Below are 109718 nucleotides of genomic sequence, written 5' to 3'. Positions count from 1 at the left end.
CGTCTCACCGACGAAGAGCGGCATGTCTGCACCGACGAGCTGGCCGAGCAGTTCGCGATCGGCCGGCTCGACGAGGACGAGCTGCATCGGCGGGTGGACCTGCTGAACGACGCGGTGACGCACGGCGATCTGATCCCGATCTTCGCGGGCCTGCCGACGCCATCGCTCTACAAACCCGCGGCACGCAAGCCCGGCAAGTGGCGGTGGGCCGCGTTCATCGGTGCGGTGTGGATGGCGTTGCCGTTCGCGCTGGCCGGACTGCTGTTCATGGTCTTCGGTCGGGAGGTCGCCGCCGCGATCTTCGGGCTGCCCGCCCTCGCCTGGGTGTTCTTCGCGTACCGCTGGGCCTCGCGCCCGCAGCGCGAGGAACGCCGGAAGTCAGGCGCCTAGCGTCGACTCGCGGGTGATCAGCTGGGCGGGGAGTTCGAGTACGCCGTGATGTGGCTTGCCGGCGATCGCCTTCAGTAGCAGCGTCGCGGCGCGGCGGCCGAGGTCCTCGAGCCGCGGGTCGACCGTGGTGAGCGGCGGCCGGCTGGCGAGCGCCATCACAGGCCAGTTGTCGTAGCCGGTGACGGCGATCTCGTCAGGCACGCTGCGGCCCAGCTCGCGGAGGCGGTCGCAGACGCCGCGGGCGATCTGGTCGCTGCCGCAGCTGATCGCGTCCGGCTGCTGACGCAGCACGATGTCGGTCGCCTGACGGCCCCACTGTTCGCTCCACTCGCCGTACAGCGGCTCGCCGCAGAGGGCATCGCCGGCGGTAGCGGCGACGGACTGGGCGCGTTCGACGGCGGAGCGGTGGTTGGCCGGGCCGGTGATGTGTGCGATCCGGGAGCGGCCGATGGCGAGCAGGTGCGTGATCGCGGCAGCCGATCCGCCGGCGTCGTCGACGATCACCGAGGCGTCGTGCGGGTTGCTGGAGGCCGCCATCGCGTAGACGACCGGCAGCGGTACGTCGATCGGCGGGCGTGGCTCGGTCCGGCGGCCGGTGACGACGATTCCGTCGACGCCGCGGGCAACCATCGAGCGCAAGTACGTCAGCTCGCGGAGCGGGTCGTCGCGGGTGTCGCAGAGTACGGTCGCCAGTTCGCCGGCACTCAGCACGTCCTCGACACCGCGCATGATCGGGATGCTGAACCGGCCGGTGCTGTCGGTGGTCAGCAGCGCGACCGTGTACGTACGGCCGGAGGAGAGCGCGCGGCCGCGGGAATCGGGCGTGAACCCGAGTTTCGCGGCGGCCCGCAGGACCCGGTCGCGGGTTTCCTGGCGGAGCTGGCCGGTGTTGTTCAGCGCCTTGGACGCGGTGCCGGCGGAGACGCCCGCGAGCGCGGCGACGTCCACCATCCGCACTGCCGGTGGCCGCATCTGATGTCCTCTCGGTCTTGCCGGGAAGCTTAACCGAGTCCTACGTTGTCAATTGCGGAAAACGTGTGCCGTTTTTCCGTGTCGCCGACACCGAAGGAGTGCCCGCACCGTGACTTCCCTGCCGCCGGCCGACCGTGGCGGGCACTACGTCCCGCAACGCGCACCGCTGCGTCCCGTCCCGTTCCAGAAGCTTCCGCCGGGTGCGATCGAGCCTCGCGGGTGGCTGGCCCAGCAGCTCGCTCTGCAGGTCAACGGCCTCTGCGGCCGGTACGACGAGATCTCGGACTTCCTGGTGTACGAGACGAACGGCTGGGTCGACCCGGCGCAGGGGGCCTGGGAGGAGTTGCCGTACTGGCTTCGCGGCTTCGGCGACCTCGGGTACGTCACGGGTGACACCGGCGTACTGACCAGGACACAGCGGTGGATCGAGGGCATCCTCGCGACGCAGGCGGCCGACGGGTGGTTCGGTCCGGAGCGGTTGCGGACCTCGCTCGAGGGTGGTCCGGACTTCTGGCCGGGCATGCCGTTGCTGGCGGCGTTCCGGTCCTGGTACGAGTACTCCGGCGACGAGCGGGTCGTTCCGTTCATGACGAAGTACCTGCGGTTCCAGAACACGCAGCCGCCGGAGGTGTTCAACCGGTCGTGGGGTGCGTTCCGCTGGGGTGACAACATCGACAGCGCGTACTGGCTCTACAACCGCACCGGTGATGCGTGGCTGCTCGACCTGGTGACCAAGATGCACAGTGGGTCGGCGGACTACGTCGACGGCATTCCCACCTGGCACAACGTCAACCTGGCGCAGGGGTTCCGGGAGCCGTTGCAGTACTGGCTGTTGTCCGGAGATTCCAAGCACCACGATGCGACGTACCGGAACTACGCGACCGTGATGGGGCTGTACGGGCAGTTCCCGGGTGGCGGGTTCGCCGGCGACGAGAACTCGCGGCCTGGGTACGGCGACCCGCGGCAGGGGTTCGAGACGTGCGGCATCGTCGAGTTGATGCACAGCTGCGAGCTGCTCATCCGGTTCACCGGTGACATCGCTTGGACGGACAGGTGCGAGGAGCTTGCCTTCAACTCGTTGCCTGCTTCTTATGACCCGAAGCAGCAGGTGATGCACTACGTCACCTGTGCGAACAGCGTGCAGCTGGACGATCGGCCGAAGCACGGTCAGTTCCAGAACGCGTTCCCAATGGGTTCTTACCTGTACGGCGTACACCAGTACCGCTGCTGTCCGCACAACTACGGCATGGGCTGGCCGTACTACGTGCAGGAGCTGTGGCTGGCCACTACGGACAATGGCCTGGCTGCGTCGATGTACGCGGCCGGCAAAGTCACAGCGACTGTGGGGTCTGGCGAGACGATTACTGTCGTGCAAGACACCGACTACCCGTTCTCGGATCGCCTTGAGTTCACGGTGCAGACTGCGCGACCAGTCCGGTTTCCCTTGTATTTAAGGCGTCCTGGCTGGGCGCAGGATGCTTCGGTGAAGGTCAACAGGGAGCAGGTGCAGGTAGCGGGCGACTGGATGAAGGTGGAGCGCACGTGGCGGCATGGTGACCGTGTAGAGCTGACCCTGCCGATGCGTACCACCACACGTGTCTGGAGTGACAACCACAACTCGGTATCCGTCGACCGAGGTCCGCTGACGTACTCGCTGCGGATCGACGAGCGTTACGAGCGCATCGGCGGTACGGAAGAGTGGCCTGAGCTGTCGGTGTACCCGAACTCGCCTTGGAACTACGGGCTCGTCGCAGGTGCTTCTTTTGACCTCGTAGAACGGGAGGCCGCCGAGAACCCGTTCACGACGGACGGTGTGCCGTTAGCACTCACCACACAGGCTCAGCGGATCCCGCAGTGGGAGACAGACGTCGAGGACGTCGTCGGACTGCTGCAGCAGAGCCCAGCGAAGTCAGTGGAACCGGTGGAGACCGTGACGCTCATCCCGATGGGAGCGGCCCGGCTACGCGTCACGTCGTTCCCGCAGGTCTCCTCTTCAGGCCGGGAGTGGGCTTACCGCACCAGGATCACCGCGTCACACGTGAACTACGGCGACTCGCTCGAAGCACCCGACTCCGGCCGTACGCCGGAATCCTCTGCGGACATGTCGATTCCGCGCTTCACGTGGTGGGACCGGCGGGGGACGACGGAATGGATCGAGTACGACCTGCGCTCGGTGCGTGAGCTCTCGCGGGTCTCGGCGTACTGGTACGACGACACCGGCTCCGGTCAGTGCCGTGTGCCATTGTCGTGGCGAGTGCTGTGGCTCGACGGGTACACGTGGCGGCCGGTGGACGACACCTCGTCGTACGACGTCGCCGTGGACAAGCTCAACACGACCACGTTCACGCCCGTGCGGGCACAGCATGTCCGCGTGGAGGCCGTACTGCGCCCGACGTACTCAGGAGGGTTGCTGCTTTTGACATTCGGCTGACCGCCTGTGCCTGCGACAATTGCTCAGGGATAGGCCGAGGGGGGAACCTGTGGCGATAGACGCGATGCTGGAGCACGTGCTCTTGGTGCAGTTGCAGCACGCTCCGCTGACGCGGGCAGATCGCCCGCGGGAGAAGCCCAGCCCGCCGACCGAGTTCCGGCGGCCTCCGGCGCGGCCGTGGTTCTGGGCCTCGAGAGGCCACAAGGCCCGGTGACACCTCGCGCGTTGGAGCACGCAGTCCTGCAGCAGCTGAGCTACGGACGGAGGAGCCGAGCCGAGCTGGTGCAACGGACCGGCGCGCGGGACCTCGAGGTCCAGACCATCCTGGACGAGCTGCTGCGTACGTCCCGCATCGTCCGTCGTCCCCAGGACATCGGCCCCGCCGACTACGAGCTGATCCAGGCCTTGGCGGAGGAGCCGGTACCACGGACGCCGGCACCGGTGCACCCGAGAAAACGCCGCCCACCACTACGAAGCCGGCGGAGCCCCGCGCTGACCGAGGAGGACCGGGAGCAGTGTTCCCTCGCCCTGACGCAGCTGTACGGCGTGAAGCGCATCGACAGGATTGAGTTCTCGCGTCGCATGACCCTGCTCGCGAGAGCGGAGCACAGGAGCCACTTGAAAGCAGTCTTCGAAGGCCTACCGATGCCCGTCTTCGCCAAGCCCGTCCGCCCCAAGCCTGCCGCCGCGGCAAAGCCCGTCGTGACGCCGCCGAAGCGCAAGGTGTCGTTGGTCGCCCAGCCGCCCGCGGCGGAGCGGGAGCTGGTGGTCAAGCTCCTGAAGGAACTTGGCGTCGGGGTCGTGTTCGCGGTCCTGCTGATCGTGGCGCGGGCTCCGCTGATGATGGCGGGAATCCTCGTGCTCCTGACGGGTTGGCGGATGTTCTTGACGTACCGCAGGTGGGCCAAGAGCCACCGATAGGCTGTGGGTGTGGACGCTGTGTTGCGGTTGGCTGTGGTGGGGGACGGGCCTGCGGTGGCTGAGTTGGCTCGGGCTGCTGTGGAGGCGCAGTTCCCGGCGTACTACGACGCCGTACAGACGGCCAGTGCGGCGGAGCACATCACCACGCTGGACACCGCCCTGATCGACGACGGCACCTACTACGTGCTGGAGGCAGCTGGGGAGGTCGTCGCCTGCGGTGGGTGGAGCCGGCGGAACAAGCTGTTCAACGCGAGTACTGCGGGCGCTGACACCCGGCTGCTCGACCCGGCCACCGAGCCGGCCCGTATCCGGGCCATGTTCGTCCGGGCGGACTGGACGCGGCGTGGACTCGGCAGGGCGATCCTGACCGCCTGTACGGAGGCTGCGCGCGCGGAAGGGTTCACCCGGCTCGCACTGATGGCGACGCTGCCCGGCGTACCGCTGTACAAGGCTTTCGGCTTCACCGAGGTGGAGGCCGCACAGCTACCGATGCCGGACGGGACCCTGCTCCCGGGCGTCGCGATGGAACGACCGATCGAGGAGAACGCATGACTGCAGGTACCACTGTCACCGCGCCAGACGGCACCGAGGTCGTCCTGGGAGAGATCGGGACCCGCGTGCTGCTCAAGAACAGGCGGGTCCGCGTCTGGGAGGTGGAGCTGCAGCCCGGTACGGCGCAGGCCTGGCACCTGCACCACAACCCGTACGTGGTCCTGTGCCTGTCGACGTCTCCCTGCCACATGGACTGGCTGGACGGCAGCCCCGCCCGCCACCTGAGCGAGACCGTCGGCGGTTCGGTGTACCGCCCAGTGTCCCCGGTTCACATGCTCACCAACGACGGCGACGCCCTGTACCTCAACCGCCTCATCGAGGTCCTCGACCTGGGCGAGGAGGCCTCAGGGGATCCGTACTTCGCAGTCTCCGGCATACCCGCCGAAGCAGGCTTCGAACAGGCCGGGGAGATCCCGGCGAAGGTCGTGGTCGACGAGGACGACGTACGCGTCCAGCACGTGACCCCCGAAGCAGGCGAGTCCTACACCTGGCACACCGGCGCCTACCCCGCTCTGGTAGTCGACCTGGACCTGGAACACCCGGACGTCACCTACCTCGAGCCTGGCGAGTCCTACACGCTTCCGGCCAAGCCAGAGCGTACGTCCGGCTTCAACCTCGTGGAGCTGCGTTACTACAGCAGGCCGCGCACCTGAGCCGCGTCGCGAGCAGCCAGCACTGCGGCAGTGTCGATCTGGCTCAGGTCGGCTCGTCGTAGCTGGGCCTTCACCAGCGGAACCTGTGGTCCTACAGCGCTCAGCTCGCGCACACCGAGAGCTGCCAGCAGTACAGCGGCCTGTGGATCGCTGGCTAGGTCACCGCAGACGGCCACTCGTACGCCGGCGTTGCGGACGACGTGGTTGATGAGTTGGAGTACAGCGGGATCGAGTCCGTCGGCCAGTGGAGCGACGGCGGCGTTGGTGCGGTCTGCGGCGGTGGTGTACTGCGTGAGGTCGTTCGTGCCGATGCTGACGAAGTCGAGGTCCTCGGCGAGCGTGGCGACCCGGAGGGCGGCGGCCGGGACTTCGACCATGATGCCGACCTCGAGGTTGTCGCGGGGGCCGAGTTCTTCCAGGGCCCAGGCGACCTCGTCGGCGGTCGTCACCATCGGGAACATCACGTGCACGGGGGTTTCGGCCGCCGTACGACGGATCGCCTCGAGCTGATCGCGGAACAACTCCGGGCGGCGGCGGAAGACCCGGATGCCGCGTTCGCCGAGGAACGGGTTCGGCTCCTTGTCCTGCGGGAGGAACGGGAGCGGCTTGTCACCGCCGACGTCCCAGGTCCGGATCGTGATCGGCTTGTTCCCGAGCGCCCGCGCGACGGCCCGGAACGTGTTCACCTGGTCGTCGACGGTCGGGGCCGTACGCCACTCCCCGAACAACACCTCGGTCCGCACCAGCCCCGACCCGTCGGCCCCACGCGCCTCCACGGCGTCCTGTACGACGCCCACGTTCACCAGTACGTCGAGGTGCGTGCCGTCCCGGGTGATCGCAGGCTCCGAGGCTTCCGCGACCGCCCGCTCGCGTTCCCCCGACCGCTCCACAATCGTGGCTCGCACTGCTGCCTCATCCGGGTCGATGTCAAACACCCCGGTCCGGGCGTCGAACGCCACCACCGCCCCGGCCGGCACCACAACGTCCCCGATCCCAGCAATCAAAGGAATCCCCCGAGACCGAGCCACGATCACCCCATGCCCGGTCGTCCCCGCAGCCCGAACAGCAATCCCGGCAACGGCGGTCGCATCAAGCGTCGCAGCAGTAGCCGCGTCCAGCTCAGGTACGACAAGGATGCCGTTGGCGGGTACCTCTTCCGTGGCGCCGACCAGCAACCGCAGCACGCGGTCCCGCACCGCGCGAACGTCTTGAGCGCGTTCTTGCTGATACGGGTCGTCCAACTGTTCGAAGGTCGTGGCCAGGGCGTCGTACGTCTGCTCCCAGGCGACGAGGGCCGACGTGCCTCCGGCGAGTGCTGCGTGGACGTCGTCCAACAGCTTGCGGTCGGTCAGCAACGCCAGGTGGGCCTCGAAGATGGCGCCGTGTTCGTCGGTCCCGTCACGCAGCACGCGGAGGTCTGCGGCTGCGTGATCGAGCGCCTCCTCCAGGCGAGCCAGTTCGTTGTCTCCAGCAACATAACCGCTGAGGTCGACCTCAGTGCCGACCAGTACGGCCGGGCCGATCGCCACGTCCAGCCCCGACCCGCCGGCCAGTGCCGTAGTGGGCTGCTCCGCAACAGCATCGCCGAAGTTGTCGGCTGCCAGCGACTCGACGGCCGCGAGCACCCCATCCGCCTGCGGACCGCTCGCACCGACCCGCAACCGATGACCCTGTTGGGCATTCAGTGTCGCGACCATACTCAGACTGCCCGCATCCACAGGGCCTTTGCCGGTGTCCAGATCGGTCAGCGTCACCACCGCATCGAAACCGTTGACCAGACCAACCAACCGCGCCGCCGGCCGAGCATGCAGCCCGTGCTCGTTCCCGACCACCACCTCGACAGTACGATCACCCGCAACCACTGGGCCTGCAGCAACGCCCTCGGCGTCCCCAAGGTGGTCCTGCTTACCAACCAGCCCCCGCGCCGCCTCGGCGGCAACCGCATCCAACGACGCACCGGTAGCGGCGGTGACAACAGCCGCGACCAGTCCCTCAACCAGCGGCGCGCTGGTCAACCGCACCCGCGAAGCAACCTCGGGATCCACGAACTCCAGCGCCATCTCAGCGCTCAGCACCGCCGACCCGAGGTCGAGCAGCACCAGCACCCCGTCCGGACTGTCCGCGACACCGAGCGCCTCGGAGACCGCCATCGCATCGGTCCCGAACGTCGTTGCGTCCAGCCCGGCGGCGACGGCGATCACCGGTCGCTTGTCCTCGGCAACCATCTCCGCGGCCAGCCCGACCGCCGCATCAGCCAGCGCGCGGCTGTGCGACACCACCACGATCCCGATCATGTCAGCGTTCGCGCCGCGGACTCCAAGAGCAGCGTCGTACTGGTCGCGCCGGGATCCTGGTGACCGGCGCTCCGCTCACCCAGGTAGCTCGCCCGTCCCTTCCGGGCGACCAGCGGGATGGTCGCGTCCCGTCCCTTCGCGGCCGCCTCCGCCGCGGCGGTCAGCGCCGTACCGAGATCCGCTCCGCCCGCGACCGCATCGTCGTACGCCGTGAGCGCCGGCGCCCAGGCGTCGTACATCGTCTTGTCCCCGAGCTCGGCCTTGCCGCGGGCCAGTACGCCCTCGACCCCGGCGTGCAGCGCCTTGCCGATCGTCTCGGGCATCGGATCGACCCCGGCCAGCGCGGATCCGAACCGGAGGAAGAACGTCCCGTACAGCGGCCCGCTCGCCCCACCGACCTTGCTGACCAGCGTCATCCCGGCCTTCTTCAACAGCTCGTCGGCCGAGGCGAACGACGTCCCGTCCAGCTGCTCCACGATCGCGCGGAATCCACGGTCCATGTTCGCGCCGTGATCGGCATCCCCGATCGCCGAGTCCAGCTCGGTGAGGTACGCCGCGTTCTCGTGCAGGCTCTGAGCGGCGTCACGCAGCCAGTTGACGAAGGAATCGACTCCCATGCTCAAGCGCCCCAGCGTAGGCCGGGGGTGTTTACCGGGGCGTCCCAGAGACGTACCAGTTCGTCGTCCACCTTCAGCAGGGTGACCGAGCAGCCGGCCATCTCCAGCGAGGTGATGTAGTTGCCGACCAGCGAGCGGGCGACGGTGATGCCGGCGCGGTCGAGGAGCTGGGCGACCTCGTTGTACATCAGGTACAGCTCGATCAGCGGCGTACCGCCCATGCCGTTCACGAACGCGATCACCGAATCGCCTTGCTGATAAGGAAGATCGGACACCACCGGATCGACCAGCAGCTCGGCGATCTCGCGCGCCGGGGCCAGCGGCAGCCGTTGCCGGCCGGGCTCGCCGTGGATGCCGATACCGACTTCCATCTCGTTCTCGGCGAGGTCGAACGTCGGCTTGCCCGCGGCCGGGACCGTGCACGACGTGAGCGCCATCCCCATGCTCCGGCCGTTGTCGTTCACGCGCTTGGCGAGGTCGGCGACCGCCTGCAGCGAGCGTCCTTCCTCGGCGGCGGCGCCGACGATCTTCTCCAGCAGTACGGTCACACCGACGCCGCGGCGGCCGGCCGTGTACAGGCTGTCCTGGACGGCGACGTCGTCGTTCGTCACCACCGACAGGACCTCGGTCCCGGCGTCGGCCGCGGCCAGTTCGGCGGCCATCTCGAAGTTCATCACGTCGCCGGTGTAGTTCTTCACGATGTGCAGTACGCCGGCACCCGCGTCGACGGCCTTGGTCGCGGCCATCATCTGGTCCGGCACCGGGGAGGTGAACACCTCGCCGGCGCAGGCTGCGTCCAGCATCCCGGCCCCGACGAACCCGCCGTGCATCGGCTCGTGCCCGGAGCCACCGCCGGAGATCAATCCGACCTTCCCCGAGCGAGGGGCGTCCTTGCGGTAGACGATCCGGTTCTCCAGGTCTACCCGGAGCCGGTCCGGGTGCGCCGCCGCCATCCCGCGCAGCGCTTCACTCACAACATCGGCAGGGTCGTTGATGAGCTTCTTCATGCCCACCATCTGAGCACACGACCGCCCGGAACGGGAGACCATCTTCCAGGCTGCTCCGGGCATAACCCGGAGAGTATGCCTGGACCAGTGTGGATCTCAGCTCTGGAGGCGGTTCAGTCCTTCGGGCGGAGCAGGGGCCGGACGACCTCGCGGGCGTCGTGGATCCGGGACTTGACGGTGCCGAGCGGGGCGCCGACCTCGGCGGCGATCTCCTCGTACGACAGGCCGTAGACGTCCCGCAGTACCAGCGGGGTGACCATCTGCGGGCGGTCCCGCTCGAGGGTCTCGAGGGCTTCCAGGAGGTCCAGGCGGGTGCCGGCGATCACGCTCGTGGTGCGTGGGTCCGGCTTCTCCATCTGCTCCGGGTTATGGGCGGCCTGCGCGGAGCGCTTCAGCTTGCGGTACGTCGAGCGGGCGGAGTTGGCCGCGACGGAGTGCACCCAGGTGGAGAAGCTGCTGCGACCGGAGTACGTGTTGATCTTGGTCGCGATGTTCAGCAGGGCCTCCTGCGCCGCGTCCTCCGCGTCGGCGGAGTACGGCAGGACGCTCCGGCAGATCCGCAGGACGCGCGGATGCACCTGCCGGAGCAGGTCGTCCATCGCGTTCTTGTCGCCCGCCTGCGCCGCCTCCGCCAGGGCGGCGAGGTCGTCGGTCGGGCTGGTGCTCTCGCTCATCTGCGCCTTTGCTCTCCATGGGCCCCGGTAAGGGACACTCCAATACTCCATAATGCCTTGTATGGGGGTCCCAACCAGACTCGGTCGGTACGTCGTGCGCCGGCGCCTGGGTTCAGGCGGTTTCGCGACGGTGTGGCTGGCTCATGACGAGCAGCTCGACGCCGAGGTCGCGATCAAGGTGCTGGCCGACAACTGGGCCCACGACGACTCGGTCCGGAAACGGTTCCTCGAGGAGGGCCGGTTCCTGCGCCGGGTCGAGTCCGAGCACGTCGTCCAGGTCCACGACGTCGGCGAACTCGAGGACGGCCGGCCGTTCCTCGTACTCACGTACGCCGACCGCGGCACGCTGGCCGACCGCCTGAAGCAGAAGCCGCTGGAGCTGCCCGAGGCCGTCGACGTGGTCGTCCAGGTCGGCCGCGGCCTGCAGGCGCTGCACCGCCGCGGGCTGCTGCACCGCGACGTGAAACCGGCCAACGTGCTGTTCCGCAGTACGGACGACGGCGAGCGGGCCGTGCTGTCCGACCTCGGCCTGGGTAAGTCGCTCGACGAGGTGTCGCGGATCACCATGCCAGGCGGCACCCCGTCGTACGTCGCTCCCGAGCAGGCGCTGGGCGAACGGCTCGACCAGCGCGCCGACCAGTACTCGCTGGGCGCCGTTGCGTACGCCGCGATCACCGGGCGGTCGCCGCACCAGGTCGACGGACTCGGCGCGGCCGGCCGGGTCCAGGTGGCGCCGCCGCCGAGCTCGCTCGGGTTCGAGCTGCCCGAACAGGTGGACGCGGCGATCGTCCGCGCGCTCGACCCGGACCGGGACAAGCGCTGGCCGGACGTTCAGTCGTTCACCAGGCAACTCGTCGGCGCACTGGACGAGAACACCCGCGACTTCCCGGCCCGTGAAACGATCCACGTCGGTTCCGGCGAGACGGACGGCTCGGACGGCTCGGACGGCTCGGACGATTCGGACGACGAGAAGACCGCGCTGAGTGACGAGAACCAGCCGACGATCGTGAAGTCCTCCGACCAGGCGTCGGGGTCGGCGGAAACGGTCGAGGCCGGCCCCGCCAAGGCGCCCGCCGCCGAGCCGGAGCCGGTCGCGGCGCAGCCCGCCCCCGCTCCCGCGGTACCTGTGAAGAAGAAGCGCCGTACCGGCCGCTGGGTGGTCGCTGCCTTGCTGGCGCTGGTTGTCGGCGGTGGAATCGGGTACGGCGGCCACTGGTACCTGGCCGGCCACAAACTGGTCCCGGTCGGCCAGGGCGGCTTCCGGGTCGAGCTGCCCGAGGCGTGGGCGCAGTCCCGGGTCGCGTCGAACTGGACCGTCCCGGGGACCAACGCGACTGCTCCCGCGTACCGGGTCAGCGAGGACGGGGACTGGTCGGGCAAGACGCCAGGTGTGTTCATCGGCGTCGCCAGCACCAAGCTGGCGCTGCCGGACAGCAAGCAGTGCGCCAACCCCGGCGGACCACTTCCGCATGCGATCGGTGAACAGACAGTCACCGACCGGGTTTCCAGTGGCTGCTTCGGTGCGGATATCGTGCTGCTCCAACGAGTCGTCGATCACGGGGACGGCGGCTCGCTTCTGGTCCAGGTGGTCGTACCGGGTTCCGACTCGGTTCGTGCCACCGAGATCGCTGACACGGTGCAATACACCCCCTAGGAAGTCCCCCATGCGTCTCCCGACCGAACGGCTCCGGCCGTCGCCGGCGCTGATCCAGTCTGTCCGCCGGACGTTCTACCGGCTCCGCTCCACCATCTTCCGTACCATCTGGCCGGCCGACTGACGTCCCTGCACGGTCAGCCAGGTCATGCCCAGGGCAACGGTCCACAGACCGCCTCCCAGCCAGGCGAGGACGTGAAGCCCGCTGACGAAGCTGTGCGAGTGGCCGAGCACAGCGCCGTACACACCGATGCCTAGCGCACCCACAGCCTGGCGACTGGTGTTGTTGACGCCACTGGCGAAGCCCGCGCGTTCGGTTGGGAGTGAAGCGATGGCCGCGTGCACTACAGCAGCTGTGAGGAAGCCCATGCCGATACCGAGGCCCAGTTGGACTGGTACGACGGCTGTGTAGCCGCTGTGGTCGTTGACTTGTAGTAGAAACAGCGAGCCGACAACACCGAGGGTCAGTCCGATCGACATCGGGAGGCGCGGACCGTAGCGGGCGGTGATGCGGCCGGAGACGGGTCCGAGTACGGCTAGTGGGAGGAACAGCGGGATGAGTTCCAGGCCGGCCCGGAACGCCTTCTGGGACAGGTGTTCCTGCAAGTAGAGCGTCAGTACGAGCACCGTGCCGAGGCCGACGAAGTTCATCAGGCCTGCGACCACGTTGGCGCTGACGAAGTCCTTGCCGATTCGCAGTCTGGTTTTGGGACGTTCTTGATGGGCCTGGCGTCGCGGGACGAGTCGCCACGCGAGGGGGAGTGCTACGGCGATGATCGGCAGGTTGATCAGGAACACGGCCCGCCAGCCGAGGCCTGCCACGAGCGCACCGCCTAGCAGCGGACCGGACGGCAACGCGAGCGCGCCGGCACCTGACCAGATACCCACAGCGCGTGCTCTTGCGGCGCTGTCGACGTACAGGTCGGTTATGACCGCCAGCGTGCCTGGCAGGAGCAGTGCGGCGCCGATGCCTTGCACTGCTCTCGGAGCGGCCAGTAGGTCGATCGTGGGCGCCGAACCGCAGGCGAGAGAAGCACCGCCGAAGACAGCAAGTCCTGTGAGCAGTACGCGTCTGTGACCGATGCGGTCTCCCAGCGCTCCGGACGGGAGTAGCAGAACGGCAAGAGCGATCATGTACGCCGCCACGACCCACTGTTGTCCTGCAAGGCTGGTCGTCAGGTCGATCCGGATCGTCGGCAGAGCGACGGTGACGACGGTCACATCCAGTTGGATCAGGAAGATGCCGACACACAGCAGTGCAAGGAGCATGTCCTCCAAGCTCCCATCGGAACACTTCGGCGCTCATGGAAGTGTGCCGGTGCAAGCATGGAGGTATGGACGGAGACGCGGACGTAGCACGCGTAGCAGCACTCATGGCCGAGCCTGCCCGCGCGAAGGTCCTGATGGCGCTGGCCGACGGCCGATCCCTACCTGCTTCACTACTGGCCTCAGAAGCGGGCGTGTCTCCGCAGACCGTCAGCGCGCACCTCCACAAGCTCCTGGACGGCGGACTGGTGACCGTCGAACGCTCCGGACGCCACAGGTACTACGGTCTCGCCGGACCGGAGGTAGCTGCCGCCGTGGAAGCCCTGGCCCGCCTGGCGAAACCGCAGCCCATCACGTCCCTCCGCCAGAGCACCCGAGCCGCGGCCCTCCGCGAAGCGCGCACCTGCTACGACCACCTGGCCGGACGCCTAGGCGTAGCGCTACTCGAAGGCCTGGTACGCCGCGGAGCCCTGATCCGAACAGACGGCCTCACGGGCACCGAGCGCCGCCCCGAAGACCCCCTGGCCCAACAACTCCCAGACGGTCCCTACGAACTAGGCCCCAACGCCACAACGGTTTTCGCCGCCCTGGGTGTAGACCTGGCGGCCCAACCGACCCGCCGCCCGCTCCTGAGGTTCTGCGTCGACTGGAGCGAACAACGCCACCACCTGGCCGGCCAACTCGGCGCAGCAACCACCACGGCCCTCCTCAACCGCCAGTGGCTCCGCCGCCGCCCCCACCAACGAGCTGTGTACCTCTCGGACGAGGGCCGAAAGCAACTGGACTACGAGTTCAACGGGCTGTCCCGCCGCTGAACGCTCTTGGTGGCGTGCTCCAACACATCCATCAACGCATCCTGATCCTGCGGAAGCCCGGTAGAACTCATCTCCACCGCACAATTCCCAGTCTCATTGGCAACCCACCGCACGATGACGTACCGCAGGACGCCGTCCGGTGACTGCTCCACCGGCGGCACGTAGGTGTAGGTGATCGTGGCGTAGTCCTTGTCCACCTGCGTCGAGAGCAGGTGGAACATCTGGTCGGCCGACAGGCGACTCAGTTGGGTGAGCCTGGCCTGCATCGAAACGACCGGTGCGCGCTTGATCGTGAAGCCGCCTTCGATCCGGACCCACCGCTTGCCGGTGGGATCCGTGAACCGTCCGGTCGTCGGCGGATCCTGCTGCGTGAAACCCCAGTCGTCCGGGACACGTACCGTGATCCTCGACTTCAGCACGGCCTTCACGTCGAAGGTCTGGGTCCGGTAGCTCAGGTCAGCTGCCTTCAGCGCCGGCGAATTGTCGTACGTCACCTTGCGCGGGGCCGGTGTCGGACTCGGCGACGGCGACGTACTGGTCGACCCCATCGGCAGTGGGGACGCCGTACCGGCCAGGCTGGGCTCGGCGGTCAGGAACAGGCCGGCGCCGTACCCACCTGCGCCGCCCACGCCGGCAAGCGTCAGCAACCCGGCGCCGAGAATCGCACGCCTGGTGACACTCCTCGCCATGCCCCACCTCCCCAGGTCTCCCTAACAAAAGACACCTCAGCCGCCGCTCAGGTTGCACCGGCGAGGTAACAATTCCGTGAAAGCGGGTCAGCCGGTTTCCCTCACCGAGGCCGACGTCCTCTGGAGGATCTCGTCGAGGGCGGGAACATCGGCGGGGATGCCGGAGATGCTCATCGAGATGTTGGCCAGTTGGCCGTTGATCGCGATCCAGCGGACGATCACGTAGCGGAGGGTGGTGCCGGGAATGTAGGTGTAGACCAGCGTTGCGACCGTACGGGTTTCGCCGTCGTCGCCGGTGATGACGTCGGTGGTGTGTGACTGGACCTGTACGTCGTTCTCCGGGGCCTGGCTCTTCTTCAGGTCGATGATCAGCTGGGCCATCGCCGCTGCCGGGGTGAGCTGCTCGGCCTGGGGGACGGACTGCACGCGGACCGCACGTTGCCTGAGGTCGTCGAGGAACTTGACCTCGTCGGGGCGCCTCGGGTCCCGGCTGATGTTCCAGCCCTGGGGGATCTGGATCGAGAGCTGCACCGGCTGGTCGGGCTCGGGGTGGACGGTGAAGGTGCGGTTCGTGTAGTCCAAACCGGGCTGGAGCGGGTCCAGGTTGCTCGGGACCGGGGTCTTCACCGGGAGTGGGGGTTCGGTCGGGGTCTGGGACGGCGTGGGGGAGGGGGAGACCTCGCCCAACGGGTCCGCGGAGCCGGCTGTGGCCGGTTCGGGGTTGCCCAGGTAGTCGCCGGCGTAGTAGCCGCCGCCGACGCCGAGAGCCAAGGCCAGCAAGAGCAGGCCGACCAGGAGAACTCGTCTCACGCCCGCACCGCTCCACACGTCGAGATGCAGGGCCGCGCGCCTGCCTGCCGCCGCGTGCTCGGGTGCTGCCGCGTGGCCGGGTGTTGCCGCGAGCCTGCGTGCTGTCGTGTGGCCAGGTGCCGTGGCGTGGCAGAGCAGCCGGGCGCGACGGAGGTCGTACCGGCCGGATGCGGGGAGGCGGTCACGGGCACGTGGCCCATCTTCTCAGGCGATCGAGGCACTCACCCAAACCGCTGCGCCCCCCGCCGCAGTCGTTTTCACACCGGTATCGACTGAATCCTTTCAACGAGGTCTTGACACCCTCCCGGCCCGACCGTAGCGTCCCGCGTGACAAAAGTAACACGATCTAGCGATTACTTCACACGCTTCGCCGGTATCTCAGGAGGAACCATGGCACTCGATCGGTCTCTAAGCCGAAGGCGGCTCCTGCAGTTGGCCGGCGGTGCGACCCTCAGCGCCGCCGCGGCCGGCACCCTCGCGGCCTGCGGTGGTAGCAGCGGCAGTGGCTCCTCGTCCGGCGGCACGTTGAAGGTGATCGGCGTCGGCGACCAGGAGGCCGGCCTGCGCAAGGTGCTGGACTCGTACAAGAGTTCGCACTCCGGCTTCGACTTCAACCTGTCGTTCGCGCCGGCGGACCAGGTGCAGACCGCACTCCGTACGCAGCTCGGCGGCGGCAACGCTCCCGACGTACACGTCGTCTACCCCGGCAACGGCAGCGCGATGTCGATGGCTCAGCTCAGTAAGGCTGGGCTGCTCACCGACCTGAGCAGCCAGTCGTGGACGCAGAAGGTCCCGGCCGGATTCAAGGGCGCGTTCCAGAACGACGGCAAGACGTACATCTTCTCGCCCGGCTCCAGCATGCTCGGCGCGATCTACAACAAGAAGGCGTTCGCGACCGCGGGCGTGCAGCCGCCGACCACGTGGTCGGAGTTGCTCGAGGTCTGCGACAAGCTGAAGAAGAAGGGCATCACGCCGATCGCCCTCGGCGCGCAGACGCCGTGGATCACCCAGCTGATCCCGTACGCGCTGGTCCCGGGCACGGTCTACTCCAAGACGCCGGACTTCGACGACAAGATGGCCGCGGGCCAGGCGTCGTTCGCGGACTCCGGCTGGGTCGACGCGATGAACAAGTACCTCGAGTTGCAGAAGAAGGGTTTCTTCAACGACAACCCGAACGGTACGACGTACGAGCAGGCGACCTCGATGGTGGCGACCGGCAAGGCCGGCATGGCCGTCCAGGTCTCGGCCGTACTCTCCGCGTTCCGTGCCGCGGCGACGACGCCGGACGACCTGTCGATGTTCCCGTTCCCGGCCACGGACGTTGCCGCCGACAACTGGATCCCGGCCGGTGTCGTCGTCGGTATCGCGGTCAGCGCGAAATCCAAGAAATCCGACCACGCGAAATCCTTCCTCGACTACTGCGGCCAGCAGGAAAACCTGAACACCTGGGCCGAAGCCGTCTCCTGCGTCCCCCTGTACGGCGACGCAAAGGTCGACGCCGCCCTCACCTCGTTCCTCCCGCTCCTGAAGGCGAACAAGGCCGTCCCCTTCATGGACCAACGCTGGCCCAACGCCGAAGTACAACCCACTCATTTCGCCGTCGTACAACAACTCCTCGGCGGCAAAACCACAGTCCAGGACGCCCTCAAAAAGATGGACGACGCCTATAAGAAGGGCGCATGACGGCTTCAGTGGTTGAGGTACAGGTAGCGGCCAAGCGGACCCGGCGGCGCGGGGGGATTGTGCCGCCGTGGTGGTTTGCGGTGCCGGCGGTTGTGGTTTATGCGGTGGTGGTTCTGTATCCGAGCATTGCGGGCGCGGGGTCGGCGTTCACCGACTGGTCGGGGGTGGGGAATGCCAAGTCGTTTGTTGGTGTGGCCAACTTCAAGGCGTTGTTCCAGGACGACCAGGCGCTGGGGGCGTTGCGGAACACGTTGTTGCTGACGGTCGCGATCGTGGTGGTTCAGAACGGGATCGGGCTGTTGCTGGCGCTCGGTGTGCATACGCGGATCAAGAGCCGGCTGGTGTTGCGGTTGGTGTTCTTCGCGCCCGTTGTGGTCAGTCCGGTGATGGTCGCGTTCCTCTGGAAGTTCGTGTACAACCCGGCGCCGGATGCGGGGCTGAACGCCGCGCTCGGCGCGTTGGGTCTCGGATCGTTGCGGCAGGACTGGTTGGGGAACCCATCGATCGCGTTGTGGTCCGTCGCGTTCACGGTGATCTGGCAGTGCGCCGGGTACTCGATGGTGATCTTCCTGGCCGGGCTCGAAGGCGTACCGGCCGAGTTGCACGAGTCCGCGATGGTGGACGGCGCGGGTACGGTCGCGCGGTTCCGGCACATCACCTGGCCGTTGCTCGCGCCGGCCGTGACGATCAACGTGATGCTGTCGACGGTGGGTGGGCTGACGCTGTTCACGCAGATCATCGCGATGACGAACGGCGGCCCCGGATATGCCACCGACACGTTGTCGACCGTGCTGTACAAGCAGGCCTTCGTGTACGGGAAGTTCGGCTACAGCACGGCGGTCGCGCTGGTCCTGGCGATCTTCGTCGCGGCGGTGTCGTTCATCCAGATCGGGTACCTGAGGTCGAGGGAGACGACGGCGTGAAGTACCGTCCGCGGACGTTCCTGCTCGAGGTCGTGATGATCGTGGTCGCGATCGCCTTTCTCTTCCCGGTGTACGTACTGGTGACGCTGGCGTTCAAGGATCCGCAGCAGATCGCGAACCGGCCGTTGTCGTTGCCGTCGCCGCCGAGCGTCGGCAGTTTCGGCGAGGCGTGGCGTGAGGCCGGGCTAGGTTCGGCCTTGCTGAACAGTACGCTGATCACCGTCGTGAGCGTGTTGCTCCTGATCGCGCTCGGCTCGCTGGCGGCGTACTTCCTGGCCCGTACGGCGACCCGCCTGAGCTACAGCCTCTACATCCTGTTCCTGGTCGGCATCATCCTGCCGTTCCAGCTCGGGATGATCCCGCTGTACCAGCTCGTCGACCACCTCGGCCTGCTCGGGACGTACCAGGGCATGATCATCTTCTACACCGGGATCCAGCTGCCGTTCACCGTCTTCCTCTACACCGGCTTCATCCGCTCGCTCCCGGCCGACTACACGAACGCGGCCCTGATCGACGGGGCGTCGCACCTGCAGGCGTTCGCGCACGTGATCTTCCCGCTGCTCCGTCCGATCACCGGTACGGTACTGATCCTCAACGCCGTACAGATCTGGAACGACTTCTTCACCCCGCTCCTCTACCTCGGCGGCTCCGGCCACGAGACGGTCCCCGTCCGGGTGTTTGCCTTCGTCAACCAATACACGTCGAACTACGGCCTGGTCGCCGCTGGCCTGATCCTCGCCGCGCTCCCGATCCTGCTGCTCTTCCTCGTCCTGCAGCGCTACGTGATCCGCGGCTTCGCCTCCGGATTGAAGGGATGACCTCCCCGTCCAGGACACTGAGCACTCAATCGAACCAAGGGGGGCATTGATGGTACGTCGACTGTTGGCCGGGGTCCTGGCCGTCGGGACGCTACTGGGCGGGGCGGTACTGGCCGGAAGCGCACCGGCCGAGGCGAAAACGGTGGCAGTGCCGGACACCCTGCTACCGGGTCAGAAGTTGATGGCGCTGCAGTCGATCAAGTCGGCGAGCGGCGTCTTCACGCTGACCATGCAGCGCAGCGGGAACGTGACGCTGCTCCAGCGTGGCGTGACGCAACCGCTGTGGGAATCCGGCACGTACCGGCCGGGGTCCGTGCTGGTGATGGCGGCAGACGGCACGATGCGGATCATCTGGGGCCGTACGCAGATCTGGTCGATGGGCGCGGCCAGCCCGAACGCGAAGCTGGTACTGCCGAACACCGGGCTGCTGGCGATCTACAACACCCGCGGCAAGGCAGTCTGGAACCGGCACATGGTGATCGGCACGCTGATGGTGGGCGCCATCCTGCGCGCGCCGGACGCGCTCGGCCGCGACGTTACGTTGTACTCGCTGGACCAGGTCTACTCGCTGCGGGTGCTGACCAGCGGCGACATGGTGTTCCGGAAGAACGGCACGACCGTCCTGTGGAGAACCGGCAAGAACGCGGGACCGGAGGCGTACGCGAACATCGATCCGAACGGCTCCTTCTGCACCTTCAACAAGGCCAACGACTGCGTCTGGGAATTCGCAACCTACAGACGAGGCACCGTCGTACAGATCCGCAACGACGGCCACTTCCTGCTGATCAACGGCCGCACGATCGTCAAGACATTCGTTTGATGTAACGCGGGGGCGTCTGGCTCGATACATCAGCGGGTGCGCATCGGTTCGCCCATTCTGACTCTGGGGGTTCCTTTGCGTAGCGTTCTTCTGCGTTCGGCCGCGCCGGTGGCGCTGTCGGCGCTGATTCTGACCGTGGCGGCGCCGGCCATGGCATCGGGTGAGCAGGCTGCGGCCGTGCCCTCGGTGCCGTCCGGTGTGCGGGTGAAGGGCACGTTCACCGGTATCGACCTGGCCTGGGGTCTCCCGGCCGACGAAGGTACCGGCCTCACCGGCTTCGTCGTCCACCGCATCGTGAACGGGACCGAGTCCACGTACCCGGTGCCGCCGACCAAGCTGAACTGGCAGGACACCGAGCGGATCCCGGGTGCGACGTACTCGGTGGCCGCGGTGGACGCCGACGGCGAGGGACCGGCCAGCACTCCCGGCCCGGCCGACACGGTGCCGGGTGCACCAGTCGCCGCGCCGACCGATGCCGTCACCGTCGCGCACACCGTGACGACCGACGGCGTCACCCGTACGTTCCTCGGCCAGATCGCCGTCCAGGGGGCGACCCAGGTGATTCCGCTCGCCACCTCCGGTCCGACGCAGGAGGTCGACAAGGCCATCGCGGCGTCGGCCGACGGACGGCAGGTCGTCTTCTCGCAGGGGCAGGCGAGCCTGTGGACGGTCTCGGCGGTCGTCCCGCATGCGCAGCCGGTGAAGATCCTCGACGGCTCGAGCGGGATCACGGTCAAGTCCTGGTCACCGGACGGCACGAGGATCGCCTTCGAACGCGAGCAGAGCGGAACCTCCTGTGTCGAGATCATCGGCGCGACCGGCGGCACGCCGATCCAGATCGGCTGCAACCTGGCCGCGCCGTCATGGCTGCCCGACAACCAGACCCTGATCGTCAAGGACCAGGCGACGGGAAAGCTGCAACGTGTCCGGGCAACGGTGGGCGGTACGGTCCTCACCACGTACACCGGCACCGAGTTGGCCCAGCACCCGGTCGCGTCACCGGACGGTCTGTGGATCGCTTACTTCAAGAACACCTCGGTGAACGTGATTCCGGTGGCCGGCGGAACTGCCGTACCGGCGTCCCCTTACGGCACGAGCGGCGACTCGATCAGCTGGGCGAGGTCCAACCTCCTGCTCGTCGCCCGCCGAACCGACACCGGGAGCAGCACCCTCCAACAGGTGCCGGTCAACGACGGACGGCCGTACGTGAACGGGGAGCTGTTCGTGCCGCCGGCAGGCGAGACGGTCGAGTCGGCCGTCTGGCAGGGTCCGCGGCTCACGATCAAGCCGACCGCGGCTGTGGTGGGGCCGAACCTGTCGCTGCCCTTCGACACGACCGGACTGGTCAATCCCTACGTGAGCTGCGAGTTCGACGGCGTGAAGACCGCGCCGTGCCCGGCATCGCCTTTCCAGCGGACCGGTGTGGCCGCCGGCCTGCACGTACTGCGCATCTGGGGTGTCGAGGACGGAGGACGCGGCACCGAGGCCGTTCGCTGGCTGACGGTCGACACCACCACGCCGACCGTCAAGGTGACCGGGCCGACGTTCGACGTCACCAAGGCCGCGACGGCGAATGTGACCTATGCAGGCACGGATGACAACGGCGTCGCGTCGTACGACGTCAGGTGGCGGATCGCGCCGACAGCGGGGAACTTCGGCGCCTATGCCGCGGTCAAGGCCGGTACGACGGCCACGTCGGTGGCGATCGGTCTTGCGGCGGGCTACGAGTACTGCGTCTCTGTCCGGGCACGCGACGTTGCCGGCAACCTCTCGGGCTGGACCGCCGACAAGTGCTTCTCCCGGCCCTCGGACGACCGCCTGATGGGCGCGGCGAAGGGCTGGGTCCGCGCCTCGAACCGCGCGTACTACCTGGGCACCGCGACTGCGACCACCGCGAAGGGCATCTCCGTCTCGCGCAGCGTCCAGGCCAAGCGACTGTTCCTGATCGCGACGAAGTGCGTCACCTGCGGCGGACTGAACGTGTACTACAACGGCAAGTACGTCGGCGCGGTGAACCTGTACAAGGCCACCACCGAGTACCAGGCGATCATCCCGCTGCCGGTGCCGACGACCTTCCTGACCGGGTCCGTCCTGCTGACCACGCGGACGTCCGGCCAGATCTACCAGGTCGACGGGCTTTCGGTACGCCGTACCTGATCGTCTAGTAGACCTCGACGCGGTCCAGGCTGATGACTGCGCTGGTCGATGACGGGTTCTTGTTGCCGGTCACGCGCACCCGGACGGTGTGCGGGCCGGGCGGCAGGGTCGGGCTGATGTACATGAGTTGTTCGCCGACGCGGATCGAGCTGTAGTAGTCGACGGTCTGCTCGGGTCCGCCGTCGACGGAGATGGCGGCGATGCCGTTGCCGGTGTCGGCGACGCTGAGGAGGGCTACCTGGGTGCCGGTGAAGCTGATGGTGGCGGTCGCGTTCGGATCCCAGCTCCAGTGGTCGTTGCCCCAGAAGCACTGGTTGCCGCAGCCGGATCCTGAGCTCCACGCACCGGTGTACGCGACGGCGGCGTCGGTGTCGTTGATCCAGTAGTTCGACGAACCGGGGTCGCCGGACGGCAGGTTCTGGGTCGCGCCGGCGGCGAGCGGGCGGCCGAGGTTCGGTGTACCGTCCGCGTTCCAGGTGATCTTCTGGACCCGGGTGGTGCGGAACGAATACGTGTACACGCTGGTGTTCTTCCCGTGGTACGCGATCCAGTCCTCGGTGCCGTCGGGCGACTTGAAGAACGAGTGGTGCCCGGGACCCCACACGCCGGTGTCGTCGTTGCGGGAGAAGATCGGCCCGGCGTGCTGCACCCAGTTCGACGCGACCATCGGGTCGGCGCCGTTCGCGATGCTCTTCATCCACAGCTGGTAGTCGGGCTTCCCGGTGTCGCACGTCGAGTACGTCAGGTACGTACGCGTCGCGCCGTACAACGGAGTCGGCCCTTCACGTACCTCGCTGCACCCGCCGTCGGCCGGGATCGCGACGCGGCCGCCGACCGACGTCCACGGGTTGCTCATCCGGATGATGTACAGCTGCGCCGGTCCGCCCTGACCACGGCCCGGGCCGGTCCAGACGAAGTACTGCTGGCCGTTGATCGTGAACGGCTCGCCGTCGATCGCGTACTCGCCGAAGTCGGCGATCTTCGCCTTGAAGCTGTACGGCCCGAGCGGATCGTCACCGGCCGACTCGAGGACGTACATCCGGTGGTTGGCGTCCACACCGTCCGAGGCCGTGTAGTAGACGTACCAACGGCCACCGACGTGGCGGAACGCCGGTGCCCACATCTGGGTGTTGCGACTCGGGTCCGTGTCCCGCCACACCACCTGCTCGGGTTGCACAAGCAGGGTCGCGAGGCTGGTGGACGACCAGATCCCGATCCGGTCGCCGCGGGTGGTCGCGACGTAGTACTTCCCGTTGTAGAACATCATCGACGGATCAGCCGACGGGTTCACCGGGTTCCGGAACGTCTGCGACGTCACAGCTTTCTCCCGGAATTCGGCGGCTGATGCGGCCGGCGTCAGCACACCGAGCAGCAGAAGGACGGATACGGCGGCACGAAAGAATCGCATGACACACCTCGGGAAACCTGGGGGCGGACCAGTCTCACTTCGGTTGTACCGTCGCTTTACCATCGTTGTAAACCATTGCGACGAGAACCGAACGGTCCGCCACTCGGCGAACCCAGGTCTACCGCCCGCGGTTCTTCTTCGCGGCCTTCTCCTGCGCCTTCTGGACGGCCTTGCCCACCGCTGCCTCGGCCCGCTTGACGTTCTTCGCAGCGGACTTGTTGGCCTGGTTCTCGGAACGAACTGCCTGGTGGGCCTGCGCGGTTCCGCGCAGAAAGCGCCGCATCTCCGCGCCGTTGGCTGCCGTGTCGTCCTGCCGCTCGTAAGCCTGGCCGAGCGCTTCCCGAGCCCTACGTACCGCCCGCGGTTCCTTCGGTTCCCTGGCCATGAGAATCTCCTTCGTCGCTTGGTCGAACCTGATGCCGGGTACGACGAGACGCTAAAACGCGGGGTTCCGGGTGTGGAGCTATTCGACCTGGGTCGAAACCCAGGAACCTGCGAACGAGAACCGGCGTCTTACCCGGCATGAAGCTCAAGGTGCGGGTCGTGCATTACCGGCACGACTGCTGGTACGCCGACATCGACGACGCCGAGGACCGGCAGCCGGACGACCCGTTCTGGTACGCCGACTGCGCGACGCAGGCCGAGGCCATCGCCCTCGCCTGCACCCAGCTCGCCGCCCTTGAGTCCCCCGGCGCAAAACCCTGCCGCCTCAGCGAGACCCGCGCGCAGGTCGCCTAGCCCGCACGCCCGGGGCGCTTCGATCACCACCGAGTACATGCGCGATCGAACGCTCTGTAACACAGAGCCACGGTGACTGGATGTAACCCCCGAGGGGGGAACTCACCATGGCAACTTTCAACTCGCCACCGGGCTGGCCGGCACCGCCGGCCCCGGGATGGCAACCACCACCCGGCTGGAAGCCGGACCCGTCGTGGCCGGCGGCGCCGGCTGGATGGGCGTTCTGGCTGGACGCCCGGGGCAGGCGGACGCGCGGGCCGAGTGGGCGGTACGGCGCTGAGTCGCCGACCAAACTGATCGCCGCGTGGGCGGTGGGCGCGGGCGCGTTCGTCGTGATTCTGGCTGCGATCGCTGGTGGCAACACTCCGGCAGCATCTGCGCCAGGGGCGACGGTCACCGTTCCCGGACCGACTACCACGGTGACGGTCGCCGGGCCAGCCATCACCGTGCAGCAGACCGTGCCTGGGCCGACAACGACCGTGACGCAGGCGCCGCTTCCGGCGCGGACTGTCACGGTTCCCGCTCCGCGGACGACTACCAAGACGACCGAGCCGGTGCCGTTGGTGCAGAGGACGCAGAGTACGGCGCCGAAGACGAGCGAGCCGTCGGACAGCACCTACTACGCGAACTGTGCGGCCGTCCGCGCCGCTGGAAAGGCGCCGCTGTACCGAGGGCAGCCTGGTTATGCCTCGCATCTGGATCGTGACGGGGACGGTGTTGCCTGCGAGTAGCTGTGGGCAACAATGCGACCACACTCGGCTCACCTGTGGACGAAAGCTGTGGATATCCAGGTGATTGCTGTGGACAACCTGTGGATGGGGCAACAGGTTCAAGTGCCGATGCACGTGCAGTCCGGGGAGTGAGAGAGCGCTTGCCGGTGGGGTGTTTCGGTGCTGGGATGTGGGCTTAGCGCGGATGAAACTTTACGAAGATTTGTCCGTGACGTTCGGCGCGGCGGATCGTTGATTCGTCAGGTAGGCAGCGGATCGCGTGAAATTCGGAGGGAGCTGCTCGTGCACAAGTTCAACACCCCGCCTGACTGGCCCGAACCGCCCAGCGACACCTGGCGCCCGCCGGTCGGCTGGCAGCCGGATCCCGCCTGGCCCGCGGCGCCGAAAGGCTGGCGGTTCTGGCTGAACCGCAACGGCCGCCACACCAGCGGCCCAATCGGCGCCTACGGCGCAGTAGACGCCGGCCGCCTAGAACTGGCAACAGTCGACCCCGGCCTCCTCCTAATGCACTCCTGACCAACCCGTACTTCGGCGCGCGCTCCCGCACTCCAGCGCCGCGTGCTCCAGCGCTCCACCGGCGCGTGCTCGCGCACTCCCGTGCTCCTGGTTCGCGGCTCCCGCGCCGCGCATTCCCGCACTCCAGCGCCCCGCGCTCCAGCGCCGCGTGTGCTTCGGTGTTCCGGGGGCGGGTTGTGGCCGTCTTCGGTCAGAGGTGTGGTGGGGAGTTATCGCGTTCTGGTGTTATGTTATCAGCGTAGATAACAGCTACCTGGGAGGCGATACGTGGGCTGGATCGGGCTCGATCTCGGCACGCAGAGTGTGCGGGCTGTGCTGGCCGATGCCAACGGCTCGGTGCTGGCCCGGGCCGCTCGCCCGCTGGCGAGCTGGCGCGACGGCGTCCGGCACGAGCAGGATCCGCGGGAGTGGCTGACCGCAGTCGACGCAGTCCTCGCCGAGGTCGGCGTTAGCGGCGTGGACGGCATCGGCCGCGAGGTCGGCACCAGTGGCGCGGACGGCATCAGCCGTGGGGTCGGCATCAGCCGCAGGGTCGGCACCAGCGTGGACGGCATTGCGATCTGCTCCACCTCCGGCACCTTTCTCCTCACCGACCGCGACGGCCGCCCGGTCACCCCGGCTCTGATGTACGACGACGCCCGCGCGGCCGCCCGTCGCGACCAGATCGTGGACGCCGACCCGGACCGCTGGGCGACGAGCATGCAGCCCACCTGGGCGCTGCCGAAGATCCTCGACCTGGACCTGACCGACCGCCGGATCGTCCACAGTGCCGACTTCGTCGCCGCGCACCTCGTCGGCCACCCGGTCGCGACCGACACCAGCCACGCCCTCAAGACTGGGTACGACCTGATCGCCGAGGCCTGGCCCGCGGCCGCGTTCGACAAGCTCGGCCTGCCGCTCGACGCCTTCCCCGAGGTCGTCCGCCCCGGCACCGAACTCGGTCGCACGCCGTACGGCGTCCCCGTCTACGCAGGCATGACCGACGGCTGCGCCGCGCAGATCGCCGCCGGCGCGCTCGCCCCCGGCGCATGGAACTCGGTCCTCGGTACGACGCTCGTCCTCAAGGGCGTCAGCGCCGACCTCATCACCGACCCCACCGGCGCTGTCTACAGCCACCGCCACCCCGACGGCGGCTGGCTCCCCGGCGGCGCGTCCAGTACGGGCGCCGGCGTACTCACCGAACTCCTGCCCGGCGCCGACCTCGACGCCCTGGATCACGCTGCGCACCCGGTCAACGCGGTCGTCTACCCGCTCACCAAGACCGGCGAGCGGTTCCCGTTCGTCGCACCGCAGGCCGAGCGCTTCACCCTCGGCAGCACCCCGGACGACCTGCACATGTATGCGGCCGTGCTCCAAGGCGTCGCGTTCATCGAGCGGCTCGCGTTCGAACACCTGGAGAAGCTCGGCGCCGACCCGGTCCGCTCGGTCTCGCTCACCGGCGGCGCGACCCGCAGCGGTTACTGGAATCAGTTGCGCGCCGACGTTCTCGGCGTACCGGTAGACCTCCCGGCCGTGCCGGATCCGGCGTACGGCATGGCTGTGCTCGCCGCGTCCGGTGGGCACGACCTCACTGGTACGGCCCGACGCATGGTGCGGGTAGGCCGCGTACTGGAGCCACGCGGCGAACGACTCGACGACCTGTACGGCGACTTCGTCGCGGAGCTCGACCGCCGGGGGTACCGGTCATGAGGACGACGATCGTGCTGGCCCGCCACGGCCGGACCGAATGGCATCACGGCAACCGATACACCGGTTCCACGGATCTGCCGATCGACGAGGTCGGCGTACAGCAGGCCCAACAGTTGAAGGAGTGGGCCCTCGACTATGCACCGGACGCGCTCTGGTGTTCGCCGATGCTCCGGGCCCGCCAGACCATCGCGCCGATCGCGGAAGCCCTGAAAACCGAGCCGACCGTCGACGCGCGGCTGCGGGAGGTCGACTTCGGGTCCGCCGAGGGAAAGATGCTGAGCGAACTGCCGCCCGCGGTCGCCAAGGCGTTCGAGCTGGACCCGGTGCGGGACCACTTCCCGGGCGGCGAGGATCCGGCCGATGCGGCCGATCGGGTGCACGAGGTTTTCGACGAGATCGGCCGGCAGCACCAGGGGCAGAAGGTGTTCGCGGTCGCCCACAACACGCTGATCCGGTTGCTCGTGTGCAGGGTGCTGGGACTGCGGCTGAACGACTACCGCAGACTGCTACCTGCACTCGGTCCCGCGGCGCTGGTGCGCTTCCGGTGGCAGGACGGCACAGTGGGTCTCGAGGCGTACAACATTCCTGCTCTGCGTTTGGAGACCCTGGCATGACATCGGATCTCGACGGCGATACGACCGAGCTGAGCCGTCCCGCGCGCCGGCAGGCCGAGATCGCGGCGTACGTCGTGAAGAACGGCTCGGTCTCGGCGAACGACCTGGTCGAGGCGTTCGGCGTGAGCGTGATGACCGTGCACCGCGACCTGGACGAGCTCGAACGGCAGGGCGTGGTCCGCAAGTACCGCGGCGGCGTCAGCGCGCAGCCGACCAGCGTGTTCGAGAGCAACGTCGCGTACCGGCTGAACACCGCGCACGCCGAGAAGCTCGCGATCGCCCGGCATGCCCGGACGATGATCGAGCCCGGGATGTCGGTGATGCTCGACGACTCGACCAGTGCGCTGGCGCTGGTCGACCTGTTCGAGGACATCACACCGTTAACCGTGGCAACGAACTTCCTGCCCGCGATCACCAAGCTCGCGCAGCTCCGCGACATCACGCTGCTGGCACTCGGCGGGATCTACTCCGCGACCCATGACTCGTTCGGCGGGATGCCGTGCGCGGAGGCGGTCGAGGCGTTGCACACCGACCTGCTGTTCTGCTCGGTGTCCGCGGTGTCGCCGACGCACGCGTTCCACCAGGAGGAGGAGATCGTCCTGGTGAAGCGCGCGATGCTGCGGTCCGCCAAGACCAAGGTGCTGTTGGTCGACCACGGCAAGTTGCAGCGGACGGCCCTGCACCGGCTCGCACCGCTGACCGACTTCGACATCGTCGTGGTCGACGAGAAGACCCCGAAGGACCTGATCGAACCGCTGCGCGACCACGGCGCGACCGTGGAGGTCGCCGAACTCTAGGAGGGGGCTTATGGACGTTGGGGTAGACGTCGGCACCACCGTGACCAAGGCGGTCGCCTTCGACGCCGACGGCCGCCCACTGGCCGAGGCCTCCCGGCCGACGCGCCTGGTTCATCGCAGTACCGGGCGATTCGAGCACGAGACCGAAGAGATAGTTGCCTCGGTCAACGAGGTCGTCCAGGAGCTGGCCGGCGCGGTCGGGAACCGGCCCGGCGTGCTGGCGATCACCGCGCAAGGTGACGGCCTCTGGCTGGTCGACGACGAGGGTACGCCGGTCCGCCCGGCGATCTCGTGGCTGGACGCGCGGTCGAGCCCGATCCTCGAGCGCTGGACGTCGGACGGTGTCGCCGAGCGCGTGTTCCGGCGATCGGGCAACCGGATGTTTCCTGGTGCGTCGGGACCGCTGCTGGCCGCAGTACGGGCGGAAGAGCCTGAGGTGATCGATCGGGCCGGTACGGCGGCGTACTGCAAGGACGTGGTGATGCAGGCGTTGACCGGAGTACGCGCGACGGATGTCTCGGACGCATCGGCGCCGTTTCTTGATCCCAGGACCGGGGACTACGACGCGGAGGCGCTGGCGGCGACGGGGCTGTCCGAGGTGCGTCACCTGTTGGCGCCGGTTGCGGGGGGTGGGCCGGTTGGCGAGTTGCGTGACGACTCGACCGGCTTGGCCCCCGGGACCAGGGTGTCTGCCGGACCGTACGACCTGCCCGCCGCTGCGGCCGGCGCGGGAGTGACCGATCCGGGAGACGCGCTTCTTACTGTCGGTACGACGTTGGCGTGCCAAGTCGTCACCCGTGAACTGCCTGTCGACGGTGAGCCTGCGGGGTTGTTCCTCGGGACTTGGACGCCCGGCGTCTGGTTGCGCGCGATGCCGGCCATGGTCGGTACGGCGGCGCTCGATCGCGTACTCGCTCTCGTTGGTGTGACCACCGATCAGCTCCCGGCGCTCCTCCAGGACAGCCAGCCCGGCGCGGCCGGCGTGACCGTACTGCCCTACCTGTCGGAGGCGGGCGAGCGCGCGCCATTCGTCGACACGAGAGCGCGCGGCACCATCGACGGACTTTCGCTCTCGACGACGACCGCGGACTTGGTTCGCGCGACCTGTGAAGGCATCGCGTACGCGGCCCGCCACTGTCTCGAAGCGGCCGGCTGGACCGGGCGCGTGACGGTGTGCGGCGGTGGGGCCCGAAGCAGCGAGTGGACGCAGATCCTCGCCGACGTACTGAATGCGCCGCTGCACACCGCCGAGGCCGAACAGGTCGCCGCTCGCGGCGCCGTGATCTGCGCCCGGCGCGCGGTCGACCGGGACAGCGCCGGCCCGGAATGGATCGCCGAGACCCGCCAGGTCGACCCGGATCCGGCGCGCGCCGCGTTCTACGCCGACGGATACGCCCACTACCTGTGCCGGATCGAGGCGGCCCGCCCGCGCTGGTCCGACCCGGCACCTACCTTCTCTGGAGATCGATGAGAACCGTCAGGACCCTGCTCGCCGGCGACCACTTCGTCCGGAACGAACAGCTGGCCGCCGCGCTGGGCGGGATCCCGGACGTCGCGTTCGAGTTCCGCGAGGTCACGTTGCCGTGGCCGCTGACGCCGTACGGGCGGGTGGCCGAGGTGGACGAGGCGAGCGACGCGGAGGAGCAGCTGATCGAGGCGCTGGCCGGTGTGGAGCTCGCGGTCACCCAGATGGGGCCGTTCACCGAACGCGTCCTGGCCGCCGCGCCCGACCTGCGGTACCTGGTCGTCTGCCGCGGCGGACCGGTGAACGTCAACGTGGCCGCTGCCGCCCGGCGCGGGATCGCCGTCGCGTCGACGCCCGGGCGTAACGCGGTCGCCGCCGCCGAGCACGCGGTCGCGTTGATGATGGGTGCCCTGCGCAACCTTCCGCGGCTGCAACGAACGCTCGAGCAGGGCGAGTGGCGCTCCGACCTCTACGCGTACGACGAATGCGGCGGCGAGCTCGATGGGTCGACCGTCGGCCTGGTCGGGTACGGCGCGATCGGTCAACGGGTCGCCCGGGTGATGCTCGCGTTCGGCGCTCACGTCCTCGTGTCGGACCCGTACGTCGAACAGGCGCCGGACGGCATCGAGCTCGTCGAGCTACACGAGTTGCTGCGGCGCTCGGACGTGGTCAGCCTGCATGCGCGCCTGACCGATCAGACGCGCGGCATGATCGGCGCCGAGGAGATCGCCTCGATGCCACGGGGCGCCGTACTCGTGAACACCGCCCGTGGCGGTCTGCTCGACTACGACGCGACCGTGGACGCGCTGGAATCGGGGCACCTCGGCGCCGCGGCGTTCGACGTCTTCCCGTCCGAGCCGCTGCCCGAAGGCTCGCGGCTGCTGACCGCACCGAACATCGTGATGACCCCGCACCTGGCCGGAGCGACCCGGCAGACCGCGCACCGCGCCGGATCGATCGCGGCCGAGGCCGTCGCGGCGTTCCTGGCCGGAAAGGACCCGGTCGGACTGGTCCGCGCGTAAGCGCTCGCGGTCGTGTTGGCGGTGGTGTCGGCGGAGTCACATGTTCCAACGTCTGAATATGTTCTTCCGTGGAACATAAATGTGTGATTGCCTGGTCCGCATGGGAATCAGCATCGGTGTGGTCGGAGCGGGCCAGTTCGCCCCCTCGTTCCTGCGGTTGTGGTCGGCGCACCCGGACGTGTCCGAGGTGCGGCTGACCGACGTCATCCCGGAGCGGGCAGCGGAGATGGCGGCCAAGCAGGGCATCAAGGTGACGCACGCGTCGTTCGAGGAGATGCTCGAGTCGGACCTGGACGCGGTCGCGATCTTCACGCAGCGCTGGCTGCACGGGGAGATGGCGATCAAGGCGCTCGAGGCCGGGAAGCACGTGTACTCGACGGTCCCGATGGCGATCGAGGCCGACCAGATCGCCCGCATCATCGAGCTGGTCAAGGAGACCGGGCTCACGTACATGATGGGTGAGACCAGCTTCTACTACCCGTCCTCGGTGTACTGCCGGCAGAAGCTCGCCGAGGGCGCGTTCGGCCGGCTGTTCTACTCCGAGGGCGACTACGTCCACGACATGGACCTCGGGTTCTACGCCGCGTACCAGTACTCGGGCGGCGACGACTGGAAGAAGACCGCGTCGTTCCCGCCGCTGCTCTACCCGACGCATGCCGTCGGCAACGTTCTCTCGGTGACCGGTCAGCACGCCACGCACGTGTCGGCGATCGGCGTCAAGGACGACCGCGGCGACGGCGTCTTCGACAAGGACGTCAGCCAGTTCGACAACGACTTCTCGAACGCGACCGCGCTGTTCAAGCTCGCCGACGGCGGCATCATGCGTACGAACGAGATGCGCCGCGTCGGGTACCCGTCGCACATCCGTGAGTCGCGGCTGCGCGTGTTCGGTACCGAGGGCAGCTTCGAGCAGCTCGCCACCACGACGCTCTGGCAGAACAAGCAAGGCGTCGAGGACGTCAGCCACCTGATGGAGACGAAGCCGACCGGCGATGACGCCGACCTGGCGAACGTCGACCCGGCGCTGCGCGACGCGTTCCGCTCCGGTCTCTCCCCGGTCCACGACCGCTCCCGCCTGCCGAAGGAGTTCGATGGCCTGCACAACGGTCACGAAGGCTCCCACCACTTCCTCGCCGACGACTTCGTCCGCGCCGTCGCCGACAAGACCCTCCCGCCCATCAACGCCTGGGTCTCCGCCCGCTACACCCTCCCGGGCATCTACGCGCACCAGTCCGCGCTCCAGGGCGGCGTACAGCTAGAAATCCCCGACCACGGCGACGCCCCGGCCTGACCTAAGAGGTAGTCCGTTCAACGCCGATCCGCGAGGCGCGCACGCCGCGTGAACCCGGCCTTCGCGCGGGAAATGCGGAGGTGGGGAGGATTTTGTCCCGGATCGGGAAGAAGATCCTCCCCAAGGCCCCGACAGGCACGTGGGTGGTCGCGCGGTGGCCGGGAATTTGCCGGGGAGTCGGCCGGCGGGCGGACGCTCGCGGGTGGGTTCTGCGAGGTTGGGTCAGCCGGGTACGGCGATCTTGTCCAAGGCGGTCCACGGGAGGATGCGGACGGCGACTGCTGGCTGGTGTTCTAGTTCGGCGCGGAGGAGGCGGTGGATGCCGTCGAGGATGGTGATGCGGTTGTCGGGGCGGTGTACTGCGTCCAGTGGGTGGCGGAGATCGGCGGACCGGGTGCGGGCGTACTGCTCGTGATAGGCGACGGGATCTGCCGCGACCTGGCGAGGGGTGACCTGGAACGGGCGACCGTCGTACGTCCAGAACGGCAGGTCGAGGTGGTGGGCGAGGTCCGCGACGGCCAGGTGCGTGATGGGCAGATCCAGAGCGTGCAGGCGGTTGAGGTCCCAGTGGAAGTCGAGGATGTACGCCGTCAGCTCGGGCGGGATCGACAGTGGGAAGAAGCGCCGGGTCATTCGTAGATGCGGCGGAGGCGGAGGGTCATGGAGTTTTCGATGTGTTGGGTCATTGCGGCTTCGGCTGCTGTTGGGTTGCCGGAGCTGATGGCTTCGACGAGTGTGCGGTGTTCGGTGAGGACCTCGGGGCCGATGTCGCGGTCGTAGTGGAGGCGGAAGATGTGCAGGTGGCAGTGGGTACGTTCGAACGCCAGCCGGACCTGGTCGCTCCCGGACAAAGACGCGATCAGCGAGTGGAACCGGTTGTCGTGGACGGTCAGCGACTTGTAGCCGGCGTAGTCGCTCGATGTCGGCTCGACGGCCGTCGCCAGCTCGGCCTTCAACCGCGCGACACCCTCGGGAGAGATCAGTTCGGCGGCGCGGCGGGCCGCCCACGGCTCCAGCAGCAGCCGGAACCGGTACAGGTCGTCGAACTCCTCGAGCGACAGCAGCGGCGTCGCGCGATAGCCCTTCAGCGGCTCCTTCACCGCGAGCCCCTCCGACTCCAGCCGCGCCAGCGCCTCGCGGACCGGCGTCGACGACACCTGGAACTCGCGGGCCAGCCCGTCGATCGAGATCCGCGCGCCGGGCCGGATGACGTGGTCCATCAGCATCGTCTTGATCGCCTCGTACACGTCGTCGGCGAGCATCTGCCGCCGGAGCAGCCGCCGGTCCACCGGCGCCACTGACTCGCTCATCTGATCTCCGGGATCTGGTCGCGGTCTTGACCCCACCGGTCGGGTTCGGCAGGGTAACACTGGTAATCATGCATCATGCACGATTTCGGCCGGAGCTAGCTATGGGGAGTCGCGAACGATGGTGAGGTTCGAACAGGTCGGCGTGCTGCCCGAGCCCGGTGACAACGTCGCGATCGCCTCGCAGCGGCTGGCGGCCGGGACCGAGGTCGAGCTCGACGGTACGACGGTCACGCTGCCGCACACCGTTCTCGAAGGGCACCGCTTCGTGGTCGCTCCGGTCGCGACCGGCGGAGCGCTGACGTCCTGGAACACCGCCTTCGCCCGCGCGTCCCGCGACCTCGTCCCCGGCGACTACGTCTGTACGCCGACCAGCCTCGCGGCAGTCGCCGCGCGCGGTGTGGAAGGACTTCCGACGGAGCCGTCCGCGACCAACGAGCCGCTCGACCCGTACGAGCTCGACGAGTCCGCGCTGAACTTCGGCGCCCAGGTGACGAGCGTCGAGCAGCCCGGTACGTTCCTCGGCTACCCGCGCGCACAAGGCCCGGCCGGTACCCGGAACCACGTCGTACTGCTGGCGACGAGTTCGCGCAGCAGCGGATTCGTCACCGAGCTCGCGCGCCGGTTCTCCCACGCGGCCGCGGGCGACGGTGTCGTACCGGTCGCACACACCGAGGGCGGCGAGGACGACGTACCGAACAACCTGCACTTCCTGCTCGCCACGCTCGGCGGCTTCACGCTGAACCCGAACGTCGGCGCCGTACTGATCGTCGACACCGAGGGCGACGTCGTGTCCGGCGCGGCGATCAAGAACTTCCTTGCCGAGCACAACTACCCGTCGATCGAGGTGCCGCACGCGTACTTCACCCGGAGCGCGGGCTTCGAGCACGACCTGACCGCAGCGGGCGCGCTGATCGAGCCGTGGCTCCCGATCGTGGACGCCCAGCCGCGCGTCGAGGTCCCGCTGGCCGACCTCAAGATCGCCCTCCAGTGCGGTGGAAGTGATGCGTTTTCCGGAATTTCCGCGAACCCGCTGGCCGGTCAGGTCAGCGCGGAAATCATCCGGCACGGCGGTACGGCGGTCCTCGCGGAGACCGACGAGCTGATCGGCGCCGAGCCGTACGTGCTGAACAACGTCCGCGATCTCGCCACCGCGAAACGTTTTCTGGCCACCATCAGGTCGTTCAAGGAACGGGTCGGCTGGCACGGGCACACCGCCGAGGGCAACCCGTCCGGCGGAAACGTGTACCGCGGCCTGTACAACATCGTGCTGAAGTCGATAGGGGCGGCGCGGAAACTGCCGCGCGAGGTCCGGCTGGACCACGTGATCGACTACGGCGAACCGCTGCCCGGCGACGGGTACATCTTCATGGACAGTCCCGGCAACGACCTCGAGTCGGTGGCCGGCCAGATCGGCAGCGGCTGCAACCTGATCTTCTTCACCACCGGCAACGGCTCGATCACCAACTTCCCGTTCGTCCCGACGCTCAAGTTCGTCACGACCAGCGCGCGGTACGAACGGTTGCACGCCGAGATGGACGTCGACGCCGGCCGGTACCTGACCGGTACGTCGATGGCGGACCTGACCGCGGAGACGTTCGACCTCGTCGTCAGGGTCGCGTCCGGCGAGCAGACCGCGGGCGAACGCGCCGGGCACAGCCAGGTGTCGATCTGGCGGAACTGGAAGCAGACCGGTCCGCGTGACGGGATCTCGATCACCACCGACGGCCGGATGGCCCGCAAGCTCACCGACCTTCCGGCCGAGGACCGCGACGCTCCGCTCGACGGCCAGCCACATCCCGGCCTGACGTCGGACGGCCGCACCTTCGCCAATCTCCTGAAGGTCGACGACGGATTGGTCCCGGAGGCGGTCGGCCTGATCCTGCCGACCAGCCTGTGCTCCGGCCAGATCGCGCTGCGCCTCGCGGCCCAGGCGGAGCTGGAGAAATGGGCCGCCAACGCGGTCACCCGGATGGTCGCGCTCCCGCACACCGAGGGCTGCGGCAGCAGTGGTGGTGCGTCGGAGGAGACGTTCGCGCGGATCATGCTCGGCTACCTCCTGCACCCGAACACCCGGATGGCGCTGCTCCTCGAGCACGGTTGCGAGAAGACGCACAACGACTACTTCCGCTCGCGGCTCGTCGAGGCGGGCGCGGACCCGTCCCGGTTCGGCTGGGCGAGCATCCAGGCCGACGGCGGTCTCGACGCGGTCGGCAGCAAGGTCAAGGACTGGTTCACCGGCTTCGACCTCCCGGCCCCGGTCGAGCAGACGGGCGATCTCGGCGCGCTGACGATCGGCCTGGAGGCGCGCGGCCCGTTCTCGGACCGGACCGCCGAGGCGTTGGCGCTGATCGGCCGGGAGATCGTCGGCTCCGGCGGTTCGGTCGTACTGTCGTCGCGTGGTGCTCTGCTCGCGCATGAAGGCTTTCGTACGGCGGCGTTCGGATCGGCGGCGGAGGTCGGGCCGACCGTCGCGCACGGGCAACGGCTCGCGGCTCCGGGGTGGCACATCATGCGGATGCCGGGGACGGACTGGATGGAGACGGCCACCGGGTTCGGGGCGACCGGTGTCCAGCAGATCCTGGCGCATGTTGCCGGTGGCACCTTGTCGGCGCAGCGCTTCGTACCAGTCGTCGAGTTCAGCAACGATCCGGAGACGGTCGCGACGTACGGCGACGACCTCGACGCGGTGGCCACCGGTGACGCGGCCGAGCGGGCGCGGATCGGACTCGACACGATCGCCGCGGTCGCGAGCCGGCGGCTCGTCCCGAAGGCGGTTGCCTCCGGCAACATAGGTTTCCAGATCACCCGCGGTTTGCTCGGTACGTCGATGTGAAAGGCCTGTCAATGCACCTGGTCCGATATCTCTCCCCGATCGACGGTCGGCCCGTCCCTGGTGTGCGCACCGGTGACTCGGTCGCTCCGCTGGAGGGCGTCAACAGCGTCGCCGAACTGCTACGGCTGCGGCTCGACGAGCTCCAGGCCGCGGTCGGCAAGGTCGGCGCGGAGCTTCCGGCCGAGGGGCTGAAGTTCCTGCCGCCGCTCGACGGTCGCGGTGAGGTGTGGTGCGCCGGCGTGACGTACGAGCGGTCTCGCGGCGCGCGGATGGAGGAGAGCAGCGAGCAGTCGGTGTACGACAAGGTGTACACCGCCGACCGCCCCGAGTTGTTCCAGAAGGCGCCGGCCTGGCGGGTCGTCGTCGACGGCGAGCCGGTCGGGATCCGCACCGACTCAGGTCACGACGTACCCGAGCCGGAGCTCGCGGTCGTTGCCAACAGCCACGGTGAGATCGTTGGCTTCACCATCTGCAACGACATGAGCTCGCGCTCGATCGAGGGCGTGAACCCGCTGTACGTCCCACAGGCGAAGCTGTTCGCCGGTGGCTGCGCGCTCGCGTCCGGGATCCGCCCGGTCTGGGAGGTCGCCGACCCGAAGGCGCTCGGCATCAACCTGTCGATCCGGCGAGGTGACGACGAGGTGTTCAGCGGTACGACGTCCACCGACAAGCTCGTCCGCGACCTGCAGGACCTGATCGACGTACTGTTCTTGCCGAACGACTTCCCCGACGGCGTGATCCTTGCCACCGGCACCGGAATCGTCCCGGAACTCGACTTCGCGCTGGCCGAGGGCGACGTCATCACGATCACCATCGACGAACTCGGCACCCTCACCAACCCGGTGGCCACCGGTCGCGAACCGTTCGCATTCCTGGCAACAGACAACCTGGAAGGACTCCGATGACGCAGGACACCACCCCCGCCGAGCTCGAGCAGGTGCTGGCCGCGGCCGCGGCTGCCGCACCCGCCTTCGGCTCCTCGGAGCCTGCCGTGCGGGCCGGCTGGATCCGCGCGGTGGCCGACGCGCTCGACGCCGCCTCCGGGGAGCTGGTGCCGATCGCCATCCGGGAGAGCTCGCTCCCCGAGGCACGGCTGACCGGCGAGGTGGCTCGGAGTACCGGGCAGCTGCGGATGTTCGCGGACGCGCTCGAAGAAGGCTCGCTGCTCGAAGTCACCATCGACACGAAGGACCCGCAGGCCAAGCCTGTTCCGCGGCCCGACCTGCGCCGCGTACTGGTACCGCTCGGGCCTGTACTGGTGTTTGCTGCCAGCAACTTCCCGTTCGCGTTCAGCGTCTGCGGCGGCGACACTGCGTCCGCACTCGCGGCGGGCTGTCCGGTGATCGTCAAGGCGCACCCCGGTCACCCGGAGCTTTCCGCGCGAACCGCCGCGGTGATGATCGAAGCCCTCGAGAAGGCCGGTGCGCCGGACGGTACGTTCGGACTGATCGCCGGCTTCGACGTCGGTGTCACCGCGCTCAAGGACCCGCGGATCACCGCGGCCGGCTTCACCGGGTCCGTACCGGCCGGCAAGGCGCTGCACGAGATCGCGGTCACCCGCCCGGAGCCGATCCCGTTCTACGGCGAGCTCGGCAGCCTCAACCCGGTGTTCGTCACCCAGGCCGCGGTCGATGCCCGCGGCAAGGACATCGCGACCGGGTACGTCGGCTCGTTCACGCTCGGCGTCGGCCAGTTCTGCACCAAGCCCGGCCTGCTCTTCCTCCCGGCCGGCCACGGTCTGCAGGACGAACTGACCACCGCGGTCGGCGCCGTCGCCGGGGCGAAGATGCTGAACGAGCGGATCGAGCAGGGCTTCACGTCAGGCCTGGACCGGCTGCAGAAGGTGGACGGTCTGCGCGTCTGGTCGGCGGGCGGTGATGCCGCGACTGGCGCCGCCGCGCCCACCCTGCTGCAGACCACCGTGCCCGAGCTGCTCGCCCGCCGCGACGAGATCCTCGAAGAGTGCTTCGGCCCGCTCTCGATCGTTGTCGAATACAACGGTCACGACGAGCTGGTCAAGGCAGTCGATGCGTTCGAAGGCAACCTGACCGCAACCCTCCACGCCGAGGAATCGGATGCCGAACTGGCCCGTGAACTCCTGCCGAAGCTGACGGCACGGGCGGGCCGTGTGCTGTGGAACGGCTGGCCCACCGGCGTAGCCGTGTCCTGGGCCCAGCACCACGGCGGCCCGTTCCCGGCCACGGTCGGGTCGATCCACACCAGCGTCGGCGTCACCGCGGCCCGCCGGTTCCAGCGCCCGGTCACGTACCAGGACGCGCCCGACGCGGTGCTCCCCGACGTACTCAAGGACTCCAACCCGGCCGGGATCACCCGCCGGGTGAACGGAACCGTGACCACAGGTGAGGTGTCGCGATGACTGATGTGCCTCCGACCAACGACCCGGCCGAGGGCGAGGTCCTGGCCGGTGAATCCGCGCCGTCGACGAGCGGGCGGCGGAGTTTCGACCACTGGTTCGGCGAACACGGCCGGAACGGGTTCATCCACCGGTCCTGGATGAAGGCGCAAGGCTTCACCGAGGAGGTGTTCGACGGTCGCCCGGTGATCGGGATCTGCAACACCTGGTCCGAGCTGACGCCGTGCAACGCGCACCTGCGCCGGCTGGCCGAGTCGGTCAAGCGCGGCGTCTGGCAGGCCGGCGGGTTTCCGCTGGAGTTCCCGGTGATGTCGCTCGGCGAGACGCTGCTGCGGCCGACCGCGATGCTGTTCCGGAACCTGCTCAGCATGGACGTCGAGGAGTCGCTGCGCGGCAACCCGCTCGACGGCGTCGTCCTGCTGACCGGCTGCGACAAGACCACGCCAGGCTCGATCATGGGCGCGGCGAGCGTCGACCTGCCGACGGTGGTCGTCACCGGCGGCCCCATGTTGAACGGCAAGTTCCGCGGCTGCGACATCGGTTCCGGTACGGCGGTCTGGCGGTTCACGCAGGACCTGAACGCCGGGCGGATGTCGGCCGAGGACTTCGCCGCGGCCGAGGCCGGGCAGTCCCGCAGCAATGGCCATTGCATGACGATGGGCACGGCGTCCACGATGGCCTGCATGGCCGAGTCGCTCGGCCTCCAGCTGACCGGCGGCGCCGCGATTCCCGCGGTCGACTCGCGCCGGTACGTGATCGCGCAGAAGTCGGGGCAGCGGATCGTCGAGATGGTGCGCGACGACTTGAAGATCAGCGACATCCTGACCCGGGACGCGTTCGCGAACGCGGTCCGCGCGAACGCCGCGATCGGTGGTTCGACCAACTTCGTCATCCACCTGCTGGCGATCGCGGGCCGGGTCGGCGTCGACGTGACGCTCGACGACATCGACGAGTGGGCGCGCGGCGTCCCGTGGCTGGTCGACCTGCAGCCCTCCGGGAAGTACCTGATGGAGGACTTCTACTACGCCGGCGGCCTGCCCGCGGTGATGAAGGAGATCCAGCCGCTGCTGAAGACCGACGCGATCACGGTCACCGGCAGGACGATCGGCGAGAACATCGCGAACGCGGAGCGGATCGAGGCGACGTACCCGGGCGCCGCCCACGACGGCGAGACGTACGCCGTGATCCGTCCGGTCGGCGATCCGCTGGGCAGTGGCGCGGGAACCGCCGTACTGAAGGGAAATCTCGCGCCGGACGGTGCCGTCATCAAGCAGTCGGCCGCGTCCGAGCGGCTGTCGCGGCACCGCGGGAAGGCGCTGGTGTTCAGCAGCATCGAGGAGTACGACCAGGCGGTCGAGGATCCTGACCTCGACGTCGACGAGGACACCGTGCTGGTCCTGCAGAACGCCGGGCCGCGCGGGTACCCGGGGATGCCGGAGGTCGGCAATATGACGATCCCGCGGAAGCTCGCGGAGATCGGCGTGGACGACATGGTACGGATCTCGGACGCCCGGATGAGTGGTACGGCGTACGGCACCGTCGTGCTGCACATCACGCCGGAAGCGGCCGTCGGCGGCCCGCTCGCCCTGGTCCGTACCGGCGACTGGATCGAACTCGACGTACCGGCCCGGCGCCTGCACCTGGACGTCTCCGACGAAGAACTCGAGAAGCGCCGAGCCGACTGGCAGCCACCCACACCACCCACCGACCGAGGCTGGGCCCGCCTCTACGTAGACCACGTAACCCAGGCGAACCAGGGCTGCGACCTCGACTTCCTAGTAGGCCGCACCGGCTCAGCCGTAGCCCGCCAGAGCCACTGATGGACTGGGGCCCGTTCGAAGCGATCCGTGGGCTACGGCCCACCGGATCGCTTCCGCAGGTGACACCGATCCGGCGGATCCTCACCGAGCTGCCGGTTTCGGCCGACCCGTACGCCGACGCACAGGCGGCGCTTGCTCCGCTTCGGGAACGGATCCGTCCTGGTGCACGGATCGCCGTGACCGCGGGCAGCCGGGGGATCCGGGACCTGGTGCCAGTGGTGAAGGCAGCAGTGGACTGGTTGCGACAGGCAGGCGCCGAGCCGTTCGTGACCCCCGCCATGGGATCGCACGGCGGTGCGACAACCGACGGACAACGGGAGATGCTCGCAGGGCTCGGCATCACCCCGGAAACCGTTGGCTGTCCCATCGAAGCAACGATGGAAACCATTGTCGTCGGCACCCTCGCCGACGGCACCGAGGTCCACCACGACGCGATCGCCGCGAAAGCCGACGGAGTACTCCTGGTCAACCGGGTCAAACCGCACACCGACTTCCGCGGCCCGATCGAGAGTGGGATCGCGAAGATCCTCGCGATCGGCCTGGGCAACCACCGTGGCGCAGCCTCCCTGCACGCCGGTGGCATCCCGTCGCTCGGCGGCAACATCGAGGCAGCCGCCCGGATGATTGTTGCGCAGGGCAAGATCCTCGGTGGCCTCGCGATTCTGGAGAACGCGGACGACCGGACCGCCTCGGTCGAGCTACTCGAAGCAACCGGCATCGCGGAAGCGCCGGAAATCGCTTTACTGCAACGGGCTTCCAGCCTGCTCGGACGTCTCCCGTTCGACCAGCTGGACGTCCTGGTCATCGACGAACTGGGCAAGGACAAGTCCGGCGCCGGTATGGACACGAACGTGATCGGCCGCTGCTGGGTGCACGGCATCCCGGAGTTCGAGTCACCGGACATCGCCGCGATCAGCGTGCACTCGCTGTCGCCGGCCTCGCACGGCAACGCGTCCGGCCTCGGTCTCGCCGACGTCATCCCCGCGCGTCTACTCGAGCAGATCGACCTCAACGCGACCTATGTGAACGCGCTGACCTCCGGCGCGGGCGGCGCCCGACGGTCGCGGCTGCCGATGGTGATGGAGGACGACGAGGCCGCCGTACTCGCTGCCGTGACGATGTGCGGACGGCGGCACTGGTCCGAGCTCCGGCTGGCCCGGATCAAGGACACCTTATCGCCGAACGAGTTGATGGTGACACCGGCCCTGGTCACCGAGGCGGCCGAGCGATTCGACCTGGAGATCACCGGTACGGCGCGCGACCTGGCGCCGGCCGGACGACTCGGACCTTGGAGCGACAGATGAACCTCCGCGAAGCCCGTGCGCTGCTCGCCGACCGCGGTTTCCGGCCCGGCGAGACGTCGGCGAAGACGTTCTCCGACGGCTCGCCGTACAAGGTCGAGATCCCGTCCTGCGAAGGCCCGCGGGTGATGACGGCGGTCCTGGAGGAGGCCAAGGAGCGCGGCGTCACGATCGACCGGGTGTCGCAGGGCAGCGGCGTGATGATGCTGACCGACGGCGAGATCGAGGAGATGCTGTCGCTGGGTGCATCCGCAGGCGTCGAGGTCTGCCTGTTCCTCGGGCCGCGCGGTGCCTGGGACATCGGTGGCCAGGCCAAGGTCTCGGCCGCGGTCGGCGGTGTTGCCCGCGGCAACGACCAGGTGGCGGCGTCGTTGTGTGACGCGTTCCGCGCGGTCGAGCTCGGTGTACGGAGCCTGCTGGTCGGGGATATCGGCGTACTGGAAATCCTGGGTCAGTTGAAGATCGAGGGTGAGTTGCCCGCGGATCTGGTACTGAAGACCTCGGTGCTGATGCCGTTGCCCAACGCACCGACCGCGCGGCTGTACGAACGGCTCGGCGCGACCAGCCTGAACGTGTCGACCGACCTCCCGGTGCCGGTACTGGCGGAGATCCGTTCGGTGACGACGGTACCGATCGACATGTACATCGAGGTCCCCGACGACCAGGGCGGCCACGTGCGCTTCTACGACGTACCGGAGATCGTCCGGGTCGCGGCGCCGGTGTACCTGAAGATGGGTCTGCGGAACGCCCCGAACATCTACCCGGTCGGCGCACATCTTTCCGGTACGGCAGAGGCGCTCGGGCGGGAGCGGGTCCGCCGCGCGGAGCTGATCCTGCGGCTGCTTGCGGAGCAAGATGAGGGCTGAGTTCGGCGACCGGCTGCGATCGGTCCTCGGTGAGGTCGTCGACGATCCGGACATCCTGGACAGTCATCGCAACGACCACGCGACGTTCTGTACGGCGGGTGTGCCGCGGGCGTTGGTACGGCCAACGAGTACGGCCGAAGTGCAGGAGGTCATGCGGCTCGCGTCGGAGTTCCGCGTACCGGTGGTCACGCAAGGCGCCCGGACCGGGCTGTCCGGCGCGGCGAACGCGGTCGATGGCTGTCTCCTGTTGTCGACAGCCCGGCTGAACCGGATCCTGGAGGTCTCGGTCGAGGACCAGGTCGCCGTCGTACAACCCGGTGTGGTGAACGCTTCGTTGTCGCGGGCCGTCCTGGAGCAGGGGCTGTTCTATCCGCCGGATCCGTCGTCGTGGGAGATGTCAACGATCGGCGGGAACATCGCGACGAACGCGGGCGGGCTGTGTTGCGTGAAGTACGGGGTGACGTCGGACTTCGTCCGCGGCCTGGAGGTCGTCCTCGCTTCCGGTGAGGTGGTACGCACCGGCCGGCGACCCGCGAAGGGTGTCGCCGGCTACGACCTGACCCGCCTGATCGTCGGCTCCGAAGGCACCCTGGGGATCGTCACCGAGGCCACACTGGCGCTCCGGCCGGCCCCCGAGGCTGCCCTCACCGCCGCCGCGACCTTCCGCACCATCGAGGACGGCATCGCGGCCGCCGCCGCCGTGATGGCGTCGGGTCTCCGTCCGTCCCTGTTGGAGTTCCTCGATCAACCCACGCTGCGAGCGATCCAGGACTATCGCGACATGGGACTTCCGAGCGATGTCGGCTCGATGTTGCTGGCCCAGTCCGACCGGGGAGCGCGGGCGGCTCAGGATGTCGCGCAGATCGCCGCAATCTGTTCTTCCCATGGCGCTGTGGAGGTAGCGGAGGCCTCGGACGCCGAGGAATCGGCCATGCTGCTGGAGGCGCGGCGGCTGGTCAACCCGGCCCTGGAACGGCTCGGGATCACGCTCATCGACGATGTGTCGGTACCGCGTTCGAAGCTGGTCACGTTGCTGCGCGGTATCGCCGACATCGGCACGCGGTACGACGTACTGATCTTCTGCCCTGGGCATGTAGGCGACGGGAACATGCATCCGACCGTGGTGTTCGACCGGAACGACGCGGCGGCCGAAGCACGGGCGCTGGAGGCGTTCGGGGCGGTGATGGAGTTGGGGCTGCGGCTCGGTGGGACGATCACCGGCGAACACGGAATCGGCACGTTGAAGGCGCAGTGGCTGGAGACCGAACTCGGGCCGGTCGGGCTGGAGCTGCACCGCCGGATCAAGGCCGCGTTCGATCCGTTGAACCTCTTGAACCCCGGGAAGGTGCTGTTGTGATGGATGCTTCGGCCGTACGTCCGTCGGCGCGGCAGCTCGCCTGGCAGCGGCAGGAGCTCACGGCATTCGTGCACTTCGGGCCGAATACGTTCTCCGATCTGGAGTGGGGGACCGGGCTGGACGATCCGGCGCTCTTCGATCCCTCCGAGTTGGACTGCTCGCAGTGGACGCGGACGTTGGCCGGCGCAGGGTTCAAGAGCGTGATCCTGACGGCCAAGCATCACGACGGGTTCTGTCTGTGGCCGAGCAAGTTCCTCGCGCATACCGTTGCTGCGTCTCCCTATCGCGGGGACGTCGTGGGGGAGTTGGCGTCAGCCTGTGCCGCTTCGGGTCTTGGGTTCGGCGTGTATCTGTCGCCGGCTGACCTCTACCAGGAGAAGGCACCCGGTGGGTACTACGGGAACGGCAGCCCGGCGGTCCCGTCGCGGATCGGTGAGTTCGAGTACGTCGTCGACGACTACAACCGCTTCTACCTCAACCAGCTACACGAGTTGCTGACGTCGTACGGGCCGATCTCCGAGGTGTGGCTGGACGGGGCGAATCCGACGCACAGCGCGCAGACCTATGCGTTCGACGCTTGGTTCGACCTGATCCGGCGGCTGGCGCCGGACGCGACGATCGCCGTCGGCGGGCCGGATGTGCGGTGGGTCGGCAACGAGGACGGGTTCGCGCGGGAGACCGAATGGAGCGTCGTACCGTTCGCTGACGGCGCCATGGTTGCGGAGCAGACAGCTCGCGACGTGGCCGGTCCGGAGCTGATCGCTCGCGCCGACGAACTGCGGTGGTACCCGGCGGAGGTCGACGTGTCGATCCGGCCCGGCTGGTTCTACCACGCGAGCGAGGACCCGGCGGTGAAGCCGGTCCCCGAACTCCTGGACATCTATCGCAAGTCGGTCGGGCGGAACGCCGTACTCCTCCTCAACATCCCACCCGACCGCCGCGGCCTCTTCGCAGACCCGGACGTCGAGGCGCTGACCGGCTTCGGTGCCGCGGTCCGCGAGTACTACGACACCCCGGTCACGCTTCCCGGGCGCCTGAACGTCCTCGACCTCCGGGAGAACATCGAGCACGGGCAACAGGTCGAGTCGTTCGCGGTAGACGCATTCGTGGACGGCTCGTGGCAGGAGATCGCAGTCGGTACCACCATCGGCCACCGCCGGCTCCTGCCGCTCGACGAGCCGGTGTCCGCGGCCGACGTACGCCTCCGCATCCTCGCCACCCGAGCCGAAACCGAAGTACACCTCACCGCCCACTACGACCCGACGATCGCGTAGTCCCCCTGCCCGGAGTCGAACCAGGAACCGAGCCTTCGGAGGGCCCGGCGAGATTCCGTCACCAGGGGGTACCGAAGAACAGGTAGTGCATCGGTGAGACGCCGTACGCGCTCAGCGCTTCACGCTCAGACGCCCAGGTTGCCGCCGGACACTACCTGTTCTTGTGTTCGCTACTCCTGCACCGAGACCACGCGGATCCAGTCGGAGCATTCGGCCTCGCACCACACGTGATCCCCACGGTGCGCGATCCGGTCGCGCTGTGTGTGCCCGCACGCGAGCAGCACACGCCGCATCGAGTGCCCTTGCTGGACCGGAGCACCGGTCCTGCCACCTGGCACCCGCTTCCTGTTCCTGAGGTCGGCCACGGCCGGTCCTCCTCTCTTGTCCTATCGGTTGCTGCGTGCAGAAGGCAGGATTCGAACCTGCTGAGCCCGAAAGCAACGGGTTTACAGCCCGCCCCGCCTCTCCCACGGCGGCGCTCCTGCATGTTGACGCGTACCCCGTACCGGATTCGAACCGGTGATCTCCTGGATGAGAACCAGGCGTCCTGACCACTAGACCAACGGGGCCTGGCAGGGTGGCTGGTCCTCCCCAGCCACCCAGCGGTGAGAGCGAGATTCGAACTCGCGAGCCGGCACGACAACCGACCAACGGTTTAGCAAACCGCTGCCCCTCCCAACAGGCGGACCTCACCAATTGCCGCCCGCCGTCTCCCCTGACGACGGCGGGCGGCTGTGGATAACTTGCGCGCCGACTCCCCTCGCGCTTGTACGCTTAGTGCAAAGGAAGAGGGCGCGCGGCGGGCGGGCGCACCCAGCCGCGCTCAGCCCTTTACGCAGATGACCTGCTTGAGGTGGGCTACTACCTCGACCAGGTCGGACTGGGCGGCGATGACCGAGTCGATGTCCTTGTAGGCGGCGGGGATCTCGTCGATCACCCCGGCGTCCTTGCGGGATTCGACACCTTCGGTCTGCGACACCAGATCGGCGACGGTGAAGCGGCGCTTGGCCTCGTTGCGGCTCATCCGCCGGCCCGCGCCGTGCGAGGCCGAGTAGAAGGAGCGCTCCGACCCGAGACCGCGGATGACGCACGAATCCGTGCCCATCGACCCCGGAATCAGCCGAGGTCTCCGTGCTCCGCCCGGGCGGCGTACCTCTACCGGAGTGGTTGACTACTCTCGTGTTCGATGATCTGGAGCGCCCGGATGTCGCCTATACGATTGGGCTGCTCCAAACGGACGGCACGCACTCGGGAAGCCTCGATGGCAAGGGGCGCGTTTCGCTCGAACTTGCCCTTCGGGATGAGGACATCCTCGCGCGGATTTCGTCGCTCTTGCCGTGCTACTCGTCCATCGGCTACCGCACGCGAACGACGAACTTTGCGGACAAGTACGAGACGGCAGTACTGCGCTTTTACGACCAAGCGACTCGTCGGTCTGCGGCTGCCGTCGGTATTCCGATCGGTAGGAAGGCTGAACTCATTGCTCCCCCAGTTGGCCCGCTCGCGGCTCCTGACTACCTGCGAGGATTGCTGGACGGAGACGGCTCAGTCGGATTCACCCGGAAGGGGGAGCCGTTCGTCAGCATGGTGACCGCAAGCCCAGCCATTGCCGGCTTCTTCTGCGACATCGTTCGTGATGTGTGTGGGGTAGTCCGAACCGCGCGTCCCAACAGGCGTGATGGCGTCTACAACATCCTTGTGCTGAACCTCGCAGCGGCGTGCCTGGCCGGCTGGGCTTGGTATTCGGCTGACGTACTTGGTCTCGAGCGGAAGAAGGAAGCTGCCAGAAGGGTGGCCTTGTGGCAGCCCTCAGCAGAGAAGGTTGGTCGATACCAAGTCGTCCGCAAGCCATGGACGGTGGCTGACGATTTGATTGTCTTGGCGCACGGTCAGTCCGAGGCTGCGCGGTTGCTTGGCCGAAGCATCTCCAGTGTGTCAGCCCGCAAGTGGCGTCTTCGGGCAGCAGAGCAGGTTGATGAACCCTGACGCGTCCTTGAGGCACAAACCGTTTTCGGACGTTGCCGGTAGGCAGAAACCCGGCCTGTTCGGCCAGGCCGTCACCGCGACGGCGTACAGCTGCCAGGGCAGGGCTCGAACCTGCGGGACCTCGGGTCAGAACCGAGGGTGGGTCACCGTCGCCCACCTGGCATCGCGCTCCGCCGCGACGCCTGGTGGGCCGGGGTCAGAGCGCTAACTCGGCACGGGAAGGGATCCACGGCTGCCACAACAGCGGCATGCCAGCCTCTTCCGGGGTGCGCGAGCCCTTCTTCTCGTTACACGTCGCGTGCGCGGCGACGGCGTTCAGCCACTCACCGCGGCCACCTCTTGACCGTGGAACCACGTGGTCCATGGTGGTGGCGCCGAGCTTGCCGCAGTACGCACAGGTGTACTTGTCACGCTTGAGTACGCCGGCCCGCGTGTACTGCAGCCGGCCACCGGCGTACCGCCACTTCATCACGACGTACCGGACGAGCCGGAGCACGCGGGGGAGGGGGAACGGGCCGATGCTGGCGCCGTCGTGTGCTTCCTCGACGACGGCGACCTCCCGGACGAGCATCCGGATGGCGTGCGGGATCGACACGACATGCAGCTCTTCGTACGAGGCGTTCAGGACGATCACACCGCTCATGGTTCCTCCTCCCCTCCAGTGTGCCCGACCGGCGGTCAGCAGGTCGGCGATCTCGGTGTCGGTACGTCTTCGTGCGGCCCCAGGGATTCGAACCCTGAACCTCCTGGTCCTAAGCCAGGCGCCTCTCCCAGTTGGGCCAGAGCCGCGGGCGTACGGCGTACGCTGCGTGAGCACGCCGTACTGCAGGGTGTCCGGCGGGGCTCGAACCCGCTTCCTCCGGGGTCACGTCCCGGCGCATCGCCCACTTCCGCTTCGGACACAGCACGCCCGGCAGGATTCGAACCTGCACCCTCCTGCTTCGTAGGCAGGCACTCTCTCCGGTTGAGCCACGGGCGTTCACGCCCCGCGCCGGATGTCGTGCGGATTTCCGGCGCGAGGCAGCTTGTGGCGCCCGCTCGGCCGGTAGCTGAGCATCCTGCGGGCGCCTGGTCCAGCTGGGAGGACTCGAACCTCCGTTCTCCTCAACCCAAATGAGGCGGCCTGGCCACTGGCCTACAGCTGGTAATTGCGACAAATGTCCAGTTATCAATTGTTCAAGCCGGTATCCGTGAATACCGGAAAGCACCGATGGAGGGAATCGAACCCTCATGACGCGGGTTTGGAATCCGGTCCGCAACCATTGCACACCGGCGATGGCCCGTACTGCGGGCAAAAGAAAAGAGCCGCCTGCTGCCGGTACCCGGCTCAGACGGCTCCTGGAGGTCTCCCCAGTCAGGGATCATCCAGACGAACCGCCCACGCTCAGGCTCAGCTGGTGGGTGCCATTGGCCTCGTCGCCCACGGGTCGCAGGCACGCCGACAAAGCCATGCGGCCACGCCGCCAGGCTTCGTTCAGAATGTCCGATCCGTACACGATCTCTCCTCAGGTTTCTCAGGCTTGCGGGAAATAGTCTCACCCAGCACCCACACCCGAGTCAACGCATTTCCCGAACCAATTGTTCCCGCTCACATTTCCGTGCCGCTACGACGCGCATATCCACACCTTGGTTCCACCGCCCGCACCTGCTGCAACTCGACAGGACGTACACATCTACTGGCCGGTGCCTCAGCCCCCGTCCCCGCCCGCCGACGGATGCGGTAGGCGTATACGTCCTGTCGAGCCGCAACTGTCCTCCGACATGGGAGGGTGATCCCGAGCACACCCGCCCGCCCCGCCGTACGCCCCACGAGGAACCGATTCGGAATCCTCCCCCTCCTCCCGCTACACTCTTGCCGCAGCACCCGCCGCCTTAGCTCAGTCGGCAGAGCGTCTCACTCGTAATGAGAAGGTCGTCGGTTCGATTCCGACAGGCGGCTCCACTCCGGAAGACAGAGAAACCCCAGGTCACGGCGTACATGACCTGGGGTTCTGTGTGTCCCGGCCGCCTCGTGGTGCGGCTCATGGTGCGAGTTTGCTAACGCCCTTGCTAACTGGGCACCAGCGCGGACGCCTCTGGCCCCTCGTCCTCGTCAGTCTCGTCGTCCTCGTCCTGCTCGGCGTTAGCAGACTCCGACTTGGCAGCCGCAGCGGCGAAGATGCCGGCGACCCCGGCCGCGTGGGTCCGGATCACGTGGGCATAGATCCGGAGCGTGATCGCCGGGTCGGCGTGGCCCAGCCGCTCAGCTACCACGTGCACCGGCACGCCAGCGATGAGGAGCAACGTTGCATGCACATGCCGCAGATCGTGGAGTCGCGCGTGGGGAGTGGTTTGGCCGGAGCCTTCTCCGAGTCAGGTGTGTTGTACGCCCGGATGACCTTGCCCATGAGCTGAGTGACTGTGTCGGGGTAGATCGGGTCTCCGAGGCCCGTCGTGAACACATACCCGGAGTCAGGCCACGCCTCTCCGACCTTGGCTGGTCCGCCATCTGCCGTCGTCGGTGCGCCTTGAGTTCCCTGACAGTGTCAGGATCGATGCTCACGGTCCGCTCTCTGCCGCCCTTCGTGGTGCCCTCAACTCGCTCGCCCTCCACGATGCCAACCCAACCGCGGATCTTGATCGCCGGCGCTTTCCAGTCGATGTCGGCCCAGCGGAGATTCAGCAGCTCCCCACGCCGCGCGCCTGTGTATGCCGCCAGCCGATAGAACGCCCGGAGACGATGGTTCGCCATCAGGCCGAGGAACAGACGAAGCTCATCGGCTGTCCAGACCTCGACGGACGGTCGAGCGGTACGACGGGGACGCTTGGCACGATCCGCCGGGTTGGTCGACAGCACGCCCTCGAACTTCACCGCGTCGTTGAATGCCTTCCGTAGCACGGCGTGCACCTTGTCGACGGTCGCTCTCGACAGTGGCCTGCCGTCGACCCGACCACCTTTCAGGAGATCCCGATAGAGCTTCGTCAACGTGGTGGGGCGGATCGCCTGGAGCCGCTGCTTCCCGATCCGGGGCTCTACGTACTGCCGCATCAGCCAGCGATAGCCGGCCAACGTCCGCGGCTTGGTCTCCAGGGCGTGAGCGTCGAGCCAGTCACCCAGGTACTCCTTCACCGTGATTGCCGAACGGTCGACGTACTCACCGCGCCGCGCTGCACGTCTAGCCTCGTCGCGGGCTTCCTTGGCCTCGTCCTCGGTTGCGAAGCCTCCGACCCACTTGGGATTGCTGATGCCTGTATCGGGATCGATGACCCGGATGACGTACGACCAGGTGTTGCCCCGCTTCATGACGCCGTCCTTGAGCTTGCTCATCAGGCGGCCCGGTCCAGGTCGGCGACGAACTCCACGAGATCGGCGGAGCGGATCAGACGGGAGCTGTCGATCTTGACCGACCGCAGCGCGCCGGACTGAATGAGCTGGTAGACCTTGGCCCTGCTGACGCCGAGCGCCTCGGCCACTTCAGGAACGCGGTACAGAAGCTTGATGTCTGGCATGGTGATCCCTCGTGATCAGGCCGCAGATGCGGCGGTGTCAGTTGCCGAATTGGTGTTGCTAGGCGGTGCACCGGGTGGTCTGGCGCGTTGCTTGGCTTGCTCGTACTGCGTGCGCCATCGGATGCGAGTGGCGATCGCATCGGCGAGTACTTCTTTGTGCGTTGGGATGCGGCGCGGACCTTCTTCGCCGGGCCGGATCGGCTTCCAGATGAATCGAGGTGCTTCGGTGTCGTCTTCGGTGTGGGTGGTTAGTGCGTTCTGGTCGTCCATCTCGACGCCGGCGGCCGCGAGGGTCTGACGGATGACCTCGGATCGTTCGGCGCGGTGTTCGGTGAGGGTCTTGCCGGTCCACTGGCGGGAGACGAGGACGCGTCGACCACCAAGGCCGAGGTGCGCGCGGTCGTGTGCCTTCGAGTCGCACTCGCCCGGAATCGTGTCGCCGCCCGCGTTCTTCGGGGTCACGCCGTACCGGAGCCAGTTGGCGCACTCCGGTGAGCACGGCAGGACGCGGACGTGTGCGTGAAGGCGGTTGATGTGCGCGCGCTGGGCCGGGTGGAGTTCGTCCAGGTCGTCGCCGTAGGTTTCGCCGATCGCCTTGCCGAGGTACTTGGTCAGGTAGCCGATGGCCTTGCCGACCTTGGCTCTCCACTCCGCGCCCTTGCCCTGGCCTCGTCCTCACACCTCTGGGCAAGGGCGCGGTCATGTCCAGACCCCAACGATTGGACACGCGATGCCAAAACCCAACCAGCCATCGCGACAGCCGTGCCCGGCATGCAACGGCAAGCGATGGATCGTCATACAGAAAACCCGCATCAAGAACGGCAAGGTAGTCACCGAGCCCGAACACGAACCTTGCCCGAGATGCGCCGGAACCGGGTGGGTTAACCAGTGATCGGCGTTCTAGAGGTCTGCGATGGCCGCTCACAGCTACGCTTCGAATATGCAGGGTCCCGATACGGCACACCCGACTGACGGTGAAGAAGACCTGTTCGCCTTGGAGGACCATCCGAACGCCACGAAGGACGAGGTGAGGAAGACCTTCCGCCCTCTCCGCCCCGCCACACAAGCAGAAACAGACCAGAGCGTGGCAGCTGAACAGCTGTTGCGCAGGATGACGGTTCAAAGTGGATATGCAGATCTGACGCAGGCCTCAGAGATCCTGTCTGAGGAGATCCGGCGCGTTGAATCTGAACAACGAGACGCGTCGCACCGCCAGCGTCAAGCGGCCCGCTTGCAGCGTGAGTTCAAGGCTTGGCTCTCGGCATTTCGTGCCTTCGACGACCGGACCTCCAGTTGGCTGTCGGAGCAGTTCGGCAAGACCAGTGCTGTATACGAAGCGTTCAAGGCCCTCCTGAGCCACGAGTTCGACAACAACTTTGGCTACAGGCTCTGCTGTGCGCTCCGAAACGTAAGCGAGCATCAGGCCGACGTCATCAACGAGCTACGGTTCCATGCCGGCGTCAGTCCGGACTCCGGCCAGCCTGAGGCATCCGTAAGCCTCCGATTCGACGGTCCGCGGCTAGCAAACGACTTCCCGAAGATCAGAGCCGCCACGCGAAACGAGCTGCAGCAATGCGGCCGTCCCTTGGAGTTGGTTTTGGTTGTTAAGGCGGCCATGCTCTCGTGTGAGCAGGTTCATGCCGGACTGTTCCTTGCGCTCTGGCCGGAGATCGAGGCGGCGGTGACGACCGTTGAAGACGCTCACCGCGATGCGGTGGAAGCCGGCGGTGACTGCGCTGTCTTCATCAATCGCAGCGTGTATGTGGGTCTAGGACAAGGGCCGAGTCGTATGTCGATGCGTCCCAACGCGTACGATCTGGCGCTCATGGCGAGACAAAACCATGGTCAGACCACCGCAATTCGGCAGGTTCCCCTCGGGACTCTCGGGCCGACTGATTTCATGGCGTGAGACCACCGCATCGGCCGGCGGGATATAAGGCCCATCCGGTCGATCCGGCCCTCGTGGGCCGTGGCGACGTGGACGCTGGTCTAGTGGATGGTTCGCCACCTCGACGACGAAGACGGCGGCCAAGGCGCGATGAGTTGGTGGCTTTCAGGTCAGCAGGTCGCACTGGTCGCCGACATGGGTGCCGTGGTCGAAGCGAGCGAATTCGGAGGTAACTTCACCGCCCACCCACCTGGTTGGGAACGCACGGACATGTCCGCAGTCCGCACAGTTACCTAAGTCCCAGGCTCGACAACCTCTGTCTCGTCGACCCAGCGCGCCACAACCGAGAGGACTGCCAGGTACTCAAGCGCCTCTTGTTGCGACCAGCCGGCCGCCACCGAGTGCGCAACGACGTTGCGTATGCCTGCAAAGGCTCCCATCGCGAGTAGATGCAATCCGTCTTGACGTGATCGCCATGTGTCGACGTCGCGGCGGCCGGGTAGCCATAAGCGCGCATTCTTGGTGCTGGGTTTCGCGGAGAAGACCTCGCTCGCAAGTTCTCTGTCAGCGGTGCTCATGCCCGACTTCTTTTGGATATGCGCGTTCAACGACTTCGCGCCGTATTCGACGGCGGCCTCATATTGGCCCGCGTCCCAGAACTGAGCTGCTGCTCCCCAGATCCACTCATGCAGGCTACTTGCGACGAGCGCAGGCCCGTCCGGGGTGAGGCGTACCCTCCACTCGTCTCGATCCTTGAGGACGGCCAGGGCTTTGCGGGTCGCGGTCTCGGTCGAGCTCAGGCCTCCGTAGAGCTCGGATGTTCCGAAGTCGTCGAACAGGAGCGATGGGTCTAGGGCCTCAAGGATGCGTCGGATTGTGGGTACCTGCTGCTCCACTGTGTTCGTTATCGGCCGCATGAGGTTCTCGTCCCAGTGTCGGCCCGGCGGGATCCGGCTCTCCAGTCGGCGATACTCCTCGCAGGTCGCTAGGAACTCCTCTAGCTTGGCCCGCACCCAGTCGTTGTCCATGTATCCGACGCTATTCGATTGGCCGGCCCACCTCGACACGTCCGCTCACTGGCCGCGATCCGTGCTTTCGGCCGTCGCAGATCAACTGGCGGACGGGTGTCGCACATCAGCCGACGGAGGACAGACCGCCGATCGCTCCTGCTGCCGGATTGACCTCTTAAGAATCAAGGCGCGCCGCAAGCGGCGCGCAGCGCGGCCCGGGCTTACGACCTCCGACCGACGCCCTCCACCGCGCGCACCATCTGCGTACGGCCGATCCCGAGCTGCTCACTCCACAGATAGGCCGCGGATAGCCGTGTCGGCAATGGCGGCGGTTGGCCCCGTCCCCCTGGCCGCTCGATCGTACGGCCAGCACGGCACGCATCAAGAGCGCTACGCGTCCCTACGGGATCGGCAAGCCGACTCTTGACCCGCGCCGCGCAGACCTGGGTTGGCAGCTATCAGGAGGACGGGGCAGGTATGGCGTTATCGGTAGTCTTTGCGATCTCTCGACTGCACGAAGTCGTTGGCATTGAGCACCGTGTGCCAGGTCGGCCGGCCAGGGATCCGAAGCTGCTTGCAGTTCACCCATCCGGCCGTTTCGATGAAGACCTTGCCCTCTTGAACTACCTCTGAGTCGAGTGCGTACTCGATTGTGGGCTCCTGGTCGGTATCATGTGCAGCCAGGACAACCACCTCGTAGTCGCCCGACTCGACGGCACGCACCACCTCCAACGACACCCGCACGTCGACGCCCTTCTCTTGGGCTGTCCAGTTCCCGTACGGATCTGTTCGGTACTTGAGCGGACGGTACTCCACTATGACCCGAGGGTCCTTGGTCCACTCTGATCGCTGGGCCAGGTTGCGACGATAGAAATCAGGCTGCTGCTTGTTGCCAGGGAGACCCCTGAAGACAGCGACGCGTGCCAGCTCGACCTTGGCGCTACTCTCGTCATCCACGCCCGCGAGTCGGCGTGTCAGCGCACGGCGCTGGATCACGTGATTAGCGAAGTGGAGCGGGTGCACCAGAGACTCGTGCTTGGCCAGGCCGGGTGGACAGAACTCGCCGTGGGCTGTCAGATGGATGTTCTGGTAGTCGATGATCACGGCGGCACGCAGCACAGCCGACACCCCCCCAGGTGTTAAAAAACCCCGCCAGTCCCGGAGGACGGCGGGGAGCAATGAGTAAAGAATAGACATAGGAAATCTATCGACACAAGGCGACAGGCCCGGATCGTGACTCAACTCTCCAGACGCGGGAGGTGGCGTCGAGAGTTACACCTATGAAACTTGCAAGCCCACTCTACTCCTGGCTCTCGACAAGTCCCAACGCGATCGATGAGGCCGGGGCAGGTCCGGCGAGTCGCGGACGCCGCAAGCACTCAGCTACTCGGCCAGTTCGCACGATGCCAGCCAGCGCTCACAAGTGGGGGACAGCCTTCCAGGCTCGGGCGATTCTGCTAACGGTCCTGCTAACAACACGCTGGACAGGCACGGACAGCGACGCAACGGCTGGGTTCCTTTGACGCTCCGCGGCTGATCGCCCGGACAGCGGTAGACAGTCGTCGCGGCACTCGTAATGAGAAGGTCGTCGGTTCGATTCCGACAGGCGGCTCCACTCCGGTAGACGGAGCAACCCCCAGGTCAGAGCATTGATGACCTGGGGCTCTGCATGTCTCGGGGTGTAGCTCATGGTGCGAGTTTGCTAACGCCCGTGCCAACCGGGCACCAGTGCGGACGCCTCCGGACCTTCGTCCTCCTCTGTCTCGTCCTCGCTCGCGTTACCGCTCTGACTCGGCGGTGGCAGCGGCGAAGACGCCAGCGACGCCCGCCGCGTGCGTCCGGATCACATGTGCATAGATCCGAAGCCTGATCGCCAGGTCAGTGTTCCCCAGTCGCTCAGCTACGACCTGCACCGGCACACTGCGATGAGCAGCAACGTCGCGGGCACATGGCGCAGGTCGTGCAGGTGAGCATGGGGAAGCGGCTTGGCCGGCGCCTTCGCGGAATCTGCCGGAGTTGTATGCCCGGACGACCTTGCCCGTGAGTTGCGTGACTGTGTCTGGGTAGATCGGCTCGCCGAGCCCGGTCGTGAACACGTGACCGGTGTCAGGCCACGCATCCCGCTCTTAGCTTGATCTGCCGACTGGCGCCGCCGGTGGGCCTTCGGTTCCCGGACGGTGGCGGGATCGATGCTGGCGGTCCGTTCTCTTCCGCCCTTCGTCGTGCCCTCCACTCCCTCACCGTCCCCGACGCCGACCGTACGACGGATCCTGACCAACTCGGCGCCTGTGAGCCGCCAACGGATCCGCGGGATATTTGCGCAAAATGATGGGCGACCTGTGACTGGGCGACACAGACGAGCATGCAGGACTGATGGCTGCGTATCAGGCGGGCGTTGGGCCGCTCCGAATAGGTAACTGAACTGCACGCGGTTGACGCCGAAGCTGGCGACTGACACGGCACAACTGCCGGATCAAGGGATTGATTCAGGCGCACGTGATTGCAATGCGCACAGTGGGAGATAGCGCCGCTGTCGTTACCGCCCAATGCGCCGTCGAGTTTGTCGCACTGGTTTGTCCGTTGCAGCGCAGTTGCCCCGGCGGGACAGTGGCACAAGGGGGAGAGGCAGGATGGCGACAAGAGGCATCGATCAGGTTCCTGCACGGCCAAGGGAAAGCACGCGCTCTGTGTCACCGATGGTGCGGCGGGTCTACATGTGCATGGGTTTCCGCATGGCAGCCGTGATCTCGATCCTGTGCGCTTCACTGATCACGGCCTGCTCATCCGGCGCGGACAACAACTCCGCCGTCTCGCCGCACACGGAACTACCCTCCTCGGGAGGTCCGACTGAACCAGGTTCTCCGATGACAAGAGGTTCAACGGGGACCGGGTCGACGGCTTCTTCATCGGCGACGCCCACAAGGGGAACCGGGTCGACGACTCCTTCATCGCGGCCTCGTTCAAGCGAAACCGGGTCGACGGCTCCTTCATCGCGGACGCCCTCAACGCTTCCGACGTACAAGCCAGGTACTGTCTCGCCGACCACCAAACCTACGCGACCCCGGACTGGGGTTATCTCGCTCGGAAACATCGGCGGTCCCACTGTCGACAGTACGCACCCGAATCAGTCGGCCGGGCATGTGATCCCCAGCGGCAGCCCACACTGCCTCCTGATCAGCAACTTTAGGAGCCCGCTCAAGGAGATCACCATCGTGAGCGTCAGTTTTCATGTCGACCTGGCCGGGTCCGGCACTGCAGGCCCGTTGCAGTTCGCCGATCACAACACCGACCAGAACTGTGGCTGGCTCGACGCCTATAAGGCACCTTTGAGTGCCCGGTCCCCCACATGCGGGCGAGTGACCTTGCCGACCTTGCAGCCAATGACCAAGAGCCAATTCGCGAGTCCAGGATGCGTGCTTCGACTGGATGTTCCGGACCCAACAAGTACCGTCGACAGGACCGGCTACTTCACCTTCGTCCTCCAGACGCAGTGTGTCGACCGCGTCGTCGCCCCGTGCAACCGCCTGACTGAGCAGCCGACGGCGGAACATCCCGTGACCGTCAGGTGGAGGCCCAGCCGCTTCTACGTCGCGGCCTGTGGCCGTGACGCCCCCCGGGAGACCGAGGCCGACGCGGCACAAGGGATATGCGTCAACGAGCCTCCCTCGGCTACACCGTCGTCGTGAGCCGATCGACCGGCCGGCATCCGCCCCGGGCGCCTCGGACTGGCCACTCCGCAGAACAACCAGTGCCCGCCGCCACGACGGCTGCCGATGGCCAGCCTGCTGCGACAGCAGGTGCAGGTCCGGGCAGTGGCAACCCGGCTGACCCGGCTGCCGCAGGGTTGAGTCGGTTGCGGCTCGCGGTCACGGTCTTGGGCCCGCTCACCATCGTGACAGCGCTTCTGTACTACTACGGCTACGTCACCACGTATGCGGAGTATGCCTACTTCGGCGTGAATATCGAGCTCCTCAGCTACTCAAGCGCTGACTACGTTCTGCGGAGCCCCGCGTCCTTGTTCGCACCACTGCTAGTGCTCTTGGTCCTCGTCGGGTTGGGCTACTGGGCGCATGTGAGCCTCGCTGGTTGGGATGTGCAGACCACGCATCCACGTCGAGCCAGGGTCGTCTTTTGGGTGGCCATCGTCGGAGCCGCCGCTCTCTTGTTCCGGGCGGTCCGTGGCATCGTTGATGGGACCATCTCCGCCCACGAGCTGATCGGAACGACCCCCACAGCACTCGGACTGGGTACCCTCCTCGCGCTGTACAGCTTCCGGTTCCGACCGGCGAGACAATCCACTGCAGGAGCGGGACAGACGTCGATTGCGATCTCGACGGTCGCCTGGGTCATCGGCTGGTGCGTCGTGATCGCCAGCTTGTTCTGGCTGGTCAACAGTTTCGCGAGCGCCTACGGACGCGGGATTGGCCAGGACACTCAAAAGTCTCTGATGGACCAGCCTGAGGTCATCCTGCACACCCACAGTCAACTGGTCGTGGAGGCGCAGGGACTAAAACCTCCGGGCGTTCTTTGCGAAAGCAAGATCGACTCCAAGGAGTACCCCTATCGATACGTCAACTTACGTCTCCTCGCTACATCCGGAGACTCCTACTTTCTCGTTCCGGTGACCTGGACCAAGGAGCGGGGGATCGTGATCATGGTGAAGAAGAGCGATGCTTCGTTGCAGCTCATGGATTGGCCAGGCGTGCAGTCGTGTGACACATAGAACTCGCTGCCTCTGCACGTGCTTGATGGTGTTCTGGATCCTGCAGTCCGTCACGTGCCGGCTGATGCGTGCTGTACCCTCGGCAGCCTGCTCTGCTGTAGTGATCGGGCATCGCGTCCACAGATCCCTTGGCGGACGATTCCTGTACAGCCCTGAGTTAGTCGCGGTGGCCTTTGCGGCGGCGGTTTAGGGCTCGTTCGGCTTCGCGGGTTGCTTCTCGTTCGGCGAGGGTGTGGCGTTTGTCCCAGGTTTTCTTGCCGCGGGCGAGGGCGATCTCGACTTTTGCGCGGCCTTCCTTGAAGTAGAGGGTGATCGGGACGATCGTGAGGCCACTCTCGTTCACCTTGCGTTCGATCTTGTCGATCTGGGCGCGGTGCAGCAGCAGTTTCCGCTTGCGGCGGGAACCCCCTTCGAACCAGCGGGACTGGGAGTACTGCGGGATGTGTACGCCGTGCAGCCAGATCTCCCGGTTCTCGACCATCGCGAAGCCGCCGATCAGCGACGCCCGGCCGGCCCGGAGCGCCTTCACCTCCGGGCCTTGCAGCACGATCCCCGCCTCCCAGGACTCGCCGAGTTGGTAGTCGTGGGCGGCCTTGCGGTTACGGGCCACCACAGGGTCGGTCTGCGGCTTCTTCACACGGTGATTCTCCCAGGTCAGGACGCCTGCGACCTGGGGTTTTTCCTCCGGAAGGCATGCCATTTCGTCTCGGCCAGCTCCGGCGCGTCGGGCAGCAGCCGCCGTACGACGGTCGCGTCCGGAGCCCAAGCGGCGTCGGGCAGTTCGCCCATCACGTCGGCGTACACCGACCGGATGACCTCGGCCTGCGCGGCCCAGGAGAACCGATGCAGCAGCTCCGGGTCGCTCGCGATTCGCCGGGCGATCCGGTCGCGATCGGCGAGCACCGTCCGTACCGCAAGGATGAATCCGTCCACGTCGCCGGCCGGATAGACGGCGCCGAGGTCGAGCTCCTTCACCAGGTCGGCCTGCGCCGGGGTGTCGCTGGTGATGATCGGCAGGCCCGCGGCGATGTACTCACAGAACTTGTTCGTCACCGCGATGTCGTGATTAGGGGCATGCAGCAACGGGCTGAGTCCGATGCTGGCGGAGCGCAGGTACAGCGGTACGACCTCGGCGTTCACGAACGGCGCCAGGTGTACGCGGTTGCCGACGCCAAGCTCGGCGGCCCGCGCGAGCAACTCCGCGGTGACGGGATTCTCGCGGGCAACGATCGCGAGGTGTACGTCGGCCAACTGCGGCAGCGCCTCGACGGCCGTACCGACGCCGCGCGCCCGGTTGACGCCGCCGCCGTACACGAGCAGCGGCACGTCCTCGGGGAGCCGCAGCAGCTCGCGCAGACCCTTGACCGCGGCATCCGCCGGCGGCTCGACCGGCGCGTTGAGGACGACGTCGGGCAGCTCCGCCAGCTTGTGGTCGCGCTGCAACCAGTGCGCCAGCGGTTCGGACACGGTGATGACGCGGTCGGCGTCGCGGATGAACTCGCGTTCGAGATCGGTGTACGCGGCGACCCGGCGCGGAGCGACCACGGGTACGCCGGGGATGTACTCGTGGGCGTCGTAGATGATCTTGATCGTGCGCCCGTCCAGCGCCGCCCGGTGCGCGGCACGGGCCGCGATGCCGAGCATGAACACGTCGTGGACGTGGATGACCTCGATCAGCAGCCGGTCGAGCAGCGGGCCGAGCGTCAGCTCCTGGTCGACGAGCTCCGGCATCACTCGCCGCCAACGGCCTGACGGCAGATGGCGGTAGAGGGCGAGCATGCGTTCGCGGCGCTTGCCGATCCCCAGATCGGAGTTCGCGGCTCGCTTGGCGCGACGGGCGAAGTACGCGCGGGTGTTGAGGACGGCGCGGTGTAATCGTAGGGAGCGCCAACGTACGGCCCGCTGCAGCCGGTCGCGGAGCGAACGCTTCTGGGGCGTTGTGCCGGTGCGTTCCCGATCGCGGCGGTCGCGGCCACGTTCGGCGCGGAGCTCGCGGCTCGCGTACTGCCAGCGGCCGTACGCGAGCATGTACTCGGCCTCGGTGCGGAACCACGGATTGAGGTTGGCCGTCACGTTCGCCAGCCGCTTGCGCCATCCCGTCACCAGCACCTTCGACGGAATCGTCGGGCACAGCACCTGGACCTGGCCGAACTGGCGCACGCCCCGGAGCCGGCGGCCCGGGATGCCGATGCAGGTCACGTCGAGGTCCCAGTTCGCCACGGTCTGCGCGTACTTGAGTACGCGCGCGTCGCTGACGATGTCGTTGCCCGCCATCATCACGACCTTCGGGCGGATCCACGACGGCTTCCAGTTCGCCGGTACGGGTCTCGGCTGTTCGACGAAGGTCGCCAGCGTGTCGGCGGACCTGCGGCCGTCGTGGACCTGCTCGACGTACGCCGGTCCGCGCGCGGCGATCTCGCGGCCGCGCTCGCGATCCGCGATCAGATCCCGTACGACCTGCTCGACGGTGTCCGGTGTCGCGTCGACGATCGGTAGCTCGAGGCCGGTGTCGGCGGCGACGCGGTCGCGGACGTGCTGCGCGATGTGGCCGACCACGATCCGGCCCGCCGCCATCGCCTCGCACGCGGCGACGCCGTAGCTGCCGATCCGGAACTGGTCGAGCACGATGTCGGCGTCGCGGTACACGGCCGGCATGTCCGCCGGGTCGACCCCCTCGACCCGGCGGTACGTGATCAGGCCCTGGTCGGCCAGGCGCCGCATGATCGGGTCGATCAGCTCGGAACCCTTCATCGCCGACTTGCTCGGCGCGTGCGCCACGACCGGCTTGTCGTGTTCGAGCACCGGGGCGTCGCTGCGCCAGGCGCCGACGTCGACGATCACCGGGCACCAGGTCGCGTTCGGTACGTAGTCGAGGAGGTCGGGCGTGGATACGTACACAGAGCCCGGGTATGACGTGAACAGCTCGACGGCGCGGGATGCGTTCCGTTCGAGTAGCTCGACGGTCTCGTCCTCGAGGTCGGGGAACGGCGACCACGGTTCGCTCTCGGCGTGCCGGCTCGGGACGCGTACGTCGGAACCGTGCGCGATCAGGCCGACCTGCAGGCCCTTGGTGAGCAGGTGCGGGATCTCGAAGGATCCGTCCGGTCCGTGCAGCGGCCCGAAGATCGGCCGGGCCGCTTCTAGCAGGACGTGCGTGTAGTTGCGTACGACGTGGTTGTAGAAGTTCAGGCGCCACCGGTGGTTCCGCCGGTACGTCCGCGCCGGCACGCCGTAGTCGACCGGGTAATCGAGAACTCCCCGGAAGAACGCGAACGAGGTCGCCTTCGCATTCGGGACGCGCTGCTCGAACGCCCGCGCCCACCGGGTCCCCTGCCCCGCGAAGTTGGCCGGACCAACAAGCAGCCGCACCTCCGCGTCGAGCCTCGCAGGCATCCCGTCCTGGTTGGTGTTTCCGTCCACAACGCTCGTCCCCCCACAAAGTTCAGTCTTGACACATAAGGACTAGACCGGTATGCGGACAGACCTCCCCCAAGGTCCGTTCCCCACCCCTGTTGCGACCGGCGTCCCCGCGAAGGTCGACCGGCATCAACCTATAGACGCCGCGAGACTCTCAGTTTGTTGTCAGAATCGGACATTCGTTACCAAGATTCCCCTTGCAATAAAGAGAGTCCTCAGTCCGGATCTGGTTTGGGTTGTGTCGCATGAGCCAAGCACCCGAGCGATTCAGGGGTGTCCCGGACGACTTCATCGCGTACTACGAACCGTGGGACGGTCTCGGGTACGACACGTAGTTGCCGTTCTCCAGGTAGACCGCACCTTCCGTCCGGCGCCGCGCGAGACCGGCAGCCGCCCGGCCGAACTGCTGCGGGTCGAGGAGCCGCTCCGCCTCGTCCAGGTCGACGAACCTGAAGCTGACCGCCTCCGTCTCCTGGAGTGCGATCTGCTGGACGTCGGCATCGGTGTGTACGCCGCCGTCGAAGAGGAACGCGACGATCTCGGTAAAGGCGCCGGTCTGCGGGACCCAGTCGACCACGAGTAGCTCGCCGGTCTCCACGTGTAGACCGATCTCCTCGCGGACCTCCCGTCGAGCGGCATCCCGCAGCGACTCGTTCCGCTCGACGATTCCACCCGGAAGATCCCACGTCGGTTTGTACGGCGGCTTGAGTACCAGCAAGCGCCCGGCCTCATCCGTCAACAGACAGTCGGCCGCCATCCGCTTGGTCGGCATCATTGCGGTGAAGTGCAGGTCGTCGCTCATTGGCCTCGGGGTGGTGTCCACACGCCGAGCCACTGGGTTGCGCCCCAGGCCTCGTAGCGCGCGGCTTCGGTGAAGCCTAGGTTCTTGGCCAGGGACAGGGAGCGGGCGTTGGCGGTTTGGGTTACGAGGACCACCGGCTCACCGGGGCGGGCTGAGGCGAACCATGTGAGGGCGGCGGCGCAGGATTCGCTGGCGTAACCGTGCCCCCAGGAGGACGGCAGGAAGAGGTAGCCGAGTTCCACCTGCGCCAGCTCGGGCCGCACCTGGTCGTCCGGGTCGCGCTGGTCGAGGGTGATGGTGCCGATCAGCTCCCCGTCGAGGTCGACGACGAACAGCCCGGCGCGGCGCCGCGGCACCTCGGGCAGGTTCCGCTCCAGTGCCTCGCGCGACTGAGCTCCACCGATGTACGCCCCGACCTCCGGCGACGCGAGCAGCTCGACGATCGCCGTACGGTCCCGGGCCTCGGGTTCGCGCAGTACGAGCCGCTCGGTCTTGATCGGATCGGGCGGCCAGGCGACGTTCTCGAGCGCGCTCTTCATGGGCGGCAACAGTAACCCGCACCGCGGCTACCATCCGCCGGATGGACTGGAACGCCGAGCTGGTCGAACAGATCGAGACCCACTGGCGGACCCGGCTGCGGCCGCGGCTCGACGGGCTGACCGACGACGAGTACTTCTGGGAACCGGTCGAAGGCTGCTGGACGCTCAGCCGGCGCGGGCAGAGCTCGGCGGAGTTGTCGTGGGGGGCGGGCGAGTTCACCTTCGACTACGGCGACAACCACGACCCGGAGCCGGTCACGACCATCGCCTGGCGCCTGGCCCACCTGACCGTCGGTCTCGCACAAGGCACGGCACGACGGTTCGGCGGCCCGCCGGCGGACTACGACACCTTCGAGTACGCCGGTACCGCCGACGAGGCGCTCCAGCAACTCGACGACAACTTCGCCGCCTGGATCGACGCCGTACGCCGTGAGGGCGAGGCCGGCCTGCTCCGCCCGCAAGGCTGGCCGCCCGCCTTCGCCGACGCCCCGATGGCGCGCCTCGTCCTCTACTCGAACGTCGAGCTCGTCCACCACGGCGCCGAAATCTGCCTCCTCCGGGACCTCTACCTACGCCTCAACCCCGCCAAGGCGTAACCCCCCGAACCGCCGCCGGACCGTCGACCTCCCGCCTCGCCGACCTCTCGCGCCGTTGGCCTCCCGCGCCGTTGACCTCCCGCCCGTCGCCGCCCCGTCGCCACCCCCGCCCGGTCACCACCCGCCCGGTCGCCACCCGCCCGGTCGCCACCCGCCCCGTTGCCACCCGCCCCGTTGCCACTCGGACTGGCGGTACCGCCGCCACCACGCCTCACCGGCTGCTGCGGAGCCAACAACCTGCCCGGGGATCTGGGTGTTCGGGCAGGCTGCAGCCGATCGAGGTGGGTCCGGGTTCCCGTCGAGGTCGACGTCTGCGTCCGGGGCGGGCCGTCTGACGATCTCCACGTGTAGATCGGCCGGATCTCAGCTCATTCGACCAGGTCGGGGTCGTACATGAACTTGCGGACGTCCTGGGCGCAGCGGCAGGCGACGGCGATCTTGCCGGCCCAGTACAGCGCTTCCTCGCGGGTCGGAACGTCGACGATCGTGACGCCGCCGATGAGCTCCTTGCTCTCCGGGTACGGCCCGTCCATCACCATCCCGTCGGTGCCGACGACGGCGTGCTCGACGTCGCCGTTGCCGTACTGGAAACCGCCGCCGAAGCGGAACACCCCGGCGTCCTTCGCCTCCTGGCAGACGGCGTGCGCGGCCTTGCCCACCTCAGCCCAGTCCTCCTCGGGAATGTGGTCCATCGCGCCGTTCTCGAACGAGATCATGTACCGCGGCATGTCATGACTCCTTGTCCCGGCGACCTTCCTCCGGCCGCCACTCACCCCTGCAACGAACGCCGTACCCCGGATCCGACAGCTCACCCGAGAAATCTCGAACCCATTGTGTCGGTGCCACGTGGTCCAATGCGCGAATGGCGCTGGTTACACGTGTAGCTGATCAAGCCCGCTGGGATGACCTGCTCGAACTCTTCGGCCCGAGCGGCGGCACCCGCGGCTGCTGGTGCATGGCGCGCCGCCTGCCCGCCGCGACCGTCGCCGCAAACGGAAACGCCGAGAACCGCGCCGCGCTGCACGACCTCGTCCAGGCGGGCGAACCGGTCGGCCTGATCGGGTACGTCGAGAACCGCCCGGTGGCCTGGTGCGCCGTCGCGCCGAGGCCGGAGTACTACGCCACCGTCCACTCGCGAACGCTCCCGATCGACGAGCCGGACGACCCGTCGATCTGGTCCATCAACTGCCTGTTCGTGAAGCGCGGCCACCGAGGCCAAGGCCTGACCCTCCCGATGATCGAGGCCGCCGTCCAGCACGCCCGCACCGCCGGCGCCCGCGTCGTCGAGGCCTACCCAGTCAAAGCGATGCCAGGTGACCCCGGCCGCGGCGTCCTCAGCACCTTCCTCACCGCGGGCTTCGCCGTGTACGCCGAGGACCGAACCACAGCCAAGCGCAACGTAGTCGTACGCCGATCCCTGTGAATGGCAACGCAAGACGGCAGGAGACGTACAAGATCCTCCGTTAGAAGCTCCAGTTGCCTGCGGTCCGGGTGAACGTCCACTCGCGTCCGACCTCACCGGTGGTCAGGTAGTGCACTGCAGGTACTGCGAGCGGTGGGTACGGCACTTGTTCGAGTGCGCGGACGGCGTCATCGGCGGTGAACCAGCGGACGTCCATCACCGACCCGTCGGGATCGTCGACGGCGAACGTCGGGTCCTCTGTCGCGACGGTGTAGTTCCACGACCGCGACGTCGTCCGCCCGTCGACCATCGTCTGCGTGGTCCAAACGAGCTCAAGTTTCTCCTCGGCCGCCCGCAGCCCCGACTCCTCGCGCAGCTCCCGGATCGCCCCGGCCGCCGGCGTCTCGCCGTTCTCCACGGCTCCGCTCGGCAGGTTCCGGTACGGAGCGTCCCAGGCCTCGTACCGCTCCCGCACCAGCGCGACCTTCCCGGCGTACCACGCGACGACACCTGCGTATCCCTGCATCCTCAGACCCTACGCAGGCAGGTGAGGTAGCACGTCCTCGTGGGGCCACGGCTTGGTGAGGACGTTGGTCAGGAGAGGGTCGGGTGATGCGGTGACGTACGGGGTTTGGTCGGGATCGCGGACTGTGGCGATCGCAGGTGTAGGGAAGAGGCCCCAGGGTTCGATCCGGTTGGCGAGGACGCGCCTTCCAGGCGGAGATCGGCGTACTCCGGTTCCCACCAGACCGCGAACGTGTGCGGCAGCTGGTCCGGGTGGATCGCCAGCCACCCGCCGAACGTGACCTGGTAGCCGCCGTCCAGCTGGACCGGGAGGAGTACGCGGACGAAGGCGCCGGCGCCGGGGACCTGGACCATGACGGACTCGCGGGTAGTTCGGTGGCTCATCCAGGTGCCTGGGGTCTGGTCGCGTTCCGGGAGGTCGAGGACCGGCGTCGGCAGGGTGAAGCGGACGTGGCGGTCGTGGGCGTCGAGCGCGCGGCCGCAGGTCGGGCAATCGGGCATGGGGTGAGTGTGACGTTCCGGAAGGGGAGTGTCCGGAATCGGGTTTACGGTGCGGGGTATGAGTGATGGTGAGTGGGTTTCTCCTTGGTGGGAGCCGCCGGTGGCGGGGGACGAGGTCGGGCATCTCGTCGGGGCGCTGGACCGGTTGCGGACGACGTTCCGGTACAAGGTCGACGGGCTGGATGCGGACGGGCTGAACACCCGGATCGGGGCCTCTTCGCTCACGCTTGGTGGGTTGATGAAGCACCTGGCGGCGAACGAGGACTACCTGTTCGACGTGAAGTTCCGCGGGAAGGCGATGAGCGGGCCGTGGTCGGAGAACGGCTGGCGGGACGACAACGACTGGGAGTTCAACTCTGCCGCCGACAACACGCCTGAGGAGTTGTACGCGTTGTGGGACGGCGCGGTCGCCCGTTCCCGCGCGACGCTCGCGGCGGCGATCGCGGACGGTGGGCTCGATCAGCCGGCCGACATCGCCTGGCCGGACGGGCAGCACGCCAGCTTGCGGCGGCTGGTGTTCGACCTGGTCGAGGAGTACGGCCGGCACACCGGCCACGCCGACCTCATCCGCGAGGCCGTCGACGGCCGAGTAGGCGAAGACCCACCCCGCGACTGGAAACCCACCGGAGCAAAGCTCAACTGAACGCGCCGCCGACGCGCCCCCAACAGGACGCACCGCCGAGCGGTCGTGGGGCGAGCGGTGGTGCGCCGAGCGGTGATGGGCGAGCGGTGGTGTGCGGCCAGCGGGTGGTGGGGCGAGCGGGGGTGGTGGGGCGAGCGGGGTGGTGGGGCGAGCGGGGTGCTGGGGCGAGCGGGGTGCTGGGGCGAGCGGGGTGGTGCGGTGAGCGGTGGTGCGGTGAGTGGTGGCTGTGAGGTGCGGACCGCCAGCACTACATAACCCGTCCTTTGCGGCTCGGCTCACGCTCAGCGGGAGCTGCCGGTGGCGATTGTGTAGTGCTGGCGGTCCGGCCCGACTACTTGATCCGCTCTAGCGTCCCGTCGGACTCGACGGCGATCACCGTGGTTACGCCGTCGACCTTCAGGTTGAGGAGCATGCGGGAGCCCTGCCATGACGTCGTGTACGAGACGACCGCGTTGGTGCGGCTCGGCGCGATCACCGAGAGGATCTGCGCCTCCCTCCCGGAGCGGTTGAACTTCACGACCGGAGCGACCTTCTTGTCGTTGATCGTGCGGTAGTGCCATCCCTGGATCGGATCCTGCGAACCGGAGACGACCTCGATCGGCGTCGCCTCCTGCTGGTAAGGAACCTGCAGCAGCGTCGTCTTCACCGTGTCACCAGGCTTCGCCGCCACCGCCCGGTCGTTGCCGCTGACAACAACCTTCTGGTCCGCCGGCAGATGCCATAGCGCGGAGTAGTCCTGGTCGGAACCCGAAGTACCGCGATCCAGCACCACCATCAGATCCGGATCCTTCAGTACGAGTACGTCCCGCGTCCGGTCGATCCCCGGCCCCGGTGAGTCGTGCAGCTCGTAGAACTCCGACGTCGGCTTGATCGCCGACCGCACCAGCGCGGTCTCCGGGTGCCCGGTCGCGGACGGTACGACCATCTCGTTGTGCGCGAACTGGCTCTTCGCCCAGAACCGCCAGTCGTCGACCTTGTACCCGGCGTGCCCGCCGTCGATCAGGATGTCCCGCCCACGCGACGTGTACGTCACCGACGTGTGGTCGTTGTGCCCGTGCAGCTTCTGCGACGGCCCGAACCGGATGCTGTACGTCGACTCCTGCGTGAACGGCCGCGTCTCGCCCCACCCGGTCCGCCCGAAGATGTATCCGGCGCCGAAGATCCCGATCCGCTGCGTCGGCCGGATCCCGCGCGCGCCGAGCGTACCGGCGTACTCCAGCACCGTCCCGGGCACCGGCACCGTTTTGATCACCTCGGAGTCGCCGAGCTGCGGCAGGTTCCCGAGCGAGTTGGTGGCCAGCGCGAGCCACTTCGCGAGTTCCCGCCGGCGCGCGGTTATCGTCGTACCGGGATCGGCCCCGCACTTGCGCAGTACGTCGATCGCCCGGCCCCAGAGTGCGTAGTTGAACTGCGCGTACCCCGTCGACTGCTCGTTGGTCGAACCCTCCGTGTCGATGGAGGTCTTGATCGCACTGGTCAGCCGGTCGCTGGCGATCTTCTTCAGATCGGGCCGCATCAGCGTGCAGCCGATCCCGAAAAGCGCGAGGCTCTCGTCGGTGCCGTGGTTCCAGTCGCCGCTGTAGTTCTTCTGCAGGAACGACGCGTGGTCGAGCAGCGCCTTGTCGAGCCAGGCGTACGTGAGCGGCAGTTGCCCCACGTGCAACCCCGACAGGACGGCTTGCCGCAGGCAGATCAGGACGTTGGTGCGGTGCATGGTTGCCTCGTAGGCACCGACGTCCGACTTCCACGAGTACGGGTTGTCGTTCACCCAGTCGTGCGCGATCGTGCTGACCCGCTGCAGCGCGGCCTTGTCGCCCCGGCCGCCGGCCGCGATTCCTTGCCCGAGCCAACGAAGCGAATGCAGCCACATGTACCAGCTGGGGTTCTTGTCCGGGTTCACCCGCCAGTTGATGTCGCCCTTCCCATTACCGACCTTGGTCGGCGGCGTCGTACCCCAGGTGAACGTGTCCTGGTACAGGTTGGCGAGCGGGTTGTCGCGGTCGATCCCGCTGTACGCCGGACACGTGTAGATGTCGCGCCGCGCGGGCGTCGGAGCAGGGGTGGGCGGCTCGGGCGTCTGGCTCGTCGTCGGGTCCGGCGCGGCCTCCGGCTCCGACCCGCCCCAGGGGACGACCAGGACCACGGCCAGTACGGCGGCACTCGCGAGCATCGCGATCGTGAGCCGTACGGTCGTGCTGGTGGTGCGCAGATGTCTCGCGGGCATCGTGTCCCCCTGGCAGATTCTGGCCTATACCTGAATTGGCCCAGACTGGTTCCCGGGCAGCATCAGGTGGTTGGCGTTTGGTACTCGGATCGCGCGGCGCTGAACGTTGCTCTCGGCATCAAGTTCGCCGAGGTGCCTGCGGTTCCCCCCGAGCTCGGATCGGTTCGGTCCCTCTGCCTAGTAGATGTCGCGAACCGCCGAAAAGGTTGCTTCGGATCCCCAGCTCCGGTACGGGTTGCCCGTTCGGGCAGGCCTCAGCCGCGCCGGGCTCGGCGCGGCCTGGCTGCTAGCGACCCTGGAGCGCGTCGGCGATCAGTTCGTTGCGGGCGGAGCTGCCGAGCGGCTCGGTGGTGTGTACGCCGTCCCGCAGGTACTGCGCCGGGCGGTTCGGCTGTGCGGTGAGGAACTCGGACCACCTGATGATCTTCAGGTTCGGGTGCTGGAGCGCGGCCTCGTCGAGCTGCTGGTTGATCCAGGCGGTGTTCGCCAGATCGGCGTCCCGGACCGCGGCCGGCTGCTTGGTACGGGACGCGTACACGTTCACCCAGTACACGGTCGTGTTCGGGCCGGCGATCCGCATCGCCCGTTCCACCTGCGCCGCGAACGCGGGCGGGTCGAAGATGTCGTTCGTACCGACGGCCATCACGATCCGCCGCGGCAGACCGTAGCTGCGCGACCACTGTTCGAGTGCGTCGACCGCCGCGGATGTCGGCTGCCCGGACCAGTCGTGGAACGCGATCGAGTCGCCGGTACGGTCCGCGAGCAGCCGTTCGAGCCCGGGGCTGTCCTGGACGGCGATGCTGTCGCCGAACAGGAAGACGCCGTCGAACATCAGTACGTCGCGGATCTGGTCCTCGGAGGAGACCCGGTGGATCAGGCTCTGCCAGGGGCCGAGAGTGCCGGATCCGTACAGCCCGGGTCCGGAGGTCGGCACGCTGTACGCGCTGCCGCCGACCAGGGCGTCGGCGCTGGTCGTCCGCGGTTCGAGTACGACGAAGACGCCGCCGAGCCCGCCGAGGAGGAGCAGGGTGACGACGATCGCCAGCAGCGACCCGAAGAACGCCCGTACCGGCGACACCTGGGCCGTCTGCTCCCGCACCACCGCGGCCTTTCCCACCCTTCGTCGACCGTCCGCACCGCCCTGCCGCGGCGCCCCCCGAAGCTGATGCATGCCCGTTCTACCCCCCATGATCAGATGCCAACCGCAGCCGTTCGGTTGTCATCCGGTGCTCACTGTTTCAGCCCCACCACCGTTTCACCTCTCAAGCATCCCCGAGCAGTCAAGGAGTGGACAGGTTTTCGGCCAGGCCGCAATCAACCACCCTCCAGAACCGCGAACCAACCAGCCTGATCCAGTCAGGAGTGGCGGCGACGGTACGTGGGTGGTCGGCCACGATGGGTGCGCCCTCGAATGCCGTCGCCGCCTGGACTCAGTCGGCGAGCTCCGCCTCGCTGCGTTCGACGCAGAACTCGTTGCCCTCGGGGTCCTTCATCGTGACCCAGCCGCGTCCGTCCGGGCGCCGGTGGTCCTCGTGGATCGTGCCGCCGAGCGACAGGATCCGCTCGACCTCCTCGTCCCGGGTGCGCTCGGTCGGCCCCCAGTCCAGGTGCACCCGGTTCTTCACCGCCTTGCCTTCCGGTACGGCGATGAACAGCAGCGCGGGTACCGACGCGGGCGCCTGCACGAGTACCTCGTCGTCGCCCGGCGCGTCGTCGTCACCGAGCGGCCAGCCGGTCACGGTACTCCAGAACTGCGCGAGCTCGTAGGGCTTCGCGGCATCGATCGTGATGTGTCGCAGGATCATGCGCAGACCTTAACCAGTTGGTCGCCGATGGGGTCTCGCGGACTGTCGGCGGCCGGGTCTACTGTGCGGAACATGGGCGCCGGACCACAGGGCTCGGCCAGTTTGGGGGAAGGACAATTCGATGGCATCCCGGCTCAATCCGTACATCCAGTTCCAGAAGGAAGCTCGGGCGGCGATGGAGTTCTACCAGGGGGTCTTCGGCGGCGATTTGTCGTCCAACACGTTCAAGGAGTTCGGCGCGAGCCACGGCCCGGAGGACGACGAGCTGCTGATGCACAGCCAGCTCGAGACGCCGAGTGGGTTCACGCTGATGGCCGCCGACACGCCCCAGGGCATGCCGTACAACCCGGGTGAGAACATCGCGATCAGCCTCAGCGGCGACGGTGAAGAACTGCGCGGCTACTACGAGAAGCTGTCCGACGGCGGCAAGGTGACGGTCCCGCTGGAGAAGCAGATGTGGGGCGACGAGTTCGGCATGGTGACGGACAAGTTCGGCATCAACTGGATGGTCAACATCGCGGGCTGATGGCCTGTCTCCCCGGGGAAATCCGGTGTCCCCGGGGAGACATTCGCGGCAGGCTTTGCCGACATGAGCCTCAACGACCTGCTCTTCGATCCCGTCCGGCACAACAGCTGGGCGACCGGCAGACTGATCGAGTTCTGCCGCGCCCAGAGCCTGACCGCCGACCAGCTCGAGGTCACCGGCGTCGGCACGTACGGCGGCATCCTGGCCACCCTCGACCACATCGTCCGGTGCGACGGCAGCTACCTGCGCCGGATCGCCGACCGGCCGCTGCCGTACGTCGACGGCGAACCGGCGGCCGACCTGGAAACCCTGGCCGGCTGGAACGCCGAGGCCGGCGCCCTCTGGGAGTACTTCCTGACCCAGCCGATCGACGTCGAACGCGTGATCGTCGTCGACAACAACACCCGCGGCACCCGGGTCGGCATCTTCATCGCCCAGGCGATCAACCACGCCAACCATCACCGCGAACAGGTCTGCGCCATCCTCACCGGCCTCGGCATCGAGCCGCCGGACATCCAGGCCTGGGAGTACGCCTGGACGACCGAACGGATCTGGGACCTTTAGCTGCTGACGACGGCCGCCATCAGGCCCGGCTCGTACGAGCCACCCAGCTGGTTGAGGGTGACCGCCATCCGGTTGGTTGCGTTGATCATCGCGATCAGTGTCACCAGCGCGATCAGCTGGTTCTCGTCGTAGTACTTCGCGGCGCGGGCCCACGTCTCGTTGGACACGCCCTCGGACGCGTCGGCGAGCCGGGTCTCCTCCTCGGTGAGCGCCAGTGCGGCCTGCTCCTCCTCGGTGAACACCGTCGAGTGCCGCCAGCCCGCGACCAGGTTCAGCCGAGTTGCCGTCTCGCCCTCGGCCGCAGCCTCCTTCGAATGGATGTCGATGCAGTTCCCGCAGCCGTTGATCTGGCTGGCGCGCAGCATCACCAGGTTCTGGAGCGAACGCGGCAGGGCGGGTTGCACCAGCATGTGTACCGCGTACAGCCGCTTCGCAAGCTTGGTACCGAACTCGTTCTGCATCAGGTCGATCCGGGGTTCCATCGTCGTCGTCCTCACTCATGGGATCTACTGGACGAACACGAGATGCCGGCGCCGGGCCGCCTGTGACGTGACGAGCGCCATACGGACCGGTTGTCACAGGAGCGGCACGGGCGGCATCTGATGGGCGACACACGCGTACGGAGGGAGCCGCCGAATGACCGGTACCGATCGAGCCACCGAGGCTTTCGTTGCCCATCGCAACCTCCTGTTCACGGTCGCGTACGAGCTGCTCGGCTCGGCCGCGGACGCCGAGGACGTACTGCAGGAAACCTGGCTGCGCTGGGTCGGCGTCGACCTCGACACGGTGCTGGACCAGCGCGCGTACCTGGTCCGGATCGCCAGCCGGCAAGCGCTCCAGCGCCTCCGTACCCTCGGCCGCCGCAAGGAGTCGTACGTCGGCCCGTGGCTCCCCGAACCCCTCCTCACCGCGCCGGACGTGGCCGAGGACGTCGAGCTGGCCGACAGCGTCTCGATGGCCATGCTCCTCGTATTGGAAACCCTGAAGCCGACCGAACGCGCGGTCTTCGTACTGCGCGAGGTCTTCGGCCTCGAGTACGACGAGATCGCGCAGGCCGTCGACAAGAAGCCGGACGCGGTCCGCCAGATCGCCCACCGCGCCCGCTCCCACGTGGCTACCCGCCGGCCTCGCGGTCGCGTCTCCGCCGGCGAGACCCGCGACGCGTTGGAAGCGTTCCAGCGAGCCGTCAACACCGGCGACATCCAAGGCCTCGTCGACATCCTTGCCCCTGATGTCGTCTTCCTCGGCGATGGTGGCGGCGTCGTCCAAGCACTCCCGCGCCCGGTCGTCGGCGCCGACAAGGTCGCCCGCCTGCTCGCGCTGGCCGTCGGCCGCCTCGCCGAAGGTTCGCTCGAGGTGACCCAGGTCAACGGCCGCCCCGCCTTCATCCTCCGCTTCACCGACGAGGTCGACACGGTGATGGTCCTGCATGTAGAGAACGGCAAGATCGCCGGCCTCTACGCCGTCCGCAACCCAGCCAAGCTGTCACACCTGTCCGACGAGGTGACTCTGCGCCGCTAGGTTGGCGACGCTTCAACCGCCGGCGTCACGGTCAGGTCGAGTGGTGCTGCCAGGAGGTGGCCACTGGTCTCGGTCTGCAGCGAGACCACCAGCGACCACTTGCCAGGTGGTACCGCGTAGCCGAGCCCGGGAGCGAGCGAGGCGGTGCCGATGAGAGCCGGTACTGGCCGGCTCTGACCGGACTCGAGGGGGAACCCGATCCGGGGCGCGTTGTGCGCCCCGGCGTACCGGCCGACCACCTTGCCTGAGCTGTCGGTCACCGTCGTGTACAGATCGCCCATCGTGAGGAGCACCTGCCTGTGGGCGGCGTGGTTCCTCACCAGCACGTCAAGCTTGGCGAAGTAACCGCTCCGGATCCTCAACGGCGCTAGGGTTTCCACGCCGAGCCCGGCGGACTCTGCTGGTTCACCGTAGAGCTCGAGCGCGTGCTGACTCACAGCCAACTGGCCACCCGGAAACGTCATCGCGCCAACCTGCAGCTCCACCAGGTCGCCGTACTTGGCCTGCAACTCACCCGCGACGTCAACAGCCCAGGCGGCCAGCTGGATCCGGAACCGCTGCTCGTGCCGGTGTTCGGTGTGCGGGCTCGGCAGTACGACGAGGGCACCCGGCAGCTCCTCGAGGTACCGAAGCAGGTCGATCCGTAAACTCTCCCAACCGGCCATCCAGACTCCCGCAGCTCCTCGATCCTCCGAGGAAAACAGCCTGACTGGCCGGCCCGCAACAGTTCATGATGGCGGGATGCCTGAACGTCATACCCGCCCCGTGCCGGGCGGTCGAGCCGTCTACCTGACCGAGCGTCTCTGGAAGTTGTCGGAGGGCCTTTCCTCCGAGTCTGTCCCGATCGACAGCATTCGCGAGTTCGACGAGGACTGCTGGTTCGGTGGGCGCGCGGTGACGTGCCGGATGGTGGCCGAGCACGCCGACCGCATTCAGAAGGCCGACCTCAGCTACCCGGTCATCCTGTCCGCCGACGGCCGGCTGATGGACGGTGGCCACCGCATCGCCAAAGCCTGGCTGAGCGGCGCCACCACCATCAGCGCGGTCCGTTTCACCACAGACCCCGAACCGGACTACATTCAGCCGGACCCGACCACCTGACGCCGCCTACGCGCGCCGGCACGGCGGGAAGGTCAGATCGAACTGGTCAGCCGTTGATGAAGATGTAGTCGGCCTGGTACGGGACGCTGACTGTTGGCGTGGTGCTCGGGTCGCAGGTCCCGGTCGGTGCGACGCCGCCGACCGTGTTGAGGCGCAGTACCTCGACAGCGTGCCCCAGCAAACCGGTGGAGTCGCCGATCTGGGTGGCGTCGAGGTCCAGTTCGGCGATGTTGCCCGCTCCGTTGGCGTTCCTGGTGACGACCCTGGTGCCCGTGACGGCGCTGCCATCGGGTGCCTGCCACTGAGGCGGGCCGGCGACGGGCCGGACAAAGGTGTGGTGGATGCCACCGGTCAGGTGTGCGTCGACGTCGCGCTGGGTGAAGGCGAACGTGCCGTCGGGCTGCACGGTGCAGCCGTAGATCTGGCTGCCGAACACGACCGACTCCTGCAGTGCGGCCACGCCGGTCGTGCTGACCGCGTGACTGAGTTGGTGCAGTTGGCCACGTACGGCGCCGTTCGGGAAGTCGTTGTTGCGCAGGTCGGTGTAGAAGCCGCCCGGGTTCGCGCGCAGTGCGTCAAGCACGGTCGGGTCGGTGACGGTGACGCTGCCGGAGGCGAAGTTGCCCCGTGCGCTCTGCGTGGCGAACAACGGTACGACGACAAGCCCGTCCGCTCCTCGGCCGCCGGCGTGGATGGCTGCCGCGGTCGGGGCGTTGAGGCCGCGCCAGGACACCGAGTAGCTGAGCGTGCTGCCCTGGATGCCGACGAGTTCGAGCGCTTGCCCGTCCGGATCGCCGCCCAGGACTTCGTTCCGGCCTTCGAGGCTCGCGACGAAGCCGGCGGGTGCTGCGGCCGGGTCACCCCGTACGGTGAGCCCGTCCGGCGATGTCAGCTGGGTGCTCGCTCCCGCCGAGCCGACAGCAAGCGTGGCGGATGCGGCGGTCGCAACGACCGCAGCGCCGATACCCCGGGCCAGGCGACGTTTGATGCTGTGAGACATGGTGATTGCCCTTCCTGATCTACGGCCGAAGCCTTTGCCCGGCGCGCATTCAGTAGCACGTCGATCCGGCGGCTTCGGCCCAACCAGCAGCGGCGACAAAGGTCACGCCCGTCTGGCTGAACCGAATCGGCCCGACATGCGTGCCCCCGCGGGTGTGGGGCTACTTGACCAGGTGGATGGATTCGGGGACGGGCGTCAGCGCGGTGCCTCTCGTCAGGTAGTGGGTCAGGTTTTCTACTACGAGGTTGGCCATGGCGGCTCGGGTGGGTTGGGTGGCGCTGCCTACGTGGGGGAGTAGCACGGTGTTGGGGAGGGTGAGGAGGTCGGGATGGACCTGCGGTTCGTGTTCGAACACGTCCAGGCCGGCGGCTTGGATGGTGTTGCTGCGTAGGGCGTCCACCAGGGCTTGTTCGTCGACGACGGTGCCGCGGGCCACGTTGATGAGGATGCCGTCGGGGCCAAGGGCCTTGAGGACCTCGGCGTTGACCAGGTGGCGGGTCGTGGGGCCTCCGGGGACGACGATCATCAGGGTGTCGACGTCGGTGGCCATTTCGAGCAGGTTCGGGTAGTAGCGGTAGGGGACGTCCTTCGGGGTGCGGTTGTGGTACGCAACGGTGATGCCGAAGGGCCGGACGCGGTCGGCGATGGCTTGGCCGATCCGGCCGAGGCCGAGGATGCCCAGGCGGCGGCCGTGCATGGTTGCTCGGGTCAACGGGTACGGCGTACCGGCGGACCACTGGCCGTCGCGGAGGTACCGCTCGGCCTGGCCCAGCTCGCGAACCGTCATCAGCAGCAGACCCAGCGCGGTATCGGCGACCTCGTCGTCGAGGACGCCGGGCGTGTTCGTGACGATGACGCCGCGCTCGGCGGCGGCCGCGGCGTCGATGCGGTCGTACCCGACGCCGAAGCTCGCGACCAGGCCCACGGCGGGGAACTGGTCGAGCCACGGTCCGTCGATCGCCGTACCGCTGGTGGCGACCGCGACGATCTCGTCCCGGCGGGCCGCGAGCACAGCGTCGGGGTCGGACTCCTCCCACAACCGGATCAGCTCGCACTGACCGTCCAACCCGGCGGCAACGGCTTCATGCATCGGTCCTGGCATCAGCACGACTGGTAATCCCATGCCTTCATCCTTGTCGACGCGGCCGACCCGCACCAGGAACCCAACCGGCACTTCTCAGGAACTGGACCGGAACCGAAGTTCACTCCCGCTTTCCCGGCGAGACCCTGTTGCGCTGGCGGTTCGAACGACGACGATCAGGAGAGGAGGTCACCATGATCATCGACTGCGCTTACTACAAGGACGGACGCCGCCAGCACGTCGAGGCGATGTCGGTCGGCGACGCCGCCGCTGCCTGTCGGGCCGGCGGGTTCGTCTGGCTGGGCATGTTCGAGCCCACGTCCGAGGAACTCACCGAGGTCAGAGAGAGCTTCGGCCTGCACGAGCTGGCCGTCGAGGACGCGCAGACGTTCCACCTCCGCCCCAAGGTCGAGCCGTACGAAGGTGACATCCGCCTGGTCATCCTGCGCACGTCCCGCTACGACGACGAGCGCGAGGAGGTCGACTTCGGCGAGGTCAGCGTGTTCGTCGGGCCGGCGTTCGTGATCACCGTCCGTCAGGGCGTCGCGAGCGACCTGCACGGCGCCCGGATCCGGCTCGAGCAGCGTTCCGAACTCCTCGAATGCGGTACCAGCTCGGTCCTCTGGGCGATCCTCGACCAGGTCGTCGACGGGTACGGACCGGTCGTCGCCGAGCTGGAGCGTGACATCGAGGAGGTGGAGCGGACGGTCTTCGCCGGCTCGGTCGCGCCGACGGAACGCATCTACTTCCTGCGCCGCGAGGTCACCGACTTCTACCGCGCCGTACACCCCCTGCTTGCCGTACTGACGACCCTGGAACGCGACGCCCGCGACACCGCTCTCCTGCCGTACTTCCGCGACGTCCGCGACCACCTGGTCCTGGTGAACGAGGAGGTCGCCGCGCAACGCGACCTGCTCGCCACTGTCCTCGAAGCCAACATGGCGGTGATCGGTGTCGAACAGACCAAGGTCAGCGTCCGGCAGAACGCGACCATCGAGCAGCTGACGATCCTTGCGACGGTGTTCCTCCCGCTGACGTTCGTGACCGGCTTCTTCGGCCAGAACTTCGCCTGGCTGACCGACCGCATCGGTCACCTGTGGGACTTCCTCGCACTCGGCATCGGCGGCCTCGTCATACCGTGCATCGCCCTGCTGTTCTGGTTCCGCCGCCAGCGGTCCGCGAGAGACGCCGGTTGAAGGGACGAGTGAGCGTCCGCCCTGGGCTGTAGGTACAGTCCCGTCACATGCTGATCGTTGTCCGGGGCAACTCTGGGGCGGGTAAGAGTTCTGTGGTGGAGGCGATCCGGGCACACTATGGACGTGGTATCGCCTACATCGAGCAGGACTACGTGCGGCGGACCGTGTTTCAGGAGCTTGACGAGCTCGACGGGGCGAACATCGAGCTGATCGGCCTGATGGCGAGACATGCGCTCGGGCATGGGTTTCACGCTGTCGTAGAAGGGATTCTGCCGACCGTGCGGTACGGCAGGATGCTTGCGGAACTGCACCGCGAGTATGGCGGGTACTTCTACTACCTGGACGTCCCGTTCGAGGAAACCGTGCGCCGGCACGCGACGCGCGACAAGGCGACCGCGTTCACGGCGGACGACATGGCTGCCTGGTATCGCTCGAAGGATCTGCTGGACGAGCCGCGGGAGACGGTCATCGACGAGACGAGTTCGCTCGACGCGACCGTCCAGCGGATCCTGGACGAGACCGGACTACGCCGTGGTCCAGCCGCCCAGGTCGAGATCGGCGACGACGACCGGCTGACCGGTAGCGAGTGACTGGTTCGCGGCGATCCCGACCGCGACCGCGCGTACGCCGTCGTGGACGTCGGCCGCCCGGCCCAGCGGATCGTTGCTCGCACCAACGAACAGGTCGTCGTACAGCAGCTTGTCGCCGCCGCCGTGACCGCCCTCGCCGCGCGGGATCTCGACCTCGACCGCGGTGGCCCAGTGTTTCTGCAACACCAGTCGCTCACCGTTCGTACGGACGTCGCCCGCGATCACCCGGTCCGACGGGTAGCTCGGGTCGATCTGGTCGTCGACGACCGCGGCCCGTTCCACCACCTCGAGCTCGGCGCGGCCGAGAGTGCCGTTGACCGAGACCCGGTACCCCTCCCACGGCGAGTGCGCGTTCAGCGAGTAGCTCAGCCGGGCGCCGTTCGCGTACTCCGCGATCACCGACATGTTGTCCTCGATCGTGATGCCCGGCGCGAACACGTCCTGGTCACGCAGGTACCCGTCGTACTTCTCGGCCTCGTAGTACAGCTGGCGGTTCGTCTCGTCGGTACGCAGGTCGAGCAGCCACGGGTCGTTGGCCGAACCATCGATCGTGCCGCGCGCCGGGCGTTCGCCCATCCCACGGGCAGCCGCGTTCTCGGCGCCGTAGAACGCCAGTCCACCGGAGGCGAACACCCGCGTCGGCTGCGAGGCGATCCACCAGTTCACCAGGTCGAAGTGGTGCGACGCCTTGTGGATCAGCAGACCGCCGGAGTTCTTCTTCTGGCGGTGCCAGCGGCGGAAGTAGTCGGCGCCGTGCCGGGTGTCGAGCACCCACTGGAACTCGATGCTGGTGACCTGCCCGATCTCGCCGTCCTGGATCACCTGGCGGAGCGCGCTGTTCCGCGGCGAGTACCGGTAGTTGAACGTGACGACCACGGACCTGCCGGACTCGTTCATCGCGTCGACGATCTGGCGGGTGCCAGCGGCGTCGATGGTCAGCGGCTTCTCGACGATCACGTCGGCGCCGGCCCGCAGCAGCCGCGACACGACCGCGGCGTGGGTGTAGTCCGGGCTGGTCACAACCACCCGGTCGACGGACTGCTCCTTGACCATTCGCTCCAGGTCGTCGGCGCCGTACTGCGGGAGCTCCGGGCCGCCGAGTTCGGTCAGCTTGGTCTGGTGGAACGCGAGACGTCCCGGGTTCGGGTCGAGCAGGGCGACGAGCTCGGCCTCTTCGGGGTGCTCGGTGAGGATGGCGCGGATGTACGACTGCGCTCGCGATCCGGTTCCGGCGACTGCGTAGCGTCTGGGCACGGCGGCTCCTTCTACTCGTGTAGATCGACCACGCTAGCAACCGCTTTCCAGCTCGGTCAACCGTCGTACCATCGCTGCATGCCGAAGGAACCGGTCACCCGGAACGACGTCGCGGAGTACGCCGGCGTGAGTACTGCCGTGGTCAGCTACGTCGTGAACGAAGGCCCGCGGAAGGTAGCCCCGGAGACCCGGGAGAAGGTGCTGGAGGCGATCCGCGCGCTCGGCTACCGGCCGAACGCGACCGCCCGCGCGCTCCGGATCGGCACCACCCGGACGTTCGGGCTGATCACGCCCGACGGCGGGAACCCGCTGTTCGCGGAGCTCGCGAAGGCGATCGACCGGGAGGCCGCCGCCCGCGGGTACGTCGTACTCCAGACCAGCGCGGACGGCGACCCGGAGACCGAGAACGCGAAGATCGCCGAGCTGCTCGCCCGGCAGGTCAGCGGCCTGATCCTGGTCGCGCCGACCGCCGACCCCAGGCTGGACGACGTCGAGGTGCCGGTGATCGCGGTCAACCGCCTGCTGCCGACGGTCAGCTCGGTCCGGCCGGCGTACCGCGAGGGCGCGCGGCTCGGCGTCGAGCACCTGATCTCGCACGGCCACCGGCGGATCGGCCTGGTGATCGGCGGCGCCGCCCACCCCGAACGTGAGCGGGGCTGGCGGGACGCGCTGGCGCTGGCCGCGCTGCCGGAAGGGCCGGTCGCCCGCGCGTCGTTCTCCCGTGAAGGGGGCTACCGGGCCGGGCAGGCGCTGCTCCACCACGAGCCGACCGCGATCTTCGCGAGCTCCGACCTGCAGGCCATCGGCGTGCTGCGGGCGCTGCACGAGGCGGGCGTGGACGTGCCCGGCGACATCGCGGTCGTGGCCTTCGACGGTACGCCGGAAACGGAGTACACCTGGCCGCCGCTGACCGTCGTACGGCAGCCGGTCGAAGGTCTGGCCCGGGAGGCGGTCCGGCGGCTGATCGAGGGTGAGGACGCGGTCGAGGCGCTGACCGTTCCGACTCAGCTGATTCGCCGTAGGTCCTGCGGCTGTTAGAGCGTTCCGACGTCCTCGAAGATCAGCGCCGTCCGGGTCGCGAGTACTTCGGGGATCGCCTGGAGCTTCTCCAGAACCAGGCGCCGCAGCCCCTCGTTGTCGGCCGCGCGGACCAGCAGGATCGCGTCGAAGTCGCCCCCGACCAGCGCCATGTGCTTGATCTCCGGGATCGCCTGGAGCTGCTTGCGGAGCGTCCGCCAGGAGCTCTGCCGGAGACTCAGGGTGACGTACGCCGACGTACCGAGGCCGAGCTTGAGCGGGTCGACGGTGACGGTGAACCCGGTGATCACGCCGGTGTTCGTGAGCCGTTCCACCCGGGCGTAGGCGTTCGCGCGGGAGATGTGAACCGCGTCCGCGAGGGCCCGGATCGAGAGCCGTCCGTCCCGGCCGAGCGCCTCGATGATCAGCCGATCGATCTCGTCGAGCGCCGGAGCCACGACAATCTGTCCAGGACCGGCCCGGTGGACGATCACCTCGTCGGACATTCGTGGGACCTCCAAGGCTCGCGGTCTGGCCAAACGTCTCTCAATAATTCCAGCTATAGATCCACTTGGCCAGAAGGGACGACGATGTGGCTACCGTCCGTCTCCTGCGCTGGAGGGTCCATGACCACCGTCTCGGAGCAGTTGCTCCCCTCCGCGGAACCCGTCTGTCTGATCGATCAGTACGGCGTACCGCACGAAAACCCGTCGTACGAGCTGCCCTCCCGCGAAACACTGCTCGACGGCTACACACAGTTGATCAAGGGCCGCCGCTTCAACGAGCAGGCGAGTGCCCTGGTCCGGCAGGGCCGGCTCGCGGTCTACCCGTCGTCGTTCGGGCAGGAGGCCTGCCAGATCGCGGCCACGATGGTGCTGCGCGAGGGCGACTGGCTGTTCCCGACGTACCGCGACACGGTCTCGATCATGAGCCGCGGCGTCGACCCGATCGAGACGCTGACGCTGCTCCGCGGCGACTGGCACTGCGGCTACGACCCGTACGAGCACAAGGTCGCGCCGCAGGCCACCCCGCTGGCGACCCAGCTCCCGCACGCGGTCGGGGTCGCGCACGCGGCCCGGCTGAAGGGCGAGGACACGGTCGTGATGGCGCTGGTCGGCGACGGCGGCACCAGCGAGGGCGACTTCCACGAGGCGCTGAACTTCGCGGCGGTCTTCCGGGCGCCGGTGGTGTTCTTCATCCAGAACAACGAGTACGCGATTTCCGTGCCGCTGGCCAAGCAGAGCGCCGCGCCTTCCCTTGCCCACAAGGGCATCGGGTACGGCATCCCCGGTGAACGGGCCGACGGCAACGATCTCGCCGGCCTGCTCGCCGTCCTCGGCCGGGCCGTGCAGAAGGCGCGTAACGGTGAAGGTCCGCAGCTGATCGAGGCGCACACGTACCGCGTTCAGGCGCACACGAACGCCGACGACGCGACCCGCTACCGCGAGGACGCCGAGGTCGCGCCGTGGCTCGACCGCGACCCGATCGACCGGCTGGTGAAGTACCTGACGGAAAACGGTGGCCTGGACGACGACGTACGGCAGCGCGCGGAGGACAACGCGGTACGAGTTTCCGCGCAGCTTCGGGACGGCCTGATGCCGGAGCCCGAGGTGGAGCCGGCCGAACTGTTCGCGTACCTGTACGCCGAGCAGACGCAGCAACTCCGCGAGCAGGCGGCGTTCCTGCATGACGAGTTGTCCCGAGAGGAGGCCTGACCATGGCGCACACGAAGATCTCGATGGCGCAGGCGCTCAACCAGGCGCTCCGCGACGCGATGGCGGCCGACGAGTCGGTGGTGATGTTCGGCGAGGACGTCGGCGCGCTCGGTGGCGTTTTCCGGATCACCGACGGGCTCACCGCGGAGTTCGGCGAACAGCGCTGCTTCGACACGCCGCTGGCCGAGGCGGGCATCGTGGGGATGGCGGCCGGGATGGCGATGAACGGGATGCGGCCCGTGGTCGAGATGCAGTTCGACGCGTTCGGGTACCCGGCGTTCGAGCAGATCGTCTCGCACGTCGCGAAGATGCGGAACCGGACCCGCGGGCGGATGTCGTTGCCGATGGTGATCAGGATTCCGTACGGCGGTGGGATCGGCGGGGTCGAGCACCACAGCGACTCGTCGGAGAGCTACTTCGCGCACACCCCGGGGCTGACCGTGGTGACTCCGGCCACCGTCGAGGACGCCTACGGGTTGTTGCGCAAGGCAATCGAGTTTCCGGATCCGGTCGTGTTCATGGAGCCGAAGAAGCTCTACTGGGCCAAGGAGGAGGTTGATCTCGGCGAGTCCGTGCCGGAGATCGGCCGGGCCGTCGTCCGGCGCGAAGGCGCCGACGCGACGCTGATCGCGTACGGTCCCGCGGTGCCGGTCGCCTTGGAGGCGGCCGAGGTTGCGGCGGCCGAGGGGCGGCAGCTGACGGTCGTCGATCTGCGGTCGGTGGTGCCGTTCGACGACGAGACGGTGTGTGCTGCGGTACGGCGGACCGGGCGGGCCGTGGTGGTCGCCGAGGCGAGCGGATTCGCGAGTGTCTCGTCGGAGATCGTTGCCCGGGTCACCGAGAAGTGCTTCCACTCGCTGGCGGCGCCGGTCCGGCGGGTGACCGCGTTCGACATTCCGTTCCCGCCGCCGAAGCTGGAGAAGTACCAGTTGCCGAGTGTGGACCGGATTCTCGACGCGGTCGACGACCTGCAGTGGGAGGACTCGTGAACACGTTCCTCCTTCCCGACCTCGGTGAGGGGCTGACCGAGGCGGAGATCGTCCGGTGGTTGGTGAAGGTCGGCGATGTGATTGCCGTGGACACTCCGATCGCGGAGGTGGAGACGGCCAAGTCGATCGTTGAACTGCCGTCGCCTTATGCCGGTGTGATCGAGGAGCTGCACGGCGAACCTGGTACGACGGTGCCGGTTGGGAAGCCGCTGATCACGGTGGGGGATCCGGCCGGCGCGGCGTACCGCGCGGAGGAACGAGCCGGATCGGGGAACGTGCTCGTTGGCTACGGGACAGTCGAGTCGTCCGGCGCCGGCCGCCGGCGGAAACCCCGGGTTTCCGGAACTAATCCGGCACCAGTTGCGGAAAAGGTTCCGGAAAGGCGCGTTCCGTTGGTGATCTCGCCGTTGGTGCGGCGGTTGGCGCGCGACGCCGGGGTTGATCTACACGAGTTGACCGGGTCGGGGCCGGACGGGCTGATCGTCCGCCGGGACGTCGAGCATGCGATTGCATTCCGCGCTCAGGCAGCCCAGGTGGCGGCGCACCCAGCCCACGCGGCGCACCCAGCCGAGGCGGCGGCGCACCTGGCGCAGGCCCCGGCGCACGCGGTGCACCCGGCTGAGGTCGCGGCGCACTTGGCGCAGTCCACGGCGCAGCCGGTGCGCCCGGCCGCGGCCGCGGTGCAGGCACCGACTGTGCAGGGATCGGCAGCGCAAGCGTCTGTGGTGCGGTCGGCTGCGGGGCCGGTTGAGTCGCGGACCGGTCTACACGAATTGCGGCGGACGCCGATGAGTGGGTTCCGGAAGGCCGTGGTGGCGACGCTGAGCCGGAGCCGGGCGGAGATCCCCGAGGCGACGACCTGGGTCGACGTGGACGCGACTGCGCTGGTCGAGCTCCGTGCATCCCTGCGATCGGCGACAGACCCAGGCCCGGGTCTACTCGCGTTGATGGCCCGCTTCGTGGTCGCCGGTCTGCTCAAGTACCCGGAGCTCAACGGGTACGTCGACACAGCGCGCGAGGAGCTTGTCCAGTACGACGGCGTGAACCTCGGCCTCGCGGCGCAGACAGACCGTGGTCTCGTCGTACCAGCCGTCGGCAACGCACACACGTTGACTACCCGCGGCCTGGACGCGGAGATCCGCCGGCTGACGGAGTCGGCGCGGGACGGCAAGCTCACCCAGCACGAGCTGACCTCCGGGACGTTCACGCTGAACAACTACGGCAGTTTCGGCGTGGACGGCAGCGCGGCGATCATCAACCACCCGCAGGTCGCGATCCTCGGCGTCGGCCGGATCATCGACCGGCCTTGGGTGGTCGACGGCGAGATCGCGGTCCGCAAGCTCACGCAGCTGTCGCTCGTCTTCGACCACCGGGTCTGCGACGGCGGCACCGCGGCCGGGTTCCTACGCTTCGTCGCCGACGCCTTCGAGAACCCGGCGTCGGCGTTCGCGGATCTCTAGAAGAGCGGATCTCTAGAAGATCTGCCGTGGCCTGAGGCCGACGAGAATCACCCGCAGCCCGGAGGCGAAACGAGCCTCCGGGCCGGCGGTGCTCTCGCGGTTCAGGTACGCGGCCAGGTGCGTGGCGTCGACGCCCATCCGGTCTGCCGACTTCGACGCCCAGCGAAGTTCGTTCAGACCGCTGCGGCGTACCACCGAGAGCCACGCCGAGTCCGCAACCGCCGAGCCGATCAGGTAGTGGATGACCGCGGACACCGCCGAGTCCACGTGCGTGCCTTTGAAGCCGGCCGCGGCCAAGATGTTCTGCAGGCGGTCGGTGAGGGCTTGGTAGTTCGGCCCGAGCCCGGCATGCGTCGGGAGGAGTTGCGCGGCCCACGGGTGTTCCCACAGCGCCTGGTACGCCGCCATCAGGACGTCGGTCACCTGCTCGCGCCAATCGCCATCGGTCTCGACCAGTGCGTCGGCAAGGACGGTGTCGACGATCAACTCGAGTAGATCGTCCTTGGTCGCGATCCGCCAGTACAACGCGGACGTCGCCGCGGTACCGAGCTCGGCCGCCATCACCCGCATCGAGAACGCGTCCAGCCCGTCGCGGTCCAGGACCCTGATCGCGGCAGCGACGATGTCGTCCCGGCTCAGCCGGTTCCGTGTCGGCTCCGGCTCGTCCCGCAACCACACCGACCCCAGCGCCGTACGGCGGTCTGCTTCGCGCACTGAAACAGTGTGTCACAACCGAGAACACCGTTTCACGACCAAAGTCGGGCGGCCGGCGACCTCGGTAGGACGACCTTCGCGGCGGACCGGCGAAGACTCGAGGGCATGACGATCAACCGGGCTCAGTTCCTCGCCCTCGGGGCAGCCACGGCAGCTGGCGTCGCCACGGCAGCGGCGAGAGGCGCGACGGCGGCGGGAGTCGGGACCTCGGCGGGAGGCGCGACGCCAGCGGCCGGAGTCGCCAAGCCGGTCGCCGCCGCTGGGCCGCGTCGGCTCACGCTCAAGGGCGTCGCCTACGACACCGGCGGCGGTCCCGACGACAGCCGGGCACGTTGGCGGCCGAGCATCATGCGTGGCGAGATCCACGCGATCCGGCACCGCCTGCACGCGAACTGGGTCAGCATCTACGGCAGCGACGTACGACGGCTGATCGACACCGCGACCGTAGCGCTCGAGGCGGGCCTGACGGTGTCGATCCAGCCGCGGTCGTTCGACGAGCCGCAGGCGGCGGAGCTCGAGAAGCTGCGGCAGGTGGCGGTCGAGGCGGAGCGGCTGCGGAAACGGTACGACCGGGAGGTGATCCTGGTGGTCGGGTGCGAGTTCATGCTGTTCACGCCGGGGATCGTCCCGGGCGCGACCTTCTTCGAGCGGGTCGCGTACCTGACCAAGGGCGGGTTCGACATGGCGGTACTGCAACGGAGGTTCCGCGCGTTCACGGCCCGCATGGTGAAGGTTGCCCGCAGCAACTTCAAGGGGCGGGTCACGTACGGCGCGGCGTCGGATCTCGAACAGGTGGACTGGTCGGTCTTCGACCTCGTCGGGCTGGACTACTACTCGTACCACGAGCGCGCCGCGGACCACGCGAAGGAGCTCGCACCCTTCCGCAGGTGGAACAAGCCGATCCTGATCCTCGAGTTCGGGTGCTGCACGTTCACCGGCGCGGCGAAGCTCGGCGGAATGGGCTGGGACATCGTCGACTTCAGCGGTGACGTCCCGGTCATTCCACCGCAGTACGTCCGCAACGAGCAGGAACAGGCGGACCACCTGACCAACATGCTGCACGTCTTCGCGAACCAGGGCTTCCTGGGCGCGTCGCCGTACACGTTCATCTCCCCCGACGCGCCACACCGCCCGTACGACCGCCCGCACGACGAGGACATGGCCGCCTTCAGCCTGTGCAAGGTCCTCCGCTACGACGACACCAACCCGGCATCGCCGTACTACTGGCTACCGAAGAAGTCCTTCCACGCCGTGTCACGGGTGTATGTGAGCTCCTAGCGTCAGGCGCTCACGGAACCACGCTTGGTAGCCGGGCTGATCTGCGTACGGAAGCGCCAACTCGCACAGGTGCCGACACGGCCAGTCTTCGATCCCCGTGGTCCCATAAGCAGGCTCCTGCCGTTCGCTGCAGGCCGCACAGCCCTCGCGATACCCGCTGCGCTCCTCGCCTGCGCGGTCCGGCGGGTAGTAGAGGTACCGGAAGCGCTGCGGGCGGTGCTCGTCGAGCTGGTCCCACTCGGCTTCCGGCAGATCAGTGGCTTGCTTCGAGTGCTGGTGCGGGGGCGTGGGTGGTTCGGTCCAGGAGGCCAGAGGTAAGTGCGACGAGCAGGCCGGCAACAGCCAGGCCAGCGCCGACCCAGTTGGGGGCCGTGTAGCCAAGGCCGCGCTCGATGGTCAGCCCACCGAGGTACGCGCCCACAGCGTTGCCCAGGTTGAATGCGGCGATGTTGGCGGCGGACGCCAGCGCCGGAGCGCCCTGTGCCTTGTCCATAACGCGCTTCTGCAGCGGAGCGACCGTGGCGAAGCCGGCTGCACCGAAGAGCGCGATCGTCACGGCAGAAGGGATCTTGGCGTGTGCAGTGAAGACAAACACGACCAGTACGGCGGCCAGCAACGTCAGGATCAAGTACAGGCTAGGCATCAGCGACCGGTCCGCTGCCTTACCGCCCAGCAGGTTGCCAACAACGAGGCCGCCGCCAAAGAGAACAAGCAGCCAGGTCACAGCCCCGGCAGAGAAGCCCGCGACCTCCGTCATCATCGGAGCGATGTACGTGAACGAAGCGAACACCCCAGCGAACCCCAGCGCGGTCATCGCCAGTGCCAGCCACACCTGCAGGCTCTTGAAGACCGCCAGCTCACTGCGCAGACCCGGACCTTCCGCAGAACGCTGCCGCGGCACCAGGAACACAATGCCCAGCAGACCGATCACCCCGAGCGCCGTAACCGCCCAGAACGTCGACCGCCATCCGAACTGCTGGCCGAGCGCGGTGCCACCCGGTACCCCGAGCACGTTGGCGATCGTCAGCCCGGTGAACATCAGCGCGATCGCGCTCGCCTGCTTCGCCTTCGGTACCAGCGACGCCGCGACGACCGAGCCGACCCCGAAGAACGCACCGTGGGACAGCGCCGCCACGATCCGCCCGGTCATCAGCACGCCGTACGACGGAGCGACGGCCGAGAGCAGGTTGCCGACGATGAACACGCCCATCAGCGCGATCAGCACGGTCTTGCGGGAGACCTTGGAGCCGATCGCGGTGAGCAGCGGGGCGCCGACCACGACGCCCAGCGCGTAGCCGGAGATGAGCAGGCCGGCGGACGGGATGCTGACGCCGAAGTCGGTGGCGACCTCGGGCAGCAGCCCCATGACGACGAACTCGGTGGTGCCGATCCCGAACGCACCGATCGCCAGAGCCAGCAAGGCTGCGGGCATGACTCGAACTCTCCCTCGAATGTAGTCTTAAGACTGTTACCGGCGTGCGCGATAGTTGCACACGCTGGCTATTGCACAAGCGCTATGATCGCGCATGCAATCGTTAAGATCAAGTGGAGGTGCCGTGGGACTACCGGATGACGCCGCGGAGGCGCGGGCGCAGGGGTGGCGAACCCTGGCGGCGCTGCATGCCCGGATCGAGGACGAGCTGGAGCGCGCGCTGCAGAAGCAGCACGGGCTGTCCGTGAGCGAGTACAGCGTGCTGGACGTGCTGGCGCGGCAGGACGACTACCACCTACGCATGAACCAGCTCTCGAACGCTGTGGTGCTCAGCCAGTCGGCTACTACCCGCCTGGTGAACCGCCTGGAGGACCGCAAGCTGCTCCAGCGGTACCTGTGCCCGACGGACCGTCGTGGGATCTACACAGAGGTCACTGAGGCCGGCCGCGAGCTGCTGGACCAGGCCCAGCCGACACATGACGCCGTACTGACGTCTGCGCTGTCGACCGCAGCAGAGCTACCTGAGCTGTCCCCTCTGGTCCGTGCCCTGGGGAAGCTCCCGCTGACGGTGTGACATGGCCCGCAACTACGACAACCGCAAGCTGTACCTCCTGTTGATGGGCACATGCGCGACGCTGATCATCCTGGCGTGGTTCGTCGTCCGCCTGTTCTCCATCCCGGCAGCCATCGCCATGAGCGCAGTAGCAGCCGTGTTGCCCCCGGCTGCCGCCATCGTCGCCAACTGGGGTCACGACAAGCGCTGACGAGGGTCCCCGGGCGTCGGGTCGAGGTACAGGTGCCGGATGCTCGGGTGCTCCCGGCGTACTTTGACGTCGACCTGCTCGGCGAGCTGCTCGATCGCGGCGCCTGTCGTACCGGAGTCGACCAGGTCGACGGTCGCAACGACGAGCACCTGGTCCGGCGCCAGCCGCAGGCTGAGGAGTTCGACGACGTCGACGATCCCGGGCTGACCGGCAATGATCGCGCGGATCTCGCGCTGGACGTCGGCCGGCAGGGCGCGCCCGATCAGCATCGCCTTGTTGTCCCGGCCGAGCGTGAACGCGACAACGATCAGCAGTACGCCGATCGCGATCGAGGCGGCGCCGTCCCAGAGATGCTCGCCGGTGACGACAGCGAGGGTGACACCGACGGCTGCGATCACGAGGCCGACCAGGGCCGCTGAGTCCTCGAAGGCCACGGTCTTGACCGCGGGCTCGGCGCTGCGGAGCTGCTGGCGCAGTGGCACGCCGGTTTCCCGGGCCTCCCGCCGCAGCTGCAGCATCGCCCGCAGCCACGAGCTTCCTTCGAACACGAACGAGATCCCGAGCACCGGATAGATCACCGCGAGCGCCGCGATCGGCTGCGGCGCGAAGATCGACCGCAGACCCTCGGTGATCGAGAAGCCGGCGCCGAGGACGAGGATGCCGACGGCGGCGAGCAGCGACCAGAAGTACCGCTCCATCCCGTAGCCGAAGGGATGCTGGTCGTCGGCCGGCTTCCGGCTGCGGTGCAGCGCCGTCAGGAGAAAAGCTTGGTTGAGGGTGTCCGCAACCGAGTGCGCCGCCTCCGCGAGCAGCGCCGTGGATCCGGAAAGCAGCCCGGCGACGACCTTTGCGATCGCGATCGCCAGGTTCGCAGCACCGGCCAGCAGGACTGTGCCGTCCGACTCTTTCTCAGCCATCACCTTCGCGTGCCCGCAGCCCTGCTGAATGAAACAGAACGTCCATGAATGCGGCCGCCAGTGGGTCAGGGGTGCTGCGGGTGTACGCCGTCAGCGTGCGGCGGACGGGTGGTTCCGGATGGAGCACGTGCCCGTCGAAGTCCTTCGGAAGGATGTTGTCGGGCACCAGCGCGGGCCCAAGGCCTGCCGCGGCCAACGCGGGCGCTGCGGCTGTCTGCTCAGTCCGTACGGCGATGCGCGGCTCGAAGCCGGCTTGTGCGCAGGCGTTGTCAAGAACGTCTGACAGACCGTGGCCTGGTGCGTAGTGGACCCAGGAGCGGTCCTTGAGGTCGTGAAGCTTCACGGTGTCGCCCGTGGCGGCAGGGTCGTCGGCCGCGACGACAACGACGAGCTCCTCGGTGCCTAGTACACGCGTGAAGCCGGACCAGTTCGCAGGCGCAGGGCCGACGGCAAGGTCGGCCTGGCCGGCGTTCATGGCGTCGATGAGCTCGTCGGTATGGCGGTGCTCGAAGAGGCGGATGCCGACGTTCGGACGGGTCTGGCGCCATTGGCGCAGTGCAGCAGGTAGTACGCCCAGGGTGATCGAGTAGAGCGTCGCGATCTGGAGTTCGCCGACCTCGAGACCGGCAGCCTGGCGGGCGGCGCATTGCGCACGCTCCGCGTCGGCCAGCGTTGCCCGCGCGTGCGGGAGCATCGCACGGCCGGTCGGGGTGAGGCGGATCGTACGAGGGAGCCGTTCGAGCAGCGGGCCGCCGGCGGAGCGTTCGAGCGCGCGGATCTGATGGGAGAGCGCGGGCTGCGTGACGTGCAGGAGCTCGGCGGCCTTCGTGAACGAGCCCTCGCTGACCACGGTGACGAAGTACTCGAGCTGCCTCAGCGTTGCCATGAGCTCAGCTTATGAGTTCGGTGAAAACAATGCCTTGGTTTTATCTCCGCAGGTCAGCAACGCTGTTCGGCATGGAGAACGTTGCGTTGGTGGTCGGTGCCCGGGGAGTCATCGGGACGAATCTGGTCGAACATCTGGCGCCCCTGCCGGACTGGCGGGTGATCGGGCTGTCGCGGCGCGGCGGTACCGACGTACCCGGCCGGGTCCGTCAGGTCGCGGTGGATCTGCTCGACCCGGACGACACCCGCGCGAAGCTGTCGGGGCTGACCGACGTGACGCACGTGTTCTACGTCGCCTACCAGGACCGGCCGACCTGGGCCGAGCTCGTACCGCCGAACCTCGCGATGCTGGTGAACGTCGTCGACGCGATCGAACCGGTCGCGCGCGGTCTGCGGCACGTCAGCCTGATGCAGGGCTACAAGGTGTACGGCGCGCATCTCGGCCCGTTCAAAACGCCGGCCCGCGAGGACGATCCGCCGCATCTGCCGCCCGAGTTCAACGTCGACCAGCAGCGCTTCCTGGAGGAACGTCAGCAGGGCAAGCCGTGGACGTGGTCGGCGCTGCGCCCTTCTGTGGTTGGAGGTTCGGCGCTTGGCAACCCGATGAACCTCGCGGTCGCGATCGCCGTCTACGCCTCACTGTCGAAGGAACTCGGCGTACCGTTGCGGTTCCCGGGCAAGGCCGGCGCGTACCACTCGCTGCTGGAGCTGACCGACGCCGGACTGTTGGCCAAGGCAACGGTATGGGCGGCGACCGCGCCGGCCGCGGCGAACCAGGCGTTCAACATCACGAACGGCGACCTGTTCCGGTGGAGTGAGTTGTGGCCTCGCTTGGCGAGTTGGTTCGGGCTGGAGGTCGCACCGCCGCTGCAGCTGTCGCTGCAGGACGTGATGGCCGACAAGGAACCGGTGTGGAAGCAGCTCCAGGCGACGCACGACCTTGCCGCGACGTCGTTCGCCGAGGTGTCGTCGTGGCCGTTCGCCGACTTCGTGTTCGGATGGGACTACGACTTCTTCGCCGACGCCTCGAAGTCACGCCGGGCCGGGTTCCACGAGTACGTCGACACCGAGCAGATGTTCTACGACATCTTCACCGACCTGCGGCGGCGCCGCGTCATTCCGTGAATGTGGCATGCTCCCCGGTGTGACGGCGATGGGTGCGGGAAAGCTGCTCGGGACGAACCTGCGGGCGCGGCGGGACGAACAAGGGATCTCGCTGTCCGAGCTGGCCCGGCGGTCCGGGATCGCGAAGGGCACGCTGTCCCAGCTGGAGTCCGGCGCGGGCAACCCCACGATCGAGACGGTGTTCAGTTTGTCGAACGCTCTGGGGGTGCCGGTGTCCGCGCTGCTGGCCGAGTCGCCGGCTGCCGACGTGGTGCTGGTCCGGTCCGCGGAGGTCGACGTACTGTCCGGAGACGCGATCGACCTGCGGATGCTCCGGCGGCTCGAGCACCCGGGCGGGCTGTTCGAGATCTACAACCAGGAGATCCGGCCGGACGCCGTTCAGCAGTCCGACGGACATCCGGGGACGGAGCACCACATCGTTCTGTCCGGGCGCCTGCGCATCAATGCTCATGGGCAGAACGCGGATCTGGGACCGGGCGACTACCTGGCGTTCCGGGCGGCGGGGCCGCATTCGTACGAGGCGCTGGACGGGCCGGTGCGATCGGTCCTGCTGCTCGAGTACCCGCCGGACGTGTACCCGGCGGCGGCCGGCGGACCCCATCTGCAGGGATAGTTCCGGAAAAGGTCCGGGTGCGGTCCGGTTGGGTACATTGACCGGCGGTCGGAGGCACGCGTAATCTCGGAGTCGTTCATTTTAGCGAACGTCTTGCCCGAGGAGGCCGTCATGCACCGGTCCGCGACACCCGACGTGGTGGTGGTCGGCGCGGGCATGGTCGGGGCCGCGTGCGCGGAAGCGCTGTCGGCCGCCGGGGTGCGGGTGCTGGTGATCGACCGCGACGGGCCCGCTTCGGGGACGACGGCGTCCGGCGAGGGCAATGTGCTGGTCTCGGACAAGGAGCCCGGTCCGGAGCTGGAGCTCGCGGTCGCGTCGCGCGCGGAGTGGGACGTGGTGCTCGGGCGGCTGCCCGCGCGGGTCGCGGACGTGGAGTGGGAGGCGAAGGGCGGCGTCGTGGTGGCGACCGGCGACCCGGAGCCGTTGACCGCGTTCGCCGCGAAGCAGCGGGAGGCCGGGGTCGATGCGCGGGTGATCACGCCCGCTGAGGTGTTCGAGCTCGAGCCGTTGCTCACGCCACGGGTGACGATCGGCGTGCATTACCCGGACGACGCGCAGGTGCAGCCGGTGCTGGCCGCGACCGCGTTGCTGGCGGCGGTCCGCGAGCGCGGCGGTGACGTGCGATCGGGGGTCACCGCGCTCGGGATCAGACAGTCACGGGGCCGGGTCGTCGGCGTGGACACGAGCGACGGCGACATCGCGTGCGGCGCGGTCGTGAACGCGTGCGGTCCGTGGGCGGGTGCGTTCAGTACGGCGGCCGGCGCACGGATCGAGGTGCTGCCGCGGCGCGGGATGATCCTGGTCACGGCGCCGCTGCCGGAGTGCGTGCGGCACAAGGTGTACGACGCCGACTACGTGGGTGCTGTCGGCAGCGGGGACGCCGAGCTGCAGACGTCCACGGTGGTCGAGTCGACCCGCGGCGGGACGGTGCTGATCGGGTCGAGCCGTGAGCGGATCGGGTTCGACGACAGCGTGAAGGTGCGGGTCCTGCAGGAGTTGGCGAGCAAGGCGGTCGGGCTGTTCCCGTTCCTCGGTGACGTCCCGGTGATGCGTACGTACGGTGGCTTCCGTCCGTATGCGCCGGATCATCTGCCGGTGATCGGTCCCGATCCGCGCGTGCTGGGGCTGTGGCACGCGACCGGTCACGAAGGCGCGGGCATCGGGTTGGCGCCGGCGACCGGGCGGCTGATCACGGAGCAGTTCCTCGGCCTGGCGCCGCATCTCGATCCGTCCCCGTTCCGGGTCGACCGTCCGGCGGTGATCGCCGCATGACCGCGTACCAGCGGCCTCGTCCGGGCGACCCGGCCGGCGTCGAGCGGCCGCCGAGCGTGTTGGTGACCGTCGACGGCCAGCCGGTCACGGCAGCTGCCGGTCAGACCGTGGCCGCCGTACTGCTGGCGAATGGTCGTGACACCTGGCGTACGACGCGCCTCAACGACCGTCCGCGCGGCACGTTCTGCGGTATCGGGGCCTGCTACGACTGCCTCGTCACGGTGAACGGTCTGCCTGACACGCGGGCCTGCCAGCGCACGGTGCAAGCGAACGACGCGATCACTACACAGCAGGGCGCTGTCCTGCCTACAACGGCTGACAGCCCGCCTGAGGACGCAGTTGCGGCCAGGAGTGCGGATGTCGTTGTGGTAGGCGCTGGACCAGCTGGGATCGCTGCGGCGCTTGCGGCTGCGGAGGCTGGAGCCGACGTGCTGTTGGTGGACAACGGGCAGGCGGTAGGCGGGCAGTTCAACCGGCAGCTGCCGGTTGAACTCGCGGCGCGGCGGCCTGATCGGTTGCAGCACGGGTGGAAGAGCTTCGCGGCGCAGCGGGACCAGATCGTGGCGTCGCCGCGGATCACCCACCTGACCGAGACGTCTGTGTGGGCCATCGAGGGGCATCGGCTGTGGGCGCAGCAAGGTCCCGCCGATGCGGCAGGGCGTACGCCGTTTCCGATCGATGCCAAGGCTATGGTGCTGGCGACCGGTGCGTACGACCGCGTGCTGCCGTTCCCTGGATGGGATCTGCCTGGCGTCTACACCGCGGGAGCCGCGCAGGCGCTGGCGAAAGGGCAGCGGATCTCGGTCGGTCGTCGCGTTCTGGTCGCCGGCACCGGACCGTTCCTGCTGCCCGTCGCCGAGTCCCTCGTCGGTGTTGGCGCAGAGGTTGTCGCGCTGCTGGAGGCCAACTCGCTCGCGACCGTCCGCAAGGGCTGGTCGGCCGACCCGACGGTTGCCGCCGGCAAGCTTCGGGAGGCGGCCGGGTACGCCGCGGTGCTGGCCCGGCACCGGATCCCGCTCCGGCACGGCTGGACGGTTGTCGCTGCGCATGGCGCCGACCACGTCGAGGCCGTCACCGTCGCGCGCTTGGACGCGACCTGGCGGGTGATCCCTGGCACCGAGCGGCGGATCGAGGCCGACGCCGTCTGTCTCGGGTTCGGCTTCACGGCCAACCTGGAGCTGGCCGTCGCTGTTGGTTGTGAACTCGCCACCGCTCCGGACGGCGGACCCGCGGTGACGGTCGACGCCAACCAGCAGACCAGCGCCTCGGGAGTGTTCGCGGCCGGTGAGCTGACCGGTGTTGCGGGAGCCGTTCCGTCAACGGCAGAAGGCGAAGTGGCTGGTGCAGCTGCCGCGCAATTCGCCTCGGGTGTAACACCGAACGCCGACCCACGGGCGCGGAGCGCCGTACTCAAAGGGCAACGGCTCGCCTCGGCCCTCGCCCGGGCGTATCCGGTGCGGGACGGGTGGAAGACCTGGGGTACGGCGGAGACGCTGGTCTGCCGCTGCGAAGAAGTGACCCGTGGCGACCTCGAGGACGCCGCCGCGGATCGAGGTCTGGGCGACGGCAGGGCAATGAAGCTCAGCAGTCGCGCGGGCCTCGGGATGTGTCAGGGGCGGGTGTGTTCGCGGAACGTCGCCGCCCTGCTGGCCGAGCCAGGTGCCGTACCGAAGCCGAGCATGAAACGACCGATCGCCGTACCCGTGAGGCTGCGGGATCTGGCCAGAGCGCAGGAGGAACAACCATGAGCGAAAAGCTGGAAGGCGTGATCGTCGCGACCGCGCTGCCGTACGCCGAGGACGCGTCGGCGCCGGCCGGGCTACGGCCGGACCTGGACAAGTACGCCGAGCACTGCCGGTGGCTGGTGCAGAACGGCTGCCGCGGTGTCGGGCCGAACGGGTCCCTGGGGGAGTACTCGTCGCTCACCGACGACGAGCGCCGGGCCGTGGCGAGGACCGCGATCGAGGCGGTCGGCGACGAAGGCGTGGTGGTCGTCGGCGTCCACGGTGCCGGCTCGCACCAGGCACGTGCCTGGGCGGAGAAGGCGGCCGAGGACGGCGCGGACGGTGTGCTCTGCCTGCCGCCGACGATGTACCGGGCGAACCGTGGTGAGGTGATCGCGCACTTCACCGAGGTCGCGAAGGCCGGTCTGCCGGTGATGGTCTACAACAACCCGCTCGACACCAAGGTCGATCTGACGCCGGACCTGCTGGCCGAGATCGCCCAGATCGAGAACGTCGTCGCGGTGAAGGAGTTCTCCGGCGACGTCCGCCGGATCCTGGAGATCCGGGAGCTGGCGCCGGACCTGGCCGTCATCGCGGGTGCCGACGACCTGACGCTCGAGGCGCTGCTGATGGGCGCGACCGGTTGGTTCGCCGGGTTCCCGAACGTGTTCCCGAAGGAATCGGTCCGGTTGTACAACCTCGCCCTCGAAGGCAAGCTGGAAGAGGCCCGGGCGCTGTACGAGCCGCTGGTCGCCGCGTTTCGATGGGACTCGCGGACCGAGTTCGTGCAGGCGATCAAGTACGGCATGGACTACGTCGGCCGGTTCGGCGGACCGTGCCGCCCACCACGCGGGCCGTTGGTGCCCGAGCACGTCGCGCAGCTGGAGCTGGACATGAAGAAGGCAGTGGAGTCACTGGCATGAGGTCCGTCCGGACGATCACTGCGATCGACTCGCACACCGAGGGCATGCCGACCCGCGTCGTCACCGGCGGCGTCGGCGTCATCCCGGGCGCGACGATGGCCGAGCGCCGCGAGTACTTCGTGAAGCACCTCGACGACCTGCGGTTGTTCCTGGTGAACGAGCCACGTGGTCACGCCGCGATGAGCGGCGCGATCCTGCAGCCGCCGACCCGGTCCGACGCGGACTGGGGCGTGCTGTACATCGAGGTCTCCGGCTGCCTGCCGATGTGCGGTCACGGCACGATCGGAGTGGCCACCGTGCTGGTCGAGTCCGGCATGGTCGAGGTGACCGAGCCGGTGACAAAGGTTCGGTTGGACACGCCGGCCGGGCTCGTCGTCGTGGATGTTGCTGTGAGCAACGGACGGGCGGAGCGCGTGACGCTGCGGAACGTCCCGTCGTACTCGCATGCGCTGGATGCCTCGGTCGACGTGCCGGGGCTGGGCAAGGTCACGTACGACCTGGCGTACGGCGGGAACTTCTACGCGATCCTGCCGCTGGAACAGCTCGGCATCCCGTTCGACCGGGCGGAGAAGGACCGCATCCTGAAGGCCGGCCTGGACATCATGGACGCGATCAACGCCACCGATCGTCCGGTGCATCCGCTCGATCCGGGGATCAACGGCTGCAAGCACGTGCAGTTCACCGCTCCGGGCGAGAACGGCGCCGACTCCCGCAACGCGATGACGATCCACCCCGGCTGGTTCGACCGTTCCCCGTGCGGCACGGGTACGTCGGCCCGGATGGCGCAACTGCACGCGCGGGGCGAGCTCGCCCTGGACACGGACTTCGTCAACGAGTCGTTCATCGGCACCCGCTTCACCGGCCGCCTCGTCGAGGAAACCACGGTCGGTCCACACGTCGGCGTCGTACCAACAGTCACCGGCCGAGCCTGGATCACCGGCACCGCCAACTACCTCCTAGATCCCGACGACCCGTTCCCCACCGGCTTCGTCCTCTGAGAGCCGCGCCGGATCGTACGGTCCGGCGCACGGATTGCCACGCCCGCCCCAGGTCAGCGGTGCAGCTTGCTCTGCCAGTCGTCGGGGACGTTGCCGCCGGGGACGGACTGCGTCTCGGGGCGGGAGACAGGCGGGGCCAGCTCCGGGCCGTCGTAGTACTGCGACTCGCCGTAGTGCCAGAACCAGTCCTCGCCGGGCTCGAAGCTGCGGACGATCTGGTGGCCGGTTTCGGCGGCGTGCGCCGACGCGTGCTGAGCCGGCGACGAGTCGCAGCAGCCGATGTGACCGCACTGCGCGCAGCGCCGCAGATGGAACCACCAACCGTCGACGGCCAAACACTCCACGCATCCGGTACTGCTCGGGGGGACTGTGCTGTCGATACCAGGCGTTCCAGAAGTCATACGGCACATCCTGACCGGTCCACCCGCCCCGGACAAGCGACGTTTGTAGGACACCTCCTGTCCGCTACCTCCGACAGGCTGAAGGCATGACGATTCAAGGGAAGTCGACCATCACCCCGTACGTCGCGGCCAAGGGCGCCGACAAGTTCCTCGAGTTCGTGGAGCGCACGTTCGAGGTGCGCACGTCCGGCCGGTTCGCGAACGAGGACGGCACCGTCGGCCATGCGGAGATCACCGTCGGCGAGTCGGTGCTGATGACGTTCGACGCGGCGCCCGAGTGGCCGGACACGCCCGCGTTCCTGAGCGTGTACGTCGACGACGTCGAGCGGACGTACCAGCGAGCGCTGGACGCGGGCGCGACCGTCGTGACCGAGCTGCTGTACTCCGGCATCACCGGCGACCGCGGCGGCCGGGTCAAGGATCCGCTGGGCAACATCTGGTGGCTGCAGACCCATGTCGAGGATGTCGACCTGAGCACGGTCCACGAGCGGTTCGCGGACCCGGCGGAGCTCGCGGTCATGCGTCGTGCGCAGGAGTCGTTCCGGGACGAGATGCGCAGCCGTACTAAGAGCTGATCAGCCGCACCGGCTGGCCCGGGCGGACCTGGGCGCAGGCGTCGAGGTCCGCCGAGGCGACGTACGCGATGACCGGGTAGCCGCCGGTCACGGGGTGGTCGGCGAGGAAGATGACCGGCGTGCCGGACGGCGGGATCTGGATCGCTCCGCGGGTCATACCTTCGCTGGCGAGTTCGCCGGTACGGGCGCGTTCCAGCGGCTCACCGTCGAGGCGGACGCCGACGCGGTTGCTGTTGGTGCTCACCTCATAGACCTGTGAGGTGAGGGATGCCCAGCCGGCGTCGGTGAACCAGTCCCGTCTTGGGCCCGGGGTTACTCGCAGTTCCACCTGGCCGGCGGCGGGATGGCGTACGGGGGCCTGATCTACGCCAGGCATCGGATGCACTGGCGAACCGACCCGCAGCGTTTGCCCGGCAACGAGTGGTGACGGGCCGAGGCCGGACAGCAGGTCGGTGGAGCGGGAGCCCAGGACGGGCGGTACGTCGATGCCGCCGCGGACGGCCACGTAGGTGCGCAGGCCGCTGACCGGTGCGCCGAACCGCAGGACCTCGCCGGACCGAAGGAGGGTCGGGGCGTTCAGGGGTACGCCGGTGCAGGGTGCGCCGGTGATGGCGACGAGGAGGTCGTTGTCGGCGTGGACGACGAGGCCGCCGTAGGTGACCTCCAGTGCGGCTGCGCCGACCTCGTTGCCGACCAGCCGGTTCGCCAGCGCGTAGGACGACCGGTCGCAGGCGCCGGACGCGGGAACGCCGAGGGCCGCTTGGCCGGCCCGTCCGCGGTCCTGGATTGTTGCCAACGGCCCCGTTTCGAGAACGGTCAGGCTGCTCATCCACGACCCGCGTCGACGAACCGGACCCGGCGCCCGGGGTAGAACAGTGCGGCAGGTTCGCGGTCGGCGTCGAAGATCCGTACCGACGTACGGCCGATCAGCTGCCACCCACCCGGGGACTCGCGCGGGTAGACCCCGCTGAACTCGCCGCCCAGCGCGACCGCACCGGCCGGAACCTTCGTCCGCGGCGACGTCCTGCGCGGGACGTCCCAGTCGCCGACCGAGGTCAGATACCCGAACCCCGGGGCGAACCCGGAGAAGGCGACGGTCCACTCATCGGCGGTGTGCCGGGCGATCACGTCGGAAGGGGTGCACCCGAGCAGGCCGGCGACGTCACCGAGGTCCTCGCCGTCGTAGACGACCGGGACCTCGATCAGGTCACCCGTCGCCCGGCGATCGCGGGCCGGCGTCAGGTCGTGCAGCGTACGGGACAAGGTGGCGAGGTCGCCGGTCGTGGTGACGAGGATCGTACGAGCGGCCGGAACGATGTCGACCAGGTCGTCCGGCGGATCGGCGCTCAGGGCGGCGTAGTACCCGAGTACCTCGTCGAGGTCGTCCAGCTCCACCAGCAAGGCCCGGTCCCCGGAAGGCAGGATCCGCATCAGCCTGCGAACGGGCGCAACGGGACGCCCGCTCCCTCCAGCGCGCCACGCACCCGCCGGGCGATCTCGACGGCGCCCGGGGTATCCCCGTGGACGCAGATCGACGCTGCTTCGACGACGAACGAGCCGCCGGCGTGGTCGCGGATCGCCTGGCCGGTCGCCATCGCCGTACAACGGGCGGCGATCTCGTCCGCGTCGTGCAGGACGGAACCGGCCTCGCTTCGCGGCACCAGCGTGCCGGACGGCGTGTACGCACGGTCCGCGAAGGCCTCGTGGACGACCTTGAGCCCGGCCTCGCCGGCGAGCCGCAGCCATGCCGAACCGGGCAGTCCCAGCACCGGAAGGGTCTTGTCGTACTCCGCGACGGCGGTCACCACCGCGGTCGCCTGCTCGAGGTGGTGGCCGATGGTGTTGTACAGCGCCCCGTGCGGCTTCACGTACCGGACCCGGTCGCCCGCGATCCGCGCGAACGCGTCCAGCGCGCCGAGCTGGTACACGACCTCATCGCGCAGGACCGCCGGCTCCACATCCAGGAAACGCCGGCCGAACCCGGCCTTGTCGGCGTACCCGACGTGGGCGCCGATCGCGACGCCGCGCTCGACCGCCTCGGCCGTCACCCGGCGCATGATCGACGGGTCGCCCGCGTGGAAGCCGCAGGCGACGTTCGCGCTCGTCACCACCTCGAGCAGCGCCGAGTCGTCACCCATCGACCAGGAACCGAAGCCCTCGCCCAGGTCCGCGTTGAGGTCCATGCGTTTGAGCGTAAGGATTGTTGAACAATCCTGCAAGAGGCTTGTTCCACTTTTCCCGCCCAGCTGGGATGATGCAGAGATGACTGAGACCGGCCGCCAGGCCTGGCTGCGGACCGTCGCGGCCGACGTCGCGCGGCTGGACCGGAGCAGCTCGGCGGAGCGGGCCGCGGACATCCTCCGCCGCAGTATCACCGAGGGTGCGCTGCCGCCCGGCGCCCAGCTGTCCGAGGTCGAGCTGACCGAAGTACTGGAGGTCAGCCGGAACACGCTTCGCGAGGCGTTCCGGCTGCTCACCCACGAGGGCCTGCTCGTCTACAAGCTGCATCGCGGCGTGTTCGTCCCGGAGCTCGGCGAGCAGGACGTGATCGACCTGTACCGGCTGCGCCGCGTCCTCGAGGTCGACGTCGTACGCGGCCTGGCCGACCGCGATCCGGAGCTCCCGGCGAGCCGGCTCGAACCGCTGCACGACGACGTCGAAGCGGCCGAGGCGGCGGCGCAGGCGGATCGCTGGCCTGCTGTCGGTACGGCGAACATGCGCTTCCACGAGCACCTGATCGGGCTCGCCGACAGCTCACGGATGGACGCGATGACCGGCCGGCTGCTGGCCGAGCTGCGGCTGTTGTTCCACGTGATCGCGGCGCCGCGCGAGCTGCACGAGCCGTACATCGAGCGCAACCGCGGGCTGTTCGAGCTGCTCGAGGCGCGCAAGTACGAGCAGGCCGCGGCGGACCTGCACGAGTACCTGCTCGACTCCGAGCAGGGCATCCTGGCCGCCTTCCGGGATAAGGGCTTGCAAAGCCAACCGCCAACCTGAGTTGATGAGTCAAACCGTCAGCAGCAAAGGGGAGCACAGGTCATGACCGAAACCGACCAGACGCCGAAGTCCTACCGCCCGATCGACGCCAAGGGTTTCCGGGACTTCGTCTCCCGTGGCTGGGGGCCGGTCGACCGGTCGGTGACGGTGCCGGAGGGGCTCGCCAAGGCGGCCGCCGAGCATCGGCGCAAGCTCGCCGCCGCGCTGCCGGGCCGGCGGATCGCGCTCGCGGCCGGCCGGGCGCCGGTCCGGTCGAACGACACCGACTACCAGTTCCGCGCCGACAGCGACTTCGTCTGGCTGACCGGTTGCCAGGCGGAGGGCGCCGTACTCGTGATCTCCGGGGACGGCGACGCGACGTTGTACCTGCGCGAGACGGCCGGCCCGGACGAGGCGGACTTCTTCGCGAACGCGCGCGACGGTGAGCTGTGGATCGGCCCGGTGCCCGGCCTTAAGGACTGGTCGGACGCGCTGCAGATCGCCTGCCGCCCGATCGAGGAGCTGCCCGCGGCGGTGCGCGGCGCTGTTCCGTTCATGTTGTCGGTCCCGGGGGTCGAGCCGATGCTCGACGCGCTCGTCCGTACGTCGCCCACCGACGGCAACGCGCTCCGCCAGACCCTCGCCGAGCTGCGTCGGATCAAGGACGACTGGGAGCTCGACCAACTGCGCGAGGCCGTCGCGGTCAGCGTGCAGGCGTTCGGCGACGTCGCGAGCGAGCTGCCCGAGGCGATCCGTGGCGGCGGCGAGCGCTGGCTGCAGGGCACCTTCGACCGGCGCGCGCGGACCGCCGGCAACGGCGTCGGCTACGCGTCGATCGTTGCTGCTGGCAACCACGCGCCGGTGCTGCACTGGGTCCGCAACGACGGCCCGGTGAACGAGGGTGACGTGATCCTGCTGGACGCCGGCGTCGAGACCCGTACGCTCTACACCGCCGACGTGACCCGGACCTTCCCGGCCACCGGTGAGTACACCGCGGCGCAGCGGCAGGTGCACGACCTGGTGCACAAGGCCCAGCTCGCGTCGCTCGACGCCGTCAAGGTCGGGGCGCCGTACCGCGCCTTCCAGCACGAGGCGCTCCGCGTCCTGGCCGAGGGCCTGCGGGACTGGGGTCTGCTGGACGCGTCCATCGACGAGCTGCTCGGCCCGGACGGTCAGCACCACCGCCGGTACATCGTCTGCGGCACCGGCCACTACATCGGCCTCGACGTCCACGACTGCGACGCGTCCCGGCCGGAGGCGTACTTCGCCGGCACCATCGAGGCCGGCATGGCGCTCGCGGTCGAGCCGGGCCTGTACTTCCACCCCAACGACGAGACCGTGCCGCCGGAGCTGCGCGGGATCGGCATCCGGATCGAGGACAACGTGGTGGTGCACGAGGACCGGCTGGAGATCCTCACCGAGGCGCTGCCGATCACCACCGACGGCCTCGAGCAGTGGACCCGCTCCCACCTCGGAAAGTAATCAAAATTACCGGTCACGAACAGTAACATTCGCCGCAAGCGCACGATGTAGTAGACGGGGGAGGGCTGATCTCGGCTCGGCGCGTGGCTGTGGGGGGCCGCGTACCACGCGCCAAGCCGAGGCAGCCTCAACTGGGGCCAAGGGGGACCCAGATCCCTGGGTACGGGGAGTAGTCATCATGAATCTACGGGTGCGCGTAATGAACTGCGGCGACCGGCACTGGTACGCCGACATCGACGACGCTGACGATCCGCAACCGGACGATCCGTTCTGGTTCGTCGACAACTGCCGGAGCCAAGCACAGGCCTTGAAGACCGCCTGCACCGAGCTCCAGCTGATGTCCGGTCGGCTGGTCCGCGGTGATCAGCTGGACCGGGTGCTGGAAATCACCGGCGTCCCGGTCTGACCGATCAGGCCCGGGTACGGCGGCGCAGGTGCCGCCGCGCTTCGGCACGCCCCGCGGACCCGAACCCGGCCGGATTGACGGCGCCCGGCAGACCGCCGTACCGTCCACAACGTCAGTCAGTACAACAGCCGCATGAACCCGTGCGGGAGAGACCCGGGCCGGCCAGCTTTCGGAACCCGGGCGCCGTAGGAGCAACTCTCCCCAAGAATCTCTCAGGCACCTTCACCGCGCGGGCGAGGCACCTCTGGAGGGCATCCGCCCAACAGAGTGGGGAGGACACCAAACGGTCAACGGCGACCGGAAGGAACCTCCACACGATGGCGATCAGTGTCTTCGACCTGTTCAGTATCGGGATCGGCCCGTCGAGCTCCCACACCGTGGGTCCGATGCGCGCCGCCCGGACCTTCGCACTCGGCCTCGCCGCCGACGGCCTGCTGGGCGCGACGGCGACCGTCGAGGCGCAGCTGTTCGGATCGCTCGGGGCGACCGGCCACGGGCACGGCAGCAACAAGGCGGTGCTCCTCGGTCTCGAGGGCGCCGACCCGGAGACCGTGGCCACACACTCGGTCGACGCCCGCGTCGAGACGATCCGCGAGCGCGGCCGGATCCTGCTGGCCGGCAGCCACGAGATCACGTTCGACGAGAACACCGACCTGGTGATGCACCGGCGCAAGGCGCTGCCGTACCACCCGAACGGGATGATCTTCGTCGCCCGCGGCGCCGACGGCGCCGTACTGCGGGAACGTACGTACTACTCGGTCGGCGGCGGCTTCGTCGTCGACGAGAACGCCGCCGCGGGGGACCGGATCGTACTGGACACCACCCCGCTGAAGTACCCGTTCACCACCGGCGCCGAGCTGCTCGACCGGTGCCGCGAGTCGCAGCTGTCGATCAGCGAGGTGATGCTGGCGAACGAGCTCGCCTGGCGGACCGAGGCCGAGATCCGCGCCGGGCTGCTGCACATCTGGCAGGTGATGCAGGACTGCGTCCGCGAGGGCTGCGAGACCGAAGGCATCCTGCCCGGCGGCCTGAAGGTGCCGCGGCGCGCGCACGCCCTGCACAAGAAGCTCAGCCAGGACCCGTGGTCGGTGGACCCGCTCAAGGTGATGGACTGGGTGAACCTGTTCGCGCTCGCGGTCAACGAGCAGAACGCGTCCGGCGGCCGGATCGTCACCGCGCCGACGAACGGTGCCGCAGGCATCATTCCCGCCGTACTGCACTACTACCGGCGCTTCGTACCCGGGGCGACCGAGGACGGGGCCGTACGGTTCCTGCTGACCGCCGGCGCGATCGGCGTGCTGTACAAGGAGAACGCGTCGATCTCCGGTGCCGAGGTCGGCTGCCAGGGTGAGGTCGGCTCCGCCTGCTCGATGGCCGCGGCCGGTCTGTGCGAGGTGCTCGGTGGTACGCCACAGCAGGTCGAGAACGCTGCCGAGATCGCGATGGAGCATAACCTCGGGCTGACCTGCGACCCGGTCGGGGGCCTGGTGCAGATCCCGTGCATCGAGCGGAACGCGATGGCGTCGGTGAAGGCGATCAACGCGGCCCGGATGGCGATGCACGGCGACGGCGTGCACGTGGTCACCCTCGACAAGGTGATCAAGACGATGCGCGAGACCGGCGCCGACATGAAGGTCAAGTACAAGGAGACGTCCCGCGGCGGCCTCGCCGTCAACGTCATCGAGTGCTGACCAGGTAACAGCAGTACCAGGCTGTCACCGGGCGCGCGGGTAATACTGGGAGCATGAGCGAGCTCGGGAGGACGCTGCACGCCTGGCGGGATCGGGTGGCTCCTTCGGAGGTCGGGCTGCCGGCCGGCGGGAACCGGCGCGCGCCCGGGTTGCGGCGTGAGGAACTGGCGTTGCTCGCCGGGTTGTCGGTCGACTACATCGTGCGGCTGGAGCAGGGGCGGTCGGACTCGCCGTCGGCACAGGTACTGACCGCGCTGGCCCGGGCGCTCCGGCTGTCCGATGCCGAGCGCAACCATCTGTTCGTGCTGGCCGGCGAGGTGGAACCGTCGTCCGGGCGGATCTCGGCGTACATCCCACCCGGGGTGCAACGGATCGTGGACCAGTTGGACGGCGCACCGCTGTGCGTCTGCGACGCGGCCTGGACGATCATCACCTGGAACCCGTTGTTCGCCGCGATGGCCGGCGACCCGTCAGCGTGGCACGGGCGGCAGCGGAACATCATCTACCGGCACTTCGTCGCGCCCAGCGACCGCCTCCTGCAGACGCCGGAGCAGGCGCGGAACTTCCGGATCGCGATGGTCACCGACCTGCGCGCGTCCCTCGCCCGGTACCCGCACGACCCGGACCTGCGCGCGATGATCGACGACCTGCGGACCGGGTACGAGGAGTTCGCCCAGCTGTGGGACCAGCCGGTGATCGGGTTCCACCAGTCGGAGCGCAAGCTGATCCGGCACCCGGTGGTCGGTACCTTCGACATCGACTGCGACATCCTCGCCGTACCGGGGAGCGATCTGCGGATGGTCGTCTACACCGCCGCCCCGAACACCGAGGCCGCTGAGAAGCTCCGGTTGCTGTCGGTGGTCGGGTTGCAGACGTTGACCTGAGCAATCAGGTGACCCACCGCATTGCTACGACTGCGTATTCGGTTGTTCATTACTAGACTTTCAAGTCCTGGTGTGGAATTTCTTCCAAGGGCTGTTTGAAACGCCTGGCGACCCGATACTCTGCGGGACTTGTGAATCCGATGTCCGCCAGGGTTTCCCGGCGCCGCCGTCAGGTCGCCGCCGGCGTGAGCGTCGTGGTCGGCGGATACCTCGTACTGGTCCTGATCGCCCTGCTCGGCGGTCCGCGGATCGGGGCGCCGTTCCTGCCGCTGCCCGGCGCCGGCCCCGAACCGGCCAGCCCGACCGCCGCATCCCAACCCGGTCGACCGAGCGAGAACATCGCGATCCCGCACACCACCACTTCGACGCCGGGCGGCCCGCCCTCCTTCGCCGCAACCACTCCGTTGCCGACAGCAACCAAACCCGGCGAGGTCGACCTCCCGGCCGGCATCACCACGACGCCGTACCCGTCTCCCACGGACGGCACGCCGACCCCGCAGATCGTCGAGACCATCGTCCCGACCATCCCACCGGCCACCCGCCGCCCCCCGACCGCAACCCCGCCGACAACCGACCGCAACACACCGGCCCCACCGACCGCCACCCCGACCACAGCGTCACCAAGCCCAACAGCTCCACCGACAACCCCGAACGACCCAGGCAACAGCGGCGGCCTCGGCAGCGCCCTCGGCCGCCTCCTCCACAAACTAGGCCTCTGACGCGCGTGTACGTGTGTTAGGGTTGGTACATGTCGATGAAGCGCACGAACGTCTACGCCGATCCCGAGGATCTGGCGCTGATCAAGGACGCCTCTCGTCGGCGTGGGATTCCGGAAGCCGAGATCATCCGCGAAGGCATCCACCTCGCCGCGATGGCGAACCGGGTGTGGGACGAGCCGCTCGACTGGCCGACGTTCGACGGGAGCGGTGAGCCGGTGACGAAGGACGAGATTCGCGACGAGGTCGCCCGGCGTGCCCGGTGATCCTCGTCGCCGATACCTCGGGCATCATCGCTGCCTTCGATCGCAACGCACCGGAAGGCCCCTCCTGCCGAAAGCTTCTGCAGGAGGCTGGAACGGTCATCCTGTCGCCACTCGTCCTTGCCGAGGTGGACCACCTGGCCCGTGCCCGTCTCGGTGCGACAGCACGCTCGACGATTCTCGAGCTGCTGACCACACAGGTGCAACGGATGCGGTTTCAGGTTCCGGACATCGGCGCCGAGACCTTGGCGACCGCGCTCACGGTGATCAACCGCTATGCCGACCTCGACCTCGATCTCGCCGATGCGATCTCCGTCGCGCTGGCCGCCGATTACCGCACCGACGCCGTTCTGACACTTGATCGGCGCGATTTCCGGGCGCTGCGTCCGCTGACGCCGCATAAAGCATTCCGGTTGTATCCGGACGATCTTTAATATGCCTCGACCTCGGTGGTGTCGGCGTTGCCGCCGGGGCGGGGTTGGAGGTTTACCTGCCAGCCCTGGTTCCTCGCGAAGGTCTGGTCGAACTTCTTGAACGAGCAGCCCGCGCGGAACTTGCGGTGTGCGGCGTCCCAGTCGGAGCCGGACTTGAAGTACAGCCGGTAGGCGCCACCGATCTGGTCGAGGGTCGCGCTCTTGGTCGCCTGGAGGTAGACCATGATCTGCGGGCTGCTCGGCGGCTGGCCGTCCGCGACGACCGAGATCGCGACGTCCTTCGCCGTACCGTTGGTGATCTTCAACCGCCCGAGCCCGTCGGCGCCCCGCCGGACCAGGACCGTGCCGCTCGCGGGCCGTGCGTCCTTCGGCGCCGGCCCCGGATCGGGCAGCGTCTTGCCGAACGTCAGCTTCAACCGCTCCAGCTGGTCGAGCGCGGTACCCAGGTCGGTGCGCACCTGTCGTTGCACCTTCTGTGAGGTGTACGGGGCTCCGCCGCAGCGTGCGTCGTCCTCGGTTTGATCGGCCGAGCTCGTCAGCCGGCTCGCGGCGACGCCGATCCGTTCCTGCAGCAGTTGGTGTACGGGGTTCAACCGGGACGTCACGGTGATCGCGGCCAGCCGGATGCCGATCGTGTTCAGCGACTGCGCGAGCGCGACCATCGCCGCGCTCAGTCCCTCGGCGGTCCGGACGCGGGTCAGCCGCTGCGACGTGATCGCGAGCACCTGGTCGATCCGGGTCAGCTCGGCCTGGTACGCCGCCGTACCCAACGGCCCGGCCGGCGTCACCGTCGCCGCCGGTGCCGGTTCCGGTTCCGGCACAGCACTACTCGCCACCGACGCCACCGGACTCGGCGCAGGATCCGACGCCCCGCCACAGCCCGCCACCAAACACACCCCGATACAGAGCGCAAGCCAGCGCATCCCCACCCCACCCCCCAGGTCCCCACCCGTGCTCAGTAAGGGTAAGGCATCAGTCCCGTGGTGCGGGACGGACGAACGGGAAAGCCAGCGTGCTGCGGATGTTCTGGCCGGTCAGCATCATCATTACCCGGTCCACGCCGATCCCGAGTCCGCCGGTCGGAGGCATCGCGTACTCGAGCGCGGACAGGAAGTCCTCGTCCAGCGACATCGCCTCGGGGTCGCCGGCGGCGGCCTTCAGCGACTGTGCGGTGAGGCGGCGGCGCTGCTCGACCGGGTCGACCAGTTCGGAGTACGCGGTACCGATCTCGGCACCGAACGCGACCAGGTCCCAGCGCTCGGCGAGCCGGGGTTCGGAGCGGTGGTTGCGGGTCAGCGGCGACGTCTCCAACGGGAAGTCGGTGTAGAACGTCGGCACCGTCGTGTTCGGCTCGACGAGCTCGTCGTACAGCTCCAGCACCAGTTCGCCCGCGGACATCTCGAACGTCGTGTGCACGCCGTGTTCCGCACACAGCTCCCGGAGCCATGCGACCGGGGTGTCGACGTCCACGGACACCCCGGCAGCCTGGCCGACCGCGTCGTGCACGGTGACCACGGGCCACTCGCCGGAGATGTCGATCTCCTCGCCGTCCCGCCGTACGACGGGCTTGCCGTAGACCGCGATCGCCGCCTCGATCAACAGCTCGCGGGTCAGCTCACGCATCACCACGTAGTCGGCGTACGGCTGGTAGGCCTCGACCGAGGTGAACTCCGGGTTGTGGGTCGCGTCGGCGCCCTCGTTGCGGAAGTTGCGGTTCAGCTCGAAGATCTTGCCCATCCCGCCGACGCTCAGCCGCTTCAGGAACAGCTCGGGCGCGATCCGCAGGAACAGGTCGGTGTCGTAGGCGTTGATGTGGGTGACGAACGGCCGCGCGTTCGCGCCGCCGTGCACCGCCTGCAGCATCGGCGTCTCCACCTCGACGAACCCGCGCGCCTCGAAACCGTTGCGCAGGGCCCGTACCGCGGCGCTCCGTTGCTGCATCATCCGCAGCGAGTCCGGGTTCATCACCAGGTCGATGTGGCGCTGCCGGACCCGTGCCTCGGGGTCGGTGAACCCCTTCCGCTTGTCCGGCAACGGGTGCAGGCACTTGGCCGCCATCGTCCACGTGGTCGCCGCGATCGACAGCTCGCCGCGGCGGCTCGTGACGATCTCGCCGGTGACGCTGACGT

109 protein-coding genes, 9 tRNA genes, 2 pseudogenes and 1 riboswitch (2 of these 121 running past the window's edge) are annotated in these 109718 nt (G+C 68.0%); of the genes and pseudogenes, 64 read left to right on the top strand and 56 right to left on the bottom strand.

Annotated features, from left to right (window positions below; translation table 11 throughout):
• Positions 1–390: the 3' portion of a DUF1707 SHOCT-like domain-containing protein gene (locus tag ACZ5BU_RS08045; protein WP_465696516.1), read on the top strand. It extends 105 nt beyond the left edge of the window; the window shows 390 of its 495 coding nt (coding positions 106–495); the start codon falls outside the window, past its left edge; the stop codon is at positions 388–390.
• On the opposite strand, the gene ACZ5BU_RS08040 is transcribed toward ACZ5BU_RS08045, so the two are convergent.
• On the bottom strand, positions 379–1362 hold the full coding sequence (locus ACZ5BU_RS08040) for a LacI family DNA-binding transcriptional regulator (protein ID WP_465696514.1): 984 nt from the start codon (positions 1360–1362) through the stop codon (positions 379–381). The two genes, ACZ5BU_RS08045 and ACZ5BU_RS08040, sit on opposite strands and share 12 nt — an antisense overlap.
• 109 nt (positions 1363–1471) lie before the next feature.
• On the opposite strand from ACZ5BU_RS08040, the gene ACZ5BU_RS08035 reads away from it, so the two are divergent.
• The 4 genes from ACZ5BU_RS08035 to ACZ5BU_RS08020 all read left to right on the top strand — a co-directional run bounded on the left by ACZ5BU_RS08035 (position 1472) and on the right by ACZ5BU_RS08020 (position 5919).
• Positions 1472–3793 (top strand): beta-L-arabinofuranosidase domain-containing protein, encoded by a 2322-nt coding sequence (locus ACZ5BU_RS08035; RefSeq protein ID WP_465696513.1) that lies wholly within the window; start codon positions 1472–1474, stop codon positions 3791–3793.
• 225 nt (positions 3794–4018) lie between these two features.
• Positions 4019–4714: a hypothetical protein gene (locus ACZ5BU_RS08030; RefSeq protein WP_465696511.1), complete on the top strand. Its 696-nt coding sequence runs from the start codon at positions 4019–4021 to the stop codon at positions 4712–4714.
• A 9-nt stretch (positions 4715–4723) separates the two neighbouring features.
• The gene (locus ACZ5BU_RS08025) at positions 4724–5266 is read left to right on the top strand and encodes a GNAT family N-acetyltransferase (RefSeq protein WP_465696510.1); all 543 of its coding nucleotides are present in this window, start codon (positions 4724–4726) and stop codon (positions 5264–5266) included.
• Positions 5263–5919 carry a cupin domain-containing protein gene (locus tag ACZ5BU_RS08020; protein WP_465696508.1) on the top strand — a complete coding sequence of 219 codons (657 nt, stop codon included), beginning with the start codon at positions 5263–5265 and terminating at the stop codon, positions 5917–5919. The genes ACZ5BU_RS08025 and ACZ5BU_RS08020 overlap by 4 nt, the downstream gene beginning before the upstream one ends.
• On the opposite strand, the gene ptsP is transcribed toward ACZ5BU_RS08020, so the two are convergent.
• The 5 genes and pseudogenes from ptsP to ACZ5BU_RS07995 form a co-directional block, all read right to left on the bottom strand.
• Positions 5898–7751 (bottom strand): phosphoenolpyruvate--protein phosphotransferase, encoded by a 1854-nt coding sequence (gene ptsP / locus ACZ5BU_RS08015; protein WP_465696729.1) that lies wholly within the window; start codon positions 7749–7751, stop codon positions 5898–5900. The genes ACZ5BU_RS08020 and ptsP overlap by 22 nt on opposite strands.
• A gap of 54 nt (positions 7752–7805) precedes the next feature.
• Positions 7806–8213 (bottom strand): annotated as a pseudogene (gene dhaM / locus ACZ5BU_RS08010) (dihydroxyacetone kinase phosphoryl donor subunit DhaM); the annotation flags it as partial.
• Positions 8210–8830, bottom strand: coding sequence for a dihydroxyacetone kinase subunit DhaL (dhaL, locus tag ACZ5BU_RS08005; RefSeq protein ID WP_465696728.1), 621 nt, complete (start codon positions 8828–8830; stop codon positions 8210–8212). The gene dhaL and the pseudogene dhaM, both read right to left, overlap by 4 nt.
• Positions 8831–8832: 2 nt before the next feature.
• Complete coding sequence (gene dhaK, locus ACZ5BU_RS08000) at positions 8833–9837, bottom strand: dihydroxyacetone kinase subunit DhaK (protein WP_465696506.1); 1005 nt, start codon at positions 9835–9837, stop codon at positions 8833–8835.
• A 113-nt stretch (positions 9838–9950) separates the two neighbouring features.
• Complete coding sequence (locus ACZ5BU_RS07995; RefSeq protein WP_465696504.1) at positions 9951–10511, bottom strand: RNA polymerase sigma factor; 561 nt, start codon at positions 10509–10511, stop codon at positions 9951–9953.
• Between the two features lie 61 nt (positions 10512–10572).
• On the opposite strand from ACZ5BU_RS07995, the gene ACZ5BU_RS07990 reads away from it, so the two are divergent.
• Complete coding sequence (locus ACZ5BU_RS07990; RefSeq protein ID WP_465696502.1) at positions 10573–12165, top strand: serine/threonine-protein kinase; 1593 nt, start codon at positions 10573–10575, stop codon at positions 12163–12165.
• A 75-nt stretch (positions 12166–12240) separates the two neighbouring features.
• On the opposite strand, the gene ACZ5BU_RS07985 is transcribed toward ACZ5BU_RS07990, so the two are convergent.
• Positions 12241–13434, bottom strand: a complete 1194-nt coding sequence (locus ACZ5BU_RS07985) for an MFS transporter (protein ID WP_465696500.1) — start codon at positions 13432–13434, stop codon at positions 12241–12243.
• Positions 13435–13499: 65 nt separating this feature from the next.
• Between ACZ5BU_RS07985 and ACZ5BU_RS07980 the strand changes: the two genes are divergently transcribed.
• Entirely contained in the window at positions 13500–14246 is a 747-nt protein-coding gene (locus ACZ5BU_RS07980) for an ArsR/SmtB family transcription factor (protein ID WP_465696499.1), read from the top strand.
• On the opposite strand, the gene ACZ5BU_RS07975 is transcribed toward ACZ5BU_RS07980, so the two are convergent.
• A complete protein-coding gene (locus ACZ5BU_RS07975) occupies positions 14216–14935 on the bottom strand; it encodes a hypothetical protein (protein ID WP_465696497.1) in 720 nt (239 codons plus the stop codon). The genes ACZ5BU_RS07980 and ACZ5BU_RS07975 overlap by 31 nt on opposite strands.
• Positions 14936–15022: 87 nt before the next feature.
• Complete coding sequence (locus tag ACZ5BU_RS07970) at positions 15023–15745, bottom strand: hypothetical protein (protein ID WP_465696496.1); 723 nt, start codon at positions 15743–15745, stop codon at positions 15023–15025.
• Positions 15746–16135: 390 nt separating this feature from the next.
• Here ACZ5BU_RS07970 and ACZ5BU_RS07965 point away from each other — a divergent pair, with 390 nt between their 5' ends.
• The 5 genes from ACZ5BU_RS07965 to ACZ5BU_RS07945 all read left to right on the top strand — a co-directional run bounded on the left by ACZ5BU_RS07965 (position 16136) and on the right by ACZ5BU_RS07945 (position 22146).
• Positions 16136–17428 carry an ABC transporter substrate-binding protein gene (locus tag ACZ5BU_RS07965; protein ID WP_465696494.1) on the top strand — a complete coding sequence of 431 codons (1293 nt, stop codon included), beginning with the start codon at positions 16136–16138 and terminating at the stop codon, positions 17426–17428.
• On the top strand, positions 17425–18351 hold the full coding sequence (locus tag ACZ5BU_RS07960) for a carbohydrate ABC transporter permease (protein WP_465696492.1): 927 nt from the start codon (positions 17425–17427) through the stop codon (positions 18349–18351). The genes ACZ5BU_RS07965 and ACZ5BU_RS07960 overlap by 4 nt, the downstream gene beginning before the upstream one ends.
• Complete coding sequence (locus ACZ5BU_RS07955; protein ID WP_465696490.1) at positions 18348–19169, top strand: carbohydrate ABC transporter permease; 822 nt, start codon at positions 18348–18350, stop codon at positions 19167–19169. Before ACZ5BU_RS07960 ends, ACZ5BU_RS07955 begins: the two co-directional genes overlap by 4 nt.
• Positions 19170–19218: 49 nt before the next feature.
• Positions 19219–19989 (top strand): hypothetical protein, encoded by a 771-nt coding sequence (locus tag ACZ5BU_RS07950; protein ID WP_465696489.1) that lies wholly within the window; start codon positions 19219–19221, stop codon positions 19987–19989.
• Between the two features lie 75 nt (positions 19990–20064).
• On the top strand, positions 20065–22146 hold the full coding sequence (locus ACZ5BU_RS07945) for a hypothetical protein (RefSeq protein WP_465696488.1): 2082 nt from the start codon (positions 20065–20067) through the stop codon (positions 22144–22146).
• A 4-nt stretch (positions 22147–22150) separates the two neighbouring features.
• Here the strand turns inward: ACZ5BU_RS07945 and ACZ5BU_RS07940 are convergent, their stop codons facing one another.
• Together ACZ5BU_RS07940 and ACZ5BU_RS07935 are read right to left on the bottom strand one after the other, a co-directional pair.
• A complete protein-coding gene (locus tag ACZ5BU_RS07940) occupies positions 22151–23554 on the bottom strand; it encodes a family 43 glycosylhydrolase (protein WP_465696486.1) in 1404 nt (467 codons plus the stop codon).
• 118 nt (positions 23555–23672) lie between these two features.
• Positions 23673–23939 (bottom strand): hypothetical protein, encoded by a 267-nt coding sequence (locus tag ACZ5BU_RS07935; RefSeq protein ID WP_465696485.1) that lies wholly within the window; start codon positions 23937–23939, stop codon positions 23673–23675.
• Positions 23940–24076: 137 nt separating this feature from the next.
• Here ACZ5BU_RS07935 and ACZ5BU_RS07930 point away from each other — a divergent pair, with 137 nt between their 5' ends.
• The 9 genes from ACZ5BU_RS07930 (at position 24077) to ACZ5BU_RS07890 (ending at position 32417) form a co-directional block, all read left to right on the top strand.
• On the top strand, positions 24077–24292 hold the full coding sequence (locus ACZ5BU_RS07930; protein ID WP_465696483.1) for a hypothetical protein: 216 nt from the start codon (positions 24077–24079) through the stop codon (positions 24290–24292).
• Between the two features lie 107 nt (positions 24293–24399).
• Positions 24400–25023, top strand: a complete 624-nt coding sequence (locus ACZ5BU_RS07925; protein ID WP_465696481.1) for an excalibur calcium-binding domain-containing protein — start codon at positions 24400–24402, stop codon at positions 25021–25023.
• Between the two features lie 282 nt (positions 25024–25305).
• Positions 25306–25539 carry a hypothetical protein gene (locus tag ACZ5BU_RS07920; RefSeq protein WP_465696479.1) on the top strand — a complete coding sequence of 78 codons (234 nt, stop codon included), beginning with the start codon at positions 25306–25308 and terminating at the stop codon, positions 25537–25539.
• A gap of 267 nt (positions 25540–25806) precedes the next feature.
• Positions 25807–27228: an FGGY-family carbohydrate kinase gene (locus tag ACZ5BU_RS07915; RefSeq protein WP_465696477.1), complete on the top strand. Its 1422-nt coding sequence runs from the start codon at positions 25807–25809 to the stop codon at positions 27226–27228.
• The gene (locus ACZ5BU_RS07910; RefSeq protein WP_465696475.1) at positions 27225–27842 is read left to right on the top strand and encodes a histidine phosphatase family protein; all 618 of its coding nucleotides are present in this window, start codon (positions 27225–27227) and stop codon (positions 27840–27842) included. The genes ACZ5BU_RS07915 and ACZ5BU_RS07910 overlap by 4 nt, the downstream gene beginning before the upstream one ends.
• On the top strand, positions 27839–28639 hold the full coding sequence (locus tag ACZ5BU_RS07905) for a DeoR/GlpR family DNA-binding transcription regulator (protein WP_465696474.1): 801 nt from the start codon (positions 27839–27841) through the stop codon (positions 28637–28639). The genes ACZ5BU_RS07910 and ACZ5BU_RS07905 overlap by 4 nt, the downstream gene beginning before the upstream one ends.
• Positions 28640–28649: 10 nt before the next feature.
• Positions 28650–30110 carry an FGGY family carbohydrate kinase gene (locus ACZ5BU_RS07900; RefSeq protein ID WP_465696472.1) on the top strand — a complete coding sequence of 487 codons (1461 nt, stop codon included), beginning with the start codon at positions 28650–28652 and terminating at the stop codon, positions 30108–30110.
• Positions 30107–31126: a 2-hydroxyacid dehydrogenase gene (locus ACZ5BU_RS07895; protein WP_465696471.1), complete on the top strand. Its 1020-nt coding sequence runs from the start codon at positions 30107–30109 to the stop codon at positions 31124–31126. The genes ACZ5BU_RS07900 and ACZ5BU_RS07895 overlap by 4 nt, the downstream gene beginning before the upstream one ends.
• A 100-nt stretch (positions 31127–31226) precedes the next feature.
• On the top strand, positions 31227–32417 hold the full coding sequence (locus tag ACZ5BU_RS07890) for a Gfo/Idh/MocA family protein (RefSeq protein WP_465696469.1): 1191 nt from the start codon (positions 31227–31229) through the stop codon (positions 32415–32417).
• Positions 32418–32639: 222 nt separating this feature from the next.
• Here the strand turns inward: ACZ5BU_RS07890 and ACZ5BU_RS07885 are convergent, their stop codons facing one another.
• A complete protein-coding gene (locus ACZ5BU_RS07885; RefSeq protein ID WP_465696468.1) occupies positions 32640–33050 on the bottom strand; it encodes a hypothetical protein in 411 nt (136 codons plus the stop codon).
• A complete protein-coding gene (locus ACZ5BU_RS07880) occupies positions 33047–33727 on the bottom strand; it encodes a GntR family transcriptional regulator (protein WP_465696467.1) in 681 nt (226 codons plus the stop codon). Before ACZ5BU_RS07880 ends, ACZ5BU_RS07885 begins: the two co-directional genes overlap by 4 nt.
• Positions 33728–33845: 118 nt before the next feature.
• Between ACZ5BU_RS07880 and ACZ5BU_RS07875 the strand changes: the two genes are divergently transcribed.
• From ACZ5BU_RS07875 to ACZ5BU_RS07840, 8 genes are all read left to right on the top strand, one after another.
• Complete coding sequence (locus ACZ5BU_RS07875; protein ID WP_465696465.1) at positions 33846–36560, top strand: UxaA family hydrolase; 2715 nt, start codon at positions 33846–33848, stop codon at positions 36558–36560.
• Between the two features lie 62 nt (positions 36561–36622).
• Complete coding sequence (locus tag ACZ5BU_RS07870; protein WP_465696463.1) at positions 36623–37465, top strand: fumarylacetoacetate hydrolase family protein; 843 nt, start codon at positions 36623–36625, stop codon at positions 37463–37465.
• Entirely contained in the window at positions 37462–38937 is a 1476-nt protein-coding gene (locus tag ACZ5BU_RS07865) for an aldehyde dehydrogenase (NADP(+)) (RefSeq protein WP_465696461.1), read from the top strand. Before ACZ5BU_RS07870 ends, ACZ5BU_RS07865 begins: the two co-directional genes overlap by 4 nt.
• Positions 38934–40754, top strand: coding sequence for an IlvD/Edd family dehydratase (locus ACZ5BU_RS07860; protein ID WP_465696460.1), 1821 nt, complete (start codon positions 38934–38936; stop codon positions 40752–40754). The genes ACZ5BU_RS07865 and ACZ5BU_RS07860 overlap by 4 nt, the downstream gene beginning before the upstream one ends.
• 59 nt (positions 40755–40813) lie before the next feature.
• Entirely contained in the window at positions 40814–42058 is a 1245-nt protein-coding gene (locus ACZ5BU_RS07855) for a nickel pincer cofactor-dependent isomerase, group 22 (protein ID WP_465696458.1), read from the top strand.
• Positions 42055–42921, top strand: coding sequence for a U32 family peptidase (locus tag ACZ5BU_RS07850; RefSeq protein WP_465696456.1), 867 nt, complete (start codon positions 42055–42057; stop codon positions 42919–42921). Before ACZ5BU_RS07855 ends, ACZ5BU_RS07850 begins: the two co-directional genes overlap by 4 nt.
• On the top strand, positions 42911–44278 hold the full coding sequence (locus ACZ5BU_RS07845; RefSeq protein ID WP_465696454.1) for an FAD-binding oxidoreductase: 1368 nt from the start codon (positions 42911–42913) through the stop codon (positions 44276–44278). The genes ACZ5BU_RS07850 and ACZ5BU_RS07845 overlap by 11 nt, the downstream gene beginning before the upstream one ends.
• Positions 44278–45552, top strand: a complete 1275-nt coding sequence (locus ACZ5BU_RS07840; RefSeq protein WP_465696727.1) for an alpha-L-fucosidase — start codon at positions 44278–44280, stop codon at positions 45550–45552. Before ACZ5BU_RS07845 ends, ACZ5BU_RS07840 begins: the two co-directional genes overlap by 1 nt.
• A gap of 401 nt (positions 45553–45953) precedes the next feature.
• Here ACZ5BU_RS07840 and ACZ5BU_RS07835 read toward each other — a convergent pair.
• From ACZ5BU_RS07835 to ACZ5BU_RS07820, 4 genes are all read right to left on the bottom strand, one after another.
• A tRNA-Tyr gene (locus ACZ5BU_RS07835) sits at positions 45954–46037 on the bottom strand.
• A gap of 11 nt (positions 46038–46048) precedes the next feature.
• Positions 46049–46121, bottom strand: a tRNA-Glu gene (locus tag ACZ5BU_RS07830).
• Between the two features lie 34 nt (positions 46122–46155).
• Positions 46156–46246 (bottom strand) — tRNA-Ser (locus tag ACZ5BU_RS07825).
• A 129-nt stretch (positions 46247–46375) separates the two neighbouring features.
• Positions 46376–46657, bottom strand: coding sequence for an RtcB family protein (locus tag ACZ5BU_RS07820; protein WP_465696452.1), 282 nt, complete (start codon positions 46655–46657; stop codon positions 46376–46378).
• 74 nt (positions 46658–46731) lie between these two features.
• Here ACZ5BU_RS07820 and ACZ5BU_RS07815 point away from each other — a divergent pair, with 74 nt between their 5' ends.
• Positions 46732–47538, top strand: a complete 807-nt coding sequence (locus ACZ5BU_RS07815; protein WP_465696451.1) for a hypothetical protein — start codon at positions 46732–46734, stop codon at positions 47536–47538.
• A gap of 90 nt (positions 47539–47628) precedes the next feature.
• On the opposite strand, the gene ACZ5BU_RS07810 is transcribed toward ACZ5BU_RS07815, so the two are convergent.
• The 6 genes from ACZ5BU_RS07810 to ACZ5BU_RS07785 form a co-directional block, all read right to left on the bottom strand.
• Positions 47629–47701, bottom strand: a tRNA-Gln gene (locus ACZ5BU_RS07810).
• Positions 47702–47734: 33 nt separating this feature from the next.
• Positions 47735–48181, bottom strand: a complete 447-nt coding sequence (locus tag ACZ5BU_RS07805) for an HNH endonuclease (protein WP_465696450.1) — start codon at positions 48179–48181, stop codon at positions 47735–47737.
• Between the two features lie 72 nt (positions 48182–48253).
• Positions 48254–48327: transfer RNA gene (locus ACZ5BU_RS07800), tRNA-Leu, on the bottom strand.
• A gap of 40 nt (positions 48328–48367) precedes the next feature.
• Positions 48368–48441 (bottom strand) — tRNA-His (locus ACZ5BU_RS07795).
• A gap of 2 nt (positions 48442–48443) precedes the next feature.
• Positions 48444–48517 (bottom strand) — tRNA-Arg (locus ACZ5BU_RS07790).
• A gap of 90 nt (positions 48518–48607) precedes the next feature.
• Positions 48608–48683 (bottom strand) — tRNA-Pro (locus ACZ5BU_RS07785).
• 721 nt (positions 48684–49404) lie between these two features.
• On the opposite strand from ACZ5BU_RS07785, the gene ACZ5BU_RS07780 reads away from it, so the two are divergent.
• Positions 49405–49480: transfer RNA gene (locus ACZ5BU_RS07780), tRNA-Thr, on the top strand.
• A gap of 107 nt (positions 49481–49587) precedes the next feature.
• Here ACZ5BU_RS07780 and ACZ5BU_RS07775 read toward each other — a convergent pair.
• From ACZ5BU_RS07775 to ACZ5BU_RS07760, 4 genes and pseudogenes are all read right to left on the bottom strand, one after another.
• Positions 49588–49833: a hypothetical protein gene (locus ACZ5BU_RS07775; RefSeq protein WP_465696448.1), complete on the bottom strand. Its 246-nt coding sequence runs from the start codon at positions 49831–49833 to the stop codon at positions 49588–49590.
• On the bottom strand, positions 49781–50845 hold the full coding sequence (locus tag ACZ5BU_RS07770; RefSeq protein ID WP_465696446.1) for a tyrosine-type recombinase/integrase: 1065 nt from the start codon (positions 50843–50845) through the stop codon (positions 49781–49783). Before ACZ5BU_RS07770 ends, ACZ5BU_RS07775 begins: the two co-directional genes overlap by 53 nt.
• On the bottom strand, positions 50845–51027 hold the full coding sequence (locus tag ACZ5BU_RS07765) for a helix-turn-helix domain-containing protein (protein ID WP_465696445.1): 183 nt from the start codon (positions 51025–51027) through the stop codon (positions 50845–50847). Before ACZ5BU_RS07765 ends, ACZ5BU_RS07770 begins: the two co-directional genes overlap by 1 nt.
• Positions 51028–51042: 15 nt before the next feature.
• Positions 51043–51654: pseudogene (locus ACZ5BU_RS07760) on the bottom strand (replication initiator); the annotation flags it as partial.
• A 313-nt stretch (positions 51655–51967) separates the two neighbouring features.
• On the opposite strand from ACZ5BU_RS07760, the gene ACZ5BU_RS07755 reads away from it, so the two are divergent.
• Positions 51968–52936, top strand: a complete 969-nt coding sequence (locus ACZ5BU_RS07755; protein WP_465696443.1) for a hypothetical protein — start codon at positions 51968–51970, stop codon at positions 52934–52936.
• 272 nt (positions 52937–53208) lie between these two features.
• Here the strand turns inward: ACZ5BU_RS07755 and ACZ5BU_RS07750 are convergent, their stop codons facing one another.
• From ACZ5BU_RS07750 to ACZ5BU_RS07740, 3 genes are all read right to left on the bottom strand, one after another.
• On the bottom strand, positions 53209–53943 hold the full coding sequence (locus ACZ5BU_RS07750) for a TIGR02391 family protein (protein ID WP_465696441.1): 735 nt from the start codon (positions 53941–53943) through the stop codon (positions 53209–53211).
• Between the two features lie 465 nt (positions 53944–54408).
• Complete coding sequence (locus ACZ5BU_RS07745; protein ID WP_465696439.1) at positions 54409–55029, bottom strand: PIN domain-containing protein; 621 nt, start codon at positions 55027–55029, stop codon at positions 54409–54411.
• A 1606-nt stretch (positions 55030–56635) separates the two neighbouring features.
• Complete coding sequence (locus ACZ5BU_RS07740; RefSeq protein ID WP_465696438.1) at positions 56636–56947, bottom strand: hypothetical protein; 312 nt, start codon at positions 56945–56947, stop codon at positions 56636–56638.
• Positions 56948–57778: 831 nt separating this feature from the next.
• Here ACZ5BU_RS07740 and ACZ5BU_RS07735 point away from each other — a divergent pair.
• Positions 57779–58648, top strand: coding sequence for a hypothetical protein (locus ACZ5BU_RS07735; protein ID WP_465696436.1), 870 nt, complete (start codon positions 57779–57781; stop codon positions 58646–58648).
• A 157-nt stretch (positions 58649–58805) separates the two neighbouring features.
• Here ACZ5BU_RS07735 and smpB read toward each other — a convergent pair whose 3' ends face one another.
• From smpB to ACZ5BU_RS07715, 4 genes are all read right to left on the bottom strand, one after another.
• Positions 58806–59285 (bottom strand): SsrA-binding protein SmpB, encoded by a 480-nt coding sequence (smpB, locus tag ACZ5BU_RS07730; RefSeq protein ID WP_465696435.1) that lies wholly within the window; start codon positions 59283–59285, stop codon positions 58806–58808.
• Between the two features lie 17 nt (positions 59286–59302).
• Positions 59303–62068, bottom strand: a complete 2766-nt coding sequence (locus tag ACZ5BU_RS07725) for a glycosyltransferase (RefSeq protein WP_465696433.1) — start codon at positions 62066–62068, stop codon at positions 59303–59305.
• 295 nt (positions 62069–62363) lie between these two features.
• Positions 62364–62867, bottom strand: coding sequence for an NUDIX domain-containing protein (locus ACZ5BU_RS07720; RefSeq protein ID WP_465696431.1), 504 nt, complete (start codon positions 62865–62867; stop codon positions 62364–62366).
• Positions 62864–63406 carry a GNAT family N-acetyltransferase gene (locus ACZ5BU_RS07715; protein WP_465696429.1) on the bottom strand — a complete coding sequence of 181 codons (543 nt, stop codon included), beginning with the start codon at positions 63404–63406 and terminating at the stop codon, positions 62864–62866. The genes ACZ5BU_RS07720 and ACZ5BU_RS07715 overlap by 4 nt, the downstream gene beginning before the upstream one ends.
• 41 nt (positions 63407–63447) lie before the next feature.
• Here ACZ5BU_RS07715 and ACZ5BU_RS07710 point away from each other — a divergent pair, with 41 nt between their 5' ends.
• The gene (locus ACZ5BU_RS07710) at positions 63448–64002 is read left to right on the top strand and encodes a DinB family protein (protein WP_465696427.1); all 555 of its coding nucleotides are present in this window, start codon (positions 63448–63450) and stop codon (positions 64000–64002) included.
• Positions 64003–64370: 368 nt separating this feature from the next.
• On the opposite strand, the gene ACZ5BU_RS07705 is transcribed toward ACZ5BU_RS07710, so the two are convergent.
• Positions 64371–64730 (bottom strand): YciI family protein, encoded by a 360-nt coding sequence (locus ACZ5BU_RS07705; RefSeq protein ID WP_465696425.1) that lies wholly within the window; start codon positions 64728–64730, stop codon positions 64371–64373.
• 134 nt (positions 64731–64864) lie between these two features.
• Between ACZ5BU_RS07705 and ACZ5BU_RS07700 the strand changes: the two genes are divergently transcribed.
• Entirely contained in the window at positions 64865–65425 is a 561-nt protein-coding gene (locus ACZ5BU_RS07700) for a GNAT family N-acetyltransferase (RefSeq protein ID WP_465696423.1), read from the top strand.
• A gap of 40 nt (positions 65426–65465) precedes the next feature.
• Here ACZ5BU_RS07700 and ACZ5BU_RS07695 read toward each other — a convergent pair whose 3' ends face one another.
• Both ACZ5BU_RS07695 and ACZ5BU_RS07690 read right to left on the bottom strand, forming a co-directional pair.
• Positions 65466–65930, bottom strand: a complete 465-nt coding sequence (locus ACZ5BU_RS07695; RefSeq protein ID WP_465696422.1) for an NUDIX hydrolase — start codon at positions 65928–65930, stop codon at positions 65466–65468.
• A gap of 68 nt (positions 65931–65998) precedes the next feature.
• The gene (locus ACZ5BU_RS07690; RefSeq protein ID WP_465696420.1) at positions 65999–66430 is read right to left on the bottom strand and encodes a hypothetical protein; all 432 of its coding nucleotides are present in this window, start codon (positions 66428–66430) and stop codon (positions 65999–66001) included.
• A 58-nt stretch (positions 66431–66488) separates the two neighbouring features.
• Here ACZ5BU_RS07690 and ACZ5BU_RS07685 point away from each other — a divergent pair, with 58 nt between their 5' ends.
• Positions 66489–67073, top strand: a complete 585-nt coding sequence (locus ACZ5BU_RS07685) for a mycothiol transferase (RefSeq protein WP_465696418.1) — start codon at positions 66489–66491, stop codon at positions 67071–67073.
• A gap of 331 nt (positions 67074–67404) precedes the next feature.
• Here the strand turns inward: ACZ5BU_RS07685 and ACZ5BU_RS07680 are convergent, their stop codons facing one another.
• The 3 genes from ACZ5BU_RS07680 to ACZ5BU_RS07670 form a co-directional block, all read right to left on the bottom strand.
• Complete coding sequence (locus ACZ5BU_RS07680) at positions 67405–69297, bottom strand: heparinase II/III domain-containing protein (protein ID WP_465696417.1); 1893 nt, start codon at positions 69295–69297, stop codon at positions 67405–67407.
• 286 nt (positions 69298–69583) lie between these two features.
• Entirely contained in the window at positions 69584–70396 is an 813-nt protein-coding gene (locus tag ACZ5BU_RS07675) for a GDSL-type esterase/lipase family protein (protein WP_465696415.1), read from the bottom strand.
• 331 nt (positions 70397–70727) lie between these two features.
• The gene (locus tag ACZ5BU_RS07670) at positions 70728–71102 is read right to left on the bottom strand and encodes a VOC family protein (RefSeq protein WP_465696413.1); all 375 of its coding nucleotides are present in this window, start codon (positions 71100–71102) and stop codon (positions 70728–70730) included.
• A 121-nt stretch (positions 71103–71223) separates the two neighbouring features.
• On the opposite strand from ACZ5BU_RS07670, the gene ACZ5BU_RS07665 reads away from it, so the two are divergent.
• The gene (locus tag ACZ5BU_RS07665; RefSeq protein WP_465696411.1) at positions 71224–71628 is read left to right on the top strand and encodes a VOC family protein; all 405 of its coding nucleotides are present in this window, start codon (positions 71224–71226) and stop codon (positions 71626–71628) included.
• A gap of 63 nt (positions 71629–71691) precedes the next feature.
• Positions 71692–72192, top strand: coding sequence for a DinB family protein (locus tag ACZ5BU_RS07660; protein WP_465696410.1), 501 nt, complete (start codon positions 71692–71694; stop codon positions 72190–72192).
• Here ACZ5BU_RS07660 and ACZ5BU_RS07655 read toward each other — a convergent pair.
• Positions 72189–72674 carry a carboxymuconolactone decarboxylase family protein gene (locus tag ACZ5BU_RS07655; RefSeq protein ID WP_465696409.1) on the bottom strand — a complete coding sequence of 162 codons (486 nt, stop codon included), beginning with the start codon at positions 72672–72674 and terminating at the stop codon, positions 72189–72191. The two genes, ACZ5BU_RS07660 and ACZ5BU_RS07655, sit on opposite strands and share 4 nt — an antisense overlap.
• A gap of 154 nt (positions 72675–72828) precedes the next feature.
• Between ACZ5BU_RS07655 and ACZ5BU_RS07650 the strand changes: the two genes are divergently transcribed.
• Positions 72829–73713: an RNA polymerase sigma-70 factor gene (locus ACZ5BU_RS07650; RefSeq protein ID WP_465696407.1), complete on the top strand. Its 885-nt coding sequence runs from the start codon at positions 72829–72831 to the stop codon at positions 73711–73713.
• On the opposite strand, the gene ACZ5BU_RS07645 is transcribed toward ACZ5BU_RS07650, so the two are convergent.
• On the bottom strand, positions 73710–74378 hold the full coding sequence (locus tag ACZ5BU_RS07645; RefSeq protein WP_465696406.1) for a hypothetical protein: 669 nt from the start codon (positions 74376–74378) through the stop codon (positions 73710–73712). The two genes, ACZ5BU_RS07650 and ACZ5BU_RS07645, sit on opposite strands and share 4 nt — an antisense overlap.
• A gap of 76 nt (positions 74379–74454) precedes the next feature.
• Between ACZ5BU_RS07645 and ACZ5BU_RS07640 the strand changes: the two genes are divergently transcribed.
• Entirely contained in the window at positions 74455–74814 is a 360-nt protein-coding gene (locus ACZ5BU_RS07640; protein ID WP_465696405.1) for a hypothetical protein, read from the top strand.
• Between the two features lie 46 nt (positions 74815–74860).
• On the opposite strand, the gene ACZ5BU_RS07635 is transcribed toward ACZ5BU_RS07640, so the two are convergent.
• Both ACZ5BU_RS07635 and ACZ5BU_RS07630 read right to left on the bottom strand, forming a co-directional pair.
• Positions 74861–75814 (bottom strand): CHRD domain-containing protein, encoded by a 954-nt coding sequence (locus ACZ5BU_RS07635; protein ID WP_465696403.1) that lies wholly within the window; start codon positions 75812–75814, stop codon positions 74861–74863.
• 160 nt (positions 75815–75974) lie between these two features.
• Complete coding sequence (locus tag ACZ5BU_RS07630) at positions 75975–76937, bottom strand: 2-hydroxyacid dehydrogenase (RefSeq protein ID WP_465696401.1); 963 nt, start codon at positions 76935–76937, stop codon at positions 75975–75977.
• Between the two features lie 152 nt (positions 76938–77089).
• Between ACZ5BU_RS07630 and ACZ5BU_RS07625 the strand changes: the two genes are divergently transcribed.
• On the top strand, positions 77090–78091 hold the full coding sequence (locus tag ACZ5BU_RS07625; RefSeq protein WP_465696399.1) for a magnesium and cobalt transport protein CorA: 1002 nt from the start codon (positions 77090–77092) through the stop codon (positions 78089–78091).
• Positions 78092–78138: 47 nt separating this feature from the next.
• The gene (locus ACZ5BU_RS07620) at positions 78139–78681 is read left to right on the top strand and encodes an AAA family ATPase (protein ID WP_465696398.1); all 543 of its coding nucleotides are present in this window, start codon (positions 78139–78141) and stop codon (positions 78679–78681) included.
• Here ACZ5BU_RS07620 and ACZ5BU_RS07615 read toward each other — a convergent pair.
• Positions 78616–79935 (bottom strand): Gfo/Idh/MocA family protein, encoded by a 1320-nt coding sequence (locus ACZ5BU_RS07615; RefSeq protein WP_465696396.1) that lies wholly within the window; start codon positions 79933–79935, stop codon positions 78616–78618. The genes ACZ5BU_RS07620 and ACZ5BU_RS07615 overlap by 66 nt on opposite strands.
• 78 nt (positions 79936–80013) lie before the next feature.
• Between ACZ5BU_RS07615 and ACZ5BU_RS07610 the strand changes: the two genes are divergently transcribed.
• Positions 80014–80973, top strand: a complete 960-nt coding sequence (locus ACZ5BU_RS07610; protein WP_465696395.1) for a LacI family DNA-binding transcriptional regulator — start codon at positions 80014–80016, stop codon at positions 80971–80973.
• On the opposite strand, the gene ACZ5BU_RS07605 is transcribed toward ACZ5BU_RS07610, so the two are convergent.
• Positions 80970–81458: an Lrp/AsnC family transcriptional regulator gene (locus tag ACZ5BU_RS07605; RefSeq protein WP_465696393.1), complete on the bottom strand. Its 489-nt coding sequence runs from the start codon at positions 81456–81458 to the stop codon at positions 80970–80972. The two genes, ACZ5BU_RS07610 and ACZ5BU_RS07605, sit on opposite strands and share 4 nt — an antisense overlap.
• 120 nt (positions 81459–81578) lie before the next feature.
• Between ACZ5BU_RS07605 and ACZ5BU_RS07600 the strand changes: the two genes are divergently transcribed.
• From ACZ5BU_RS07600 to ACZ5BU_RS07590, 3 genes are read left to right on the top strand one after another with little or no spacing between them, the layout of a single operon-like run.
• Positions 81579–82667 (top strand): thiamine pyrophosphate-dependent dehydrogenase E1 component subunit alpha, encoded by a 1089-nt coding sequence (locus tag ACZ5BU_RS07600; RefSeq protein ID WP_465696391.1) that lies wholly within the window; start codon positions 81579–81581, stop codon positions 82665–82667.
• Between the two features lie 2 nt (positions 82668–82669).
• Positions 82670–83656 carry an alpha-ketoacid dehydrogenase subunit beta gene (locus ACZ5BU_RS07595; protein ID WP_465696390.1) on the top strand — a complete coding sequence of 329 codons (987 nt, stop codon included), beginning with the start codon at positions 82670–82672 and terminating at the stop codon, positions 83654–83656.
• On the top strand, positions 83653–85116 hold the full coding sequence (locus tag ACZ5BU_RS07590; RefSeq protein WP_465696388.1) for a dihydrolipoamide acetyltransferase family protein: 1464 nt from the start codon (positions 83653–83655) through the stop codon (positions 85114–85116). Before ACZ5BU_RS07595 ends, ACZ5BU_RS07590 begins: the two co-directional genes overlap by 4 nt.
• 12 nt (positions 85117–85128) lie before the next feature.
• On the opposite strand, the gene ACZ5BU_RS07585 is transcribed toward ACZ5BU_RS07590, so the two are convergent.
• Positions 85129–85830, bottom strand: a complete 702-nt coding sequence (locus ACZ5BU_RS07585; protein WP_465696387.1) for a TetR/AcrR family transcriptional regulator — start codon at positions 85828–85830, stop codon at positions 85129–85131.
• A gap of 105 nt (positions 85831–85935) precedes the next feature.
• Here ACZ5BU_RS07585 and ACZ5BU_RS07580 point away from each other — a divergent pair, with 105 nt between their 5' ends.
• Positions 85936–87108 (top strand): hypothetical protein, encoded by a 1173-nt coding sequence (locus tag ACZ5BU_RS07580; protein ID WP_465696385.1) that lies wholly within the window; start codon positions 85936–85938, stop codon positions 87106–87108.
• Positions 87109–87361: 253 nt separating this feature from the next.
• Here the strand turns inward: ACZ5BU_RS07580 and ACZ5BU_RS07575 are convergent, their stop codons facing one another.
• Positions 87362–88540: an MFS transporter gene (locus ACZ5BU_RS07575; RefSeq protein WP_465696383.1), complete on the bottom strand. Its 1179-nt coding sequence runs from the start codon at positions 88538–88540 to the stop codon at positions 87362–87364.
• Between the two features lie 124 nt (positions 88541–88664).
• Between ACZ5BU_RS07575 and ACZ5BU_RS07570 the strand changes: the two genes are divergently transcribed.
• Together ACZ5BU_RS07570 and ACZ5BU_RS07565 are read left to right on the top strand one after the other, a co-directional pair.
• A complete protein-coding gene (locus tag ACZ5BU_RS07570; RefSeq protein WP_387654471.1) occupies positions 88665–89114 on the top strand; it encodes a MarR family winged helix-turn-helix transcriptional regulator in 450 nt (149 codons plus the stop codon).
• Between the two features lies 1 nt (position 89115).
• Complete coding sequence (locus ACZ5BU_RS07565; protein WP_465696381.1) at positions 89116–89304, top strand: DUF3099 domain-containing protein; 189 nt, start codon at positions 89116–89118, stop codon at positions 89302–89304.
• On the opposite strand, the gene ACZ5BU_RS07560 is transcribed toward ACZ5BU_RS07565, so the two are convergent.
• Together ACZ5BU_RS07560 and ACZ5BU_RS07555 are read right to left on the bottom strand one after the other, a co-directional pair.
• A complete protein-coding gene (locus tag ACZ5BU_RS07560) occupies positions 89289–90221 on the bottom strand; it encodes a cation diffusion facilitator family transporter (protein WP_465696379.1) in 933 nt (310 codons plus the stop codon). The genes ACZ5BU_RS07565 and ACZ5BU_RS07560 overlap by 16 nt on opposite strands.
• Entirely contained in the window at positions 90214–91107 is an 894-nt protein-coding gene (locus tag ACZ5BU_RS07555; protein ID WP_465696378.1) for a LysR family transcriptional regulator, read from the bottom strand. The genes ACZ5BU_RS07560 and ACZ5BU_RS07555 overlap by 8 nt, the downstream gene beginning before the upstream one ends.
• Positions 91108–91178: 71 nt before the next feature.
• On the opposite strand from ACZ5BU_RS07555, the gene ACZ5BU_RS07550 reads away from it, so the two are divergent.
• The 6 genes from ACZ5BU_RS07550 (at position 91179) to ACZ5BU_RS07525 (ending at position 97761) form a co-directional block, all read left to right on the top strand.
• Positions 91179–92231, top strand: coding sequence for an SDR family oxidoreductase (locus ACZ5BU_RS07550; protein WP_465696376.1), 1053 nt, complete (start codon positions 91179–91181; stop codon positions 92229–92231).
• Between the two features lie 28 nt (positions 92232–92259).
• The gene (locus ACZ5BU_RS07545; RefSeq protein WP_465696725.1) at positions 92260–92844 is read left to right on the top strand and encodes a helix-turn-helix domain-containing protein; all 585 of its coding nucleotides are present in this window, start codon (positions 92260–92262) and stop codon (positions 92842–92844) included.
• 111 nt (positions 92845–92955) lie between these two features.
• Positions 92956–94116 carry an NAD(P)/FAD-dependent oxidoreductase gene (locus ACZ5BU_RS07540; protein ID WP_465696374.1) on the top strand — a complete coding sequence of 387 codons (1161 nt, stop codon included), beginning with the start codon at positions 92956–92958 and terminating at the stop codon, positions 94114–94116.
• Positions 94113–95864, top strand: coding sequence for an FAD-dependent oxidoreductase (locus tag ACZ5BU_RS07535; RefSeq protein ID WP_465696373.1), 1752 nt, complete (start codon positions 94113–94115; stop codon positions 95862–95864). Before ACZ5BU_RS07540 ends, ACZ5BU_RS07535 begins: the two co-directional genes overlap by 4 nt.
• Positions 95861–96763 (top strand): dihydrodipicolinate synthase family protein, encoded by a 903-nt coding sequence (locus tag ACZ5BU_RS07530; RefSeq protein WP_465696371.1) that lies wholly within the window; start codon positions 95861–95863, stop codon positions 96761–96763. The genes ACZ5BU_RS07535 and ACZ5BU_RS07530 overlap by 4 nt, the downstream gene beginning before the upstream one ends.
• Positions 96760–97761, top strand: a complete 1002-nt coding sequence (locus ACZ5BU_RS07525; RefSeq protein WP_465696370.1) for a proline racemase family protein — start codon at positions 96760–96762, stop codon at positions 97759–97761. Before ACZ5BU_RS07530 ends, ACZ5BU_RS07525 begins: the two co-directional genes overlap by 4 nt.
• 53 nt (positions 97762–97814) lie before the next feature.
• On the opposite strand, the gene ACZ5BU_RS07520 is transcribed toward ACZ5BU_RS07525, so the two are convergent.
• On the bottom strand, positions 97815–98162 hold the full coding sequence (locus ACZ5BU_RS07520) for a UBP-type zinc finger domain-containing protein (protein WP_465696368.1): 348 nt from the start codon (positions 98160–98162) through the stop codon (positions 97815–97817).
• An 86-nt stretch (positions 98163–98248) separates the two neighbouring features.
• On the opposite strand from ACZ5BU_RS07520, the gene ACZ5BU_RS07515 reads away from it, so the two are divergent.
• Entirely contained in the window at positions 98249–98737 is a 489-nt protein-coding gene (locus tag ACZ5BU_RS07515) for a VOC family protein (RefSeq protein WP_465696366.1), read from the top strand.
• On the opposite strand, the gene ACZ5BU_RS07510 is transcribed toward ACZ5BU_RS07515, so the two are convergent.
• The 3 genes from ACZ5BU_RS07510 to ACZ5BU_RS07500 are packed head-to-tail and all read right to left on the bottom strand — an operon-like array spanning position 98727 to position 100920.
• Positions 98727–99566 (bottom strand): 5-oxoprolinase subunit C family protein, encoded by an 840-nt coding sequence (locus ACZ5BU_RS07510; protein ID WP_465696364.1) that lies wholly within the window; start codon positions 99564–99566, stop codon positions 98727–98729. The genes ACZ5BU_RS07515 and ACZ5BU_RS07510 overlap by 11 nt on opposite strands.
• A complete protein-coding gene (locus tag ACZ5BU_RS07505) occupies positions 99563–100168 on the bottom strand; it encodes a 5-oxoprolinase subunit B family protein (protein ID WP_465696362.1) in 606 nt (201 codons plus the stop codon). The genes ACZ5BU_RS07510 and ACZ5BU_RS07505 overlap by 4 nt, the downstream gene beginning before the upstream one ends.
• Positions 100168–100920 (bottom strand): LamB/YcsF family protein, encoded by a 753-nt coding sequence (locus ACZ5BU_RS07500; protein ID WP_465696361.1) that lies wholly within the window; start codon positions 100918–100920, stop codon positions 100168–100170. The genes ACZ5BU_RS07505 and ACZ5BU_RS07500 overlap by 1 nt, the downstream gene beginning before the upstream one ends.
• Before the next feature lie 79 nt (positions 100921–100999).
• Between ACZ5BU_RS07500 and ACZ5BU_RS07495 the strand changes: the two genes are divergently transcribed.
• From ACZ5BU_RS07495 to ACZ5BU_RS07460, 8 genes are all read left to right on the top strand, one after another.
• Complete coding sequence (locus ACZ5BU_RS07495) at positions 101000–101734, top strand: GntR family transcriptional regulator (protein WP_465696359.1); 735 nt, start codon at positions 101000–101002, stop codon at positions 101732–101734.
• A 42-nt stretch (positions 101735–101776) separates the two neighbouring features.
• A complete protein-coding gene (locus tag ACZ5BU_RS07490) occupies positions 101777–103195 on the top strand; it encodes an aminopeptidase P family protein (protein ID WP_465696357.1) in 1419 nt (472 codons plus the stop codon).
• Positions 103196–103373: 178 nt separating this feature from the next.
• On the top strand, positions 103374–103601 hold the full coding sequence (locus ACZ5BU_RS07485; protein ID WP_465696355.1) for a hypothetical protein: 228 nt from the start codon (positions 103374–103376) through the stop codon (positions 103599–103601).
• 133 nt (positions 103602–103734) lie between these two features.
• Positions 103735–103839: riboswitch (glycine riboswitch) on the top strand.
• A 79-nt stretch (positions 103840–103918) separates the two neighbouring features.
• Positions 103919–105292 carry an L-serine ammonia-lyase gene (locus tag ACZ5BU_RS07480; RefSeq protein WP_465696353.1) on the top strand — a complete coding sequence of 458 codons (1374 nt, stop codon included), beginning with the start codon at positions 103919–103921 and terminating at the stop codon, positions 105290–105292.
• Positions 105293–105345: 53 nt separating this feature from the next.
• Complete coding sequence (locus ACZ5BU_RS07475; protein ID WP_465696351.1) at positions 105346–106176, top strand: helix-turn-helix transcriptional regulator; 831 nt, start codon at positions 105346–105348, stop codon at positions 106174–106176.
• Between the two features lie 140 nt (positions 106177–106316).
• The gene (locus ACZ5BU_RS07470) at positions 106317–106895 is read left to right on the top strand and encodes a hypothetical protein (protein WP_465696349.1); all 579 of its coding nucleotides are present in this window, start codon (positions 106317–106319) and stop codon (positions 106893–106895) included.
• 29 nt (positions 106896–106924) lie between these two features.
• On the top strand, positions 106925–107158 hold the full coding sequence (locus ACZ5BU_RS07465) for a ribbon-helix-helix domain-containing protein (RefSeq protein ID WP_465696348.1): 234 nt from the start codon (positions 106925–106927) through the stop codon (positions 107156–107158).
• Positions 107155–107589 (top strand): PIN domain-containing protein, encoded by a 435-nt coding sequence (locus ACZ5BU_RS07460; protein WP_465696346.1) that lies wholly within the window; start codon positions 107155–107157, stop codon positions 107587–107589. Before ACZ5BU_RS07465 ends, ACZ5BU_RS07460 begins: the two co-directional genes overlap by 4 nt.
• Here the strand turns inward: ACZ5BU_RS07460 and ACZ5BU_RS07455 are convergent.
• Positions 107586–108425: a hypothetical protein gene (locus ACZ5BU_RS07455; RefSeq protein WP_465696344.1), complete on the bottom strand. Its 840-nt coding sequence runs from the start codon at positions 108423–108425 to the stop codon at positions 107586–107588. The genes ACZ5BU_RS07460 and ACZ5BU_RS07455 overlap by 4 nt on opposite strands.
• A gap of 136 nt (positions 108426–108561) precedes the next feature.
• Positions 108562–109718, bottom strand: the final stretch of a protein-coding gene (gene lysX, locus ACZ5BU_RS07450; protein ID WP_465696343.1) for a bifunctional lysylphosphatidylglycerol synthetase/lysine--tRNA ligase LysX. The gene runs 2200 nt beyond the window's last position; only the last 1157 of its 3357 coding nucleotides appear in the window; its start codon lies beyond the right edge, outside the window; the stop codon is at positions 108562–108564.

The organism is Kribbella sp. NPDC031520 (assembly GCF_055580825.1).
The sequence above is the reverse complement of the archived record's forward strand: the minus strand, read 5'-3'. Positions and strand labels throughout refer to the sequence as shown.

What these genes read in the sequence shown, in the direction of transcription:
- ACZ5BU_RS07605 (WP_465696393.1), bottom strand. Translation starts at nt 81,458, where the DNA reads ATGTCCGACGAGGTGATCGTCCACCGGGCCGGTCCTGGACAGATTGTC.
- ACZ5BU_RS07720 (WP_465696431.1), bottom strand. Translation starts at nt 62,867, where the DNA reads ATGAGCGACGACCTGCACTTCACCGCAATGATGCCGACCAAGCGGATG.
- ACZ5BU_RS07880 (WP_465696467.1), bottom strand. Translation starts at nt 33,727, where the DNA reads ATGAGCGAGTCAGTGGCGCCGGTGGACCGGCGGCTGCTCCGGCGGCAG.
- ACZ5BU_RS07995 (WP_465696504.1), bottom strand. Translation starts at nt 10,511, where the DNA reads ATGAGCGAGAGCACCAGCCCGACCGACGACCTCGCCGCCCTGGCGGAG.
- ACZ5BU_RS07465 (WP_465696348.1), top strand. Translation starts at nt 106,925, where the DNA reads ATGTCGATGAAGCGCACGAACGTCTACGCCGATCCCGAGGATCTGGCG.
- ACZ5BU_RS07580 (WP_465696385.1), top strand. Translation starts at nt 85,936, where the DNA reads ATGACGATCAACCGGGCTCAGTTCCTCGCCCTCGGGGCAGCCACGGCA.
- ACZ5BU_RS07710 (WP_465696427.1), top strand. Translation starts at nt 63,448, where the DNA reads ATGGACTGGAACGCCGAGCTGGTCGAACAGATCGAGACCCACTGGCGG.
- ACZ5BU_RS07885 (WP_465696468.1), bottom strand. Translation starts at nt 33,050, where the DNA reads ATGACCCGGCGCTTCTTCCCACTGTCGATCCCGCCCGAGCTGACGGCG.
- ACZ5BU_RS07490 (WP_465696357.1), top strand. Translation starts at nt 101,777, where the DNA reads ATGACCGAAACCGACCAGACGCCGAAGTCCTACCGCCCGATCGACGCC.
- ACZ5BU_RS07865 (WP_465696461.1), top strand. Translation starts at nt 37,462, where the DNA reads ATGACGCAGGACACCACCCCCGCCGAGCTCGAGCAGGTGCTGGCCGCG.
- ACZ5BU_RS08020 (WP_465696508.1), top strand. Translation starts at nt 5,263, where the DNA reads ATGACTGCAGGTACCACTGTCACCGCGCCAGACGGCACCGAGGTCGTC.
- ACZ5BU_RS07645 (WP_465696406.1), bottom strand. Translation starts at nt 74,378, where the DNA reads ATGGCCGGTTGGGAGAGTTTACGGATCGACCTGCTTCGGTACCTCGAG.
- ACZ5BU_RS07560 (WP_465696379.1), bottom strand. Translation starts at nt 90,221, where the DNA reads ATGGCTGAGAAAGAGTCGGACGGCACAGTCCTGCTGGCCGGTGCTGCG.
- ACZ5BU_RS07650 (WP_465696407.1), top strand. Translation starts at nt 72,829, where the DNA reads ATGACCGGTACCGATCGAGCCACCGAGGCTTTCGTTGCCCATCGCAAC.
- ACZ5BU_RS07935 (WP_465696485.1), bottom strand. Translation starts at nt 23,939, where the DNA reads ATGGCCAGGGAACCGAAGGAACCGCGGGCGGTACGTAGGGCTCGGGAA.
- ACZ5BU_RS07600 (WP_465696391.1), top strand. Translation starts at nt 81,579, where the DNA reads ATGACCACCGTCTCGGAGCAGTTGCTCCCCTCCGCGGAACCCGTCTGT.
- ACZ5BU_RS07480 (WP_465696353.1), top strand. Translation starts at nt 103,919, where the DNA reads ATGGCGATCAGTGTCTTCGACCTGTTCAGTATCGGGATCGGCCCGTCG.
- ACZ5BU_RS07900 (WP_465696472.1), top strand. Translation starts at nt 28,650, where the DNA reads ATGGACGTTGGGGTAGACGTCGGCACCACCGTGACCAAGGCGGTCGCC.
- ACZ5BU_RS07520 (WP_465696368.1), bottom strand. Translation starts at nt 98,162, where the DNA reads ATGACTTCTGGAACGCCTGGTATCGACAGCACAGTCCCCCCGAGCAGT.
- ACZ5BU_RS07660 (WP_465696410.1), top strand. Translation starts at nt 71,692, where the DNA reads ATGAGCCTCAACGACCTGCTCTTCGATCCCGTCCGGCACAACAGCTGG.
- ACZ5BU_RS07875 (WP_465696465.1), top strand. Translation starts at nt 33,846, where the DNA reads ATGGTGAGGTTCGAACAGGTCGGCGTGCTGCCCGAGCCCGGTGACAAC.
- ACZ5BU_RS08040 (WP_465696514.1), bottom strand. Translation starts at nt 1,362, where the DNA reads ATGCGGCCACCGGCAGTGCGGATGGTGGACGTCGCCGCGCTCGCGGGC.
- dhaK (WP_465696506.1), bottom strand. Translation starts at nt 9,837, where the DNA reads ATGAAGAAGCTCATCAACGACCCTGCCGATGTTGTGAGTGAAGCGCTG.
- ACZ5BU_RS07625 (WP_465696399.1), top strand. Translation starts at nt 77,090, where the DNA reads ATGATCATCGACTGCGCTTACTACAAGGACGGACGCCGCCAGCACGTC.
- ACZ5BU_RS07515 (WP_465696366.1), top strand. Translation starts at nt 98,249, where the DNA reads ATGACGATTCAAGGGAAGTCGACCATCACCCCGTACGTCGCGGCCAAG.
- ACZ5BU_RS07960 (WP_465696492.1), top strand. Translation starts at nt 17,425, where the DNA reads ATGACGGCTTCAGTGGTTGAGGTACAGGTAGCGGCCAAGCGGACCCGG.
- ACZ5BU_RS07505 (WP_465696362.1), bottom strand. Translation starts at nt 100,168, where the DNA reads ATGCGGATCCTGCCTTCCGGGGACCGGGCCTTGCTGGTGGAGCTGGAC.
- ACZ5BU_RS07510 (WP_465696364.1), bottom strand. Translation starts at nt 99,566, where the DNA reads ATGAGCAGCCTGACCGTTCTCGAAACGGGGCCGTTGGCAACAATCCAG.
- ACZ5BU_RS07950 (WP_465696489.1), top strand. Translation starts at nt 19,219, where the DNA reads ATGGTACGTCGACTGTTGGCCGGGGTCCTGGCCGTCGGGACGCTACTG.
- ACZ5BU_RS07850 (WP_465696456.1), top strand. Translation starts at nt 42,055, where the DNA reads ATGAACCTCCGCGAAGCCCGTGCGCTGCTCGCCGACCGCGGTTTCCGG.
- ACZ5BU_RS07575 (WP_465696383.1), bottom strand. Translation starts at nt 88,540, where the DNA reads ATGCCCGCAGCCTTGCTGGCTCTGGCGATCGGTGCGTTCGGGATCGGC.
- ACZ5BU_RS07530 (WP_465696371.1), top strand. Translation starts at nt 95,861, where the DNA reads ATGAGCGAAAAGCTGGAAGGCGTGATCGTCGCGACCGCGCTGCCGTAC.
- ACZ5BU_RS07690 (WP_465696420.1), bottom strand. Translation starts at nt 66,430, where the DNA reads ATGCCCGATTGCCCGACCTGCGGCCGCGCGCTCGACGCCCACGACCGC.
- ACZ5BU_RS07940 (WP_465696486.1), bottom strand. Translation starts at nt 23,554, where the DNA reads ATGCGATTCTTTCGTGCCGCCGTATCCGTCCTTCTGCTGCTCGGTGTG.
- ACZ5BU_RS07845 (WP_465696454.1), top strand. Translation starts at nt 42,911, where the DNA reads ATGAGGGCTGAGTTCGGCGACCGGCTGCGATCGGTCCTCGGTGAGGTC.
- ACZ5BU_RS07525 (WP_465696370.1), top strand. Translation starts at nt 96,760, where the DNA reads ATGAGGTCCGTCCGGACGATCACTGCGATCGACTCGCACACCGAGGGC.
- ACZ5BU_RS07750 (WP_465696441.1), bottom strand. Translation starts at nt 53,943, where the DNA reads ATGGACAACGACTGGGTGCGGGCCAAGCTAGAGGAGTTCCTAGCGACC.
- ACZ5BU_RS07755 (WP_465696443.1), top strand. Translation starts at nt 51,968, where the DNA reads ATGCAGGGTCCCGATACGGCACACCCGACTGACGGTGAAGAAGACCTG.
- ACZ5BU_RS07470 (WP_465696349.1), top strand. Translation starts at nt 106,317, where the DNA reads ATGTCCGCCAGGGTTTCCCGGCGCCGCCGTCAGGTCGCCGCCGGCGTG.
- ACZ5BU_RS07905 (WP_465696474.1), top strand. Translation starts at nt 27,839, where the DNA reads ATGACATCGGATCTCGACGGCGATACGACCGAGCTGAGCCGTCCCGCG.
- ACZ5BU_RS07485 (WP_465696355.1), top strand. Translation starts at nt 103,374, where the DNA reads ATGAATCTACGGGTGCGCGTAATGAACTGCGGCGACCGGCACTGGTAC.
- dhaL (WP_465696728.1), bottom strand. Translation starts at nt 8,830, where the DNA reads ATGGGAGTCGATTCCTTCGTCAACTGGCTGCGTGACGCCGCTCAGAGC.
- ACZ5BU_RS07545 (WP_465696725.1), top strand. Translation starts at nt 92,260, where the DNA reads ATGGGTGCGGGAAAGCTGCTCGGGACGAACCTGCGGGCGCGGCGGGAC.
- ACZ5BU_RS07805 (WP_465696450.1), bottom strand. Translation starts at nt 48,181, where the DNA reads ATGAGCGGTGTGATCGTCCTGAACGCCTCGTACGAAGAGCTGCATGTC.
- ACZ5BU_RS07990 (WP_465696502.1), top strand. Translation starts at nt 10,573, where the DNA reads ATGGGGGTCCCAACCAGACTCGGTCGGTACGTCGTGCGCCGGCGCCTG.
- ACZ5BU_RS07640 (WP_465696405.1), top strand. Translation starts at nt 74,455, where the DNA reads ATGCCTGAACGTCATACCCGCCCCGTGCCGGGCGGTCGAGCCGTCTAC.
- ACZ5BU_RS07555 (WP_465696378.1), bottom strand. Translation starts at nt 91,107, where the DNA reads ATGGCAACGCTGAGGCAGCTCGAGTACTTCGTCACCGTGGTCAGCGAG.
- ACZ5BU_RS07980 (WP_465696499.1), top strand. Translation starts at nt 13,500, where the DNA reads ATGGACGGAGACGCGGACGTAGCACGCGTAGCAGCACTCATGGCCGAG.
- ACZ5BU_RS07695 (WP_465696422.1), bottom strand. Translation starts at nt 65,930, where the DNA reads ATGCAGGGATACGCAGGTGTCGTCGCGTGGTACGCCGGGAAGGTCGCG.
- ACZ5BU_RS07925 (WP_465696481.1), top strand. Translation starts at nt 24,400, where the DNA reads ATGGCAACTTTCAACTCGCCACCGGGCTGGCCGGCACCGCCGGCCCCG.
- ACZ5BU_RS07540 (WP_465696374.1), top strand. Translation starts at nt 92,956, where the DNA reads ATGCACCGGTCCGCGACACCCGACGTGGTGGTGGTCGGCGCGGGCATG.
- ACZ5BU_RS07985 (WP_465696500.1), bottom strand. Translation starts at nt 13,434, where the DNA reads ATGCTCCTTGCACTGCTGTGTGTCGGCATCTTCCTGATCCAACTGGAT.
- ACZ5BU_RS07770 (WP_465696446.1), bottom strand. Translation starts at nt 50,845, where the DNA reads ATGAGCAAGCTCAAGGACGGCGTCATGAAGCGGGGCAACACCTGGTCG.
- ACZ5BU_RS07655 (WP_465696409.1), bottom strand. Translation starts at nt 72,674, where the DNA reads ATGGAACCCCGGATCGACCTGATGCAGAACGAGTTCGGTACCAAGCTT.
- ACZ5BU_RS07700 (WP_465696423.1), top strand. Translation starts at nt 64,865, where the DNA reads ATGGCGCTGGTTACACGTGTAGCTGATCAAGCCCGCTGGGATGACCTG.
- ACZ5BU_RS07495 (WP_465696359.1), top strand. Translation starts at nt 101,000, where the DNA reads ATGACTGAGACCGGCCGCCAGGCCTGGCTGCGGACCGTCGCGGCCGAC.
- ACZ5BU_RS07475 (WP_465696351.1), top strand. Translation starts at nt 105,346, where the DNA reads ATGAGCGAGCTCGGGAGGACGCTGCACGCCTGGCGGGATCGGGTGGCT.
- ACZ5BU_RS07620 (WP_465696398.1), top strand. Translation starts at nt 78,139, where the DNA reads ATGCTGATCGTTGTCCGGGGCAACTCTGGGGCGGGTAAGAGTTCTGTG.
- ACZ5BU_RS07670 (WP_465696413.1), bottom strand. Translation starts at nt 71,102, where the DNA reads ATGATCCTGCGACACATCACGATCGATGCCGCGAAGCCCTACGAGCTC.
- ACZ5BU_RS07630 (WP_465696401.1), bottom strand. Translation starts at nt 76,937, where the DNA reads ATGGGATTACCAGTCGTGCTGATGCCAGGACCGATGCATGAAGCCGTT.
- ACZ5BU_RS07705 (WP_465696425.1), bottom strand. Translation starts at nt 64,730, where the DNA reads ATGCCGCGGTACATGATCTCGTTCGAGAACGGCGCGATGGACCACATT.
- ACZ5BU_RS07635 (WP_465696403.1), bottom strand. Translation starts at nt 75,814, where the DNA reads ATGTCTCACAGCATCAAACGTCGCCTGGCCCGGGGTATCGGCGCTGCG.
- ACZ5BU_RS07765 (WP_465696445.1), bottom strand. Translation starts at nt 51,027, where the DNA reads ATGCCAGACATCAAGCTTCTGTACCGCGTTCCTGAAGTGGCCGAGGCG.
- ACZ5BU_RS07820 (WP_465696452.1), bottom strand. Translation starts at nt 46,657, where the DNA reads ATGGGCACGGATTCGTGCGTCATCCGCGGTCTCGGGTCGGAGCGCTCC.
- ACZ5BU_RS07930 (WP_465696483.1), top strand. Translation starts at nt 24,077, where the DNA reads ATGAAGCTCAAGGTGCGGGTCGTGCATTACCGGCACGACTGCTGGTAC.
- ACZ5BU_RS07895 (WP_465696471.1), top strand. Translation starts at nt 30,107, where the DNA reads ATGAGAACCGTCAGGACCCTGCTCGCCGGCGACCACTTCGTCCGGAAC.
- ACZ5BU_RS07550 (WP_465696376.1), top strand. Translation starts at nt 91,179, where the DNA reads ATGGAGAACGTTGCGTTGGTGGTCGGTGCCCGGGGAGTCATCGGGACG.
- ACZ5BU_RS07975 (WP_465696497.1), bottom strand. Translation starts at nt 14,935, where the DNA reads ATGGCGAGGAGTGTCACCAGGCGTGCGATTCTCGGCGCCGGGTTGCTG.
- ACZ5BU_RS07910 (WP_465696475.1), top strand. Translation starts at nt 27,225, where the DNA reads ATGAGGACGACGATCGTGCTGGCCCGCCACGGCCGGACCGAATGGCAT.
- ACZ5BU_RS07860 (WP_465696460.1), top strand. Translation starts at nt 38,934, where the DNA reads ATGACTGATGTGCCTCCGACCAACGACCCGGCCGAGGGCGAGGTCCTG.
- ACZ5BU_RS07500 (WP_465696361.1), bottom strand. Translation starts at nt 100,920, where the DNA reads ATGGACCTCAACGCGGACCTGGGCGAGGGCTTCGGTTCCTGGTCGATG.
- ACZ5BU_RS07535 (WP_465696373.1), top strand. Translation starts at nt 94,113, where the DNA reads ATGACCGCGTACCAGCGGCCTCGTCCGGGCGACCCGGCCGGCGTCGAG.
- ACZ5BU_RS07665 (WP_465696411.1), top strand. Translation starts at nt 71,224, where the DNA reads ATGGCATCCCGGCTCAATCCGTACATCCAGTTCCAGAAGGAAGCTCGG.
- ACZ5BU_RS07840 (WP_465696727.1), top strand. Translation starts at nt 44,278, where the DNA reads ATGGATGCTTCGGCCGTACGTCCGTCGGCGCGGCAGCTCGCCTGGCAG.
- ACZ5BU_RS07965 (WP_465696494.1), top strand. Translation starts at nt 16,136, where the DNA reads ATGGCACTCGATCGGTCTCTAAGCCGAAGGCGGCTCCTGCAGTTGGCC.
- ACZ5BU_RS07890 (WP_465696469.1), top strand. Translation starts at nt 31,227, where the DNA reads ATGGGAATCAGCATCGGTGTGGTCGGAGCGGGCCAGTTCGCCCCCTCG.
- ACZ5BU_RS07595 (WP_465696390.1), top strand. Translation starts at nt 82,670, where the DNA reads ATGGCGCACACGAAGATCTCGATGGCGCAGGCGCTCAACCAGGCGCTC.
- ACZ5BU_RS07715 (WP_465696429.1), bottom strand. Translation starts at nt 63,406, where the DNA reads ATGAAGAGCGCGCTCGAGAACGTCGCCTGGCCGCCCGATCCGATCAAG.
- ACZ5BU_RS07680 (WP_465696417.1), bottom strand. Translation starts at nt 69,297, where the DNA reads ATGCCCGCGAGACATCTGCGCACCACCAGCACGACCGTACGGCTCACG.
- ACZ5BU_RS07565 (WP_465696381.1), top strand. Translation starts at nt 89,116, where the DNA reads ATGGCCCGCAACTACGACAACCGCAAGCTGTACCTCCTGTTGATGGGC.
- ACZ5BU_RS07685 (WP_465696418.1), top strand. Translation starts at nt 66,489, where the DNA reads ATGAGTGATGGTGAGTGGGTTTCTCCTTGGTGGGAGCCGCCGGTGGCG.
- ACZ5BU_RS07610 (WP_465696395.1), top strand. Translation starts at nt 80,014, where the DNA reads ATGCCGAAGGAACCGGTCACCCGGAACGACGTCGCGGAGTACGCCGGC.